Source organism: Pedobacter yulinensis (genome assembly GCF_003029735.1).
Lineage (GTDB): Bacteria > Bacteroidota > Bacteroidia > Sphingobacteriales > Sphingobacteriaceae > Pedobacter > Pedobacter yulinensis.
Window position 1 is genome coordinate 1 of record NZ_KZ686271.1, and the last position, 115,343, is coordinate 115,343.

Here is a 115,343-nt window from a genome sequence, read left to right on the forward strand (position 1 = left end):
GTATGATGATCAGGGGAACCTGACGCATGTATATGACCGGGCGGGCAAGAGCATCCGTTTTGGTTATGACGAACAGAACCGGGTAACCGGGCGTCGCAACCGCAACGGGATGCAGTACAGCTGGCGTTACGACAAACAGGGCCGGGTCACGCATACAGAAGGAGAAGGCGGTTACATGCGGGGGGAGATCAGGTATCACCCGGATGAGGGTTACAACGAGGTGATCTACCACAAAGACAAGATCGAGCAGTACTGGTATGATCAAGACCAGCTGGTGTACAAAAAAGTGGATGCGCTGGGCGGAGAAACCTGGTATGAATACAACCGCTATAACGAGCAGACCATGATGTCGAGCCCAGAGGGACGGGTAGCCGGCCAGGAATATGATGCGATGGGCAATGTAATTACCTGGTATCTGCCCGATGGCGGCCAGGAACATGCGAGCTATGACGAGGAGGGCCGGATGCTCAGCTTTACCGACGCTGCCGGTAACAAAGAAAGCTGGTTGTACGACAAGTTGGGCAGGCTGGAAAGCTACCTGCAGAAAGACGGACAGATGGTCAGATATACGTATGAAGGCAACAGAAAAAAACCGGCAACAGCAACAGACGGCCGCGGTACAGAACTGCGCTGGCAATACAATGCGCTGCAGCAGGTGGTGCTGTCAGAAAGTACAGAGGGTCTGCGCAAGCGATGGGATTATGACGTTTACGGACGGTTGAAAGTTTACCAACCCGACGGCGGCAGTGAAACCCGGTGGATCCGTGACGACCTGGGTCGGGTTAGCAAAATAGCGGTCAGGGGATTACAGGATCTCGAGCTGCGTTATGATGCGTACGATCTGCCGGTATTTGCCTCAGACGGCAGGGAAGAGTGGCAACTGAGTTATACGCCGATGGGCAAAGTGAAAACGCAGGTTCGGAAAGCTAAAGATGAGGGGAATACACAAACCCTGAAGTTTGCATACGATCCCTGGGATAACCTGTCGGCAGTGATCAATGAAAAAAGTGAGGAATACAGGTTTCATCTTGACGCGTGTGACCGGGTGATCAAAGAAATTCATTTTGACGGGCAGGAGGAAAACTTCCGGCTCAATGCCGATGGGCAGGTGGTTCAGAAAACCTTTGCCGATGGTAGGGTGAGCTACCATTCTTACGATCAGGGGGGCAGGCTGGTGTACACCCGTTTTGACGATGGCACGTACCAGGCCTTCCAGTATGATAAAAACGGGCTGCTCGTGCTGGCAGAAAACGAAAACTCGACGGTTGCAATCAGGCGGGATGCGCTTGGGCGGGTGACCGAAGAAGACCAGGATGGCCACAAAGTGCAATACCAATATGATGCGGCCGGAAATCTGCAAACATTGAGCAGCTCGCTGGGTGCCTCCGTACAATATGCGTATGACCCGCTGGGTTTCCTGAAAGAAATGACTGGCAGTCTGCCTGGCATGGACAATTGGCAGGCCGTGATCAGCAGGGACCCGTACGGACGGGAAACCATCCGGCATTCAGGAAACCTCAGACAGTTTAATGCATATGATCAGGTAGGCAGGCCATCTATGCAGCGCGTAGAGGCGGGTGGTATGCAGCAAAGCTACCGGCAATACAACTGGGGCCACAACGATAATCTGTTATCCTTATTGAATAATGTAACCGGCAACCGTACCGATTTCCGGTACGATACGTTCGGAAGTTTGTTCGCCGCCAGTTACAGTGACGATTCTGTGGTTCAGTACAAGGCACCTGATGAAGCCGGTAACCTGTACCGGCGGGCAGACCGCACCGACCGGCGATATGACCGGGGCGGAAAACTGCTCAAAGACGACCAATGGTACTACCGTTACGATGCCTGCGGTAACCTGCTTCAAAAAAGTAAAAGGAATATAAATGGGCTTGAAGCCGCACGAAGCCCGGAGCCTGCAAAGGAAGCTTCAGCAGGGCTGTTCGGTGGTACGGTTAGCTGGAAGACGGTATTGCCGGGTACGGCGACCGATCAGCAGGTTGGCGGCCTGGCTGATGCCGAACCGGATACACCTGAATGGCAGCCCGGCGACTGGGCTTACAGCTGGAAAGACAATGGCATGCTGCAGGCCGTCAGGAACCCGGAAGGTGAGGCAATCCGTTTTGAATACGACGCCCTTGGCCGGCGGACGGCTAAAATTAGCGGAGGCCGGATCAGGCGTTTTGTATGGCAAGGGAACGTGTTGCTGCATGAATGGGAATACGCGCTGGCAGATCGGCCGCAGGCCGGTGTCTCGGTCTCGGGCAAATTAGCGGCCGGGCCAGAACCGGTGAAAAATCTCATCACCTGGCTGTATGACCAAAGCAATTATACACCTGTAGCAAGGTTGCAAGACGATCGGCGCTACACCATTGTGAGCGATTACCTCGGCACGCCCACAGAAGCCTATGATGAGCGCGGGTACAAAGTGTGGAGTTGTGAGCTGGATATTTATGGCAAAGTACGTAAATTGACCGGCGACCGCAGTTTTGTCCCTTTCCGGTACCAGGGGCAATACGAGGACGCGGAAACCGGCCTGTATTATAACCGTTTCAGGTACTATGACCCGGAGAGCGGGTTGTATATCAGTAAAGACCCGATCGGCCTGGAAGGAGGAACAAGAGTTTATGGTTATACTAAAAATGTTAATTCAGAGATAGACCCACTGGGGTTAAATTCAATTGCAAACAAATTTCCTGATGATCCGATTCCACCGAATGCCAAGGTGATTAGCCACCAGATTATAGATGGCAATATAAAAGTGCCGAACGGACTGAAGGAGGTTGATTATGTTGTAACATTAGATGGTGAGTTAAGAGTTGGCAACAAGCATCAACTGCTAGGCGACAATAAAAATGTTCAGGCGGCTGGTCAGCTCAAATTGAATGGAAGGGGACAGATCAGGCGCCTTGACAACAGATCAGGGCACTACAGACCAACTATCGAGGAGTCGATGAGATTCCCGGATATCATCAGAAGTACAGGTGTTTCTTTATCCGGGGCAACATTCGAAGTCTCTGAATTTAAATTTGATGCCGATGGCTTCATTATAAGCGATAAAGTTGTCTATAGAGAAATATGCAAATGACGAAAAAGGATTTTAGAGATAACCTCTTAAAGGCGGTAGCGGAGATCGACCCCGGTATTGCTGAATACAGTTTTATGATTACACCCGTGCCGGAACAGCATGTTAAGTACAATTCGACAGATGATCGCATCCGGCTGTGGATGATGACGGAGAAGAATACGAAGAACCGTCAGTTCACGCTCGACGGAGCCGTCGATTTCCTGGTCCAACCGAACGATCGATATCCGCTATGGGTTAGGTTAAATCTGGTCGAGTCTGACGGCCGGAAAGCTTTGATTGAATTAAAGACGAGCATGCGGTTCCGAACACCCTCGCAGTTAAAGGACAATGGGAAGGGTTATCCGCCGTTTGCAGTTGGAGAGGGCGCATAGCACTTTTTGCGTGGCTTAAATAAATAGACCACCTTTCTCACGGGGTTGTTTGCGACGAGGAATTTTTTAATTGGATTCAAACAGAAAGCCTACGTATAATGGTAAGATGGTGATGGAGCTCAAACGGATATTAAATACAGCCCGGGCAAAATCGTTTTCGATGACCTAATGATCAAACATGCGGCTAATTCCCTAGACTGTCGAATTTTCATAGGGGGCACGAATCTGATCATATCGAGCTACGAGCGAAGACTTGCAGCAAAAACGGGGCTGCCGGAACCGACCGCTCCAGCTTTTAATTTGCCAATAGCAGAATAATGTTTCCGCTGCGGCGCAAATCGTAGCCCGGCACACAGATAAAAGCCATAAATTAGCGGCATAAAAAATGACCATGAATCTTCGCCCCTGGGCTGTACTCCTTATTGCGGTTGCTTCCTGGCTGCCTGCGGCTGCGCAATTTGACAACACCGCATTTTATAACCGGATCACAACCGACAGCACAGAAACCGGGTCGCTTAGTCTCGACTTCTATAATTTCAATTACGTTCGCAATTACGAGTTTTTCGGCCCATTTCAGGATGGCTATACGCTGTATGGCACGCAACTGCAGCCCAGGCTGGTCTACCAGGTGCATCCAAACCTGGTCATCTCGGCGGGCGCCTGGCTGCGAAAAGATTTTGGTGCCAACGGAATTACGGATGCCAAACCGTTGTTCCAGCTGAAATACCAGAAAGCGTCAACTTCGCTGATCTTTGGAAGTTTGGAGGGCGGGCTACACCACCGGTATATTGAACCGCTCTATGATTTTGAAAGACAACTGACCAACCCGGTCGAATATGGCACGCAATTCATTATTGACAAGGAAAAATTCTTTCTCGATGCCTGGATTGCCTGGCAGAAAATGATTTATAAACCATCGCCGGTTAAAGAGGAAATCCTGGCTGGCCTGTCTGTTGAAAAAGCTGCGGTGAAAAATGAATCCTTGCAGCTGAGCTTTCCGGCGCAGCTCATGGTATACCACCAGGGCGGACAAATCGATACGCTCAAATCGGTTCCTTTGTCGACCGTTTTTAATGGATCGGCAGGTTTCAAGTTGCATAAAACCTCTGCCGGCTTTCTTGCCGAAGTATTTACAGACAACTATGTCGTGGCCTACAAAGATTTCTCGCCGGAAAAGAGACGGGCGTATGACGCTGGCTTCGGTCTTTGGCTGAATGCCGGTCTGCGCACACAGAAATTCGGTACCCTGATCACCTCGTTCTGGCATGGCAATAACTTTATCTCGATTAAGGGGATGCCACTTTTTCAAAGTGTCTCGCAAAATATGGGGCTCGAGGGCTACACAGAACAGAAAAGAGACATTCTTATGTTCCGGTACGCTTACCAAAAGGAACTTTTGCCCAAACTGTTTCTCGATATCCGCCTCGAACCGCACCTGGATCTCAGCAGTCCGAAGGTCTCACAGCTGGAGTTTTCAAATTCCTTTTTTCTCACCTACCGCGAGGACTTTCGCCTTTTTAAAAGAAAATAATTTTTTTTTGCAACCCTTGCAACCAATCCTTTTTATCGGTCATCTTCTCTATACAAACACACAATGAAATTGACGCGAAGATATACGATAGATGATTTACTTGAAGGCTGTAAAGCCGGCGATCGCAAAATGCAGGAGCAGCTTTACCGTCTGACCGCTCCGAAGATGCTCGCTGTATGTCTGCGTTATGCGAAAGACCAGATGGAGGCAGAAGATGTGTTGCAAATGGGTTACGTAAAGGTGTTCAAAAAAATCAACGACTTCAGAGGCGAGGGCTCATTTGAAGGCTGGATCAGAAGAGTGATGGTGCATACAGCCATTGAAAGCTTTCGCAGAAACCAGCGTGCCCTGCAACTGGTCGACATTGATGAAGCGCATGAACAACCGTCGACCGGGTTCGATTTTAGCCGCCTCGGTATGCAGGACCTGATGAGAGCGATTCAAAAGCTGGCAGATGGTTACCGGATGGTTTTTAACATGTATGTCATAGAAGGGTATTCACACAAAGAAATAGGAGAAGCGCTGGGCATCTCAGAGGGAGCGAGTAAATCGCAGCTTTCAAGAGCAAGGGCCATCTTAAAAGATGAAATTATTAGAATGGAAGGATTTGGTTATGCAAACTATGCAGGATAAAGATTTTGATAACTTGTTCAAAGACCGCTTTGAGCATGCAACGGTCGAGCCGTCGGGGGATCTGTGGGCAAACATCAGCCAGGATCTGGAGCCGAAAAAGCGAAGGTTCAGCCTGGTGTACTGGAGTGCAGCGGCAGTGCTGCTGCTGGGTGTAGGTATCGCCTTCCTCTACCAGCCGGAAGAAAACAAGCGGCTTACCGCTGCCCGTACGCCCGATACCGGTAACAAGACGGTGCAGCAGGTGGCAGAGCCAAAAACAGCTGAGCCGGTTCCGGCACGGCCACAAACTGAAACAAATGTTCCGGCACTCGCTGTGGTACAGCCACCGGCTGAAACCGGCAAGAGAAAGCGGGTTAGCCCGGCACAACCTGAAAGAGAACCGGCGAAGGAACAGGTGGTGCGGCATGTAAAGCCGGAAACCATGATCGCCACTGCAGACAAACCCAGGGAAACAGCTACGCAAACAGACCTGCCGCAGCAAACCGAAATTGCAATTGCCAGTGCCGAACCTAAGCCAGTCAAAAATGACGGTTTTCGCACCCAGGCGGCTTTTCCGCAGGCAGGTCAGGAAGATTCTACGGAGGATGAGCCCAGGGAACGTTCAGGCCGCCGCGAAAGAGGGATCCTTGCTTTTGTAGGAAAAGTGAAAGACAAATTCGACAAGACAACAAAAAATATCATTACTGAAAAAAACGGAACCATGAGCATTGACCTTGGCTTCGTCAGAATCGATAAGGAAATCAACTAATACGCACACTCAACACACAAAAAACATGAAAAGGATAGTTCTCGCTGTATTGTTAACGGGATTTTCAATCAGCAGCTTTGCACAGACAGATTCGGTAAAAACAGATACCACCGTACGTAAAACTAAAACCATAAAAATTGGCGAGGTAGGGGTAAAATCAAAAAGTGACCGCGCTTATTTCGGGATCGGCATCGGCTTCGACTTCGGCTGGAACCGGTTCATTGACCAGGGCATCGCGGCAAACCCGCAACAGGTAAAGGACCTTTCCCTGGAACGCGGACCTAACTTTACGCTCAACTTGCTCATGGCTCGTGTTGATCTGGCAAAAAACCATTCCGTGCGTATCAAAACAGCGCTCGGCCTTGACTACAACACGTATCATTTCCGCAAAGCCATTACGCTGCAGCCTGATCAGGATGTACTGACCTATACGATCGATGAAAACAGAAATTTTGACAAAAACCTGCTTCGTTCAACTTATCTGCGGATCCCTTTGTTACTCGCCGTTCGCCCGGTTAAAGACTCCAGTTTCGAGCTGGCAGGCGGTGGCGAAGTTGGTGTCCTGATTTGGGGTAAGACAAAACAGATCAGCGATGAAGCCGGCAAAGTCAAGATCAAGGATACCTATAACCTCGAGCCTTTCCGCTACGGTTTAACTTTCAGGGTTGGTTACAGCGGTTTCAACCTGTATGGTAAATACTATTTGAACGACGTATTTGCGAAGAACCAGGGTCCTGCCGGCCTAAGCAACGTAGCCTTCGGTATTTCTTTCGGCGGCATTTAAAAATACACACACACAAATAAAACCGGTCCTGTTCCTGCAAAGGAGCAGGACTTTTTTATGGCCGGATCAGCTGGGGCAGCGACAACCGGGCCTTTCAGACCTTCGGCCGTATTTTTCGTTATCTTTACCCCGTGAGTAATTCGATCATCCGGGTTAAAAACCTGAGTAAACAATATCTGGAAGGACAGGCATCAGGTATTTCAACTGTTTCGTTTGAGCTTGCCGCCGGAGAAATCCTGGCCATTATCGGCGAAAGCGGCAGCGGCAAATCAACGCTGCTCAAATGCATTTATGGCTTGCTGAAACCAGACAGTGGCGAAATAGTATTCGACAACATGCGGGTTAAAGGCCCGGATGAACAGCTCGTGCCGGGCCACCCGCAGATGAAGATGGTTACGCAAGACTTTTCGCTGAACATTTACGCAAAAGTATACGACAACATTGCCTCCCAGCTTTCAAACACCAACGTCAAACTGAAGGAAAGCAAGACACTGGCCATGATGGATCAGCTTCGCATTGGCCATTTAAGAAACAAAAGAATTGTGGAACTGAGCGGCGGCGAACAACAGCGCGTAGCCATTGCACGAGCCCTGGTCAGCGACACCCGCGTGCTGCTGCTGGACGAACCGTTTAGCCAGGTCGACGCCCTGCTGAAAAACCAGCTCCGGACCGATATCAGAAAGCTCGTTGCAGAAACAGGCCTAACGGTCGTGCTTGTTTCACATGACCCGTCTGACGGGCTTTTCCTTGCGGATCAATTGCTGATCTTAAAATCTGGCCTCATGCAGCAAACGGGCCCTCCAAAGGCGGTGTACATGCGGCCGGATACGGTTTATACCGCACGTTTGCTGGGCAATGCCGTTGTGCTGAGCCGGAATGAGGCAGAAAGAATCGGCCTGAAGCCGCAGCAGGAGCAGGTTGCCTTCTATCCGGAATGGGTGACGACAGGCGATAGCCCGGGCAGCATACCCTTCACGGTAAAAGACAGGTATTTCAAGGGGTTTTACGAAGAGCTGGTTCTGGAAAGAAACGGGGTGCAGATCCGTGCCTTGCAGCTGCAGAACGGCAAACAGCGGGATACAGATCTCATCGGGGTACATATCCCTCGGTTTCTTGAATTTTAGATCAGACGAAGGGGTTAAAAAAAGTATTTAAAGCATGTCTGACGCTCGCTCAAAACAAAACAGGCAGGTTATGATCATAACCTGCCTGTTTTGTTTAACTTGTGTTTGTTACTCAGCAGAAGCCACCAGGACTACCCTTGTGGTAATTTCACCGCTTGGCCGCGCAGGCAGCACATTCTGGTCATAGTGGTTTTGCAGGTAGATACGAACACGACCCGGATAAGAGGTGTAGCTGTAGCGTACCCCACCGAATGTGAACGGAAGTGCATCGTACCCGTCGTCGTTGAAGCGTGCCATGGACACGATAACGCCGTCTACTTCGTACCGCTCAATTTCCGGGTTGTTGATGTCTGCGTAGTAATACCTGCCTTCAGAATCGTTGGCAACCTGCCATTGCCCGGGCTGAATGCTTGCAAAAATGGTATAGTTCTGGGTTTCTGGTGCGATCACTTCTTTTTTGCATGACACGAATCCCAGAGAGGTAATGCAAAGGAGTAAAAATGCTAGTCTTTTCATGGTTATAGTTATTTGTGTGTTTTTTCACAGAACGCAACTATGCTGCCAAGATTGTGTGCCGCCATGTAACAACTCAGATATGCGTTAAGGTGCTGAAATACAGGCTGTGATTTGCCTGATGATTCCTGCTGCTGTCCATTAAATATTACAGCCGCGAACCAGCACTGTCTGCAGCCTATTTCAGGAAATCTTCACGCATCGGATTAAAGACATCGATAAGCATTCCGGCTTCCAGGCAGGTTACGCCATGCAGCCGGCCAGAGGGGGCAAAAAAAACGTCGCCGGTTTTGAGTACCCGCTTTGCATCACCGATCTGCACTTCAAAAATTCCCTCCGCAACATAACTCATTTGCAGATGAGGGTGCTGGTGCAGATAACCAACCGCCCCCTGTTCAAACTGCACCTTGACGAGCATCAGTTCGGGTGTATGGTGCATGATCTTCCGCCTGACACCCGGATCGGTCGGCTGCCAGGGTTTCGAATCGTCTTCAATAAAAATGAGTTCCTGCAGGGTCATACAAGGTACTCAAAAAGGGTTTGATCCTGGTTGAGTTCGATGACCTCGAATTTGAAGTCTTTCATGCGCTGAAGCAGACCTGCATAATCCTGAGGGTCTTTCAACTCGATCCCCACCAGGGCGGGGCCATTTTCCCGCTCTGTCTTTTTGATAAATTCGAAACGTGTGATGTCGTCGTGGGGTCCGAGCACGTTTGATACAAAGAGTTTGAGCGCGCCCGGGCGCTGCGGGAAACGAACGATAAAGTAATGTTTCAGCCCTTCGAAAAGCAGGGATTTTTCCTTAATCTCCTGCATGCGCTCAATGTCATTGTTGCCGCCGCTAACAACACAGACGACGGTTTTGCCTTTAATCTGTTCGCGCAGCTGGTCTAAAGCGGCAATGGAAAGTGCGCCTGCAGGTTCTGCTACGATGGCGTCCTCGTTGTAGAGTTTCAAAATAGAGGTGCAGATCTTACCTTCGGGCACAAGCAGCATCTCGTTAAGCAGCGAGCGGCAATATGTGTAAGTAAGTTCGCCTACGCGTTTCACGGCGGCCCCGTCTACGAACCGGTCTATGTGATCGAGAGTGAGTGGTCCTTCGTGGCTGAAGGCATGTTTCATAGAAGGCGCGCCAAGGGGTTCGGTTCCGATGAGAATCACATCTGGTTTAACCGAACGCAGGTAATTGGATACACCTGCAGCAAGTCCGCCACCCCCTACGGGCATAATTACGATGTCCAGGTCGGGAAGGTCCTCGTAAATTTCTACGCCCACGGTACCCTGGCCTTCAATGATCTTGTGGTGATCAAACGGCGGAATAAACTTCATGCCGTGCTGGCTGGTGTACTGCAACGCTTCACGCAGGCAGTCATCAAAGGTATCGCCGACCAGGACGACCTCGATGTTGTCGCCGCCGAACATTTTCGTCTGTTTAACCTTTTGCTTGGGGGTTATTTCGGGCATAAAGATCACGCCCTTTATGTTCAGCTTTTTACAGGAATGCGCCACGCCCTGTGCATGGTTACCTGCGCTGGCGCAAACCACGCCATTTGCAGCCTCGGTCGCACTCAGGGAACTGATCATGTTGTACGCCCCGCGGAGCTTGTATGAACGTACCACCTGCATGTCTTCGCGCTTCAGGTAAATATTGGCATTGTACTGAGCAGATAAACCGGGATTAAATTCCAGCGGTGTACGTTTTACGATGCCTTTAAGCCGCTCGGCGGCGGCTGTAAAATCGAGGGAAACGGTAGATTCTGTGGTCTTCATTTTCTTTTAGCCTAGCCTTGTGAGGAAGTCATGCGGCTGCATACCGTCATGACTTCAAAATATAAATTAAGCGCCTGCTTTTGCCAGGTTATTCACGATCAACTGGTTCAGATCATCGTCGTTGATGTCTTTCTTAGCATCAGCGAGATCGAGAAACGCCGTGTAAATTGTAGCCAGCTGTTCTTTGTCTACCTGGTGGCCAAGGCGTTCAAGGTGGTGTTTGAGCGCGTGCCTTCCGCTGCGGGCGGTAAGAACGATCGCCGCAGAGGGAAAACCTACATCTTCAGGCCTGATGATTTCATAGTTTTCACGGTTTTTTAAAAAACCGTCCTGGTGAATACCTGAACTGTGCGAAAATGCGTTTGCACCTACAATTGCTTTGTTTGGCTGAACCGGCATATTCATTTGTGAGCGCACGGTATGGCTGATTTCAAAAAAGCGGGTGGCGTCGATGCCGGTATGCAGGCCCAGCGTTTTGTGGGTTTGCAGGATCATGACCACCTCTTCCATTGAGGTGTTACCAGCACGCTCGCCAATGCCGTTAATGGTACATTCTACCTGGCGGGCGCCATTCTGCAAACCGGCAATGCTGTTGGCCGTAGCCAGGCCAAGGTCATTGTGGCAGTGCACAGAGATAATGGCCTGGTCTATGTTTTTAACGTTTTCCCGGAGGAAACGGATTTTCGAGCCATATTGGTCAGGCAGACAGTAACCGTTCGTGTCAGGGATGTTGACAACGGTTGCGCCTGCCGCGATCACCGCCTCGACCATGCGCGCCAGGAACTCGATATCAGCGCGACCGGCGTCTTCAGCATAAAATTCAACATCTTCCACATATTTTTTTGCGTATTTCACCGCTTCCACACCGCGCGCCAGGATTTCCTCCCGGGTGCTGTTGAACTTGTGTTTGATGTGGAAATCGGAAGAGCCGATCCCTGTATGAATGCGTGGTCTTTTGGCATATTTAAGAGCCTGAGCGGCAACATCAATGTCATTCTTATTGGCACGTGTAAGCGCACAAATGATCGGATCATTTACCGCTTTGGAAAGCTCAATAACGCTGTTGAAGTCGCCCGGACTCGAAACCGGGAAGCCGGCTTCAATCACGTCAACACCCAGTAACTCAAGTGCCTTTGCGATTTCAATTTTTTCATGGGTGGCCAGTTGGCATCCCGGTACCTGCTCACCATCACGAAGGGTGGTGTCAAATACATAGACTTTGTTTGGGTCGTGAAGCATGGTTATTGATGTTTAATGGTTAAGATTGTTTGCTTTCCAGGTAGCCGAGCACGAGTTTGCCCATTTCGGCTGTACCGAGGATCTTGTTTTTATCGGAGTTGCTGTCGGCAATATCGCCGGTGCGGTAACCTTCTTTGAGTGCGCGGTCAACAAGTGCGACCACGGCTTTCGATTCTTCGATCAGGCCGAAACCGATTTCCAGGATCAGTGCCACCGAAAGGATTGAAGCCAGCGGATTGGCTTTATTCTGGCCGGCAATATCGTGCGCAGAACCGTGGATCGGCTCATAAAATCCTGTACTTTCACCTACAGAGGCCGAAGCGAGCATGCCCATGGAACCGGCGATCTGCGAAGCCTCATCGGTCAGGATGTCCCCGAACAGGTTCGCTGTCAGGACAACGTCGAACTGCTTCGGATTTTTAATCAGCTGCATGGCCGCATTATCGATAAACATGTGTTCGGTCTGAACATCGGGATATTGCTTCGCAATTTCCTGCACGGTTTCGCGCCAGAGCCTCGAGCTTTCCAGTACATTGGCTTTATCTACCGAGCAAAGTCTTTTGCTGCGCTGCTGGGCAGCCTGGTAAGCTTTGTGTGCAATGCGCTCCACCTCATACCGGTGGTAGATCATGAGGTCAGAAGCTGTTTGCCGGTCTTCTGATCGTGTTTTTTCACCGAAATAAACGTCGCCGGTCAGTTCACGGAAGAACAGGATGTCTGTACCCTGCAGAATTTCCGGTTTAATGCTCGAGGCTTGCAGCAGCTCGTCGAATAACATAATGGGGCGCAGGTTCGCATAGAGGCCCAATTCTTTGCGTATTTTAAGTAATCCCTGCTCAGGACGTACCTTGGCCGAGGGGTCATTGTCGTATTTGGCATGGCCAACGGCACCGAACAGGATTGCGTCGGATTTTCTTGCCTTTTCAAGCGTTTCATCAGGAAGCGGATCGCCCGTAGCTTCTATGGCCACATGCCCCATCAATGCTTCATCGAATGTAAACTCATGCCCAAAGGTCTTGCCGACTTGTTCGAGGACGGCTTTTCCCCATGCGGTCACTTCAGGACCGATCCCGTCGCCGGGTATTACTAAAATGTGTTTCTTCATTTAAATGCGTTCAAATAAATCTTCGGCGAGTTTGACTTCGCCTTGTTCAAGTACTATTTTTTTTTCAATACAGGCCGGAAGCGCTGCGTCAAAATGTCCCACGTAAATCAACGTCATGCCGTTGACAGACAGAGCATCTACCAGCCTGTTGAAATGTTGTGTCTGCCGGTCGTCCAGGCCCTGGCAAGGCTCATCCAGAACGAGGAGTTCGGGGTTTTTTATGATCGTTCTGCCAAGCAAGGCAAGGCGCTGTTTTCCCAGGGGAAGGGTGCTGAGCAACTCGTTCCTGTGTTCAGACAAACCCAGGAACGAGATGAGCTCGTCCACCTGGCGGCTCTGCCGGTATCCCGGCTGCCTGTACAGGCCGATGCTGTCGAAAAACCCTGATGCAATGCTTTGAAAAACCGTTGCGCCGGCATCGAAATACCAGTGCAGTTCGGGTGAGATCAGACCAATGTGCTGCTTGATGTCCCAGATGCTTTCGCCGCTGCCACGCCTGCGGCCGAAAAGGTAAATGGTGTTGGCGTACGCTTGCGGGTGGTCGCCATTGATCAGGCTGAGCAGCGTTGATTTGCCTGATCCGTTATGACCCTGCAGCAGCCATTTTTCGCCGGCACGAATCTCCCAGGTAATGTTTTTGAGCACCTGCTTGTTCCCATAACTGATGTTGACGTTTTCCATCCGCACCACCTCGTCTGTAGCGTAAGCCGGCCGGGTCCGTAAAAATTCAGGCAAGGCCGCCAGCGGCGTTTCGGCAGCCTCTTCCCGCTGCGGTGACGAATTATGCTGCAGCAGCATTCCATCCACAAGTTCCGCAAACCGGTTTATACAGGCCGGCAGCTCAGTTCCGTTACTGATCAGGATAAGCTGTACTCCTGACGCCGCTGCCTGGTCGAGCAGGGTGTTTAGCACCGTCCTTGACCTGCTGTCGAGGCCGGTATAGGGCTGATCAATGATTAGGAACTGCGGTTTAAGCCATAAGGCTTTCAAAAGCTGAAGCTTTTTGTGTTCCCCGCTTGACAGTTCCAACAGGGTTGATCCCATCAGGTTCGAAAAGCCAAAACCGGAAGCCAGTTGCTGCAGCCCGCCAGGCTGCAGCCCGTTTTCTGCACCAAAAGCTTCGAGCTCGGCACCAACAGTGATTACGTCCTTGGTTTGCAGGCTGGTGTAGCGCTGCTGGTAATAAAAATTAGCTACCCCTTCAAGGTTCTTAAACTGGTACCAGCTTTCCACGTACATCACACAGGCGGGCAGGGGACTGGCCGCGTCAAAGCAGACTTCCATACGCCCATGGCTGCTGGTCAGGCCGGCAAGTACCTTCGCAAGCGAAGTTTTTCCGCTGCCGCTGGCACCTGAGAGCAGCCAGTTCTCGCCGCTGCCAATGGCCCAGTCCAGGCCATCAAATACAACCTGTTGGGCGTAGTTGAGCTTCAGCTGATGTATGCGAATTGATCTGGCCATGTCTTATCTGCTGCGGTTAGCCAAAGCTGACGCGCTCCTGTTCAAATTTTGTAATCTCTTCTTTCTGGTTCAGGATGAAGTCGATGTCGTCATAACCATTGATCAGGCAGGCTTTTTTGTAGGGGTTGATCTCAAAACTCTCGCTGATACCGGTGGCAGGCAAGCTGATGGTCTGGTTCTCCAGGTCGATCACAAGCTGGGTAGCCGGGTCTTTCGAAACCGCTTCAAAGATGGCATGCAGGAATGCATCGGAGACCTGTACGGGGAGCAAGCCGTTATTCAGTGCATTGCCCTTAAAAATATCGGCAAAAAAGCTGCTGACAACCGCGTCGAAACCATAGTCCTGAATGGCCCAGGCGGCATGCTCCCGGCTGCTTCCGCAACCAAAATTTTTGCCCGCAACCAGCACCTTACCGCTGTAAACCGGACTGTTAAGTACAAAATCTGGCTTGGGCTCATTTTGCCCGTCATAGCGCCAGTCGCGAAACAGGTTGTTCCCGAAACCCTCGCGGGTCGTTGCCTTCAGGAACCTGGCGGGAATGATCTGATCGGTATCAATATTTTCTATCGGCAGGGGAACGACTGTCGACGTAAGTCTTTCAAATTTTTTCATTTCTCAATTTTGTTGGCCTAACGTTTATAGGCTTTGATTCTTAACCTTTTGTAATCAGCGATCCAATGACCCTGGACGAAATGGCTTTCCCTGAGCAGGCTGACTGTCTGCTGTTGTACGTCCCGTTTTTCGCGGGCGGTCATCCTGGCAAATGCCTGCGTGGGGAATTGCTCAAGCCAGGCCAGCAAGCCATCGTCACCGCTCAACCTGGTAGGCCGGTCAAAAAGCCAGGCCTGTTCAACTGTGAATCCGTGTTTTTCAAGCAAGCTTGTGTACTCCCCGATTGTTGGAAAGAACCAGAAGTCACGGACCAGTTTCCTGCCCAGGCCGAGCAGATCGGCGGCCTGTGCAATGGCGTCTGTAAAGCTTTGCACATTTCCTTTACCGCCAAGTTCTGCCACCAGACGGCCGCCGCGTTTCAGTGCGCCGAACATACTTTCTGTAACCTCGTCCTGATCTTTGATCCAGTGCAGGGTTGCATTCGAAAATATGGCATCGAACTGCGCAAAGTAAGAAAGGCGGGCGGCATCTGCCTGCTTAAAAACCAGGTCCGGATAGTTTGCAGTGGCCACCGTGATCATTTCCTGTGAGGCATCCAGACCCGTAACCCGGGCACCGGTCTGGGCAATCTTAGATGTGAGCTGTCCTGTTCCGCAGCCGAGGTCGAGTACCTGTTCGCCCGGCACCGGCTGCAGCCATTGCAGGAGGTCGGCGCCATAGTCGGTTACAAAATGGTGGCGTGAATCATATAAATTGCTATCCCAGATCATTTAGGCCAGTTCGGGGTGGTTTAATAAGGTTCGTACGTCTGTGATCTGCCCGGTAACGGCTGCAGCTGCTGCAGTAAGCGGACTGACAAGGAGCGTGCGGGCGTTTGGTCCCTGTCTGCCCTCGAAATTCCGGTTGGATGTAGAGATGCAATATTTGCCGGCAGGAATCTTGTCTTCGTTCATGCCCAGGCAGGCGCTGCAGCCAGGTTCACGCAGGCCGAAGCCTGCTGCTTCAAATACTTTGTCAAGCCCTTCTTCGATGGCCTGTTTTTCGACCTGCTTGGAGCCGGGAACGATCCAGACTTCTACGTTCGGTGCTTTTTGCCTTCCATAGACAAATTCGGCTACTTCGCGCAGGTCTTCGATGCGGGAATTGGTACAGCTGCCTATAAATACATAGTCTACCTGCTTGCCGAGTAGGGGCTCGTCGTCTTTAAAGCCCATATAGTCAAGCGCCTTCTGGTAGGAAAACTGTTCGGAATCAGGCTGGGCAGCCGTAGCCGGAATGTGCTGGGTTATGCCCATGCCCATGCCGGGATTGGTGCCGTACGTAATCATCGGTTCAATGTCTGCTGCATCGAAAGACAGCACGCTGTCAAATTGTGCATCTGCATCGCTGTAGAGCGTTTTCCAGTAGGCCAGGGCTTTATCCCACGCTTCGCCCTGGGGCGCGAACCGCCGGCCTTTAACGTATTCGAACGTGATTTCGTCGGGTGCAATGAGGCCACCGCGGGCTCCCATTTCGATGCTCATGTTGCAGATCGTCATGCGGGCTTCCATGCTCAGGCTTTGGATGGCCGTTCCTGCATATTCGATAAAGTAACCGGTTCCGCCGGCTGCCGAAATTTTGGAAATGATATATAAGATGATGTCTTTGGCCCGAACGCCCGCGTTCAGCGTTCCGTTCACCTCAATCTTCATCGTTTTCGGTTTTTGCTGCAACAGGCACTGCGTGGCAAGTACCTGTTCAACCTGCGAGGTACCTATACCAAAGGCAATGGCGCCGAAAGCACCATGGGTCGAGGTGTGGCTGTCGCCGCAGACCATGGTTTTGCCCGGAAGCGTGATGCCCAGTTCGGGACCGATCACATGCACGATGCCCTGAAAGGGATGGCCAAGGCCATAAAGCTCCACCCCGAATTCAGCGCAGTTTTTCGTCAGCATGTCGACCTGGTACCTGGACAGTTCTTCCTTGATGGGCAGATGCTGGTCAATGGTCGGTACGTTGTGGTCGGCGGTGGCCACAGTTTGCTTGGGCCTCAAGACAGGAAGCCCGCGTTTGCGCAGGCCGTCAAATGCCTGAGGGCTGGTTACTTCATGGATTAAGTGTGTGTCAATATACAGGATGTCAGGAAAGCCTTCCTCACTCTTCACCACGTGAGCGTCCCATATCTTTTCTACCAGTGTTTTTGACATTCTTTTATGTTTTGTTAGTTAGTAAAAAACCTCCCGGCGCTCGCGCCGGGAGGTGTATACGTATCAGGCTGTTTTGATGGCCTTCATCGCAGTCATGGCTTTGCGCAATTCTGCGCCCACCTGTTCCACCTGGTGGTTGCGGATTACTTCGTTCACGCTGATCAGCGCACGGTTATCTACCGCGCCATCTTTTCCTTCATTGAAATTCCGGCCGATCACATCGGTATCGATCCGGGCCATAAAGTCAGCCAATAAAGGTTTGCAGGCATGGTCAAAAAGATAACAGCCGTATTCAGCCGTGTCAGAAATGACCCGGTTCATTTCAAACAGTTTCTTGCGGGCAATCGTGTTGGCAATTAAAGGGGTCTCATGCAGAGACTCGTAATAAGCTGATTCTGGTTTGATGCCTGCTTCTACCATGGTCTCGAAGGCCAGCTCAACACCAGCGCGGATAAACGCAACCATAAGCAGCGCATTGTCGAAATACTCCTGCTCACCGATTTTTACATCGCCCGCAGGGGTTTTTTCAAAAGCGGTTTCGCCGGTAGCGGCGCGCCAGGTCAGTAATTTTTCATCACCATTAGCCCAGTCTTCCATCATGGTCCGGCTAAATTCGCCGCTCATGATGTCATCCTGGTGTTTCTGGAACAGTGGGCGCATAATCGTTTTCAGTTCTTCAGACAACTCAAAAGCCTTGATCTTGGCTACGTTGCTCAAACGATCCATCATGGCGGTAATGCCGCCCTGTTTCAGCGCTTCGGTAATGACTTCGACACCGTATTGTACCAGTTTAGATGCATATCCGGGCTCAATGCCTTTCTCGATCATCTTGTCAAACGAAAGAATGGATCCGGTTTGCAGGAGGCCGCAGAGAATGGTCTGCTCGCCCATCAAATCTGATTTTACTTCGGCTACAAAAGAAGACCGCAGTACGCCGGCGCGGTGACCGCCTGTACCTACACAATACGCTTTTGCCTGTTCGAGACCTTTTCCTTCCGGATCGTTTTCAGGGTGAACAGCGATCAGCGTAGGTACGCCGAAGCCACGGGCATATTCTGCACGTACTTCACTACCCGGGCATTTGGGTGCAACCATGATCACGGTAATGTCTTTGCGCACCTGCATGCCTTCTTCAACGATGTTAAAACCGTGCGAGTAAAGCAGCGTAGCGCCTTGTTTCATTAATGGCATCACAGCATTGACTACACTAGTGTGCTGTTTATCGGGTGTCAGGTTCACCACCAGGTCGGCTGAAGGAATAAGCTCTTCGTAGGTGCCTACGCGGAAGTTGTTTTCGGTAGCATTTTTCCAGGAATCCCGTTTGCTTTCAATCGCTTCTTTGCGCAGCGCATAGGAAATGTCCAGTCCACTGTCTCTCAGGTTGAGACCCTGGTTGAGGCCTTGTGCGCCACAGCCAACGATCACCAGTTTCTTGCCTTTCAGCGCTTCCACGCCGTCAGAGAATTCGGCGCTGTCCATGAATTCACAAACGCCTAACTGATTTAATTTCTCTCTGAGAGGAAGTGTGTTAAAATAATTTGCCATTTTTTTATTGGTTGATTTTTTGGTTTTTAGTTTTAATGATTGGTAATGACTTGTTTAACGTACAATTTTGCGCTGCGCCATGGCATAACCCAGGTGCAGGTGGTCATGCGATATTGAATAGGCCGCTGCCTCAGCCGCATTCCGAACCTGCATACCAAAAAGTGTAACAAAAGGCTGGAATCCCTGAAAGTAGCCGTTTTCAAGATCTGTGGCCAGGCGATCGGTCAGACTGAAGGCCAGTTGTTTCAGCTCGCCAATTTCGACTGCGCTGATGAAGCCTTCAGGCTTGCTTCCGCGGGCATATTTCGGGATAAATGCCGGATCTATTACACCTTTAAACCCGCCCCGGTCATAACACAGGGTTTGCTGACTGATCACAATGTGACCAAAGTTCCACGCAATGTTGTTTGCAAAACCAGCCGGAATCCTGTTCAGCTGCTCGATGGTTAATCCGTCGACCAGCTCTACGAAACGCTCGCGGATAATCCGGGTGTCTTCTATAATTTTATCGGTGGCCTGGTTGTTCATTACGTAATGTATGTTTTCAATCTTAAATGTAGCGCAGGTGTTGTTTGGTGTTCAAGCGGTGCGGCCGGTTTACATGGTGAAAATTTTGTCTCCTTTGTCCAGGAACTCATTTTCAACAACTTCTTCTCCGGGCTCGAGTGCCTCGAACTCTTTTAGTTTTTCGTGGAATCCGGCACTGTCTTTTATGATGGCCACACGGGCGCTGCGCACAAATTCGATCAGTTCATAAGGCTCGAGTGCTTTCACCAGCGCATCGGTCTCTTCCTTGTGTCCGGTCACGGCAAAAACGGTATAGTCTTTCCTGATCACAACGGCGCTCGCACCATACTGGCGCAGCAGCCGTTCTACAGTCACTTTCTCTGTGATTTCATCGGTCGATACTTTGTAAAGCGCCAGCTCCTGCCAAATGATCTCCTCATTGGTGTTGTAATAGACTTTCAGCACCTCGACCTGTTTTTCGATCTGCCGGGCCAGTTTTCGCACCACCTCGGCCGATTCATGGATCACGATGTTGAACCGGTGAATGCCTTCAATTTCTGAGGGTGAGGTATTCAAGCTCTCTATGTTGATCTTCCTTTTCGAAAAGATAATGGCAATGCGGTTCAGCAGGCCGATGCGGTTTTCTGCGTACACCGTGATGGTATATTCCTGTTTTCCGTTTTCGTTCTCGGCCGTGCCTGATGTAGTTTGCATACTCATGAATTTTTGCTGTGATTTATTTTAACCGGATCTCGCTTACACTGCAACCCTGCGGTACCATAGGGAAAACGTTATTTTCCTTGCCCACCATGACTTCCAACAGGTATGAACCTTCATGGTTGATCATGGTTTCGAGTGCTGACCGCAGTGATGCGCGCTCATCTACCCGGCTTGCCTCAATATAATAGGACTTGGCCAAGGCCACAAAATCGGGGCTGGTGATGTTCACGAAAGAGTACCGTTTGTCGTGGAAAAGCTGCTGCCACTGGCGCACCATGCCCAGAAACCTGTTGTTCAGGATCAGGATCTTAACCGCTGCGCCGAACTGCATGATGGTGCCCAGTTCCTGTGGCGTCATCTGGAAGCCGCCATCGCCGATAATGGCTATAACGGTACGTTCGGGAGCCCCGTATTTTGCGCCGATGGCGGCGGGAAGGCCGAAACCCATGGTGCCAAGACCACCCGATGTTACGTTCGACCTAGTTTTATTAAATTTTGCATACCGGCAGGCAACCATCTGGTGCTGCCCTACATCGGTTACAATAACGGCATCGCCGCCGGTGATTTCATTGATGTTCCGCAAAACCTCGCCCATGGTCATTTCCTCGCCGGCAGGGTAGAGCTCTGGTGTAATGACCTGGTCCTGTTCTTCCTGGTTGTAAGCTTTGAAGCGGTCAAGCCAGGCCTGATGATTGCGTTTTTCGACGAGTGCCGTCAGCAGCGGAAGCGTGGCTTTACAATCACCCCAAACGCCAACATCTGCTTTTACATTTTTATCAATCTCTGCGGGATCAATATCGAGATGAACAATCTTGGCCTGTTTTGCGTATTTATCAAGCCTGCCGGTTACCCGGTCGTCGAAACGCATGCCAACTGCGATCAGTACGTCGCACTCATTGGTCAGTACATTGGGACCATAATTTCCGTGCATACCCAGCATGCCCACATTGAGCGGGTGGTCTGTCGGGATAGCACTTTCGCCCATAATGGTCCAGGCCGCAGGGATGCCGCTTTTTTCAATAAACTCCGTAAATTCCTTTTCTGCCTTACCGAGAATTACACCCTGTCCGAAAAGTACGAAGGGCCTTTCTGCCTTGTTGATGAGGGCTGCCGCTTCGGCAATGAACTCTTGCCGAATCTGTGGTGCCGGCCGGTAGCTGCGAATGTGGTTGCACTTTTTATAGGGCGCGAATGTTTCGATCTGGAGCTGCGCATTTTTTGTGATGTCGATCAGCACAGGTCCCGGCCTACCGCTCTTGGCTACGTAGAAGGCCTTGGCCAATACTTCGGGAATTTCCTTGGCGTCTGTGACCTGGTAATTCCATTTGGTCACCGGCGTCGTGATGTTAATGACGTCAGTTTCCTGGAAAGCATCTGTACCCAGCAGGTGGGCAAAGACCTGGCCGGTAATGCAAACCAGCGGCGTACTATCAATCTGGGCATCAGCGAGGCCTGTTACCAGGTTGGTTGCCCCAGGGCCGCTTGTCGCAAAGACGACACCGACCTTACCCGAGGTGCGGGCATAACCCTGGGCGGCGTGGATGCCTCCTTGCTCATGCCGTACCAGAATGTGTTCAAGCCGTTCGTTGTAATCGTAAAGTGCGTCATAAATAGGCATGATCGCCCCTCCGGGGTAGCCGAAGATGGTGCTTACCCCCTCGGCAATTAGTCCGTTGAGCAGGGCTTGCGAGCCTGATCCCTTGAATGTCCCGGCTGGTTCCTGCCTGGTTTCGGTACCGGTAGCGGTAAGATCTTGTGCGGTTTCCATTGTCATGTTGTTTAAGCTTCGTCAGTTACACAGCCTTCGGCTGCGTTTTTTACGCTTTTGGCGTACTTGTATAAGATTCCTTTTTTTACTTTCAGTTCAGGTTGTTTCCAGGCAGCCCGGCGCTGGCTGATCTCGTCTTCAGAGACCTTCAGCACAATGCTGTTGGTCGTGGCGTCGATCTCGATCCGGTCTTCATCCTGAACAAGTCCGATCAGGCCGCCTTCAAAAGCTTCGGGTGTGATGTGGCCCACGACAAAACCATGTGTGCCACCGCTGAAGCGGCCGTCTGTAATCAATGCCACGCTTGAACCCAGGCCTGCACCAAAGATAGCAGAAGTGGGTTTCAGCATTTCGGGCATGCCAGGCGCCCCTTTTGGTCCAACATTACGGATCACCACTACGTCGCCAGCTTTGACACGGCCGCTCGTGATGCCATGAATCAGTTCGAACTCTCCGTCGAATACCCTTGCCGGACCTTCAAAACTGATTCCTTCCTTGCCGGAGATCTTGGCTACGCTGCCGCCTTCAGCCAGGTTGCCGTACAGGATCTGCAGGTGACCTGTGGCTTTGATCGGTGTTTCAGCGGGAAGGATGATCTTTTGGCTTTCAAAATCGAGCGCAGGCACCTGTTCCAGGTTTTCGGCAAGCGTTCTGCCGGTAACGGTAAGACAATCGCCGTGCAACCAGCCTTTGCTAAGCAGGTACTTCATGACTGCGGGCACACCGCCAACTTTATGCAGGTCTTCCATCATGTACCTGCCGCTTGGTTTCATATCGGCCAGTACAGGAATGCGGTCGCTGATGGTCTGGAAGTCGTCCTGTGTAAGGGGCACGTCTACACTTTTCGCCATGGCAATGAGGTGCAGAACCGCGTTTGTCGAACCGCCAAGCACCATGATGGTAACAATGGCATTTTCGAAAGCCTTGCGGGTCATGATGTCGCTTGGTTTAATGTCTTTCTCCAGCAGGAGGAGGATGGCTTTCCCCGCATCGAGGCATTCCTGTTTTTTCTCGTCGCTTAGGGCAGGGTTGGAAGACGAATAAGGCAGGCTCATGCCCAGGGCCTCGATCGCTGCCGCCATGGTGTTGGCTGTATAGATACCACCGCAGGCGCCTGCACTCGGGCAGGAATTGCGTACCACTTCCTTAAAGTCTATGTCGTCAATCTGGCCCGCAATGCGTTTGCCCAGCGCTTCGAATGCGGAAACAATATTGAGGTCTTCACCTTTGTAATGGCCCGGTTTGATGGTTCCGCCATATACCATGATAGAAGGCCGGTTCAGGCGGCCCATGGCGATGAGTGAACCGGGCATGTTCTTGTCGCAACCAGGCAGTGTGATCAGTGCATCGTAGTATTGTGCGCCGCACACGGTTTCTATTGAATCGGCAATGACGTCGCGGCTTACAAGCGAATAACGCATGCCCTCGGTTCCATTGCTCATACCGTCGCTCACACCGATGGTGTTAAAGATCAAACCGACCATGTCGTTGTCCCAAATACCTTGTTTTACAATCTTCGCCAGGTCGTTCAAGTGCATGTTGCAGGTGTTTCCGTCATAGCCCATGCTGGCTATGCCTACCTGCGCTTTTGCCATATCTGCTTCGGTAAGACCGATGCCGTACAGCATGGCCTGTGCGGCCGGTTGTGTCGGGTCCTGGGTTAGTGTTTTACTGTATTTGTTCAATTCCATTGTTTTTCAATCTATATTTTGTTTAGTTTTCGGTTTACGCGTCAGTGTTCCCGGGGCAAAAAAAAACCGCCCCTGAAGTGGAGGCGGTTTGTTATGGTGTATGGAAACATCACATGCAAACAGCTCCAGTTCCGCTCTGGGAAATGACATTAATGAGCTTGCTAATGGTGTTTGTTCTTTTATACATGGTGCTGAACAAACATAGCAAAAAAATAAAGAACGTTTTCCCGCAGCGGGATATCAGATGATTACCTCGTAATTCACCTTTTCAAGTACGACATTTTTGTAGGCACGCTGAATCACCGATCCGATCGATTCATTCCAGCTTTGCGGGAAAATGATGCTGTCTACCGACTGAATGCCGACAATTTCAGCGGCGGTTCCGCAGAGAAAGGCACTGTCTGCATTTTTAAGCTCGATCGCGGTAAGTTCTTTTTCGATCACTTCGATATCGAGCACCCGGCAGAGTTCCATTACAGTGCGTCTGGTAATGCCGGGAAGGATGTTGCCGGTTTTCGGCGTGTACAACCTGCCATCGCGTTCAATAAAAATGTTGGCGTTGGGTGCGGCGGCGACTTTGTCCTGGTGATCGAGCATCAGCGCATCGTCAAATCCTTTTGATTTCGCCTCTGTCGATGCAAGTATGGCGTTCATAAAATGTCCGCTCAGTTTCGCTTCGACCGGTGTCGAGCGCGGATTGGGGCGCTGGTAAGAGGAGATCATTAGCCGTAAAAGTTTGTCGCCGAAATATGCAGCCCATTCCCAGGCGCAGATGACCACAGATACGCCGGCCGGCGCTGTCAGTGACATGTTCGGATCACAAATAACCAGGGGTCTGATGTAGGCATCTTTCAACTGGTTTAGTTCCAGAAGTTTATATGTGTCGCGCATCAGCTGCTCTGTATCCCAGTTAAAAGGAATGCCAGCCAGCGCACAGGACCGTTTCAATCGGGCAAAATGCTCACGGGCTTTGAATATCCGGGTGCCATTGTGTGTTTTATAGGCCCTGATGCCTTCAAAAGCCGCGAAGCCGTAATGAAGCGACTGACTGTACATGTCGGCTTTGGCTTCGGTCGCTTTGATAAAGTCGCCGTTAATGTATACCAGTGTTTTGTTGTTGTAATACTGCATCGTATTGACATTAAAAAAGCGCCTTTTTTTGGAAGGCGCTCGGGTGTGTTGTCTGTGTATCTATACCGTTTGCGCCTGCGTCTTGCCATTCAGCAGAATGACAGCCCAAACCAGTAGCAGCACACGGTTAAGTGCAGTGCGGGTGTTCTGGAAAGGACGAAGGCTGGTCGCAGTCATTTTGCTCGTTTTAGATTATACCAATTTAGTTTTTGGTCTATTTATTAGCAAACAAAAGTTTAAAAAAAATATTTTAGAATATAATTTTGCAACCATCGCGAAATTCCAAAGAAAAAATGGTAGAAACCTCTTTTTTCCAGTGTTTACCGGGTACATCGCAGACTAAAGTTAAAAACGGTATTCGGTATGAATATTATGCTAGCAGTATATTTAATGTAAAATTCTTCCTGAACAGGCCTGCCCGGCTAAAAAAGATGTCGGGAAATGGCCGGGCAGAAAACAAAAAAAGCCCCGCAGTGGCGGAGCTTTTCAGCATAGATTTTAAGTGGTGTTAGGCTGTGCCTTCGGCCAGTACAACAATTTTATTGTGGATGGCTTCTACCACACCTCCCTTGATAAAAAAAGTACTTTCTTCTTTTCCTGAGCGAATGATCACATTCCCGTCTTCCAGGGTGGAAATAATGGGAGCATGGTCTTTCAGGATCTGGAACGAGCCGAGTGTTCCCGGTACGGTAACCGAGCTCACTTCGCCTTCGAAGATCTTTTTATCGGGGGTTAATATTTCTAAGTTCATTTCTGTCTGTTATTTAATCCTGCAATGCCGGGGTAACGGGTAAAAGTCTGCGCCTGTCAACGACGGGGCGCCGCCTGTATTAGTCGTTTGCTTCAGCAAGCAGTTTTTTGCCTTTTTCGATCGCTTCCTCGATGCTGCCTACCAGGTTGAAGGCTGCTTCAGGGTATTCATCTACCTCACCGTCAATGATCATGTTGAATCCTTTGATGGTGTCTTTGATGTCTACCAGTACGCCTTTTAGGCCGGTAAATTGTTCGGCAACGTGGAAAGGCTGCGAAAGGAAACGTTGAACGCGGCGGGCACGCTGAACTGTCAGTTTATCCTCTTCAGAAAGTTCATCCATACCAAGAATGGCAATGATGTCCTGAAGCTCTTTGTAGCGCTGAAGTATTTCTTTTACGCGTTGAGCGGTGTTGTAGTGCTCGTCGCCAAGAACGGCAGGAGAGAGAATACGCGATGTAGAGTCAAGCGGATCGACGGCAGGGTAGATTCCGAGCTCGGCAATTTTACGTGAAAGTACGGTTGTCGCATCAAGGTGCGCAAAGGTCGTAGCCGGCGCAGGGTCGGTCAAGTCATCTGCAGGAACATATACTGCCTGTACAGAGGTGATCGAGCCGCGTTTGGTTGATGTAATGCGCTCCTGCATCAGACCCATTTCTGTTGCCAGTGTAGGCTGGTAACCAACCGCAGAAGGCATACGGCCAAGAAGTGCAGATACTTCAGAACCGGCCTGCGTAAAGCGGAAAATGTTGTCTACGAAGAAAAGGATGTCTTTTCCTGCACCTTCACCTTCGCCATCGCGGAAATATTCTGCAACGGTCAGACCAGAAAGGGCCACCCGTGCACGTGCACCCGGAGGTTCGTTCATCTGTCCGAACACCAGGGTTGCTTTTGATTCTTTTAATTTCTCAACATCCACCTTTGCCAGGTCCCAGCCGCCTTGCTCCATCGAGTGAAGGAACTCATCGCCATAGTTAATTACGCCCGATTCGATGAACTCACGCAGCAGGTCATTTCCTTCGCGGGTACGCTCACCTACACCAGCAAATACAGAAAGACCTGAATATGCTTTTGCAACATTGTTGATCAGTTCCTGGATCAATACGGTTTTACCAACACCGGCTCCGCCGAACAGACCGATCTTTCCGCCCTTTGCATACGGCTCAAGCAAGTCGATTACTTTGATACCTGTAAAGAGTACCTCGGTTTCAGTAGACAACTCATCAAACTTAGGAGGTGCGCTGTGGATGGGTTTTCCATCTGTATTATCGATCGTATTAATGCCATCGAGTGCCTCGCCAACGACGTTGAACAGGCGTCCTTTGATCTGATCGCCAATCGGCATTTTGATCGCAGAACCGGTATCGACAACTTCCATACCGCGAACCAAACCATCGGTCGAGTCCATGGCAATGGCGCGCACGCGGTCTTCACCCAGGTGACGCTGAACTTCCAATACGATTTTTTGGCCGTTTGCTTTTCTGATCTCGAGTGCATCAAAAATTTTAGGCAGGTGTGCCTCTTCTGCGAAGCTCACGTCCACCACCGGTCCGATAATTTGCGCTATTTTTCCTAAGTTAGGCATATAGTGATATGGATAAAATTATAAAAATCAATTTGTTAAAGCCGATCTGGAGGCTCTCGAATTTGGATGGCAAAGTTAAGAGTTATTAGCGAAATTCTAATGGATTTGCCAAAAGTTTTTCAAGAGATTTTTTTGAACTAATTTTAGCCTCATGAAAACGATTCTCGTTACCGGAAGCAATGGCTTGCTTGGGCAAAAGATCAGTGCGGTTCATGCTTTGAAACCGAAGTCCAGGCTCGTAGCCACATCAAGAGGTCCTGACCGGTTCAAGGCAGGCAATACCTATATATATGAAGAACTGGATCTTCTTGACCCTCAGCGCGTCGAAACGGTGCTCGGCCTGTACCGGCCTGATGTGGTGATCCATACGGCAGCTGTGACGAATGCAGATACCTGCGCCGAGCAACCGGAGTTATGCGACCGCATGAATATAGAAGCGGTGGCACAGCTGGTTCAATTGTGCGCCCGCAAGGGCATTCACCTGGTTTATCTGAGTACCGATTTCGTCTTTGATGGCCAGAGTGGTCCATACCGGGAATCTGACCAGCCCAACCCGCTGAGCCATTACGGTGGCTCTAAACTGGCTGCAGAAAAATTGGTATCTGCCATGCAAGGTCCCTGGACCGTGGTGCGGACTGTACTGGTATACGGGGTTCTTCGCGACATGAGCCGGAGCAACCTGGTGCTTTGGGCAAAAGAATCGCTGGAGGCAGGCAGGAACATTCGTGTGGTGAATGATCAATGGCGCACACCGACACTTGCCGAAGATCTGGCTGCCGCCTGCCTGGAGATTGCTGAACGGGGCCTCCAGGGAATATACCACATTAGCGGTGAGGAATTTATCAGCATCGCGCAAATGGTACGGCGTGTGGCACAGTTCTGGTCGCTCGATGAGGGGCTTATTACGGAAGTCCCCTCGTCGGTATTCGTGCAGCCGGCGAAACGGCCAATGCGAACCGGTTTTATTGTGGATAAGGCTGCGGCCGATTTTGGTTACCGGCCCCATCGTCTAGAAGAAGGACTTGCCGTTGTGGCCAGACAGTTGTCAGAAATGGGTATACCGAACCTATCTGCCTGAAAAAGCGCAGCTTGTAAAAAAGTTTAAAATTTCCTTTGCAAAAAGAATTGCAAGCATTACTTTTGCAGTCCGTTAGGAAACGGAAACGGACTTGTAGCTCAATTGGATAGAGCATCTGACTACGGATCAGAAGGTTAGGGGTTCGACTCCCTTCAAGTTCACCAACAGAGTACAAAGCCTTGCTGCCAAACGCAGGAAGGCTTTTAACATTTAAAGACAACCTTGATGCTTAACTTAGTTCTCTTTGGGCCTCCGGGTGCAGGCAAAGGCACCCAATCTCAAAAACTGATCGATAAATATCAATTGATCCACATTTCAACCGGCGATCTTTTCCGCGCTCATATCACCAACCAAACCGATCTTGGCAAAAAAGTCAGCGAACTGATTGCAAATGGCGAGCTGGTGCCAGACGAGATCACTATTGCAATGCTTGAAGAAGAGGCAGACAGGAACAAAGATGCGAAAGGCTTTATTTTTGACGGATTTCCGCGTACTGTTGCCCAGGCGCAGGCACTTGACCTGTTTCTGATTAGCAAAGAAACCAAAATTACAGGCGTCATTGCGCTCGATGTTGATCAGGATGAATTGTCCAGGCGCATTGCTGAGCGCAAAAAGATCAGCAACCGGGCCGATGACGATGCTGAAAAGCTCAAAAGACGCATCGACGAATATTTTTCAAAAACCGTACAGGTTCTTCCCTATTATGAAGAGCAGGGTAAACTGACCAAAGTGAACGGAATAGGCGAAATTGACGCTATTTTCGCGTCGCTTTGTGCTGTTATTGACAGTTACCAAATCAATCCATAGTTCGGTTCGCCGTTCTTAAAGCCAGTATTGCATGTCCCAGGGTTCAAACTTTGTAGATTACGTAAAGATTTGCTGCCGGTCGGGCAAGGGCGGTGCCGGCTCTGCACACCTGCACCGGGACAAACATACATCGATGGGTGGCCCTGATGGGGGCGATGGCGGTCGCGGGGGGCATATTATTTTGCGCGGCAATGCACAGTTCTGGACGCTACTCCACTTAAAATATCGTAAACATATTATTGCCGAAGACGGGCAACCGGGCGGCAGCGGTCACAAGTTCGGAAAGCAAGGCAAGGATGAAATCCTGGATGTTCCGCTCGGAACAATCGCTAAGAACGCTGAAACCGGAGAGGTGCTGTTCGAGATTACCGAAGACGGTGAAACGCGGGTGCTGACCGCAGGCGGACGAGGCGGCCTGGGTAATGCCCATTTCAAAACGGCTACTTTACAGACGCCGCGTTTCTCACAACCCGGCGAGCCCGGACTTGAAGAATGGATGATCCTTGAACTGAAGGTCCTTGCAGATGTTGGCCTGGTTGGATTTCCCAACGCCGGCAAGTCTACTTTGCTGTCTGTGGTTTCTGCAGCCAAACCTGAAATAGCAGATTACCCCTTTACAACGCTTGTTCCAAACCTGGGTATCGTTTCTTACCGTAACCACAAGTCATTTGTCATGGCCGATATTCCCGGCATCATTGAAGGCGCATCAAAAGGCAAAGGTCTGGGTTACCGTTTTCTCCGGCATATTGAACGGAACGCGGTGCTGCTGTTTATGGTTCCTGCAGATACACACCGTACCATTGCAGAAGAATACGAGATCTTAAAGTCTGAACTTCGGGATTATAATCCTGAACTGATGCAGAAACCCCACTTGCTGGCCGTTACGAAATCAGATATGCTTGATGAAGAGCTGCGCGAGGAAATGAAGGCGCAGCTCCCGCCCATGCCTGTAATTTTTATCTCATCTGTTACCCAGAAAGGCATTCCGGAGCTCAAAGATATGCTTTGGCAGGCCATCAATACCCCGGCTGCGACCAATTAAATCAGGTTTCGTGTAATTTTCCCTTTTATAATATACAGGGCAGCAATGCTGTCCCGGTCTATCGTCACGTCCTGCCCGTGCGCTGCGTTGCATGAACGTAGAATGACTTTGGCCGGATCAGGATGTTCCTGCAGAAACCGGATACACCGCAGGTCGTTTGCTTTCTTATTTGTAATAATTAGGTAAGCTTCTCCCCATACCAGTACATCGCGGTTCCATATCTCCTTTACAGCAATGATATCGCCGGCTGAATAAGCCGGGTGCATGCTGTTGCCAAAAACCGGCAGGTAGGCTGAACAATCGTTAAAAGGTTTGTAGTTCACATAATATATGGGCTCGCGCTCCATCATTTGCAGGTTTTCTGAAGCCAATTCTTCAATGTCTATGTCGTAATAAGGAATGCCTTCCTTTTCGGTTACCGGCCGTGTGGGCTGTTCATTGAAGACCGGCCCTTCACCGGTTTCAAGCCAGAGTTTACTGACGTGGTGTATCAATGCGAGCCTGTCTTTGATGGCGCTTGAAACGCCTACGCGCTTGCGAAGGATATCTGACAACGAACCAGATTTGATGTTGATCGAATCAGCGAAATCTTTTTGTGTATTGAAGCCGAGTTTGCCAAGCAGGAACTTTACACGTTCATTTGGAGTCATAGGGATATGTTTATAAGTTTTAAGAAAAAAATTTTTTGATTTAAGTATTTCGAATAACTTTGTGTTTAAAGGCAAGTATATGAAATGAAAAGTAAATTTTAAAATTCTACACTTATTATTTAACTGTTAATTTATGAAAACAAAAAGTATGCAGCAAGAAATGTATAGTCATGAGCTGCGCGAGGCAGCCGACTTGTTTTTTGAAGGGTCAGCGCTGAGGGTGTCAAAGCGCCTGTTGCAAACGCTGGTCCTCGCCGGCAGGCCAGGGGAAGAAGCGCATACAGGTCAACTTCCACTGTTTTTTCTACGGCTCAGGCACCTGCTTGAACGGCTTCCGGTGTTGCTCCGGTCGGGCGTACGTCCGGGTCAGGTTTCCGGGCGCTTCAACAAGGCGTTCATGGACGGCTACCCTGGTGTGTTGCCGCCGGCGGCACAGTCTGCACCTGGCAGCTGGTTACGAAGTTTTCTCACATCGCGCCGAGTCAGGCAGCTTCATCGTGGCCTATCTGCGGGCATGTCAGCCCAGGCTGGTACCGTACGGCCGGCGTCAGGATTTAAAGTTTACAGGCAATTTGAACAATTGCTGGAGGCCTGCTGGCTGATCTGCCATCCCTACAAGCCTTACGCAAGCCGGGAAAGCTGTGTTCGCCTCTTCCAGTCAACCAGCCCGCTTGCCCTGACACCGAATGAGCAATCAAAGCCAGTGGCTGTCATCACGGCGTTCTTTTCCGGCTGGACGATCTTATCGGCGCAACGCGTTTTAAAACAGTGGTTTAAAGCGGCGCTGGCTCCCGGCTTTTGTGCCGATGAACGCCTGGCATCAGAGCTCCTTTTCTTCAGCAATGAACTAACCCGGGTATTCGAGGCCGGTTACCTGGCTTTTCACGAGGAGGGGAAAAATTTTGTATCTGAATCAGATGCCCGGCTGATCACCGCGTTTCTGGATGGCGAGGCGCCCGAAGAGGCCGTCTGTATGATTCGCTTCAACGATCTGAACAGCCAGGAGCGCAGGAAGCTGCGGTCGCTGCTTTCTCTTACACGCATCCGGCAACTGCGTGCAGGTATGAACCACTGGCTTCAGGCTGCATTCAGCCGGTCTACATCGATCATTGAGCTTGACGAAGTATATATGTACCCGCAATTCGAAGCCATAGAGGCCATACTGTTTGGTCTTTACCGGCTGGTTACCAGGGGGCAGGGGTGTGAAACGGTAAAAGCATAAGCGTCATGTCCGGCCACGAAGTGATTTGTATTGAGGCCCCAGTACCCTTGACTGAGTCGCTGCTCGCCGATGCGCCGGTACTGTCCCTTTGTCCTCCTGCGCTCCGCCCAGCCCTCAGGTTTATTGTGAGTCACCTGCCGGTGGGCTACATCTTCCTGGCCTGCACGCAGTCGGCGGCACCTCATTTGCTGGTTGTGTGCAACCCGCAATGCGAACATAAACTAACTGAACTAGAGCCTTTGGTCGAGCTGGCGCTCGTGTCCTGTCCGGTTTCTTTCACGCTGCACAGTTATTCGACCATCACAAACATGCTTGCGCAGGGTCATGTCTATTATTCGGGTTGTTGCCGGGTCAATAACCTGCTGTATATGAAAGCTGGCCTGGCGTTTCCCGCGCTATCGAACGGTCGTTATCAACAGGTGCTGCTGGCAGCAGGCCGCTTTGAGCAGGGAATCGGAAAGGCCTTGTCTTTCTATGAGCACGCAGCCTCGCAGTTGGAGTTGCCGCAACGCGGGCTTGCCGCCTTTTGCCTTCACCAGGCCTGCGAACAGAGCTTCCGGATCCTGTTTTTAAGTCTTCGGGGCCGAGAGCTGCGCAGCCATTCGCCGCGGGTGTTGTATCGGCACGCGCAAACGTTCGCCGCTTTCAGGGGTATATTCGGCAATGCGCCGGCCGAAGAACAACGCCTGCTTTCGCTGCTCGAAGAAGCCTATTCGGGTTCAAGATATGATGAAAGCTACCGCATCGGTCATACCGACCTGCTGAAACTCTTCGACGTGGTGGGCTTGGTCATTGGCCGTTGCTGCGACACTTTTTCAGGGTTCATTGACAATGCACTGGCAGGCATGCGCTTTGAATCCTAAAAAAAGGCACAGACTGCCCAAAAACACAATTATCGCAGCCGGAAACGCTTTTTTACATAATACAGCCGAGGGTTTTTCGGGTGATGTGTGTAGATCTGCTAACTTTGCGTCATTAACGGCAAATGAGAATAGCAATCAATGGCTTCGGCCGCATCGGACGGGTTTTTCTTCGTCTGGCCATCGAGCAAGGTCTCGAGGTAGTGGCAATCAATGATCTGGGCTCTCCCGAATCTTTGGTTCATCTTTTTAAATATGACTCTGTTCATGGCGGTTTCAAAGGAACCCTGAGCTTTCGTGATGGAGCACTGCATGTTTCCGGCCGTGCCATACGCATTTTTTCTGAAGCGGAACCCGGGCGTTTGCCATGGGCAGCGTTGCAGGTCGACGTAGTTGTCGAGGCGACCGGGCGAAACCTGACGCGCGCCAAAGCCACCGCGCACCTGGATGCCGGTGCACGGAAGGTGCTCATTTCTGCGCCTGCTGCAGACCGCGATATTCCGATGGTTGTACTGGGTGTCAATGACAGCACAGCAGACCTGGACGCACCGGTGTTGTCGAATGCATCATGCACCACCAATAATGTGGCTGCTATGATCAAAATCCTGGACGATACCTGGGGAATTACCGAAGGCTATATTACCACTGTGCATTCCATGACCGGCGATCAGAACCTGCACGATGCACACCACAAAGACCTGCGCCGTGCAAGGGCGGCTTCGGCCTCGATCATTCCAACCACGACCGGGGCGGCAAAGGCAATTACCCAGGTTTTTCCGCATCTCGACGGACGCCTGGGCGGAGCTGGCATTCGGGTGCCCGTGCTCAATGGATCCCTGACCGATTTTACCTGTATCCTGGTAAAACCGGCAACTGTAGTAGAAATCAATGAAGCATTTCGCGCCGCCGCCGCCGGCCCGCTTAAAGGCATTCTTGAATACACTGAAGACCCGATCGTCTCAGTCGACATCCTCGATAACCCACATTCTTGTATATTTGACGCACAGCTCACCTCGGTGGTCGGCGACCTGGTTAAGGTTGTAGGTTGGTACGATAACGAGTATGGCTATTCAAGCCGTTTGGTCGATGTGTTGAAAAAGATACAGGACCGCGAAGCGTTTGGAACAAGGATTACAGATACATGGTAAAATTTATCCCTGCTGAAGATACACTGCCCTTGCGCAGCCTGGTTTTAAGAAACGGTAAACCGCGGGAGCTATGCGTGTTTCCTGCAGATGAGGCTCCGGGGTCTTTTCATCTCGGCTGTCTGAAAGAGGGGCACATCGTATCGGTCGCGTCATTCTTCCCTGCGCAGCTGCATGCTTTCGAAGGCATGGGATACCAGTTGAGAGGCATGGCAACCCACCCCCAGCAAAGCGGCCGGGGATATGGTGCGGCGCTGCTGGATTTTGCCGCCAGCCACCTGGCCGCACTCGGCATTGATTATCTTTGGTGCAATGCCCGGGCAGCAGCGGTGGGTTTTTATACAAAAACGGGCTTTGAAGTGGTGTCGGCAGTGTTCGATGTTCCTCAGATCGGTCCGCATTACGAAATGAAGTTAAACCTAAAATAAATACAATGAATACGATTGATCAGTTTGATTTTAAGGATAAGAAGGCGCTGGTTCGGGTGGATTTTAACGTTCCCCTGGATGCCGATTTTAAGATCACAGACGATAAACGGATGACGGCTGCGCTGCCTACCATTCAAAAGATACTGAAAGACGGCGGTTCCGTGATCCTGATGTCGCACCTCGGCAGACCCAAAGAAGGGCCCGCAGATAAATATTCCCTGAAACACATTCTGGGCGACCTTTCCCGGATGCTTGACCTTGAGGTGAAATTTGCCGCTGACTGTATAGGCGAGGAGGCTGCCAAACTCGCAGCAAACCTCTACCCCGGACAAGTGCTGCTGCTTGAAAACCTGCGTTTTTATAAAGAAGAAGAAAAAGGCGACGCTGCGTTTGCGGAAAAATTGTCGAAACTCGGCGACGTTTATGTGAACGATGCCTTCGGAACAGCTCACCGTGCACATGCATCAACAGCGGTAATTGCGCAGTTTTTCCAGGGTGCCAGATACTTCGGATATTTGATGGCTGAGGAGTTGAAGAATGCAGAAAAGATATTAAACAACCCCGATCGTCCGTTTACCGCAATTATGGGCGGCGCTAAAGTGTCAGATAAAATTCTGCTGATCGAAAAATTACTTGAGAAAGTAGATAACCTGATCATTGGCGGGGGCATGGCTTATACGTTTGCAAAGGCGCAGGGCGGTACTATTGGTACTTCGCTGCTCGAGGCAGATAAACAGGAATTGTCGCTGGAGCTGCTGAAAAAAGCGGAAGCGCGCGGCGTTAAGATCTTCCTTCCCATTGACACAGTTGTTGCAGATAAGTTTGACAACGATGCCAGCCAGAAAGTGGCGCCTACCAAGGCGATCCCTGATGAATGGATGGGGCTTGATATCGGGCCGGAAACGCGTGCCTTATTCGCAGATGTGATCAGCAAGTCAAAAACCGTACTCTGGAACGGGCCAATGGGCGTATTCGAAATGGCTAATTTTGAGCACGGTACGCGCGCCATTGCAGATGCGGTCGTAGGAGCTACCAACAACGGATCATTTACCATGATTGGCGGCGGCGACTCTGCAGCGGCTATTGCTAAATTTGGTCTCGAAGACCAGGTAAGTTTTGTCTCTACTGGCGGGGGCGCTTTACTTGAATACATGGAGGGTAAAGAATTGCCTGGCGTTAAAGCAATCAACGAAAAATAGCGCACCAGCATGGTGTTCTGTCAGGGTTTGCATCCTGACTCGTGAGGGCCGGCTAAAGCAAATGCTTTAGCCGGCCTTTTTTTGGGACAAACTCCCACCTCGCCCCACCGTGTCTAAAGCGATTTTCAGGCGTTTCAGGGCCCGGTTCTCTGGCTTGAAAATTGTTAATAACTTTTTTGTGGTAAAAAGTGGTGTAAAGTGGGAGAAGTGATTTACTTTTACACTAGATAAAAACTGCATAGACCGTAATGATTCAACTCCTCGGGGAATTCGATTGTAAACTGGATGCGAAAGGCCGCCTAAGTGTGCCTTCTTCGCTGAAGAAGCAATTGCCCGATGTGGAGCGCGACGGACTGGTAATTAACCGGGGTTTTGAAAAACACCTGGTTATTTATCCGAAGCGGGTTTGGGAGCAGATTGTTGCAGATTTATCTTCGCTGAACCCTTATGAAAAGAAGAACCGGGATTTCATCCGTTTCTTTACAAGGGGTGCTACCGATCTGTCCCTGGATGCGGCCGGAAGAATTCTGCTGCCAAGGGCGCTGACTGACTTTGCCGGTATCGGGAATGAGGTGGTGCTTGCTTGTCAGCTGGATAAGATCGAGGTGTGGGATAAGCAGGCGTATGATGGTTTGTTCGATGATGAGCCTGAGAATTTTGCTAATCTGGCCGAAGAGGTTATGGGCAACAAAGCAAGGGGGGCGCATGGAGCATAATTACCACGTGCCTGTTTTGCTTGCTGAGTCTGTCGACGGGCTGAACATTCGTCCGGACGGCATTTATGTAGATGTGACATTCGGTGGCGGCGGTCACTCGCGCGAAATCTTGAAACGACTCGGGCCAGCGGGAAAACTCGTGGCATTTGATCAGGACCCTGACGCGCAGCGAAACCGTCCTGACGATCCGCGATTTATTTTTGTTGACCAAAACTTCGGCTTTCTAAAAAATAGCCTTCGGCTTAAAGGCTTTAAGCAGGTAGACGGCATCCTGGCAGACCTGGGCGTTTCGTCGCACCAGTTCGACGAGGCGGAAAGGGGTTTCTCCATTCGTGCCAATGCGGCGCTCGACATGCGAATGGATCAGCAGCGCGATCTGACGGCTGCTCATGTCTTGAATACTTACAGCGAAGAATCGCTGCATAAAATATTCGGCATTTATGGCGAAGTGAAAAATGCCCGCACGCTTGCACGCACGGTGGTTACGTGCCGCTTAACTGCACCGTTTACCGATATAGACGGTTTCAAATCGGCTATCGCTGCCTGCATCCCGAAAGGAAAAGCACATAAATACCTGGCGCAGGTTTTCCAGGCGCTGCGTATTGAAGTGAATGCTGAAATGCAGATGCTCGAACAATTCCTGGAGCAGGCTGCAGAGGTTCTGCGTCCGGGCGGGCGCCTTGTGGTCATTTCTTACCACTCGCTCGAAGACCGGCCGGTAAAGAATTTTATGGCCCGGGGCAAAATCAGGGGAGAGGTGGAAAAGGATTTTTTTGGCAACCAGCAAAAGCCTTTTAAAGTGATTACCCGCAACCCCGTAGAAGCAGCCGAAGCAGAAGTAACTGTAAACAATCGTGCACGCAGTGCCAAATTGAGAATAGCGGAAAAGATATGAACAAGTTCAGAGAACATATCGATGTTGCACCTGAAGAAGAGGAAGATCTTGGCATCAAGATCAAACAGGCGCCTGCGCCGGCCCAGGCCGAAGAACGGAACCTGCTTGCCACTTTTTTCCGGGAAGGTGTGGTTTCAAAAGAAACCGCGACTGAGATGTTGCCTTTCCTGATCTTCCTGGCTTTTATCGGTATGATTTATATCGCCAACAGTCATTTCGCGGTTCGTAATATCCGAAACATAGACAAACTGGGGAAGGAAGTGAAAGAACTGAGCTGGGAATATAAATCGCTCAAAGCTGACCTCATGTTTAAGAGTAAGCTGACAGAGGTTGCAAAAACGGTCGATACCCTGGGTATCAAAGAACTGGTCGAACCACCAAAAAAAATAGTGATCAACGAAAATGAACATTAGAACCAATATTCTTCTTCGTGTATACCTGGCTTTCGGGTTGATTGTGCTGTTAGCCGTGGCGGTATTGGTACGGCTGTGTCAGGTTCAGTACATTCAAGGCAGCAAATGGCGCGCCATGGCCGATAGTCTTTCTACCCGGTATATGAACGTCGAGGCTGTAAGGGGCAACATCTACTCGGTCGACGGAAGCCTCCTGGCAACCTCGGTGCCTGAGTATGAGCTCCGTGTGGACCTGTATGCCGGCGGCATACAGGATGACCGGTTGTTCAATAGTAAGGTTGATTCGCTGGCCATGAAGCTGGCTTCCTTTTTTAAAGACCGGTCGGCCAAAGAGTATTCAAGATACCTTCGTCATGCCCGTCAGGACAGCGTACGTTACCTGCTGCTCAAGCGCCGGGTTTCTTACCAGGACCTGAAAGAGGTGCGCAGTTTTCCTTTGTTCAACGTAGGCAAGTACAGTGGCGGCCTGATCGCGGTACAGCAGAACAAGCGGGTGCTGCCGTTCCGTGCGCTGGCGGCTAGAACGATCGGTTACAAAAACGACAACGTATCCAACCCGGTAGGGCTTGAAGGCGCGTATGGTGATTATATTAACGGCGAAACCGGCAAACGGCTGATGCAGCGCATTGCCGGCGGTGTCTGGATGCCCGTTAACGACGAAGCGGAGGTTTCACCGAAAGATGGTGCCGACATCATTTCGACTATTGATATCAATATGCAGGACCTTGCCCAAAGTGCACTTGAAAAGCAGCTGATCAAGGCAGATGCAGACCATGGAACTGTGATTTTGATGGAGGTCAATACCGGCGAAGTCCGGGCAGTAGCGAATTATACGCGGGAAAGCGAAGGCGTGTACAAAGAAAAATTCAACTATGCCATCGCTGCAAGTCAGGACCCGGGTTCTACCTTTAAACTGGCCTCATATATGGCCTTACTGGAAGATGGGAAAATCGACACGAATGATTATGTGGAAACCGGCAACTATAGAATACCAGGGCACACAATCAAAGATTCGCATGGCAGTATCGGCACAGTAACCGTAAAAAAAGCATTTGAAGAATCTTCAAACGCTGCCATTGCCAAGCTGGTCAACACGCATTACAAGGATAACCCCAAGCAGTTTACAGATCATTTGTACGACATTCATATGAATGAAAAGCTGCAGCTGCAGATCCCGGGCGAGGCACGCCCTGTCATTAAAAACCCCTCTAACAAGAGCTGGAATAAAAATATGACGCTGCCGCAAATGGCCTATGGCTATGAAATGCAGATCACGCCGCTTCAAATGCTGGCTTTCTACAACGCGGTAGCCAATAACGGTCGGTATATCGCACCTATTTTTGTGCGGGAAATCAGACGCCTTGGCAACCCGATCGAGCAGTTTCAGGCGCGCGTGATCAAAGAGCAGATCTGTTCTGAAAAGACGGTGAAGACGCTGCAGGAAATGCTCGAAGGTGTTATCTCTGAAGGTACGGGCAAACAGATTATTTATAACCCTTTGTATAAAGTTGCGGGCAAAACAGGAACAGCACAGGTTGCTGATGACAACCGGGGCTACAAAGGCAAACGCTCGTACCAGGCCTCCTTCTGCGGATATTTCCCGGCAGATAAACCAAAGTATTCGATGATCGTGGTGATCAATAACCCAAAAAAGATCAGTTATTACGGCTCGTTTGCAGCCGGACCGGTATTCAGGGAGATTGCCGACCGCATTTACGCCAGTGACATGCGAATGTATAACCCGGTTTCTGAGGTCATTGCCGGAACAGTCAATATGCCACGCGCCAAGTCAGGCCAGATCAAGGCAACGAAGAAAGTTTACCGGGCGCTTGGCCTTAAACCGCTTTTCGCCTCAAACTCTGAATATTTCAACGCGGTCGATGAAAGTGGCGGACTGGTATTTGAAGAAAGCAATACGCCGAAAGGCAGCATGCCGAACGTAAAGGGTATGGGTCTTAAAGATGCCCTGTATCTGCTTGGCAATGTCGGCCTTAAAGCCAAGATCAAAGGAAGCGGCAAGGTCATTGCCCAGTCGATCGCGCCCGGGAGCCGGATCGGTAAAGGTTTGTCTGTATTTATTGAATTGGAATAGTGCATATGCAGTTGAAAGAGATATTATATGGTGTTCAGCTTCTTGAGGTGAGCGGAAGTACAGAGAAAGAGATCCATTCCCTGTGTTCTGACTCGCGTAAGGCTGCGCCCGGTGGTATCTTTATTGCCATAAAAGGTACGCTTAGTGACGGGCATGCGTTTATTTCCCAGACAATTGCGGCGGGCATTACCGCTGTGGTCTGCGCGCAATTTCCTGCCAGCCTGCAGGCTGAGGTAACTTACATCAGGGTGCCGGAACCGGCTGCTGCCCTGGGAATCATGGCTTCGAACTTTTACGGCCAGCCCTCTTCGGCACTCAAGCTGGTCGGCGTTACGGGCACAAATGGGAAAACAACCATTGCAACCTTACTTTTCAGGTTGTTTCGGGATATGGGCTATAAGGCAGGACTGCTTTCGACGGTAGAAAACTATGTAAATGACCGGGTCGTTCCGGCTACACATACCACACCGGATCCGCTGGCGCTTAACCTGCTGCTGCGCGAAATGGTCGACGCCGGCTGCGATTATTGTTTTATGGAAGTCAGTTCGCATGCGGTAGCCCAGCACCGCATCAGTGGCTTGTCTTTTTCCGGCGGCGTTTTCTCAAACCTCACGCACGACCATCTGGATTTCCACAAGACATTTGACCAATACCTAGGCGCGAAAAAGGCATTCTTCGATGCGCTGCCTAAGTCGGCTTTCGCCCTGACCAACCTCGACGACAGAAACGGCGTGGTCATGCTGCAGAATACCCGTGCACACAAAAAAACCTATGCGCTGAAACAGCTGGCAGATTTTAAAGGCAAGATTCTCGATAACCAGTTCACAGGCCTGCACATGGAGGTAGACCAGGAAGACGTGTATTTCAGGCTTGTCGGCTCATTCAACGCGTACAACATTATGGCCGTTTACGGTACTGCCATTCTTCTGGAGCAGGACAAGTTGGGCGTGCTGACGGCCCTGAGCCGTTTACAGGGTGCAGAAGGGCGCTTTGACTATACCGTATCTGCCGCAGGCGTAATCGGCATCGTTGACTATGCACATACACCAGATGCGGTTCAGAACGTGCTCAGCACCATACAGAACATCCGCAAAGGGACCGAACAGGTCATTACGGTTATCGGTTGCGGCGGTGACCGTGACAAGACCAAGCGGCCGGTCATGGCACAGGTTGCCTGCGACTGGAGCGATAAAGTGATTCTTACTTCAGATAATCCGCGCAGCGAAGACCCGCAGGCTATTCTTGACGATATGCAGACAGGCGTAACCCCCAGCAACAGCAGGAAAGTGCTTGTGATCAGCGATCGCAAGGAGGCCATCAAAACGGCGTTTCACCTGGCCGGTAAAGGCGATATTATCCTCGTTGCCGGTAAGGGACATGAAAAATACCAGGAAATAAACGGGGTGCGCAAGCATTTTGACGATAAGGAAATACTGACTGAACTATTTAACCAGGCAAGCTAATGTTGTATCATCTGTTCGAATATCTGCGTGAGCACTACAACTTTCCCGGGGGAAGGCTTTTTCAGTACATTACATTCCGTACCTCACTTGCCATTATCCTGTCGCTGGTCATTACAACGGTGTTTGGCCGGCGTATCATCGACTTTCTGCATTCGAAGCAGGTAGGCGAAACGGTAAGAAACCTGGGGCTGGAAGGGCAGATGCAGAAACAGGGAACACCGACCATGGGTGGAATCATGATCCTGCTGGGTATCCTGGTGCCAACCATCCTGCTCGGCAACCTCACCAATGTTTATGTGGTGCTTATGATCATCACCACGGTATGGATGGGGGCGATCGGTTTTCTCGATGACTACATCAAGGTATTCCGTAAAAACAAAGAAGGGCTGGCCGGCCGCTTTAAAATCGTAGGTCAGGTCGGACTTGCCCTGATCATTGGCTGGACCATGTATTTTCATCCGGGCATCGTTGTCAGACAGACGGTTGGCGACACCACGCCCGAGTCTGAAGTGCCGATCGTATTGCGCAAAAAAGGTGAGAATTTTTATTACACGCAGGATGTTAAATCGACCAAGACCAATGTGCCTTTTTATAAGAACAATGAATTCGATTATGCCAAGGTGCTGAAATTTTTAGGTCCAGGCTATGAAAAATACGCGGTCTTTACGTTTATTCTGCTGGTCGTGATCATCATCACAGCTGTATCGAATGGGGCGAACATCACAGATGGCATCGACGGACTTGCTACAGGCACGTCGGCAGTAATCGGAATTACACTGGGTATTCTGGCTTATGTTTCGGGTAATACGGTTATCGCGGAATACCTGAACATCATGTACATTCCGAATTCGGGCGAACTGATGATCTTTGCTGGCGCATTCGTCGGCGCATGCGTTGGTTTTCTGTGGTACAACTCTTACCCGGCGCAAGTCTTTATGGGTGATACGGGAAGCCTGGCAATTGGGGGCATCATTGCTGCGTTCGCGATCATGATCCGTAAGGAATTGCTGATCCCGATCCTGTGCGGCGTATTCCTGATCGAAAATTTATCGGTCATTATCCAGGTGTCCTATTTCAAGTACACGAAAAAACGGTTCGGCGAAGGCCGGCGTGTTTTTCTGATGTCGCCGCTGCACCATCACTACCAGAAAAAAGGATACCATGAAGCCAAGATCGTTACGCGGTTCTGGATTATTGGGATCATGCTGGCCATCATTACCATTGTCACATTAAAAGTCAGGTAAAATGGAGCAGAAGCGGATCGTCATATTGGGTGCAGGAGAAAGCGGGGTTGGCGCGGCCATGCTTGCGAAAAAGCAGGGCTTTGAGGTTTTCGTGTCAGACATGGCTGAAATTGCAGAGAACTATAAGTCTCAGCTGCAGTCCATGCAGGTAGCGTTCGAGGAAGGGCGTCACAGTGAAGCAGACATCCTGAATGCCGACGAGGTGATCAAGAGCCCTGGAATTCCGCCAACGGCGCCGCTGATTCAGGCTTTAAAGACCAGGGGTATACCGGTTATTTCTGAGATTGAGTTTGCAAAGCGTTACACGAAGGCGCGCACGGTGTGCATAACCGGGTCAAATGGCAAGTCGACTACCACCATGCTCACGTATCATATTCTGAAAAACGGCGGACTGCATGTCGGCCTGGCCGGCAATATCGGGAAGAGTTTTGCAGCACAGGTGGCTACTGCTGATTTTGATTGGTATGTGCTGGAGATCAGCAGTTTCATGCTTGATGATATGTACCAGTTCAGGGCAGATATTTCCCTACTGCTGAACATTACACCCGACCACCTGGACCGCTATGATTACAAGATGGAGAATTACGTGCGCTCAAAAATGAGGATTCTTCAAAACCAGACCGAAGACGACGTCTTCATTTATTGTGCTGATGATGAGGAAATAACCAGGGCGCTGGCGGGTATGACCATCAGACCAAAAACGTATGCTTTCAGCATCAGACACCAGGTGCCGCAGGGCGCTTACTTAGAGAACAACGAGCTATTTATCAACATAAACCAACAAGAACCATTCACCATGTCTATTTCAGAACTCGCATTGCAGGGCAAGCACAACATCCACAACTCAATGGCTTCAGGCATTGTTGCAAAAGTCATTGAGCTGCGCAATGAATCCATCCGCGAAAGCATGGGGAACTTTAAAAATATTCCGCACCGGCTCGAGCATGTTGCGCGCATTTCAGGAATCGATTTCGTGAATGACAGTAAGGCAACCAATGTCAACTCAACCTGGTATGCCCTGGAAAGCATGAACAGTGACGTGGTGCTGATCATGGGTGGCGTTGACAAAGGAAATGATTACCAGATGCTGAAAGACCTTGTCCAGTCTAAGGTGAAGGCCATCGTTTGCCTTGGAAAAGATAACAAACGCATTCATGAGGCCTTCGAAGATGATGTGGAGGTTATTGTGAATACGTTCTCTGCCTTCGAGGCCGTTCAGATCGCTTATCACCTGGCAAAAAAAGGCGACACCGTCCTGCTTTCGCCGGCCTGTGCAAGTTTTGATCTTTTTAAAAATTATGAAGACCGTGGTAACCAGTTCAAACTGGCCGTAAAAGAATTGTAATTATGTTTTCAGTTCAGGCATTACTCAGTAAAACAAAAGGCGACCGGTGGATCTGGCTGATCATCGTGCTGCTTTCGCTTATCTCGATCCTTACCGTCTACAGTGCTACAGGTACCCTGGCGTACAAACAGGGCAAAACGGTCGAGAAACTGCTGCTGACCAAGCATCTTATTTTTGTGCTGATGGGCATTGCTATGATCTATTTTTCTCATTTGCTCGATTACCGGTATTATGCCGGCATTTCGAAGATCCTGATGATCATTACGATTCCGCTGCTGTTTTATACGGCGGTTTTTGGCGAAAATATTAATGAGGCTTCGCGTTGGGTTAAAATTCCAATCATTGGACTGACCTTTCAGACATCCGATCTGGCCAAGGTGGCACTGATTACTTTCCTGGCGCGAATGCTGACCAAAAAACAGGAGCAGATCAAGAACCTGCGGGAGTCTTTTTTGCCCATTATGGGCTCTGTTTGCGTTGTTTTTGGGCTGATTGCCTGGGCAAACATGTCTACTGCGATCATGTTATTCGGTGTAAGCATCCTGCTGCTGATCATGGGGCGCATCAGCATCAAACAGATTGCTGCGGTCTGCGTAGGCGGTGCCGTATTGCTTACATTCATCGTGTTTCTTGGTCCAAGGGCGGGTACCTATAAGTCGCGGATCAACTCATTTCTTCATCCGGAACTTCAGCATTCTGACAAAACCTTCCAGGCAGATCAAAGTAAAATTGCGCTGGCCACCGGCGGATTTTTTGGCAAGGGGCCTGGCAACAGTACGCAGCGCAACTTTCTGCCACACCCCTATTCTGATTTTATTTTCGCCATCATCGTCGAAGAATACGGACTTTTTGGGGCGCTGATCATGATCACCCTGTACTTGGTCCTGCTTTACCGCTGTATAAAGATTGTGACCAAGGCCCCGAAAGCATTCGGGGCGCTGCTTGCGGCGGGCCTTAGTTTTAGCCTGACCATCCAGGCCTTCGCCAACATGGCCGTAGCCGTAGGGCTGGGACCGGTAACCGGCGTACCGCTTCCCCTTGTTAGCATGGGTGGAACATCGATCATATTTACCAGTGTCGCTTTTGGTATTATACTGAGCGTAAGCCGCGATGTTGAAGAAGGCAGCAGCAAAAAAGTGGTGATTGGCGAAATCCCGTCAATGGGTTAAAGAGCAAGATTTACAGTGAAAGTTTAAATTGATAAAAACCAATAGAAAATAGAAGCAGTGTTCAACACCAGATAGCTGTGAAAAATTAAACGATGAATAATTCCCCAAAAATTATCATATCAGGCGGAGGCACCGGCGGGCATATATTTCCCGCCGTGGCCATAGCCAACGCGCTGCGCCGGCTCAGGCCCGGCTGCGAGATACTTTTTGTGGGTGCAAATGGTCGTATGGAAATGGAAAAGGTGCCGGCTGCGGGTTACCAGATTCGCGGATTAAACATCAGCGGAATTCAGCGCGGATCGATTCTCAAAAACCTTGGCCTGCCGTTTAAAATTATAAAAAGTCTGTTCGACGCCCTGCAGATTATTCGTGAGTTCAGACCGGATGTGGCAGTGGGTGTTGGCGGCTACGCCTCCGGACCGCTGCTGTACGCTGCTTCACTGCGAAAGATACCATACCTGATCCAGGAGCAGAATTCATATGCCGGCGTAACCAACAAGTGGCTTAGCAGGAAAGCGAGGAAAATTTGTGTGGCCTTTGACGGGATGGAGCAATTCTTCCCTGCTGATGTGATTTTGAAAACCGGGAACCCCGTCAGAAAAGATGTGGTCGAGATTACGGGCAAACGCCTGCAAGCTGCGGCGGCTTTCGGGATTCAGGCCCACAAGAAAACAATTTTAGTTACGGGTGGAAGTCTGGGTGCGGGAACGTTGAACCGCAGCGTCGAGAAACACCTCGACGAGCTTATTGCCGCCGATGTACAGGTGATCTGGCAGACGGGTAGGTTTTATTATAAAGGGATCACCGAGCGGCTGGGCACCAGCCTGCACGGCAATATCCGCGTCCTGGAATTTCTTAACCACATGGACCTGGCCTACGCAGCAGCAGACCTGATCATTTCACGGGCCGGCGCAGGCACCATTGCTGAACTTTGTCTTATTGAAAAGCCGGTCATTCTGGTGCCTTCACCGAATGTGGCCGAAGACCACCAGACCAAGAATGCCATGGCGCTCGTAAAAAACAGAGCGGCGGTGCTGATCAATGACCGGTCGGCAGAAGATACCCTGGTTAAAGAAGCGCTGAGGCTCCTGGAGAACGCGGAGCTGGTCAGAGAGCTGTCTCAGAATATTGGAAAAATGGCATTACACAATGCCGATACAGTTATTGCAACCGAAGTGTTAAAACTTGCAGACCTGAAGAATTAAGATGGAACTGGAAAAAATCAAAAGAGCGTATTTCGTAGGTATCGGGGGCATCGGTATGAGTGCCCTTGCACGCTATTTTTCCAAACGCGGCGTTAGGGTTTGCGGTTATGATAAAACCCGCACGCGGCTTACCGAAACGCTAGCAGAAGAAGGCATTGCGATCACCTACCAGGATCTGGAAACGGAAATTCCTGCAGATTTCCACAGGGCCGGACCGGAAGTGCTGGTCGTTTACACACCAGCCATCCCGAAAGATGCTGCCATTCTGAATTTCTTTTTGCAGGGCGGTTTCGCGCTGAACAAACGGTCGCAGGTATTGGGTATCATTAGCCTGGGCATGACGTGTATCGCTGTGGCCGGCACACACGGAAAAACCACGACCTCTTCGGTCATTGCTCATATTTTACAGGATAGTCTTTATGGCTGTACCGCTTTCCTGGGAGGAATTGCCGCCAATTACAACAGCAATGTGCTCTACGGAAATAACAATGTGGTTGTGGTTGAAGCTGATGAATACGACAGGTCTTTTCTTACGCTGCATCCCGACCTGGCCGTCATCACTTCAATGGATGCCGACCATCTGGATATTTATGGCGATGCCGGCAGCCTGGAAGAGTCGTTCAGGCTTTTCGCAGGCCAGGTGAAAACCGGCGGACGGCTTTTTGTGCGGGCGGGACTGCCTGTTCAGGGCAATACCTATGCCGTTGAACAACCCGCCGATGTGCAGGCCACGAACATCAGGGTGGAAGATGGTACCTTTGTGTTTGACTACCGCGATAACCAGGGAACGATTGAAGGAGTTGCCAGCAGGCTTCCTGGCCGGCACAATATTGAAAACGCCACAGCGGCTATTGCCGTGGCGAGGCAGCTTGGTATCAGTGCTGAAAAGATCAGGACTGCCCTGGGCAATTTCAAAGGAGTCAGAAGGCGTTTCGAATACCAGGTGGTTAGGCCGGATTGTGTGTATGTAGATGATTATGCACATCATCCAGAAGAACTGCGAGCCTGTTTTTCAGCGCTGCGTGAATTGTATCCTGACCGCAAACTTACGGTCGTATTCCAGCCGCACCTCTTTACACGCACGCGAGACTTTGCTGCCGGTTTTGCTCAGGTGCTTTCTACAGTAGATGACCTATTGCTGCTTGATGTTTACCCGGCCAGAGAGCTGCCTATTGCAGGGGTAACTTCTGCTATGCTGCTTGACCTGGTCAGCGGACCAGAAAAGGCGCTGGTGGCCAAAGAAGCTGTAACGACAGTGATCGGACAAAAAAAACCCGCCTTATTGGTTACGGTAGGCGCTGGCGATATTGATACCTTGGTTGAACCGCTGAAAAAATTGCTTGATCATGCTTAAACGGGTAAACTGGAAACTAATCGGATGGACCCTGCTTTGGGTGGTCTGCATCGGCGGGACGGTTACGCTGATGAGTTTTATTGGTGTAAAAAAGAGGGAGCTGAAGTGCACCAGTGTTGATATCCTGATTCCCGGCGCCGATAATTTTATCGAGCGCGAGGAAATAGACCAGATCATCCGCGAAGGAAATGGTGTGCTCGTGGGGCGCCTTCTGCAAGACATTAACCTGAACCAGATTGAAAAAAATATCCAGGCAAACCCATATATCGCTTTTGCCAAGGTGTATGCTGACATGGATGGGGTTGTCCACATTGAAATTAACCAGCGGCAACCGGTTCTTCGCATTATCAACGCGGGAGGCCAGGACTATTATGTGGATCAGGATGGACTGAAAATGCCAGTTTCTGCCAATTTTACGGCGCACGTGGTTGTGGCAACGGGAAATATTCGTGAGCACTTTGCCGGCAGGCCGGATACCCTGCGTACCAAACTGGCCAGGGACCTTTACCAAACTGCACTTTATCTGAAGAAGGATACGCTTTGGGATGCCCAGATTGAACAGCTTGTAGTCGATGAACGGAATGACATTACCATGATCCCGCGTGTGGGCAACCAGCGGATCATTCTGGGTGACGCCGATTCGCTGGAGGTGAAGATGGAGAACCTGTTAATTTTTTATAAAAATGCAATGCCCAAGGTCGGCTGGGATACTTACAAGAGCATCAATATCAAATATACAAACCAGATTGTCTGCGAGAAAAACAAAGGGGATTCTGGTATTGTTAAGCCGGTGCGTTCGCTGACACCGGCAGATAGTGTGCGGGTAAGCCGGCAGGTCATTGACCAGCTGGTCGAAAAGACGATTCTCGATGAGGTAGCGAAAGACACGGAGAAAAAACCGGCGCAGCCCGTCATCGCCAATGCAGCGCCGCGTGAGCGCGGGGCAGGGCAAACTGGCGCTGCAACGCGAAACCAGCAGGAAAAGCCGGCTGAGCGGAAAACGCCGTCAAAACAGGAAGTGCCTGCAAACAAGCCTGCACAAGCCGGCAACAAACCAAACAACAAACAAAGAAAGATTTAACTCAACAACTGATCACATATATGGAAAAGGCAAAGTCTAACCAACAATCTCCCATCGTAGTCGGACTCGATATCGGTACTACGAAAATTTGCGTCATCGTAGGCCGGAGAACGCAGCACGGAAAAATCGAGGTGCTCGGCATAGGGAAAGCGGAATCGGCTGGTGTAACGAGGGGTGTGGTATCAAATATCCAGAAAACTGTTCAGGGGATAGCGGCTGCGGTAGAACTGGCAAGCGCACAATCGAATGTGGAAATTCGGGTTGTGAATGTCGGCATCGCCGGGCAGCACATTAAAAGTTTGCAGCACCGCGGCATCTTAACCCGCCGCGAGCTGAACAATGAGATCAGCAGGAAAGACCTCGACAAACTGATTGATGACATGTTCAAACTGGTCATGCCTCCCGGCGAGGAAATTATCCATGTATTGCCGCAGGAATTTACTATTGACAACGAGCCCGGGATTAAAGATCCGATCGGGATGGCGGGCGTGCGCCTCGAGGCCAATTTCCACATTATCTCCGGGCAGGTCACGGCAATCAAAAACATCATGAAGTGTGTAAGCAACGCAGCCTTACAGACCCAGGAACTGATCCTTGAACCACTTGCCTCCTCAGAATCGGTGTTGAGCGAAGAAGAGAAAGAAGCAGGTGTAGCCTTGGTTGATATTGGCGGCGGCACCACTGACATTGCCATCTTCCACGAGGGAATCATCCGCCATACGGCCGTTATTCCGTTCGGCGGCAATAGTGTAACCGAAGACATCAGGGAAGGCTGCTCGGTTATGCGTAACCAGGCTGAACTGTTGAAAACGCGTTTCGGTTCTGCCCTGGCAGAAGAAAACAAGGAGAACGAGATCATTTGTGTACCAGGATTGCGGGGCCGGGAGCCCAAAGAAATTTCGGTTAAAAACCTGGCTTATGTGATTCAGGCACGGATGGAGGAGATCATTGAGCACGTGTATTATGAAATTAAGTCTTCGGGTTACGAGAAAAAACTGATTGGCGGCGTTGTGATTACCGGTGGCGGCGCCCTGCTCAAACACCTTTCGCAGCTGGTCGAATATGTAACGGGACTGGACTGCCGGGTGGGTTATCCGAACGAGCACCTTTCCAAGTATGAAGAAATGAGCAAGGCGGTGTACGACGACCTGAAGAGTCCGATGTATGCAACAAGTGTGGGTCTGCTGATCAAAGGCATCCAAAAAGCTGAAGACCTGCTGGAAGAAATGAAGCAGCCGGGTGTGTATGTGCAAAAACCGGTGGCCGAAAAAGAGAAAACAAAACGAAATGGCTTGTTCGATAAACTATTGGCTAAAACGACCCGTTTTATACAAGATGACATGGATGTAAGCGACTCGGATTATATCCGGCCTTAGGGCAATTTTCCACAATTTGCGTTTTTTCCACATTGTTAACACTTGTGGAAAAGGCCTGTGAAAAAAATGTTAATATTACGTCTGAGAATAGACAGCGAAAACACAAAATTAAACAACTGATACCTAATATTATGCAGTTTGAAATGTTAAAAGATAAGTCGTCCATCATCAAAGTTATTGGTGTTGGGGGCGGTGGCGGAAATGCAGTAAACCACATGTACCGTTCAGGTATTAACGGGGTAGATTTCATTATATGTAACACCGACGCCCAGGCTTTAGAGTTGAGCCCGATCCCAAACAAAGTGCAGTTAGGTGCCAGTTTGACCGAGGGGATGGGAGCAGGCTCAATGCCCGAAGTAGGAAAAAACTCTGCAATAGAAAACATAGACGACATCAAGGCGATGCTTGGCAATACGACCAAGATGTTGTTCATTACCGCGGGTATGGGTGGTGGAACAGGTACCGGTGCCAGCCCGATCATCGCGAAAGCGGCTAAAGAACTTGACATTCTTACGGTGGCCATTGTAACCACACCTTTTTCCTTTGAAGGCAAGCGCCGCCGGATGCAGGCCGAAGAAGGTCTTGATGAATTAAAAAAGTACGTTGATTCTTACCTGGTCATTTCAAACGACCGGCTGCGTGAAATTTTTGGCAACCTGACCCTGGGTTCAGCATTCGGGCAGGCAGATGACATCCTGACCACAGCCGCAAAAGGCATTGCTGAGATCATTACCGTACCTGGTTACATCAATGTTGACTTTAAAGATGTGCGCACCGTTATGAAAGAAAGCGGTGTTGCCATCATGGGTAGTTTTGCCGCCGAGGGCGAAGACCGCGCGCTGCGTGCGGTTGAGGGTGCGCTGGCATCGCCGCTGCTCAAAGACAGTGAAATAGAGGGTGCACGTTACATCTTGCTGAATATCAGCTCCGGCAGTAAAGAAGTGACCATGGATGAAGTCTCCATCATTACAGATTATATCCAGGAAAAAGCCGGTTTATCTGCAGACCTGATCTGGGGCAATTGCCAGGATGAGCTGTTGGAAGAGAAGCTATCGGTAACGATCATTGCCACAGGTTTCCAAACCCAGGAAGAGCGGGCATCTGAAGAGCGCAATAAAAAGAAAATCTCTTTGCTTACGCCTGAAGAGGCGCCGCTGGTGCGCCCGGTAGAACCGGTTAACTCATTCATCCAGCCAAGGCAGGAGGAGCCGGAGCAACAGGAAGAGCTGCAAATGAAACTGAAAGAGGAAACCAAACAGGCAGACCTTTTCGGCGGCATGTTCAGCAAGCGCCCTGAAGTACAGCCGCCTGCACAGGAGAGCAATCCGCAGGTCATCAGGCACAGTCTGGTCGAAGAAGAACCGGCCGAAGAAGAACGCGGCGAGCCTGCATTTGACTTTGAATTGAGAACGGCCGAAACCGAGTTCGTTTTTGAGAAACCGATTGCAACGCTTGATGATGAGCCTGAAGTACCGAGTGCGCCGCAGACCGTTGTGGGCCTTGACGATGATAAAAACGACGACTCGATCGAAGAGCAGCTCCGTAAGTCTAAAGAGCGCATTCTGCGCCTGAAAGACCTGAGCATGAAACTTCGCACGAGCAACGGCCTGCAGGAACTTGAGAATGAACCTGCCTACAAACGTAAACAAATGCAGTTGCAGCAGGTGCAGCACTCATCTGAATCGCAGGTTTCACGCTTTACGCTGAGCAATGATGCAGATGGTTCAACCGAGATCCGGCCAAACAATTCGTTCCTGCACGACAACGTAGATTAAGCCAAATGTCATAACCTATAAAAGCCCCGAAAGACCTGTTCTGTTGGGGCTTTTTTGGCATAATAGTGGCTAATTACGTCAACAGTTGATATTAAAGGCAATTAGCCTTAACTTTACAGCAAAAAATACTAAAATACAATACATTGGATATATTCGATAAAATCGCAAAACACATGGGCCCGATCGGTCAACACCAGAAGTGGTCTCATGGGTATTTTTCGTTTCCTAAACTGGAGGGAGAGATTGCCCCGCACATGACTTTTCGCGGGAAGGAACATCTTGTATGGAGTTTAAATAATTACCTGGGTCTGGCCAATCATCCTGAGGTTCGCAAAGCCGACGAAGAGGCTGCTGCGCAATTTGGAATGGCTTATCCAATGGGTGCCCGCATGATGTCGGGGAACTCCAAATACCACGAACAGCTGGAGCAGGAGCTCGCGGCTTTTGTAGGTAAACCTGATGCATTTCTGCTCAATTACGGTTATCAGGGAATGGTTTCGATTATCGATACGCTTGTAGACAGAAATGATGTGGTGGTATACGATGGCGAATCGCATGCCTGCATCATCGACGGACTTCGCCTGCACATGGGCAAACGTTTCGTTTATAAACACAACGACATTGAAAGTGCGCGCAAACAGCTGGAGCGCGCCGCTAAGCTGGTAGAAACGACCGGCGGTGGGATCCTGGTCATCACCGAAGGTGTGTTCGGCATGTCAGGTGCCCAGGGTAAGCTAAAAGAGCTGGTTGCCCTGAAATCTGAGTTTAATTTCCGCTTGCTGATTGATGATGCGCATGGCTTCGGTACCATGGGTAAAACCGGCGCGGGTACACATGAGGCGCAGGACTGCATAGATGGGGTAGATGTATACTTTGGTACCTTTGCCAAGTCTATGGCTGGTATTGGTGCTTTTGTGGCCTCGAGCGAGGAGGTGACAAACTTCCTCCGTTACAACATGCGTTCACAAACCTTTGCCAAGGCACTTCCTATGCCGATGGTGATTGGCCTGATCAAGCGGCTCGAATTGCTGAAGAGCAAACCGGAGCTTCGTGAAAAGTTGTGGGAAATTGCGACCAGCCTGCAGCAGGGCCTGAGAGAACGTGGTTTTGATCTGGGCGTAACGAATACGATGGTTACACCCGTATTTCTGAAAGGTGAGTTGCTTGAAGCTACGGCATTAACGATGGACCTTCGTGAAAATTATGGCATATTCTGTTCCATTGTGGTCTACCCGGTCATTCCCAAAGGGATGATCGAACTGCGCCTGATCCCGACTGCGGTGCATACAAAAGAAGACGTTCAGCGGACGCTCGATGCTTTCAGTGAAGTGTCTGAAAAGCTGCAAAACGGTTATTACAAAGAGAACAAGTTCGCTGTTGCATAGTCGAAGTTGAACCTGATATAAAAAGGCCCTTCAGATGATCTGGAGGGCTTTTTTTATAGCTATCTTATGATAATTCGTTGATAATCAGCTTGTTGGGATTTTAGACTGATCTTCAGGTGTTTATAAACCTCCAGAATGTGGAAAAAAACACTCTGGAGGCCCTTTTTTTATTTTTCCAAAAATTTTTTTATTTGGTGAAAGATCATACATTAGTATAAGCGTATTAATCAAAACCTTAAATAAAAAACTAAAAAGGAGTATTTAACGATGAAAAAATTTGAAGAAGTTAAAAATTTGGTAGCATCACTTGAAGCAGATGCAGACAAGTTCTACAACAAAGCGAACAGTGCAGCCGGTACACGTGTACGCAAAGGTATGCAGGACCTGAAAAACCTGGCTCAGGCCATCCGTCTGGAGGTTCAGGAAACCAAAAACAAAGCGACGAAGTAGTTTCTTACTCAAGCAATAACAGCAAGGCCCGGCAATTTGCCGGGCCTTGCTGTTATAAATCCCTTTTGGCGGGAATATTATCCGAGATCGTTCAGGGCCGAATCAATGGCAGCGGCCAGGCCGGCTGAAGCGCTGAGCAGCGGCAAGCGAACGGTATCTGAACAAATGCCGATTCTTTGAAGCGCTGATTTCACACCTGCCGGATTTCCTTCGGCAAAACACAGGCGTGTAAATTCAATCTGGCTAAGGTGTGCGGGCTGCGCCGATTTGAAATCGCCGGCGAGGCAGGCACGTACCATGTCTGAAAACTGTCTAGGAACGGCGTTCGCAATTACCGAAATGACACCTGCAGCGCCCAGGGCAATCATTGGCAAGGTAACAGGATCATCACCCGAAATTAACAGGAAATCTGCAGGTTTATCGCGCATAATCTGGTTAAACTGGTCAAAGCTGCCTGAAGCGTCTTTAATGCCGATAATGTTCTTAAAATCATGAGCCAGCCTGCAGGTGGTCTCGGCACTCATGTTGCTCGAGGTGCGGCCGGGAACGTTGTAAAGAAAAAGATCAAGCGGTGTATGCTCGCTCAGGTGTTGGTAGTGCCTGTAAATTCCCTCTTGTGTAGGCTTGCTGTAATAGGGGCTTACACTCAAAATGGCACTGTATCCTGAAGATTCAAATTCGCGGATCTCATTGGCTATGGCATGTGTATCGTTCCCGCCAATGCCAGCCACCAGGGGTACGCGGTTATTGTTGACTTCTGCAGTAAACGACCAGATCTTCTTCTTCTCATCCTTCTTCAATGTAGCGGCTTCGCCTGTGGTTCCCAAAGAGACGAGGTACTCTACACCTCCGTCTACTACATGGTCGATCAGGTTTCTCAAACCCGGATAATCGACCGATCCATCTGCATTGAAGGGCGTAACCAATGCCACACCCGTACCATGAAATCTGTTCATTTTACTGATTTTCTGAATTGGAGCTTTATGCTCCGGCTTTATGTTGTAATTATTATTTGCCAAGCATATCCATCAGCTCGGTTTCTGAGATGATCGGGATTTTCAGCTTCTTTGCTTTTTCCAGTTTTGAAGGGCCCATGTTATCGCCGGCCACAAGGTAATCGAGTTTGCCAGAAATGCCGCTTAACATCTTCCCACCGTTGGCTTCGATCATCGTTTTCAGCTCCTCACGGTCAAAATTTTCAAAAACGCCCGAAATTACAAATGTTTTTCCGCTTAATTGCTCGCTTTGCAGAACAATTGTGCGTTCTTCGACCTCAAACTGCAATCCGGCAGCTTTCAGCAGGGCAATTTGCCGGATGTGCTCGGGTTTTGAAAAGTATTCGACAATACTTTCCGCAATTCGGGTTCCGATTTCATCGATGGCGATCAGCTCCGGCACTGTTGCTGCTGCAAGCGTTTCGATATTTTTGACGCCCGCGGCCAGTTTGCGTGCCACCGTTTCACCAACATACCGGATACCCAGGCCGAACAATACCTTCTCAAAAGGCATCTTTTTCGATTCTTCAATACCCTTGAGCATATTCTGGATCGACTTCTCGCCAAAACGCTCGATCTGGCTCAGCTCGGTCGCTTTTTCGTGAAGCGTATACAGGTCGCTGATGTGTCTGACCAGGCCGCGGCGGTAAAAGGTCTCGATCGTTTCATCGCCCAGGCCATCAATATTCATGGCTTTCCGGCCAATGAAATGCTGGATCTTTCCAACGATCTGGGGAGGGCAGGCTTCATCATTCGGGCAGTAATGCACGGCTTCGCCTTCTTTCCTGACCAGCTCGCTGCCGCACTCGGGGCAGTTGTGCAGGTAAACAATCTTCTTTGCATCGGGCCGGCGCTTTTCAGGATTAACCTTAATTACCTTCGGGATGATCTCGCCGCCCTTTTCCACGAACACGGTATCATGCTCATGCAGATCCAGCCGTTCGATTTCGTTCGCATTGTGCAAGCTGGCTCGCTTTACCGTTGTGCCTGCAAGCAAAACCGGTTTCAGGTTTGCAACAGGGGTCACAGCGCCTGTACGGCCAACCTGATAACTTACCTGCAAAAGTTCGGTTTGTACCTCGTCTGCTTTGTATTTGTAAGAGATGGCCCACCTGGGCGATTTTGCTGTAAAGCCCAGTTCCTGCTGCTGGGCGTAGCTGTTTACCTTGATCACGATCCCGTCAATTTCATAGCTCAGGTTGTGCCGTTCTTTTTCCCACTTGTGCACAAAGTCGAGTACCTCGTCTATGTTGCTGACCAGGCGGTTGTGTTCGCAAACATGGAAGCCCCAGTTATCTACTGCCTGCAGACTGTCCCAATGTGTTTTGAACTCGCTTTTATCGGTATAGAGAAAATAGAGAAAACAGTCTAAAGGGCGTTTCGCTACTTCTGCTGAGTCCTGCATCTTGACGGTGCCGGAGGCGAAGTTGCGCGGATTGGCATAAGGAACCTCTCCAAGTTCTTCGCGCTCGCGGTTCAGGCGGTCGAAAGCTGCCCTGTGCATAAAAATCTCGCCGCGGATCTCGAACTGCGCAGGCACCTTGTCGCCTTTAACATGGTGAGGTACGCGGCGTATGGTTTTTACATTGGTCGTCACGTCATCGCCCTGTGTGCCGTCGCCCCGGGTCACTGCACGCAGCAAGCGGCCGTTTTCATAGGTTAGGCTGATGGAGAGCCCGTCAAATTTCAGCTCGCAAACATACTGGAAGTCGCTGCCGATCGCCTTACGCACGCGTTCGTCAAAATCACGCAGGTCCTGCTCATTGTAGGTGTTTCCAAGCGAAAGCATCGGATACCGGTGTTTGACAGTCTCAAAGTTTTTGGTAATGTCGCCGCCTACCCGCTGAGTAGGCGAATTGGGATCTGCGAGCGCAGGGTATTCTTTCTCAAGCAAGGCAAGTTCTTCGAGTTTTTTATCAAACTCGTAGTCGCCAATGGTGGGCATGGCCAGAACGTAATAATTGTAGTTGTGCTGGTTCAGCTCTTTGACGAGCGCGTCCATTTGTTCTTTTATGGCTATGTTTGACATGGGGCAAAGATATTAAGTTTGGCAAAGGGATCAACTTTTCTCAGGCAGTACCAGGGCCAGGTGTGCGGCTGTTTGTTCGAAAATATCACGAAAATCGGTCTTTAAAACGGCGGCATAGCGGTCAAGCTGCTCATCAAGAAGTGCAAGCCTGGCATCGGTAAAGGGCTGGATCCAGAGCCGCATACAGATCCGGTTCAATGCGTAGGTGATGTTTTCGATCTTCTGGTAGCTAAGCAGGTACCGGCTGGAAAGGAAATTGCGCATAAAGCTGCTGAATACTTCAGGTTCTTTGAATCCGCTTTTCTCGAGAAAGACGTAAAGCGGATCTGCAACCGAACGTTCCAGCTGCGTGTAGAACTGCTGTACATTGATCATCCCCTCGGTAATCAGGAGGTGATCGAGCAGGAGTTCGAGCGCGATATGGGCCAGGAATGAGGGTCTGACAGGGCCATCTTCGGTAGCTGGCATAAGCACCAGCTTGAGTTCTGCGGTCTTTTGCACGAAAAACGATGAGGCATGGAAATACCGGTCTACCGCGAGGTGCCTCAGCCAACCTGTTAGCAGGGCGGCTTCCTCGTTGGCAACGAAAAATTCCGGTATCTTTTCCGGATGCAAATTTGCGCTCTTGCTGGCATTCTTTAGCAGGTCAGGCAGTACCGTTCCCATCGCCCGGTAGGGCTCATCAAAAGTGCGGTCAAAGAAAAAATGCGACAGGAAATTCATGTTACAAAATAACAAATATAAATGGCAACAGGCGTTCATCATGCCATTGACTGTAAGAGAGGCAATTTTCATGGTGCCGCCCTGCGGATATCTGCTAAAACCCTATCTTTGCACCAAAAATTACTACAATGACCGATTTTGTTGAAGAATTGCGCTGGCGCGGCATGCTGCACGACATTATGCCCAATACCCAGGAAAAACTGAACGAAGGAATGACAGCCGGCTATATCGGTTTTGATCCGACGGCAGATTCGCTTCATGTTGGTCACCTGATGCAGATTATGACACTGATCCACTTCCAGTCGGCCGGGCACAAGCCTTATGCCTTGGTGGGGGGAGCCACCGGCATGGTGGGTGATCCTTCGGGAAAGTCAGATGAGCGCAATCTTCTCGACGAGGCGGCGGTTCAGCGTAACCTGGCAGGTATAAAAAAGCAACTTTCAAAGTTCCTCAGATTTGAAGAGGGCGGTAACGGTGCTGTGATGGTCAACAATGGGGATTGGTTCAGGGGCTTCGGGTTTCTCGATTTTATCCGAGAAGTGGGCAAGCACATTACCGTCAATTACATGATGGCAAAAGACAGTGTCAGGAAACGCCTGGAAGGCGATACAGGCATGTCGTTCACAGAATTCAGCTACCAGTTGGTGCAGGGATACGACTTCTATTACCTGTGGAAGCACCACAAATGCATTGTTCAGATGGGCGGGTCTGACCAGTGGGGAAATATTGTTACCGGTACCGAACTGATCAGGCGAAAAGACCAGGGTACTGCGTTTGCGCTGACTACCAAACTGATCAAAAAGTCTGACGGCACCAAGTTTGGCAAAACCGAAGGAGGGGCGGTCTGGCTGGATCCGGAAAAAACATCGCCCTATAAATTTTACCAGTTCTGGCTGAATGCGTCAGATGATGACGTAAAAAGCTGGATCAGGATTTTCACGCTGAAGTCTAAAGAGGAAATCGAGGCGCTTGAGGCAGAACATGATACGGCGCCGCATCTGCGCATCCTGCAGAAGGCGCTTGCGGCGGACATCACCACCCGTACTCATGGTGAAGAGGCGCTTGAAACTGCGTTGAAAACCTCCGATTTTCTGTTCGGTAATGGATCGACCGATTTTCTTAACGGCCTGAAGCGTGAGCAGGTGCTCGAGATTTTCGAAGGCGTTCCGCAATTCGCACTGCAAAGAACTGCGCTCGGAGGCGGTTTGGACGTACTCAGCCTGTTGGCTGAACAGACCAACGTTTTCCCCTCGAAAGGGGAAACCAAAAAGCTGATCCAGGGTGGCGGCGTATCAATAAACCGGCAAAAGGTTCAGGATATTGCTGCGGTATACGGAAGCCCCGACCTCATTAACGGGGAGTTTCTGCTGGTGCAGAAGGGGAAGAAAAATTATTATCTGATTGTTGCGGGGTAATTAAACCTTCGAGGTTTTCGAAAACCTCGAAGGTTTAAAACGGATTATTGCACCAACAAGTTACACCCCCTGATGTCGGAGTGGTCGAAACGACCCAGTACTTCAAACGAGCCGTCTGCATGCAGGCGGCCGAGGTCTTGTGTGGAAATGAAACTGCAGGAGTTGTAATTGGCCAGGTCAATCACGTTGATCCCACCGGTTGTACCGGGGCTAACCGGCGAAAGGGGGTCGTTGGTGTCGCGCAGACATACCTGCATCCATGGCGGACAAACGAAACGTCCTTCGCCGGATGAGTAGGCCTGTGAAAGAAGTTCTGTCATTCCATACTCGCTGTGAATGTGGTGTACGCCAAAGCCGGCGCAGAGTATGTCATGCAGTTCTTCTCTGACCATTTCTTTGCGGCGGCCTTTCATACCGCCGGTTTCCATAACAATCAGTTCAGGAAAATTCATGGAGTGCGCCTCGATAAAATCGAGCAGCGCGTAGGTAACACCAAGCAAAATGGTCTTCTGGCCGCCCTGCTGCAAAACCTCCAGCACTGCGGCGAGTTCGGTATGGTTGTGCAGGAAATAGCCGCTGCGCGGGTCGGTACTTTTGCTCAGCAAGTCATCTGCCATATAGATGAGCGAAGAGCCTTCGCGTTCCAGGTAAGCCGGTAAAAGGGCCAGGATACAATAATCTGCAGGGTTACCGTAGAAACGCCCGAACGCAGACAGGTAACTTTGTTCATACCAAGTCAGGTCAGTCACCAAATGGCGGCTTTGCACCATGCCGGTAGTACCTGAGCTGCTGAAGACAATGGCCGCAGGTGCTTCGCTGCTTGTTACCGCATGCGTTTTAAAGAAACTGATGGGTAAGAACGGAATGTCTTTGCTGCATTCAATCGTTTGCGGGTCAATGCCAAGGCAGCTGATGTAATCGCGGTACACACTGCATGCAGCGGCCTGCCGCCTGAAAATGGTCAGGCACAACGTTTCAAACGCCGCTGCACTCAAATCGGTGAGAATCTGTTCCGGGGAAATATTCACGCCGCGAAAATACGAAATCCGATCTTCTTCATGCGAATTGACGTGAAACTCAGGCTGCGCCCGCCTTCAGGTTTAACATGGCCTTTCTGAAGTGATGGCCACAGAAGCCACTTACACCAGCTACAAAGCCGCCAAGAAAACCGGTTAACAGGACCAGCGCCCACCATACTTTCAGGCCGAACATCTCGGCGACACGGTTGGCAAGAAGGTGCTGATTGGGCAGGCTTTCAAAAACAGCGTAACCAGACCAAAGGCAAAAAATCGCGAAGAACGATCCCCAAAGCGACACTTTTGCCGTTTTGCCGATCAAACCGCAGGTAACAAAACTTACTACAATGATGATCCACCAGGGGAGGGCCAGCTGAAGCAGATAGGCGGCCACAATAACAACAAGAAAAATGATCATGTTTAGCGCGTAATTTTTAAATGTTTGATGATGTGACTTTTTCCCTCTGCGGGCGAGTGTAAAAACAGCAACTCGTCCAGCTTGCCTGCAGCCCAGGTTCCAATCATGTTATCATAGAATTTACTGCCCGGGTTTCCTGACTGGCCGCCGGGAAAAATGCCGTAACCCCTGGGGTTTTTACCCAGCGCAACAACCATGCGCCAGGATGGACCGTTCGTTTCTCCAAGTGCATTGATGGTGCTTTTCGAACCCCCTGTAAACAATATTTTTGAGCCCATGCCCGGTATTTTTGCCAGATGCGGCACATGACTGTTCTTAACGTAACCCCACTGCCACGCGCGGCCAATAGCACCATGCGCTTTTTCGAGGCTGTCTACTGTTTCCCTGAAGGTCTGGTTGCACAGAAAATTTAAGGTCTCCGTTTTTGGCGTTCGGGTATCGTCAAACCAGCGGGCATCGGGTTCGTTCAGGATCATCTCTACAGTGCGGTCGCGGGACGGATAACGCATTGGCATGGCGTCGACCTTAAAATCGTCTTCCCAGATCGCATCATTCAGTTTCTTCATCCAAAGCTCGAAAATACTTGCGGCTACCGCCCGCGAAGCATAGGTTTTGTTCCACCGGCCAACAAGCGCGTATGCTTCTTTTTGCGTGGCATTTAATCCAAGGATGTCGATCATCGGCATCAGAGCTGGCAGTACACTTTCTGCCAGCATGCTGTAGTTGTCTGTCTGCATGCGGATCACACTATCGGCGGTAGCCTGACTCATCGCTGTTAGCCTGTTATTGATGCGGCGGCCCCGTTCTGTTGCTGAAAACTCCCAGTTCAGGTAATAGGGATATGTCTTATCGGTAGAAGACTGATTTGCTGAACTGACAAAACCGCGGGGCGGATTTTTTACGGTAGGATTTTGTGCTGCCGGGATCCAGCCCTGCCAATCGTGGCGTTTGTCGGTGCCATCGAGAATAAATTTGCCCTGGTTCTTCCATTTAAGCGGGAATTTACCGTTTGGGGTAATGGCAATGTCGTTGTCCTTGCTGGCAAAAGCGAAATTCTGTGCCGGCGCGGTGTAATAAGTGAGTGCCTGCCGGTAATCGGCATAATTTTTTCCGCGGTTCAGTTTATAGAATGTCATCAGTTCGTTCGAGCGGTCATGTGCAATCCAGCGCAATGCGGCACCCTCCGGTACGCTTGCCGCTTTTGAATAGCCGGTTTTTTTAAAATAAACCACAGGTCCGTGGTGGGTATAGGTCACTGTATCATTCTCCGAATCACCGCCCCGCATCACGATCTTTTCGATGCGCCGGCTTGTTTTCTTCCATTTTCCATCGTACAGGTATTCCCGGTGTGTGCTGTCTTTAAACCTGACCTGGTAAAAGTCAAGCACATCGGCCGCAACGTTCGTAACCCCCCAGGCTATGTTCTGGTTGTAGCCAATTACGATTCCCGGAGCACCTGGAAGCGAAACACCGTAAGCATTGATGCCTGGCGCATGCAATTGGATCTGGTACCAGATGGAAGGCAGTGTCAGGTCCAGGTGCGGGTCATTTGCCAGGATCGGGTAGCCCGACTTCGTTTTGCTGCCTGATATGGCCCAGTTGTTTGACCCGATTCCGTCTTCTTTCTGGCGGGTACTGATGTTTGCCGCCAGTGGGTTCATGGCGTTTTCCGGTACAGCTGGTATTTTCAGCGGATCGAAATTCCACCTGGTGCCTTCGGGTATGATGGGACTTTCCCGGAAAGGGTAGTCAGGGAAAAGATTGGCAGTGACTTCAGGACCGTATTTTTTGAGAATATTGGTCATGTAGAACTCGTCAGAGCCCATGGCCAGAACCGCCGACATCTGTTTCAGCAGCAGGGCGCACTTAAGCGGCGTCCACAACTCAGGTTTAAAGTCAAGTAATTTATATTCAAGCGGGTACCGCGAACGATGCAGCGACTTGATATATGCATTGATGCCTTCGGTGTAAGCCAGGATCATTTCACGGCTTTTCGGGTCTGCCATCATGCCTTTCAAACTGTTTTCAGCACCGAAGAGCATACCCATGCGACGCTGATAGCGATCAACCTCGATGGCTTTCGGTCCAACCACTTCAGAAATGCGCCCGGCGGCAAACCGGGTTTGAAAGTCCATCTGCCAAAGGCGGTGCATGGCGGTTACGTAACCTTGCGCCAGGTAAAGATCATGGTCGTTCTGCGCAAAAACATGCGGTATCATCTTTTCATCGAAAAGAATTTCTATCGGCGCCCGTGCCCCCGGAATGCGTACGCGCTTCTGCTTTTTAACGAAGGTGTTCTCTGCATTCTGCCAGAAACCAGAAAAAGGATTAAGAAACTTGAGTACCGGCGGCAAATCGCCAATTTTGATATGAAATAAGAGGCCCAGAAGTACCGGAGCGACAATACACAATACAGCCTTTAACTTGTTCATAAAAATGGGTTGAAGGTTAAACTTCGAAAAAAAACTTTCGATTATCAAATTTAGCCGGCGCGATGTGAAGATATGACTTTAAAAGGGGACTTAACCCAGGCAGATACACTGAATAAGATGAATGCGAACATAATTTGTTTCTTTTGAAAATTCCCTTAAGTTTATAGAAGAATCAACCAAATATTCAATAAAATCTAAATTATGAGCAGAATCTTTACACGACTGGCCATGGTCCTGCTGGCCCTGTGCACAGGCTTTTTTCAGCTTAGCGCCCAAACGGTTAACATTAGCGGTGCGGTAACAGACAAGGCCACGGGCGAGGCACTACCCGGGGTTAGCGTCACGGTGAGAGGCACAACAAGTGGTACCTCGACCGACAGCAACGGTAAATTCGCCTTCAGTACGACCGGCAAGGGTCCGTTTACGTTGGTGGTATCCTACCTCGGCTATGCAACACAGCTGCGCGAGGTATCCGCAAGCAGCACAGGGCTGTCCTTCCAGCTTGAGACAACTGCCAACACGCTTGGGCAGGATGTCGTTATTTCGGCTTCAAGAACACCCGAACGGATTCTTGAGTCGCCCGTCAGCATAGAGCGCATCGGCGTGGCTGCCATTCGCGACATACCGGCGCCTTCATTTTATGATGCGCTGAACAATATAAAAGGTGTAGAGATGAGTGCCCAGAGCCTGACCTTCAAGTCTGTTAATACCCGGGGTTTTAATTCGAATGGGAACACCCGTTTTAACCAGTTTGTAGACGGCATGGATAACCAGGCACCCGGCCTTAACTTCTCGGTCGGCAACATCGTTGGCATGACCGAGCTGGACGTAGAGAATGTTGAATTGCTTCCCGGCGCGTCGTCGGCACTGTATGGGGCGGGTGGCATTAACGGTACCCTGCTCATGACTTCGAAAAATCCCTTTGACTATCAGGGTGCAAGTTTCCAGTTCAAAACCGGCATTAACCATGTGAACGACGGAAACGTCAGTGCTCAGCCCTTCAATCAGCTCGACGTGCGCCTGGCCAAAGCATGGAACAACAAATTCGGCATCAAGACAGCGTTCTCATTTCTGCAGGCGCGAGACTGGTATGGAACGGACGGCCGGAACTTTGACCGCACCGGCAGGCAGCTTAAAGCCGGCGATCGGGCTTCAGATCCCAATTACGATGGTGTGAACGTATATGGCGATGAGATTAACGCCAACCTTCAGGGTGTAAGCCGGCAGCTTGTAGCAGGCTTTGCCGCGCAGCAACCTGCCGCCTATGGCGCATTCAACAGTTTGCTTGCTGTTCCGGGACTAAATTACAGCGGCATCATCAATGCCATCAACACAAATCCACAGTTTGCCGCCCTTCGGCCGGCGCTGCCACAACTGGCACCGGTTCTGGGCGTCATGTACAGCCTGAACCGCGGTACAACGCCCAGCCAGGCCATATCGCGTACCGGTTACAATGAAGCGGACCTGGTTGATTACAACACATCTTCGTTAAAAACTTCCACCGCCCTCCATTATAAATTTACCAATACGATCCAGGCGATCGCACAGGCGAACTGGGGCACGGGAACGTCGGTTTATACCGGTACAGACCGGTATTCGCTGCGTAATTTTAGCATCGGGCAGTACAAACTCGAGCTGCGCGGGGAAGACTTTTACCTGAAGGGCTACACCACCCAGGAGCGTTCTGGCGATGCGTATAACGCAACACTGCTCGGAACCTTTATCAATGAAGCCTGGAAACCAAGCAGCAACCCGACAAACCCTACTGCGGGCTGGTTTGCCCAATATACGCTGGCTTATTCCGGCGCGCGAGCCCAGGGGCTTAGTGAAGAGGCTTCTCATGCCGCCGCCAGGGGTGTTGCCGACCAGGGCAGGCTCGTGCCGGGTTCCCCGGCATTTAACCTGGCCAAAGAAGCCATTACAAAACGCACCATTGGTCCGGCCAACGGGGCGCGGTTCAATGATAAGACAAATCTTTACCACTATGAAGGCATGTACAACTTTACAAATGCATTCAACAAAGCGGTCGAGTTCCAGGTCGGCGCTTCTTACCGATTGTACGACCTCAGATCTGACGGAACAATATTCGATGACCTGAACCGCAAACTGACCATTAAAGAATACGGGGCTTTCGGGCAGCTGGGTAAGAAATTTTTCGAAGACAAACTGAAGCTCACCGTAGCCGGTCGGTTTGACAAAAGCCAGAATTTTGAAGGCCGTTTTACCCCGCGCATTACCGGCGTGTATACCGTGGCACCGAACAACAACATCCGCGCGTCTTATCAGACCGGTTTCAGGAATCCAACCACGCAGGACCAATACATTGACCTTGCCGTTGCCGGCGGGTCGACCCGCCTTATCGGCGGCCTTCCTGAGTTTATTGAAAAATATAAACTTAACACCAACAGGGGCTACCTTGCAGACGATTACCGGGCCTATGCAGCGACAGCTGCAACTTCTCCGACCGGGGTGGGCGACCTGAGCAAATTAAACGGAAAGGAGTTTACCTTTGATTCTGAAGGCCTGCGGCCGGAACGCGTGGCATCTTTCGAACTGGGTTACAAAGGACTCCTGGACAAAAGCCTGCTGATTGATCTTTATGGCTACTACAATACCTACCAGGACTTTATCGGCGCTGTCGAACTGTTTCAGAAAAACGTTACCGCAGCCGATCCGACCGGGCTGCAGTCGCCGATCAAGTACAATGTGCCTGTAAACATTGGCGGTGATGTAAACACGTATGGCGGCGCCCTTGGGCTGGATTACCTTGTCGGCAAATTCAGTTTCAACGGCAACACATCATACAACAAGATCGGGGATCTGCCGGCAGGGCTGCTGAATACATTCAATACGCCTGAATGGCGATTTAATGCCGGCATTGGCGCAAAGGAAATTGTTAAACACGTTGGTTTCAACGTTCAATACCGCTGGCAGGACGAGTTTTACTGGAACTCGACATTTGGCAGCGGTATGGTGCCTGCTTTCTCTACTGTTGATGCGCAAATCAATTACCGAATTCCATCGGTCAATTCGGTACTGAAACTGGGCGGTTCAAACATTGCAAATAAATACTACACCACTTCGTTCGGGAATCCGGCCGTAGGTGCGATTTATTACCTGGCGCTAACTTTTAATCCGTAAAAACATAGCCCACGGCGAGGCCCCGAATGGGGCCTTTTTTGTTTAACGAATGTTGTAAACAACCGGACAAAAGAATTATAAACCGGCATAAAACCTGCTTACATTGGAGTTGAGTAGCAGATTATCTATATTCGGTGCGGGAGAAGGACTGTCCATTTTCCGCTATGTGTTATTTTTACACGAAGTACAGTTTTTTAAGAATGAATAATATGGAAGAGCAGACCGGGAATGACCGCGAAATGAGCAGCGAAGCAACGCAGGAAAATTTAGCAGAAGAGATAGTTCAGCACCTGAATAACCCGGTAACAGATATTAAACCGATCGAGAAACAATACCTCGGTAACATCCGGTCGGTAAGGAAAGAGGGCAATCGTTTTTATTTTTCAGACGGTGATGCCAAAGTGGAGGTTCGTATAGTGAGCGATGAGATTATCCGTGTGCGCCTTGCGCCTCACGGTGTTTTTCTTGATGATTTCTCTTATGCCGTGCCTGAAGTTGACCAAAAGGTAACGGTTTTCAGGATGTCAGAAGACCGGGAGCGTTACGCCATTGCCACCAATACCGTTACCTGTTTTGTAAGCAAAGAAAACTTTCATATTTCGTTTGCGGATAATGTAACCAGCCAGGTAATGAGCGAAGATGCTTCGCCGATGCACTGGGAAGAGAATGCCGAATTTGGGGGCTATTATGTCTTCGCAACGAAAAAATGCAATGCTGAAGAAAATTTCTTCGGACTGGGTGATAAGTCTGGTAATTTTAACCTGCGTGGACGCCGTTTCCAGAACTGGAATACCGACGCATATTCTTACGGCTGGGATCGCGACCCACTGTACCGCACCGTTCCGTTTTATATAGGCATTCATGGTGCTGCAGCCTACGGCATCTTTTTCGACAATACCTTCCGCTCCTATTTTGACTTTGGGAAGGAAGACGAGAGCAAGACCAGCTTCTGGGCTGACGGCGGTGAGCTGCAATACTATTATATACACGGCCCGCACATGATGGATGTGGTTAAGCGCTACCATAGCCTGACTGGTACGCACCAGCTGCCGCCCCGCTGGGCGCTCGGTTACCACCAGTGCCGGTGGAGCTATTACCCGGAAACCAAAGTGCGAGACATTGCACGCAACTTTCGCGAACGCCGCATTCCATGCGATGCGATTTACCTCGACATCGACTACATGGATGGCTACCGCTGTTTCACCTGGAACAAAAAGTATTTTCCTGATCCCAAAAAGATGATTAAGGAACTGAGCGACCAGGGATTTAAAACTGTTGTCATGATCGATCCGGGCATTAAAGTAGACGACAATTACTGGGTCTTTAAGGAGGGCAAGGAAAAACGCTACTTTTGCCGCCGCAGCGACGATTATTACATGGAAGGGCATGTTTGGCCGGGTCGCTGCCAGTTCCCTGATTTTACGAATCCAAAAGTGCGCACCTGGTTCGGCGGCCTGTACAAGGAGCTTGTTGAAATGGGCGTAGCCGGCTTCTGGAACGACATGAATGAACCCGCAGTTTTCGGTTCAGGGACTTTCCCGAATGATGTGAGGCATAATTACGAAGGATACCGTGGCTCGCACCGCAAGGCGCATAACGTTTACGGCATGCAGATGGTACGCTCAACTTACGATGGCCTGCGCAAACTGCAACGCAACAAAAGGCCGTTTACCATTACTCGGGCCGGTTATTCTGGTGTACAGCGTTACGCCTGTGTATGGACCGGCGACAACGTGGCCAGCTGGGAGCACCTGAAAATCGGCAACATTCAGTGCCAGCGGCTTTCAGTATCGGGTATTCCGTTCGCAGGTACCGACATTGGCGGTTTCAGCGGGGAGCCAGATGGCGAACTGTTTACCCGGTGGATCCAGATGGGGGTATTCTCTCCTTTCATGCGTGCACACTCGGCTGGTGATACCCGCGAGCGGGAGCCCTGGAGTTTCGGCGAGCCCTTCGAATCAATTAACCGCAAGTTCATTGAGCTGCGGTACCGCCTCATGCCATACCTGTATTCAGTGTTCTGGGAGCACCACCGTTATGGCTTCCCGATTTTGCGGCCGCTGGTCATGCTCGAGCAGGAAAACATCAGTAACCACTACAGGCAGGATGAGTTTACCTTCGGGGACAAGATACTGGTCTGTCCGGTACTGGAACAAGGTGCCACCGCACGGCAGGTTTACCTGCCGAAAGGGCAGTGGTACAACTTCTGGACAAACGAACTGTTGCAGGGCGGCGCCGAATACAACATCGAGGCCAGGCTAGAAGATATGCCGCTGTTTGCCCGTGCCGGCTCGGTCATTCCGGAATATCCGGTTATGCAGTATGTGGGCGAGAAAAATGTCGATGAGCTGTTGCTGAACGTTTATTATGCAGATTATGAGGTAAATTCCTTCCTGTACGAGGACCATGGCGATACCTTTGCCTTCGAGCAGGATATTTACCTGGAAAAAAAATACAATGTACGGGGCGACGACCGCAACCTGTATATTGAACAGGCGGTAGAAGGTCTGTATACATCCATGTACGAACTTTACGACCTGAGGGTCATCGGCCTTCCGTTTACCATTGGGAAAATACTGGTCGATGACCGTGAAGTACCGGAATTCAGCATGGACGAAAAGAACTGCCTGCGTTTTAAAACAAACCGGAACTTTTCACGGTTACAGATCATTGCCTCCTAAACTGAATACTTAAGAAAACAGCATGCCTGCAAAAAAAGCAATCCCGGCTAAGGCCGGTCCTGACGAACAAACCGGTCCGGTTTGGGCACACAGCCTTTTGACCGATTATGACATCTTTTTGTTCGTAGGCGGGCAGCATTTCAGGATGTATGAGAAAATGGGTTCGCACCCGCTGGTACTGAATGGTGTAAGCGGTACTCATTTTGCCGTTTGGGCCCCCAATGCCCGCGAAGTGCATGTTATGGGCGATTTTAATGCATGGAGCCGTTCCGGGCATCCGCTCAGCAGGCGGGCAGACACCTCAGGAATCTGGGAGGGGTTTATTCCCGGCGCCGGCAAAGGCGACCTGTATAAATACTTTATACTCGGGTACCATGGTCAGGAGATCGAGAAAGGGGATCCTTATGCCCGCCGATGGGAAACGCCGCCTCGCACAGCCTCGATGATTTGGGATACGGCATATGCCTGGAGCGACAAGAAATGGATCAGCAAACGGGCCAAAACCAGCCTGCTGCATGACCCCATGTCAGTTTACGAAGTGCACCTGGGTTCATGGCGGCGCGACCCTGCCGAGCCAAAGCGTATTCTGACCTGCCGTGAAACGGCAGCCGCGCTGATTCCTTACCTGCTTGAAATGAATTTTACGCATGTCGAACTGATGCCGGTCATGGAGTTTCCCTATATCCCTTCATGGGGTTACCAGATTACAGGGTATTTTGGCGCCAGTTCCCGTTACGGCACACCGCAAGATCTTATGTACCTGATCGACGAGCTGCACAAGAACAACATTGGTGTAATTCTGGACTGGGTGCCATCGCACTTTCCGGGCGATGCCCATGGCTTGTACGAGTTTGACGGGACGCATTTGTACGAGCATGCAGATATGCGCAAGGGCTTTCACCCCGACTGGAAAAGCTATATTTTCAATTATGATAAAAACGAGGTCCGCTCGTTCCTGATCAGCAATGCCCTGTTCTGGCTGGAACAATACCATGCCGACGGCCTGCGCGTAGATGCCGTTGCATCCATGCTTTACTACGACTTTTCAAGAACGGCCGATGAAGCCGCCTTTAATGATCATGGTGGCCGCGAAAACCTTGGTGCCATCCAGTTCCTGAAAGACCTGAACATCGCGGTATACGGAAACTTTAAAGGCGTGCATACCATTGCTGAAGAAAGCAGTACTTACCCGGGTGTAACCCACCCGGTGCACAGCGGCGGTCTCGGTTTTGGTATGAAATGGATGATGGGCTGGATGAACGATACGCTTGCGTATTTCAAGCTCGACCCGTTGGCCCGGAAACACCACCACCATAAACTGACCTTTAGCATTACCTACGCTTTTACAGAAAATTTCATGCTGCCGTTTTCGCACGATGAGGTGGTGCACGGCAAGTCGCCTATGGTGTATAAAATGCCGGGTGATGAGTGGCAGAAATTTGCCAATCTACGTACCCTTTACGGATACTTGTTCACCCATCCGGGAACAAAACTGTTATTTATGGGTGATGAGTTTGGTCAAACAAAGGAATGGCGATTTCGTGAATCTCTTGACTGGCACCTGCTCGAGTTTCCTGCGCACAGGGGGATGCAGGAGACGGTCAGAAAGCTCAACGAGCTGTACCGAAAGGAGTCTGCGCTGCACCACTTCAACTTTAGTTACGAAGGCTTCGAGTGGATCGATGCCGACAATGCCAATGAGTCGGTTTACGTGTACAAACGCAAGGGCAAGAAAGAATCAGATACCCTTGTTATAGCGCTGAACCTTACGCCTGTGGTCAGGCAAGGCTACAGGATACCGGTACATGCGGGCGGCAGGTGGGCCGAACTGTTCAACTCTGACGACACGATATATTATGGCAGCGGTTACGTCAATCCGCAGGGTGTCGTGGCCGCCGGTACTGCCGAGACAGGCTTTTCCATTCAAACGGATCTTCCGGCCCTGAGTGTGGTCATTTTCAAACGCAGAGCACGGTGATCTGCTGAACCGCGACTGCCGGTTAGCGGGAAACGAGCCGCAAGTTTTGCGGGCACAGCGCGACCAGAACCGATCTGGCGCGGCGACGAGTGGCCCGCGCCTGCACGACCGTTAAAACAATCAACTCACCGGCCTGTTGTTCATGTAAACGGCAGAACTATGAGATCGATCTGGAAAGGGGCTATCGGCTTCGGCCTTGTTAACATTCCCATTAAATTATACTCAGGCGTGCAGAACAGCAACCTGGATCTGACCATGCTGGATGAAAAAGATCACGAGAAGATCAGGTACCAGCGGGTCAACGAGAAAAGCCATAAAGAGGTTGGGTACGATCAGATTGTGCGCGGCTATAAGCTTAACGACAAGTGGGTCGTTCTGGACGAACATGACTTTGAAGAGGCGGCACCTGAAAAGACCCGCGTTATCGAACTGGAAAATTTTGTAGAGCTCTCGGCCATCAATCCCATTTTTTACGAAACCAGTTATTATGCCGAGCCCGAGGCCCAGGGAAAAAAGGCCTACGCCCTGCTTCTGCAATCGCTTGTCAAATCAAAAAAGGCGGGAGTTGCGCGTTTCGTTTTCCGTAAAACTGAGAACCTTTGCGTCATTCACCCGCTTGATGGGGTAATCGTCATCACTAAAATCCGTTTCCAGGAAGAAGTGCGTGATACCGCTGAAGTGAAGGTCCCAGAGGTTAAGATCAGCAAAAAGGAACTGGACATGGGTATGGCGCTGATCAAACAGTATACCGATAAGTTTGATATCTCCGAATTCAAGGATGAATACAGCCGTGAGCTGATGAAAATTATTCGTGCAAAAGCCAAAGGCAAACGTGCCACCGTTAAAAAGATGAAACCGAAAAAAGAGGTGAGCGACGATCTTTACGATCAACTCATGCAGAGCCTGGGTTCGAAAAAACAGGCTTAATATAATCGTAATATGGCCCTGAAAGAATATCATAAAAAGCGGGATTTTACCAAGACCGCCGAACCCAAAGCAGGTAAGTCAGACAACAAGACCCTGCGTTTCGTTATTCAACGCCACCATGCCAGCCGGCTTCATTATGATTTCAGGCTGGAGCTGGATGGCGTACTGAAAAGCTGGGCGGTACCGAAAGGCCCTTCGCTCAATCCGAAAGACAAACGGCTGGCCATGATGGTTGAGGACCATCCTTATGATTACCGCACCTTTGAAGGCACCATTCCCATGGGGCATTATGGTGGCGGGACGGTTAGCATTTTTGATAGCGGGACTTATAAGGCACTCGATTCAGACATCAAAAGCCTCAGAAAAGGACTAAAGGAAGGCAACCTGAAATTCAGCCTCAGCGGCAAGAAGATGAAAGGTGAGTTTGCCCTCGTGAAGATCCATGCGCGTGAAGGCGAACAGGACAATGCCTGGCTGCTCATTAAACACCGGGACAAGTTTGCCACCGATGCCGAATATGATGCAGAAGACCATGTACGTGCAGCGGTTAAAAAAGCAGGCATTGCATTCAAAGAGAAGGCTGGTAAAGCTGAAAAAGAAACCAGGAAACGGCCGTCGAAACCTGCACCCGCCTCCACGCAGCCCGATTCAGAGGAGTTCCCGGCATATAAACCCATGCTTGCTACATTGATTGACGGTTTGCCTGATGAGACCGGTCTTGTTTTTGAAAAAAAATATGATGGCTATCGCATTGGCGCTGCGGTTCGCCAAGGCAATGTTCAACTGATATCGCGAAAAGGGCAGGATTATACGGGCATGTACGAGGCTGTTGCCAAATCCCTGCGCAAGCTGGATGCCGAAGCGCTGATAGACGGCGAGATCGTGGCAGAAGATACCAGCGGTGTGAGCCGCTTCCAGGCCCTGCAGAATTATAATGCCGCAGAAAGTAAGACCACTCTCTGTTATTATGCCTTTGACCTGCTTTACCTGAACGGTCATGACCTGACCGGGCTTCCGTTGTTGAAAAGAAAGCAATTACTGAAAGCCCTGCTCGGCAAAGTCAAAGCGAAAAATGTGCAGTTCAGCGGGCATTCGGAAAACGGAAGCCAACTTTTTGAACAGGCCGCAAAAGAAAACTGGGAAGGAATCATGGCCAAGCGCGACGAACCTTACCGTTTGGGCAGACGCAGTGAAAGCTGGATGAAGGTCAAGTTAAGCCAGGCCCAGGAAGCTGTCATTATCGGCTATACCCAGCCGGATGGGGGCAGAAAATTTTTCAGGTCGCTGGTTTTAGGAATGCACAAAGATGGAAAACTTGTATATATCGGTAATTGCGGCAGCGGTTTCAGCGACAAGCTGCTCAAGGAACTGTATGAACAAATGCAGGAGATCGAGCAAAAGACCAAGCCTTTGCGTGAAAAGGTACCCATGGAACGTAAAATAACCTGGCTTAAGCCCAAGCTTGTGTGTGAGGTGACCTTTAGCGAGTGGACCGAAGACGCCCACCTGCGGCATCCTGTATTCAAGGGATTGCGCGCCGACAAACACCCCGAAGAAGTGAAACCTGAGTATGCATCTGATCAGGATAAACCAAATGAGAAAATGGCAAAGAAAGAACCGACACAGGAAGAGAGCCTGAAATTTGGCGCGAAAACCGTCAAACTCACCAATCTCCAGAAAATATACTGGCCAAAGGAAAAGATCACAAAGGGAGAGCTACTTAATTACTATCGCTCAGTTGCCGGCCAGATACTTCCGTATCTGAAAGACAAACCCTTGTCGCTCAACCGGCACCCGAACGGCATTGCCGCACCGGGTTTTTTTCAAAAAGACCTGGATACAGAAACGATACCGAAATGGATCAAGTATGCCCCGATGTTTTCAGAGAGTACCGGCAAAGATGTTGATTACCTGATCTGCAATGATGAGGTCACACTGCTCTGGATGGTCAACCTCGGCTGTATCGAGATCAACCCCTGGTTAAGCACACATAAAAAACCGGAAGAGCCGCTGTTTGCCGTGTTTGACATCGATCCGCACGACATTGAATTTATAGAGGCGGTGCGGGTAGCCCAGACGGCCCACCGCATTCTGCAGCAAATGGGCATCACTGCTTTTATCAAGACCTCCGGCTCCAAGGGCCTGCACATTTTTATTCCGCTTAAGGCCGGCTATACCTATGACCACAGTAAAGACTTTGTCCATTACCTGGCTACGCAGGTACTGGAAGCGCATCCAGACACGACCAGCCTGGAGAGAAGTCCGTCGAAGCGCAAAAACAAGATTTACCTCGACTACCTGCAAAACAGGCGGGGACAAACCATTGCGGCGCCCTATTCGGCCCGACCGAAACCCAACGCTACCGTTTCTGCGCCGCTTGAATGGGATGAAGTAAACGATGAGCTTGACCTTCGTTCTTATACCATTCACAACATGGCCGGGCGGCTGGAAAAGAAAGGTGACCTTTGGAAAGATATACTCAAGACAAAAAATAACCTGCAAAAGGCGTTGAAAACATTCAAATCAAATAAAGATTCCTAAAACCCCAGCGGGTGCCGTCTGTTTGATTACATATAACATTGATCAGCTATGGCAAAAAACGCAAATACGACACCCAAGGAGCAGGAGAAAGCTCATGATGATACGGGCGGCAAAGCCCGTGGTGCAAAAACGGAAAAAGATGCCAAGACGGCAAAAAGCGCAAAAGAGGTAAAGGTAACCAAGAAAAAGTAGGGCCTTGAACGAGCAGACCGAGCTCCCTTTGAACGGTAGTGAAAAAGGCGCCCGAAGGCTATGGCTTTTTGGGCGCCTTTTTAATGGGATCTACCGGCTGTTCGCCACGTTCGTGCGATTTTGCTGAGCTGTCGAACTTCGGTTCCTTGCCATCATAATCCTTGTCTTCGGGTTTTTTGACGACTTTGTCTCCCTTGTCTACTTTGCCTTCGGGAACGATCTCCTCGAAGTTACTGCCCGGTTTATCAGTAGTTTTTTTTGCTTCTTTATTCATATAAACTGATTGTTTAAGCCCATGAACAGGACCTATCTGATAACATACCAGGCTTGGGAATGTTTGCTGCCGCACAGCAGCGGTTACAGGATTTGGAACTAAAATTGCCCGGATATCGAATCAATTAAGCATTTTTGCCACCACCATATACAACCTTATTTTGAACTTCGCATATTTTATTGCCAGGCGGATGGCCGTCAAATCGCAGCGCACCTTTTCCAAACTGATCGTGCGTATTGCCATTGCCGGCGTGATGCTGAGTCTTGCGGTAATGATCCTGTCTGTTTCAGTCATTAAGGGATTTAAAACCGAGATCCGCGAAAAGGTGCGGGGATACATCGGCGATATACAGATCTTTAAGTATGACATGAACGGATCTTACGAAAACTCGCCGTTCCTGCCCGACGATTCGACGCTGCAGTACCTGCGCAGCAACAACCGGATCGATTATTTCCAATACTTTGCTACAAAACCCGCCATCATTTCTGCCAATAACGAAATAGAAGGCATCAATTTTAAAGGTGTCGGTAAAGATTACCGGTTCGATTTTATAAAGAAACACCTGGTTTCAGGACGCTGCATCGATTTCAGGGATAGTATAAAGGCCAACCGTGAAATTATGATCTCCAGTTTCACGGCAAACCGATTAAAACTTAAGGCCGGCGATGAATTCATTATTTACTTCGTGCAAGACCCACCGAGGCGGCGTAAGTTCGAAATCGTAGGCATCTATAATGTTGGTATTGAAAATATCGATAAGGGTTTTGTGCTGGGCAGCATCAGCCTGGTACAGCGGCTCAACAACTGGTTGCCGGGGCAGGTGGGAGGGATAGAGATTCGTCTTAAAGATTTTGCGCAGCTGGCACCGGTTTCAGACCGAGTATATGAACGTATTGACAAGAACCTGCGGTCTTACCCGCTCAGCAGGGTTTACCCGGGCATTTTCAATTGGCTGGACCTGCTCGATGTAAACACAAAGGTGCTGCTCGTGCTGATGATGATCGTGGGCGTAATTAATATGATCACCGCACTGCTGATCATGATTCTGGAGCGTGCCAATATGATCGGCCTGCTAAAATCGATGGGTGCAACAGATTATACGATCATGAAGATCTTTTTGTACAACGCTGCATACCTGGTGCTTATCGGGCTTGTGCTCGGGAACATCCTCGGTCTCGGCCTGGCTTTTATTCAACTTCAGACACAGTTTTTTCAGTTGAACCAGACCTCTTATTTTCTCAACTATGTCCCCGTCGAGGTGCATTTTACAGATGTACTGCTGCTTAATCTGGCAACGGTTGTGATCAGTCTGATCGTGCTGATCGTTCCCGCCATGTATGTGAGCCGTGTTTCACCGCTGAAGGCCATCAGGTTCAAGTAAGCAAGCGATTCATGTTGCAGCATAAGACTTAGCCCTTGGCCTCGTTCCAGTAAACATCCATCTCTGCCAGGGTCATTTCGCTAAGGCTTTTGCCTTTTTCTGCGGCCCGCTGCTCGAGATGCTGAAAACGTTTAATAAACTTTTTATTGGTCTTTTCCAGTGCGTTTTCGGGATTGATGTTGACGAACCGCGCGTAGTTGATCAGCGAGAAGAGCAAGTCGCCAAACTCTGATTCTGCCCGGTCCTGGTCAGGAATACCACCATCCGTATTAAATTCGTTTTTGAATTCCTGCAGTTCTTCCTCCACTTTTTCCCAAACCTGCTGCCTGTTGTCCCAGTCAAAACCTACACCGCGGGCTTTTTCCTGGATCCGGCTGGCCTTGACCAGCGCCGGCAGGGACGCCGGAACACCGCCCAGCACCGATGTATTACCTTCGCGGAGCTTGATCTGCTCCCAGTTTCGTTTTACATCTTCCTCGGTCTGCACTTCGGTGTCGCCGTAGATGTGCGGATGCCGGTTCACGAGTTTCTCGCACACACCGTTCAGCACCTGCGTAATGTCAAACTGCTGCTGCTCTTCGGCGATCCGGGCATAAAAAACCAGGTGCATCATCAGGTCGCCGAGTTCTTTTTTTACTTCATCGGTGTCCTGTTCAAGAATGGCGTCAGAAAGCTCATAGGTCTCCTCAATTGTCAGGTGTCTGAGGCTTTCCATAGTTTGTTTCTTGTCCCAGGGGCACTCTGCGCGCAGCGTATTGAGTACTTCAAGTAACCGCAGGAATGCGGCTGATGGATCGGCTCCCGGAGCGGGTATCGGGTTGTTGGGCATGTTTTATCTGCTGGCAGCGGCCAGGACGGGTTTATAGTGTAGAATAAGAGTGGATGCTAAAATACCAAACCCAGGCGATCAAAAAAAACTGAAAAGGGAGCCTGAACCATAAATAATTCGGGCCCGGCCCGCTGTTATCGCCTTTTTCGTAATTGATGCGGCGCCTTGAGGTGTATACGTTGGCTGGCAGTACTGCCAGGAAAAAGAAGATGAGCAGCAACGCAGTTGCAAAGCGCGTTTGCTCGAAGCTCAGACCAATTGCAGCCAGGATTTCGAATACGCCGGTAAGCGATACCAGTTGTCTTTTGAACGGGATACGTGGCGGGATCATGAGCTCCATTCCTTTTTTGAATTTAAAGTGCCCCATTGCGGTAAAAAGCAGCATGATCGACATGGATGCATTGCCGGCAAAAATCTGGTGCTGTTCAATGTCAGCGTATTTCGAGATCAGCACGATGACAACAAAAGAGCCGATCAATACATAAAATGGTTTCATAAAACGGTTTGGCTAATAACGCTATTCACGCTCTTCGAGTTTTATCTTTTTTGTGATGCGGTAGGTCTTTCGTTTGCGGCCGGGCTTTTCTTCTTCGCCAAGCAACCGGCCCCAGGGCTGTAGCGGCTCCACATGATCAAAGATGATCTTAAGTACAGCCAGGAAAGGGATGCAGAGAAACATACCTGAAATGCCCCAGGCCATCTCGCCCAGTATGATCCCGATAAAAGCAAAAAGCGCATTGATCTTGACTTTCGAACCTACCACCAGGGGCATGAGCACATTTCCGTCTACGGCATGAACGGCCACAAATGCAATGACGACGAGCAGCACTTTCGCCGCTCCGGCAGTGGCAAAGGTAATCAGCACGCTGATGAGCAGGGCGAACAGGATGCCCAGGTAAGGAATCACGTTAAAGATCCCTGAAACCAGCCCCAGCAGTACCGCATACTTAACACCGAGCAGAGACAAAACGGCCACCATTAAAACAGTAACAATCAGCATTTGCAGAAATAGCCCGATAATGTATTTTTTGATAATCAGCTGGATCTGCGAAACAATGGTCGTCACGGTGCCGGTATGCTCTTTTTTAAAAACGGCAGTCAGGAAATTATAGAGGATACGGCGGTAATTCAGGATAAAAAAAGTAAAGAGCAGAGTAAAACCCAGAAACAGGAAAGTGGAAGAGAGCGTAAGCAGGGTGGTCCCTACCACCGCGGCACTCGTTGCCAGTGCTTTTTCTGCACTGTCATTGATGTATGCAAGCTGTTTTTTGGTATCGACATTAAACGTATTCGATATCCATTGCTGCAGTTCATGGAAAGAATGGGTAACCTGTCCCTTCAGCAGTGGCCAGTCCTGCCAGAGCTGGGCGAGCTGGGTGGCGAAAAAATACAGAATGCCCGAGATGGCGCAGATCATCAGGATGACCGATACGATCGAGGCCAGGCTGCGCTTGAATTTCCATTTCTGCTCCAGAAAGCCGGCCATGGGCAGCAGGATGAGCGAAAGCAATATTGAAAAAAACAGCGGTGCCAGGATGGTCTGGCCCAGAATAGCCAGGTAACCGAGGGTAAGAATTGAAAAAAGGGCAAGCGCCAATTTGGCCAGGAAGGGCAGCGCCAGGGTTTTTTGTATCATGGTTTACGAGGTTCAATGTACAGACAAAAGCCCTGCCACGATAACCGGCAAGGCTTTGCGGTACTTTAACGCTAATAAAGGCTTGCTTTATTGAGCCTGTCCAATTCAGCCGCACTGAGCCGGATGCTAACAGCATCAGTAAAGGACCGCAGTTGCTCAAGGCTGGTCACGCTGGCGATCGGGGCCGTGACAGAGGGGCGCATGATGAGCCAGGCAAGCGCTACACTGGCCTGCGATACGCCGTGGCTGGCTGCCACTTCATCAAGTGCCTCTAAAATTTCCATGCCACGGTGGTTCAGGTATTTTTTAATGCCACCGCCCCGAAGGCTTTGCGACAGATCGGTCTCACTGCGGTATTTGCCGGTCAGGAAACCGCTGGCTAACGCATAATAATTGATCACGCCAAGTTCCTCTTCCAGACAGACTTTTTCCTGTTCAGCTTCATAACCTTCGCGCGAGAACAAGTTGTACTCGGGCTGAAAAGTCTGGTATTTGGCCAGGTGGTTTTCTTTGCTGAAGGTAATGGCCGCTTTCAGGCGCTCGGCCGAATGGTTTGAAGCGCCGATCCAGCGTACTTTTCCCTGTCTGACCAATTCATCAAATGCGGTGATCGTTTCCGACAAAGGAGTTTCGGGATCATCGTAATGGCTTTGGTACAGGTCGATGTAGTCTGTCTGCAACCGCTGCAACGATGCTTCGACTGCAGAAATAATGTGGCCGCGCGACAGGTCTTTTTGACCCTGTCCCATGTCGCCGCCAACTTTTGTGGCAAGGATCACCTTGTGGCGGTTGCCCCGGCTTTTCATCCAGTTGCCGATAATTGTTTCAGACTCGCCACCCTGGTTGCCTTCGGCCCAGCGGGAATAGACATCTGCCGTGTCAATAAAGTTAAAACCGGCATCAAAAAAGCCGTCAAGTATTTCAAATGATGTTTTTTCATCGATGCTCCAGCCGAATACGTTGCCACCGAAAGTAATCGGGGCGACATACAGGTCAGAGCCGCCAAGTTGTCGTTTTTCCATTGCGTAGTAATTTATTAGAAAACAAGCGCGCCGCAGATCAGTTTCTTTTCAGCACGTAAAGTTTCGGTTAGCCGGCTACCGGCTGTCGCGTGGCGCGCAGCATTTCCCGTTTCCCCGGTGCGCCGGGTAGTTTTTCGATGGTACAGCCACAGGCTTTCAGGGCGCGTTTAAGCTTGCCGGTTATCGCATACGTTACAAAGAGTCCACCGGGTTTCAATAGCGCAGCCGCACGGGTTATCAATTCGTCTGTCCACATCTCCGGCTGGTGTCTGACCGAAAAAGCGTCGTAATACAATACGTCGAAACGCCCGCCCGATCCATAAGTCTGAAACGTGCCGGTCGCGATCTCCAGCTTTCCATGCAGCGGCAGTTCGTGCGCAGCCTGCAGCGCAGGGCCATAGCTTTGTTCAAAGGCTTGCCAGGCTGCGGGCATAACAAATTGCCGGTATCCGATGTCTGCGATGGTTTCGAATGACAGCGGAAAAGCTTCGACAGCGGTATAATGCAGGCTAACGCCGGCGCGAAGGCAGGTGTCCAGGCTGAGCAAGAAATTAAGACCGGTACCAAAACCCACTTCAAACACAGCAAGCTGATGTTTGCCAGGCATGGCAGCTTCCAGCCCTGCGCGTATAAACACATGGCGACTTTCCTGAACGGCGCCATGCTTGCTATGGTAGTGCTCGCCTACCTGTTCATTGAACAGGGTGTTCGAACCGTCGGCGGTGGGAGTCAGGATATTCATCGAAGCAAACTTACACCAAAATTTTGAAGCGGTACGGCCAGGTCATGTTGCAAAGGCAGAAATGCCTATCTTAGGCTGTAAATTTTTTAAATGGACATCGAATCCTTCCGCGACTTTTGCCTCAGCTTGCCTGGTACGACCGAAGATGTAAAATGGGGCGATCATTTGTGTTTTCTGGTAGAAAACAAGATTTTTTTAATGTGTTCCCTGCAGGCGCCGCATTCCTTCAGTTTCAAGATCGAACCGGAAGCTTTTGATATCCTGGTTCAGCGCGCCGGCGTTTCTCAGGCCCCTTATTCGGCAAAACGCCAATGGGCCCTTGCACACAGCCTGGAGGTTTTTAACGAGGCAGAATTGAAGGCACACGTTGCAAACAGCCGAAGCCTTGTCATTTCAAAACTAACAAAAAAGCTACAGGCAAAATACCTATAGCTTTTACACGCTGGGTAGCGAGGATCGCTGTTACCACATGCGGATGCGGTCTTCGGGTTTTTTATAGAGTTTCTGCCCGGGTTTTACATCAAATGCTTCGTACCAGGCATCCATGTTAACAGGTGCACCAATGGTGCGGTATTCGCCTGGCGAGTGCGGATCGGTTTTGATCTGCTGTGCGGCGCTTTCGGGCAGGATGTTGCCCCGCCAAACCTGTGCCCACGACAGGAAAAAACGCTGATCGGGTGTAAAGCCATCAATTTTTTCGTTTGACTGGCCCTGTTTGGTCATTTTGAAGGCAGTATATGCTGCATTCAGGCCGCCCAGGTCACCAATGTTTTCGCCCATGGTCAGTTTTCCGTTTACGTGAATCGTATCCAGCACGGTATAACTGTCAAACTGCTTGCCGAGTGCGGCTGCTTTTTCATCAAATTTCTTGCGGTCTTCGGCTGTCCACCAGTTTTTCAGGTTTCCGTCCTTATCATACTGGCTTCCGCTGTCATCAAAACCGTGCGACATTTCATGGCCGATAACGGCGCCGATGCCACCGTAGTTGATGGCATCGTCTGCCTTCGGATCAAAAAACGGAAACTGCAGAATACCCGCAGGAAATACAATCTCGTTCATGGTTGCACTGTAGTAGGCGTTTACCGTAGGAGGCGTCATGCCGAACCGGCTGCGGTCTACCGGTTTGCCCAGCTGCGCCACAGATTCTTTATAAGACCAGGCACCTACGTTGCGTAAATTCTGGAAATACGTGGCCCGGTTGATCACCAGTCCCTCGTAGTTTTTCCACTTTTCAGGATAACCAACCTTAGGCCGGAAGGCATGAAGTTTTGCCAGCGCCTTTTCTTTGGTTTCAGGACTCATCCAGTCCAGGCCCTTGATCCTGATCTCAAAAGCTTTGCGCAGGTTGGCGATCAGTTCGTCCATGCGGGCCTTGGCCTCCGGCTTGAAATATTTCGCCACGTACAGTTGGCCAAGCAGTTCACCGATGGCGCCATCGGTAAGTTGAGACATGCGCTGCCAGCGCGGTGTCTGAACACGCTGGCCCGTCTGCGCGCGGGTATATTCAAATGAGGCCTTCACGAACGGGGAACTCAGATTGGAAGCCGATCCTTTGAGGATGTTCCATTCCAGGTAGGTCTTCCAGTCTGCAACCGGTACAGATTTCAGCATGGCATTGACCGTGCTGAAAAACGCTGGCGAGGACACCAGGATACTGTCTTGCGCAGGCACCTTGAATTGCAGCAGGTATTTGCTCCAATCCATGTTCGGCGTGGTCTTGCTGAACGCGGCCACCGTAAATTTGTTATACGTCTTGTATGGATCGCGCATTTCCACCCGGCTCATTTGTGCTTCAGCAAGTTGTTTTTCAATGCTGAATACGGTCGCCGCTTTTTTTGCAGCCGCCTCTGGCGAGCTGCCGGTCAGCGTGAACAGCGCAACCATGTATTTGTCGTAAGCCTCGCGGATGGCCTTTGAACGCGCATCGTCTTTCAGGTAATAATCGCGGTCGGCAAGTGTGGTGCCGCCCTGGCCCAGGTTGATCATGTATTTGTTCACATTCTTGCGGTCCTGCCCAACGCCGAAACCAAATAATGGCGCCCCGATGCCAGAAGTGCGCATGAATGCGATCTCATTGAGCACCCCCTGAATGTCTTTGATCTGTGCTACCCGAGCCAGGTCGGGTTTGATGGGTGTATAACCCAGTTTTTCAATGGTGAGGCTGTCCATCGCAGCGGCGTAAAAATCGCCGACCCGTCTTTTGACCGATCCTGCCAGTGCTTTTTTGTCGGCCGCAGCGTCTTCAACAAGGCCACGAACCGCGTTAATGTTGAAATCGCGAAGTTCATTGAAGCTTCCCCAGCGGGTTTCTTTTGCGGGAACAGGATTGTTTTTAACCCAGGTGCCGCTTGCATACCGGTAAAAATCGTCGCCCGGTTTCACAGAAAGATCCATGTTGGCCGGGTCAATAAACTTGCGTTCCTGTGCCGATACCTTTGCACCGCCCGCCAGGATCCCCACAGCAAAGGCCAGACAGGTTAATTTTTTATAGTTCATAAAATTCAGCTAAATAAAAGGCTGAATTTATGAATTTGGCAATAGAAAATCCGGATGATAATATAAATATTACCTGTTGAACCAATAGTACAGCCTGTCTACCCCCAACCGCCTCCATAGCTCACCGGAAAACAAGAAATGCTTTAAAGTTTTCATCCTTAATAAGTTATTATCTATTTAACACTTTTTAACATCTTTTATTGTGCGCGCTGAAAAAAAATACCCGCTCAGTGTGCAGATGGGGGGCAAACCGCGCAACTGCCGACTTTAGCCTTTCAGCTTAAATCTGTATTTTTACCGCCCAAAATCTTATCAAAACGAATGAGCATTTCCACGAAATACGATCCGCAGTCAACAGAAGATAAATGGTACAGCTACTGGCTGGCAAAAAAATTCTTTCATTCTGAGCCCGATTCGCGCGAGCCATACACCATTGTGATTCCGCCCCCGAATGTAACCGGCGTATTGCACATGGGACATATGCTCAACAATACCATACAGGATGTACTTATCAGGAAGGCGCGTATGGAAGGCAAAAATGCCTGCTGGGTGCCCGGAACCGATCATGCATCGATTGCTACCGAGGCAAAGGTTGTTGCCATGCTAAAAGAACAGGGAATTGATAAAAAAGACCTGTCGCGGGAGGACTTTCTTAAACACGCCTGGGAATGGAAGGAAAAGTATGGGGGCATTATCCTGGAGCAGCTGAAAAAGCTTGGAGCGAGCTGCGACTGGGACCGCACCCGTTTTACCATGGAAGAAGATCTTTCTGGAGCGGTAATCGATTCATTTATACACCTGTATAGAAAAGGCTGGATCTACAGGGGCGTGAGGATGATCAACTGGGACCCGCAGGGTAAAACAGCAGTTTCTGATGAAGAGGTGATCCGCAAAGAGGTGAGCCAGAAGCTGTATTACATCCGCTATGAAGTCAGGAGTGAGGGTATGGAGTCTGCTTTACTCACCGTAGCCACGACGCGGCCAGAAACGATCATGGCCGATGCGGCGATCTGTATCAACCCCAATGATCCCCGATACGCACAGCTGCGCGGTAAGAAAGCACATATTCCGCTCATTAATCGTGAAATTCCGATCATAGAAGACGAATACGTGGACATGGAGTTTGGTACCGGCTGCCTGAAAGTTACGCCCGCCCACGATTTGAACGATTATGAACTTGGCATTAAACACAAGCTGCCAGTTATCGACATTCTGAATGATAACGGTACACTCAATGAACTTGCCGTTATCCTTGTTGGCGAAGACCGGTTCGCAGCCCGGAAAAAGATCGCTGCCATGCTTGAAGAGGCCGGTCACCTGGAGAAAGTAGAAGAGTATAAATCGCAGGTTGGTTTTTCTGAGCGGACCGATGCGGTCATTGAACCGCGGCTCAGCCTTCAGTGGTTCTGTAAAATGTCAGAACTGGTCAAACCTGCATTAGATGATGTGCTGAACGGGGAAATCAAACTCATTCCCGAAAAGTTTATTAATACCTACCGCCACTGGATGGAGAATGTGCGCGACTGGAACATTAGCCGGCAGCTCTGGTGGGGTCAGCGTATCCCAGCCTGGTATGATGACCAGGGCAACTGGGTCGTAGCCAGGACCAAAGAAGAAGCGCTTGAAGCCTTCTGGAACCAGAAACAGCTTGATAAAGCAACCGAGGCCGATAAAGAAGGGTTCAAACAGCAATTGTCCGCCTTTGTGCGGCAGGATGACGACGTATTAGACACCTGGTTCTCTTCCTGGTTGTGGCCGATCTCTGTTTTTGACGGTTTCAAGAACCCGGATAATCCTGACATTAATTATTATTATCCGACAAACGACCTGATTACTGCTCCCGAGATCTTGTTTTTCTGGGTCGCGCGCATGATTATGGCCGGACATGAGTTCAGGGGGCAAAAGCCTTTTACAAACGTTTACCTAACAGGAATTGTACGGGATAAGATCGGGCGCAAGATGTCCAAATCGCTAGGCAATTCGCCTGATCCCATTGGCCTGATCGAAAAGTATGGAGCAGACGGCGTCCGGGTGGGCATGCTCCTGTGCTCGCCGGCCGGAAACGACCTCATGTTTGACGAAAGTTACTGCGAACAGGGCCGGAATTTTGCCAACAAGATCTGGAATGCTTTCAGGCTGGTTAAAGGCTGGGAAGTGAATGATGAGCTTGAAAATCCAAACACGCAGGCGATATTGTGGTTTGAAAACCGTTTTAACCAGGCACTTGCCTCTATTGAAGATGATTTCAGGCAATACCGACTCTCTGAGGCGCTCATGGCTACCTATAAACTCGTGTGGGACGACTTTTGCGCCTGGTACCTGGAAATGGTAAAACCCGCCTATCAGCAGCCGATAGACCGGCAAAGCTACATTGCGACAGTTGGGTTTTTTGAGAAGCTGCTTTGCCTGCTGCATCCCTTTATGCCTTTCCTGACCGAAGAGCTGTATCACGACGAGGTTTTCGGTCAGCGCGAAGAAATGGAGTGTTGTATCGTGGCCAGTTATCCGAAATCAGCGCCGGCAGACGCAGCCTTGCTTAAAGAGGCCGAAACTGTAAAGAGCCTTGTTGCCGAGATCCGCAATGTGCGCAACCAGAAACAGCTTTCGCCAAAAGAGGCACTCCAGCTGCTCATTAAGGTAAATTCAGGCCTGGACTATGAGAAATGGCTGAATATCGTGTTCAAACTGGCCAACATTGCCCAGGTTGAATTTGTAAACGATAAAATACCGGGTGCGCTGAACTTCAGGGCCGGAACCGACGAGTTTTTCATACCCATGGAAGAAAACATCGATTCAGAGGCAGAACGTGAGCGACTGAACGCCGAACTTATTTACCTGCAGGGCTTTCTGAAGTCAGTAGAAGCAAAACTCGGCAATGAACGGTTTGTGCAAAATGCCAAACCGGAGGTTGTTCAAAATGAACGCAATAAACAGGCCGATGCCCTTGCTAAGATCAGGATCATAGAAGAAAACCTGGCGCTGCTCTAGCGTCAGGCCCTGTTTTTTATACGCCGGGTGTACATCCTGATCTTTCTCAGGGTGCGCGTAAATTTCTTGCTGGTCGGATAACTCCGGTGCCTGGTCAGGTTGTTGAACACGAGCGCGAAGAGCAACAGGATCATGGCGCCTGAAAATACAGGGGTTAAGACGTACAGGTAACCAAGCGCTTTGACCTGCGCTGAACCTGCTACTGCAATGAGCGCCGTAGCGCCACCCGGGGGATGCATGGTGCGTGTCATTTGCATGCCCACGATGGACAAGGAAACGGCCAGGGGCGCAGCCAGCCAGGTCAGGTCAGGAAAAAGTTTATAAACCGTTACGCCGATCAGTGCTGAAAGCACGTGCCCGCCAACAAGGTTTCGCGGCTGGGCAAGCGGGCTTTGAATGGCTCCGTAAACCAGTACACTCGAAGCGCCGAACGAGCCGATCAGGAACACATAATCGTGTAAATTTACGCTCAATTTGTTCAGAAGCCCAATACAGCCGATCGCGGCAAATGACCCAGCAAAGGACCAGGTATGTTCCCTGAAATCGATCAACGTTTCCTTGTAGAGGACAAAACGCGAAATCCTGATACCCCTTTTTATTCTTTCTTTCATCTATAAGTCTAAATAGTCGGGTAACTCTTCAACGAACTGAAAAAGACCGGCAGCATGGTCAATACGTGCATAGTAATGCTTCAGGCCATTGGTGACCACCAGCCACCGCGCCTTATGAATCAGGTTATAGCGGGCCGCCTGGTCAAAAACCTTCTGATCAATTTTAACAGCCGGCGCTTTACACTCGACCAGTACGGCTTTGTTTCCCTCCCTGTCATAAATCAATAGGTCGCTGCGTTTCTGCATCTGGTGCAGCTGCAGGCCACCTTCAATGCGTATTAATGATTTGGGAAAGGCATGCCCCTGCACCAGGTAGTGTATAAAATGCTGCCTGACCCATTCTTCGGGTGTCAGAAAAAGATGTTTTTTCCGGATTTCGTCAAATATATACGTGCCGCCCTCCTTTTCTGTGATCCGGAAAGGGTAGGGGGGCAGGTTTAAAGGAATCGGTTCAAATGCCATGCGGGTGGGGTTGCTTTTCCATCAACCTTTCATGTTGGTAATTTTGCTGTAAATGGTGCCGCAATATCGTAATTTTGCGGTCAATGACGGCTGCCGAAATTATCAAAGAACTCAAAGCGCGGAAATTCCGGCCGGTTTACCTGTTGCATGGCGAAGAGCCGTATTATATAGATGAACTGACGACCTATATCGAACAGCAGGTGCTGAGCGATGCTGAAAAGGGATTTAATCAGACCGTACTGTACGGGAAAGATACCGACATGGCTACTGTGCTGAACGCAGCCAAGAGGTATCCTATGATGTCTGATTATCAGGTGGTCATTGTAAAAGAAGCCCAGGAGCTGAAATGGTCTGACAGCAAGGCCGAGGAATTTGTGCTGGCGTATTTCGAGAAGCCCCTGGCCAGCACCATCCTGGTCCTGGCTTATAAATATGCCAATTTCGACAAACGCAAAAAGATCTACAAAGCGATCGATAAAAACGGACTGATTTTCCAGTCAGACCCGGTGCGCGACTATAAACTGGTGCCCTGGATCGAAGGGCTGATCGCTTCTAAAGGCTGTAAGATCGAACCGCAGGCTTCCGCGCTCATGGCCGAATACCTGGGCACCGATCTGAGCAAGATATCAAATGAGGTCGATAAGCTGCTCCTGAACCTTGGGAAAGGCGTAACAATCACCTCCGATCACATTCAGCGCAACATCGGGATCAGTAAAGAGTACAACGTTTTCGAACTGCAAAAAGCACTTGCCGTACGCGATGTCGTCAAATGCAACCAGATTATCGGTTATTTTGCTGCCAATCCCAAGGCGAACCCGATGGTCATGGTGCTTGCTAATCTGAACAGCTATTTTACAAAAATCCTCAAATATCACTACCTGCTCAATAAAGCAGATGCGCCCAAGGAGCTTGGTGTTAGCCCGTATTTTATAAAAGACTATGAGCTGGCCGCACGCAGTTATCCCGGCGGCAAGGTTTTCCAGGTCATTTCGCTGCTTCGGGAGTATGATCTGAAGAGCAAGGGTGTAGACAGTACCGGCAATACCGGCGACGGCGATTTGCTCAAAGAACTACTCTTTAAGATTATACACTGAGCAGGCCCCTAGCAAAAATTGTTGCCTGTAACGGTAACGTTATACCATTTAGGAAGCTGATAACTGCCTTTCCATTATTTTAGCTCTCCAAATTAACTTATTCGCATGAAGAAAAATTTACTAACCCTGGCGGTGCTGGTTGCCGCTACAAGTTGGGCAGCGCATGCCCAGACCCGGCCAACAGGCGGCACTGACAGCGTTCGCCGTTCGCCCGGTACCACCTTCGGGATGCCCGGCGCTACGCAGCGTGCGCAGCCCAAACCTTACGAGTCTGTCATTACGAATAAAGCGCTGACGCGCAAAGGCATGATTACCTCGCATAAGGTAGAAGACAAATTTTATTTCGAGATACCAGATTCCATTTTAAACCGGGACATCCTGGTTGTTAGCCGGATCTCAAAAGCCGGTGCAGAAGTTCGCGCTGCCTCCGGATATGCCGGTGATGATATCGGAAGCCGGGTAATCAGGTTTGAGAAGGCACCGAACAACCGCGTCTTTATGCGTAAAATGTCATTCCGTACCTACAGTGCAGACAGTACTGCCGATATGTACCAGAGCCTGCAGCGGTCAAACGTGCAAGCCATTGCGGCCGCTTTCAACGTTGCGGCTTATACGCCTTCGAAAAATGGAAGCGTCATTGATATGACTGATTACCTGAACCAGGACAACGATATTTTCTTTTTTGCATCGCCAATGTACAAGACCAGGTTCAGACTAGGGGCGCAGCAATCAGATCGAAGTTATATCCAGAACGTCAGAAGTTTCCCGATGAATGTGGAGATCAGCACAGTAAAGACCTATGCGCTGACTGCTCCAAGCGCAAGTCCGTTTGGCGGCGGCGGCGCCTCGCCAATGGCTTCCATGGTATCTGGCTCCAACACAGTCGAGCTGAACAGCTCGATGGTTTTGCTTCCTAAGGTACCGATGAAACCGCGTTATTTTGATCCGCGGGTGGGTTACTTTACGGTGGGCTACACAGATTTCGACCAGAATCCGCAGGGCGTTAAAGAAGTTGAACTGGTAAAACGCTGGCGGCTTGAGCCAAAGGCGGCAGACCTGGCACGCTACAAACGTGGCGAACTGGTTGAGCCGGTCAAACCAATCGTGTTTTATATCGACCCGGCTACACCAAAAAAATGGGTTCCTTATCTTATTGCCGGGGTAAACGACTGGCAAAAGGCCTTTGAAAAAGCGGGCTTCAAGAATGCCATCATCGGAAAAATGGCGCCTACCGCCAAAGAAGACTCGACCTGGAGCCTGGACGATGCACGCCACTCGGCTATCGTCTACAAACCTTCTGAAATTCCGAACGCCAGTGGTCCGAGTATAGCTGACCCCCGCAGCGGCGAAATTATGGAGAGCCACATTAACTGGTACCACAATGTTATGAAACTTGTGCACGACTGGTACATGATCCAAACTGCGGCTGTAGACCCAAGGGCCAGAAAAATGACGTTCAGCGATGAGCTGATGGGCGATTTGATTCGTTTCGTGTCTTCGCACGAGGTGGGTCACACCCTGGGCCTTCGTCACAATTACGGATCGAGCTCGACCGTTGATGTTGAGAAACTGCGCGACAAGGCATGGGTTGAAGCAAACGGTCACACTCCCTCAATCATGGACTATGCGCGTTTCAACTATGTAGCCCAGCCAGAAGACAAGATCTCGAAAAAGGGCCTTTATCCGCGTATTGGCGATTATGACCTTTGGGCCATTGAGTGGGGTTACAAACTGCTGCCCGGCAAAGGCGGTGCGGCAGAGATTGCCGAATTGAATAAGATGACGCTGACAGCGGCACAGAACCCGCGTTTGTGGTTCGGAACCGAGACCAATCCCGACGATCCGCGGTCACAGAACGAAGACCTGAGCGGCAACGCTATGAAAGCCAGTACATATGGCATCAAAAACCTGAAGGTCATTCTGAAAGGCTTGCCGGAGTGGACGCGCGAATCAAACGAAGGGTATGAAAACCTGTCGAACATGTATGGCCAGCTGACCACACAATTTGGCCGATATATGGGGCATGTTTCCAAAAACATTGGCGGTATCATGGAAACGCCAAAAACCGTTGAGCAAAGTGGTGCTGTTTATGTACGCACCCCGGCAGCCAGCCAGCGCGAAGCCATGGCCTTCCTGAACGAGAACCTCTTCAGGACCCCAACCTGGATGCTGGATCAGGCCGTTCTGGACCAGATCGACGAGAACCCGCTTGAAGTAGTGGGCAAACTGCAAAATGCTACGCTGAACCGTTTGGTAAGCAGCTATACAATCCTAAAGCTTGTATCGGCAGAAGCAGCCGACGGCGGCAAGGCTTACAAAGCAACAGACATGCTGGGCGATTTAAATAACTACATCTTCACTGAACTGAATTCAAACCAGGACATTGATGTTTACCGCCGCAACCTGCAGAAAATGTATGTTGACAAGCTGATCAGCATCGTGAAACCTGCGCCGGCGCTTCAGGCATCGGCAGTGTCTATGGGCAGAGGCTCCAGCGCAGCTCCGAGGGCAATTACTGCCAGCAGCAGCGATGTGATTTCGGTCGTGAAAGGACAGCTGCGCGAGCTGCAGACCAAGCTGAAAAATGGCTCAGCTGCAGCCAGCGGAATGGCAAAATACCATTTGGAAGATTTGTCTGATCGCATTGAGTCGGCACTTGATACAAAAGGCTAGACAAAAGAATAGGAAAGGACCCCGTACCGGAAGGTGCGGGGTTTTTTGTTGCGTGCATTATGCTAAGGGGCATGGCCGCACCTGACTGCAGAAATCGCGTTGTTTTTAGTCGGGGGCTCAAAAAAAACGCGGTGATTTCTTAATTTTGGCATTTAAAACAAACGATATGAACTACTGGCTGGTCAAATCAGAACCACATAAATATTCCTGGGAAAAGTTCAATGAAGACAAGCGCACTTTCTGGGACGGTGTACGCAATTACCAGGCGCGGAACAACCTTCGCGACATGCGCGAAGGCGACCTGGTCCTGTTTTACCACAGTAACGAGGGAAAATGTGTGGTTGGTGTGGCCAAGGTGGTCCGGGAATCCTACCAGGATCCGACTACACCCGATCCCAACTGGGTCGTGGTCGACCTGTCGCCGGTTGAAACACTGAAAAAGCCGGTTACGCTTGAGCAGATAAAAAATGAGTCCTCACTGAAAGATATATCCCTGATCCGGCAGGGCAGATTGTCTGTTATGCCGCTCAAGGCGGCAGAGTTCGATAAAATCCTGGAAATGGGCAGTTAGGCGGTTCTTTGGCACTGGCTTCCGGTGCTAAACCCGATTGGCGCGGAAAGCCCGGAGCGAGGAACGAGCGAGGACTTGCAGCAGAAAGCGGGACTATCTGCCGCCATCCCCCTCAGGCGCTGTTTTACTGATCAGCGCCGTTGTCAGGTTGTTCCGGCTGCCAGTTGTTTTTTCGCTGCCAGCAAGCCTATGCTCATGACCAGGCTTGATCCCAGCACCACAACAAACAGGAAGGGTGTCCCGATCTCTTTGATTTTGATGGTTTCAGGCAGGTTGTAATACAATAAAATGCTGATCAGACCCCGGGGAGCAATGAATACCTCCGGGCTTACGCCCCGGCGCCGCACAAACCGGAGGTACAGGTAACGGATCGCGTAGATCGATGCCAGGATAAACGCGCCATTGATCAGCACAACCTGATCGTTCAGCGCGTACACGTTCATCGTGAAACCGAAGATCACAAAGAAAAACGTACGGATGATAAAAGCGGTTTCTGCCGATAACTGGTAGAGCTGTGCCAGGTCAGCCTGAAGGTTTTTGTAAATGAATACACTCCTGAAATACGCATGGCTGATGGTGTCGGCATTGTTGAGAAACAGTCCGAACGAGAGAATCAGGATAAGCGCCGACAGGTGGTACGACTGCCCCACAGCATAAACGAGGATCAGGATGCTGATGATGAGAAAAAATTTGATGTGGTGAGAAATCCGGCCCATGATGTAAAGCAGCAGGATGCAGGAGACCGCCGATACAAGCACGATCAACACTGTACTCATGGCCAGACCGGTAAACGAGCTCACTGAAATGTGCTGGTTGGAAACGGCGAAATTGAACAGGATCACGCCGAGAATGTCTGAGAACGACGACTCATAAATGATGTATTCTTTCCCGCTTTTGTTCAGCGCCGCAGCAGAAGGGATAGCAATAGCCGAACTGATCACACTAAATGGAATGGCATTCGTAAAACAGGTGTAAATCGGTTGACCGGTAATCTGGAGAATGATGAAAGTAATGACAGAAACCGTTGCCAGCAGGATAAACAGAGCCGAAAAAAAAGCCCCCTTGATCAATTTGTTTTTCTCGCTGTCGTATTTCAGCTCAAGCGAACCTTCAAACACGATCAGGATGAGACCTACTGTGCCAAGTGTGGGCAGAACGCTCAGAAAATCAAAGGTTTTTATACCAAGGCGGTCTACAAGCAGGCGCAGACCAATGCCCAGCAAGAGCAGCAACAGAACCGATGGCAGTTTCGTTTTGCTGGCTACCAGGTCAAACAGGTAGGAGAAGATAACCAGTCCGCTCAGGATGATCAGTATGGTGTACGTGGTCATAATTTCGGGCTAAGTTCATTTATCGGGCAGCAGCTCCCGCTCTGTTTTTATCCGGCCGTAAAAATGGCCCTGAGTTCCTTTGCGTCTTCGGCTTTCATTTTTCCGGCAAGTACAAGCCGGAGCTGCCGTCTTCTCAATGCACCGTCAAAAAGTTCAATTTCTTCTGGTGTTTCGGGTCTGAGTTCAGGCACGGCGATGGTGCGGTCTTGCGGGTCGAGTGCAACAAATGTATAATAAGCTTCGTTCGACTTGATGCGGTGACCGGAAGGGATATTTTCGGCCCACACATCGAGCCGCACCTCGACAGACGTGTTGAACGCCCGCGTTACCTTGGCCTCGATCGTGATCACATCGCCCAGTTTGATGGGCTGCTTGAACGAAACATTGTCTACAGATGCCGTTACGACGATCCGGTTGCAGTGTTTCTGGGCGGAGATTGCAGCTGCAATGTCCATCCAGTGCAGCAGCCGGCCGCCCATCAGGTTGTTGAGTGTGTTTGTATCATTGGGTAAAACCAGTTCGTTCATCACGACAAATGACTCTTTTGCGGCCTTTGCTTTTAAACTCATATGAGCAAAAGTAGAAAAATTGACCGGCTTTGAGCGGGTGCGGGTAAAATCAGGCGCATGCAGAAACAATAAGTAGCGAAGGATGTTATATCTCCGCATTGCCCGGGCAAAGCCGGAAGCCGGCCAAAACCGGGTGGTGCCACCATCTATGACAAATCAATTGCTTATTCAATATTTTCATTGGTATTACAATGAAGAACAGCTGCTTTGGGAAAAAGTGAAGAACGATGCCGGCTGGCTGGCCAGCCTGGGGGTTACGCAGGTGTGGTTGCCGCCTACATACAAAGGCCGAGAAGGTGCAAACTGCATTGGCTATGAGCCCTATGACCTTTTTGATGTCGGTGAATTTGACCAGAAGGGAAGCGTGGCAACCCGGTACGGCGTGCGTGAACAGTATGAGGCGGCCGTAGCCGAACTGCGATCTAACGGCATTGGCGCCGTGGCCGACGTCGTATTTAATCATAAGGCAGGGGGCGACGAGTTGGAACGGGTTACCGTAAAGCGGGTTGATCCGGGAAACCGGGAGGCCTTTACTTCTGATGCGTTCGAAATAGATGCCTGGACCAGGTTTACCTTCCCGGGGCGAAAAGGAAAACACTCTGAATTTATCTGGGATTTTCATTGCTTCAGCGGTGTAGACTGGGCAGAAGACCTGCAGGAAAGCGCCATTTTTTCGATCCAGAACCAATACGGCGAAGGCTGGGAGCCGGTTCCAAGTACGGAAAATGGAAACTACGATTTCCTGATGTTTAATGATATTGATTTTAGGAATACGAGCGTTCGCGAAGAACTGAAATACTGGGGCAAGTGGTACCTGGAGAGCTTTCAGCCTACGGGTTTCCGTTTAGACGCTGTTAAACACATCAACATTGACTTTGTAAACGACTGGGTCGACCACATGAATGCGGTCAGCGAAAAGCCCCTGTTTTTCGTTGCCGAGAACTGGAGTGTAGAGAGTTTACAGGCACTTGAAGATTACCTGGATGCGACCGGTTCACGCGTGCAGCTTTTTGATTCCATGCTGCACCACAACCTGTACCAGGCTTCTGTGCAGGGAGAGGCTTACGACCTGAGCCGTATTCTCGACAACACACTCGTGTCCAGCCGCCCCGAGCGCGCGGTAACCTTCGTGGACAACCATGACACACAACCACTTCAATCGCTGGAATCGTATGTTGATTTCTGGTTCCGGCCGCTTGCCTATGCGCTCATCCTGCTGCGTGAGCAGGGCATTCCATGCCTGTTTTTCCCGGATCTGTATGGTGCCATCTACCACGATGCCGGTGCCGAAGGGGAGGAGCATGAAATTATCCTGGCAAAAGTAGAGGAGCTGCCGGTGCTTGCAAGGCTGCGCAAAGAGCTGGGACACGGACTTCAGCGCGACTATTTTGATTTTCCAAGCTGCATTGGCTGGACGCGGGAGGGCAGTGCCGAATATCCCAACTCAGGTTTTGCGGTGGTCATGAGCAACGGAACCGAAGGGTTCAAGGATATGGAAATGGGACCTGGTTTAGCCGGAAAAGTCATGGTCGACGCGCTGGGCAAACGGGAAGGCGAGGTAGTCATCAATGAAACGGGCTGGGGTAACTTTCACTGCGCGGCAGGAAGCGTTTCTGTCTGGATCCTGAAAGACGCGGCAATGGCGCTGCAGCTTGAATAGAGCCGGCAGCCCCGCAGGCAGTTACAGGTCTTTTCCCTTAAGCAGGGCTTTGCAGATTCGTTTGATCAGTCCCGGACCCTCATAAATGAAGCCGGTATAAAGCTGCACCAGTGAAGCGCCGGCATTCATCTTTTCTATTGCATCTTCAGCCGAGTGAATGCCGCCCACGCCGATAATCGGGAAAGCGCCCCCCGACCTGCTGTGCAGGTATCTGATCACTTCTGTTGAACGTTTGCGAACCGGTTTTCCGCTCAGTCCGCCGGCTTCTGCCGCCACGGTCTGGTCTGAAACCAGGTTGTGGCGCTCAATGGTCGTATTAGTGGCAATGATCCCGGCAATACCAGTTTCCTTCACAATATCAATGATGTCGTCAAGCTGTTCGTCGCTCAGATCAGGCGCAATTTTCAGCAGGATCGGACGGGAAATTTCGTTCTTCCGGTTTCGTCCCTGCAGGGTGTTCAGAATGTGCATGAGCGGTTCTTTTTCCTGCAGGGCACGCAAGCCCGGCGTATTGGGCGAACTGACGTTCACAACGAAATAATCGACCACATCGAACAAACGATCGAAACATTTGATGTAATCACTTACGGCTTCCTCATTTGGTGTATTCTTGTTCTTACCAATGTTTCCACCAACCACAATGCCGGGTTCTTTTTGTTTAAGCAGGCGAAGGCGCTCGGCCATGGTGTCTACACCTTTGTTATTGAAGCCCATGCGGTTAATAATGGCTTCATCTTCGCGAAGGCGAAACATGCGCGGTTTGTCATTGCCCGGCTGCGGGAGCGGGGTCACCGTTCCCACCTCTATAAAGCCGAAACCCAGACTGCTGAGCGCCTCGACGTATTCACCGTTCTTGTCAAACCCGGCGGCCAGCCCGACAGGATTTTTAAAACGGATGCCAAAAACTTCCCGTTCCAGGCCATGGACGTTTACATCAAAGCTGCTGCGGATGATCGTTTTCCCAAGCGGAAGGCTGTCATGCGCCCACTTGAGCCGTTTGACCACGAAATGGTGAATCTTTTCAGGATCAAACTTGAAAAAGATCGGTTTTATGATCCGGTACATAAATGCGAAGATACAACCATTTTCAATATGCCGCTGCCCGGCCCCGCATCGAAATGAAAAATCGGTACAGCAGTACCGGGCCGGGCCTGAGCCTGAAGGGCTTGCAAAATGGATCCGATGTAGATGGTACGCCGCACTGCTATTCGGAACGGGCTGTGTACGGGTCAAAAAAAATGCGTAATTTTGCATCCTCCATGATTTCCATTAATAATTTAACATTTAACATCGGCGCCAGGGCGCTGTATGACGAAGCGAACTGGCACATCAAACCAGGTGAGAAGATAGGCCTGATCGGCGCAAACGGAACGGGTAAAACCACCCTGCTGCGGCTCATTGTAGGCGATTACACCCCTTCTTCGGGATCTATTTCAAAAGCCAAAGACCTGAAAATCGGGTACCTGAACCAGGACCTTTTGTCTTACCAGAGCGATAAAAGCATTGTGCGTGTGGCAATGGAAGCGTTTGCGCGCCAGAACCAGCTGCATACCGAAATCGAGGAAATACTGGAAAAACTGGAAACAGAATACAGTGACGAACTGATTACACGCCTTACTGATCGCCAGCAGGAGTTCGAACAGCTTGATGGCTACAACATTGAATACCGGGCGCATGAGATCCTCGCCGGTCTGGGCTTCAGCGAAGAAGATCAGAAACGCCAGCTGAACACTTTTTCAGGAGGCTGGAGAATGCGGGTCATGCTGGCAAAAATCCTGCTTCAGCAGCCAGACATCCTGCTGCTCGATGAGCCTACCAACCACCTCGACCTTCCCTCTATCAAATGGCTGGAAACGTATCTTGGCAACTTTGAGGGAGCAGTTGTCATCGTTTCTCACGACCGCTGGTTCCTGGACCGGGTCATTAAAAAGACTGTAGAATCGCGCAAAGGTAAACTCACGCCTTATGCCGGCAATTATACTTTTTACCTGGAAGAGAAAGGCATTCGCGAAACCATTCAGCGCGGAGAATTTAAGAACCAGCAGGCAAAAATTAAACAGGAGGAGCGGCTGATCGAGCGCTTCCGGGCCAAAGCATCGAAAGCAAAGATGGCCCAGTCGCGCATCAAGATGCTCGAAAAGATGGATCGTGTGGATGATGTCGATGATGACAACCCTGAAGTTAACTTCAGCTTCCGTTTTACCAAGCAGTCAGGCCGGCACGTCGTAAACATCGAACACCTCAATAAGAGTTATCCCGGTGTGCCAATCCTGCACCAGGCCGATGGCATTATTGAGAAAGGCGACAAAATTGCGCTGATCGGGGCAAACGGGCGCGGCAAGTCGACCCTGCTGAAAATCATTGCTGGTACCGAGACCTTTGATGGCAAGGTAGAGGCGGGGCATAATGTGACCATGACGTTCTTCTCACAGCACCAGCTCGAAGCACTCACGCTTGAGAATACGATTCTGGAAGAACTGCAGTCGTTCGCACCCACGTACAGTGAAACGAACCTGCGCTCCCTGTTAGGCTCCTTTCTCTTTACCGGCGATGACGTGTTCAAGAAAATTAAAGTCTTGTCGGGTGGTGAAAAATCGCGTGTGGCGCTGGCCAAGGCGCTCACCGCAGATGCGAACTTCCTGATCCTCGATGAGCCGACAAACCACCTTGACATTCAGTCTGTAAATATCCTGATCCAGGCCTTGCAACAGTATGAAGGTACATTTATCATCGTTTCTCACGACCGGTATTTCCTTGACAACATTGCCAACAGGATCTGGTTTATCGAGGAGCAAAAAATCAAAGACTACCCGGGTACTTACCAGGAATATGAAGTATGGAACAGTAAGCGGGTCATTCCCAAGCCGGCACCCATACCGGTAAAACAGGAAGAGAAGGCCAAAAAAGAGGAGCCAAGACCCGTGATGCAAAACGCCGCACAGCAACTAAAAAAACTGAACGACGAACTTTCACGTACCGAGCGCGAGGTCGAGACCCTTGAAAAACAGGTAAAGGAAATCGAAACTGAACTTGCAGACGAGCAGGTTTACAGTGAGCCGGCACGGCTTACAGCGGCGAACAAACGTTACCAGGAAGCCAAAGCCGCACTTGATCTGGCACAGCAGCGCTGGGAGGAACTGGCAGCGGGCATCATGGAGATTGAAGAAAAATAACATGAAAGGGCAGCAAGAGGGGTCTGTAGTCAACGTAGGTTACCTGCTTGCGGTACTTTTGCTCTTGTTGCCCTGTTTCTTAAAGGCCCAGACCGGCGCTTTTGTATACGAAAGCCGAACGTACCGATTCGGGATCCGGACGGTGAAGTGTATGCCCGAGGGCCAGGAAGCCGCGTTACCGCTCATTCCATTAGCCGGGCCTGGGCGGTTGTCGATAACCTTCGACGACCTTGACGGGGGAGTGAAAAACTATTGGTATACTGTAGAACACTGTACCTGGGAATGGAAACCCTCAGGTCTTTCGGCAATTGACTACCTGGAAGGTCTTTCAGAAGATCGGGTCACGGATTACCGGTATGCTTCGGGTACGCTTCAGAAATATACGCATTACAAACTGACCCTGCCCAACAGCCAGCTGCGGTTTCGCATTGGCGGGAACTACCTGTTGAAAGTGTACGAAGACGGAGACAGGAACAAACCGGTGCTCTCGCATCGTTTTTACGTAGTTAACCAGCAAATTGGTATTTCGATGCAGGTTATGGCCTCCCCGCAGGTGGCCTACCGGGACCAGAAGCAAAAGATCGATTTCAGTTTGTCGCCCGGCATGGCCATACAGAACCCCTCGACAGATATCAAGGTCGTACTGACTCAGAATAACAATCCGTTTACGGCAATTAGTAACAGAAAGCCCTTTTTTATCAAACCCGGGCAGCTGTTATATACCGATCCGGCGGCGAATGACTTCTGGGCCGGCAATGAATTCAGGAAATTTGATATCCGCAATATCCGGGCACCGCTGTCGGGCGTGAAACAGATTGACAATGGTACCCCGTTCCGGGCGGTACTCTTTACCGATCAGCCCAGGGACCGGCAGGAATACAGCAACCAGGCCGACGAGGACGGCAGATTCTTCATCCAACACGCAGATGGCCGGGATCCGCAAACCGAAAACGATTACACACAGGTGCAATTCAGCCTGCAGACACCTTTGAAAGCCAGTCAGGATCTGTATGTGGTAGGCCTGTTCAGCAACTACAGCAGTCAGGCGGCTTATCGCATGACCTACGTGCCAGAACGTGGTGTTTACACGCTCGATCTCTTGCTGAAGCAGGGACTGTACAATTACAAGTACCTGGCAATTGACCGGCAAACAGGTAAGCCAGACCCGCTCTTTCCTGAGGGTTCCTTTTTTCAAACGGGCAATACATACCAGGGATTTGTGTATTACCGCCGGCCAGGCGGCCGATGGGATGAGCTGGTCGGCTTTGCGGAGGTCCGTTCCGGTAGATAGCAGCCTGTCTGTGCCGCTGTACATGCAATGTTGACCCGCCGTCGTTTGTAACAAAATTGTTCACTTTGGCTTGGGCGTTTAAGCCGGCCTTTTCCTATTTTAGAAGCGTTTTCACGTTCTTGCCGAAAAGTTGATACGTTTTTACCCGCACAAATGAAATTTTATAAATTTATTGTTCTGAGCTGTCTTGCCGGCAGCCTGCCTGCTTATGCGCAAAAGGCATATACCCAAAAGATCAATGGCACCAGGTTACAGTTTGACATGCAGGCCATCCCTGCAGGGAGCTTTCAGATGGGTAGTAAAGCCGGAAAAGCGGATGAGCAGCCGGTGCATGAGGTAAAGCTTGATGCCTTCTGGATGAGCCGGTTCGAGGTAACCTGGGACATCTTCGAGCCATTTCTTTATAAAGATTATGAAGTGCGGCAGAGTGAAGGGCCTGTCCCGGCAGCTGTAGATGCAGTGGCCAGACCTACAAAACCGTACCTTGATATGACTTTTGGTATGGGCAAGCTGGGACAGCCGGCCCTTGCCATGACGCAATACAATGCAATTCAGTTTTGCAAGTGGCTTTACACCCGGACGGGCGTATTTTACCGGTTGCCGACAGAGGCCGAATGGGAGTACGCATGCCGGGCAGGCAGCAAGGGTGTCTATAGTTTCGGCGACGATGCTGCCAGACTGGGCGAGTATGCCTGGTACAAAGACAACAGTGAGAACAAGACGCACCCCGTAGGAAAAAAGAAACCGAACGCCTGGGGCCTGTACGATATGCATGGCAACGTAGCCGAATGGACATTTGATCAGTATGTAGAAGATTTTTACGCCTCGGCAGCAGCGAAAAAACCAAATCCTGTTGCCGTGCCTGATAAACTTTACCCCAATGCGGTGCGGGGCGGCTCGTATGATGAAAGCGCTGAGAACCTGCGCTCGGCAGCCAGACTGGCTTCAGATCCGGCCTGGAAGCAGCTCGATCCGCAGATACCGAAAAGCAACTGGTGGTTTCCTGAAGCGCCTTTCGTGGGTATCCGCCTGGTAAGGCCGGCCAAAGCGCCTTCGAAGGCTGAAATTGATGCATATTACAATAAACCACCTATAAAAGACTATTAGTATTTACCAAATTAAAACTGAACCACATATGAGCGAAAGAAGAGATTTTTTAAAGCATTCAGCGCTGCTCGCAGGTGCTACTGTGCTGAGCAATGTGCCGCTGGCCGGCGCTTTTGCCGCAGGTAGCGATACCATTAAGATTGCGCTGATTGGTTGCGGTGACCGCGGCACGGGTGCTGCATTCCAGGCTTTGCAAACCAAATACAACCTGAAGCTGGTGGCTATGGCCGATGCTTTCCAGGACCGGCTGGACAACAGCTACAAAGCCCTCTCAGAGCGTTTCAAGGACAAGGTCGACGTGCCTGCAGACCGCCGGTTTGTAGGTTTCGACGCCTATCAGAAAGCCATTCCGCTGGCAGATGTCGTGTTGCTGGCCACGCCTCCGGGTTTCAGGCCGATCCACTTCGAAGAGGCTGTAAAACAAAATAAACAGATCTTTATGGAGAAGCCCGTTGCTGTTGACGCACCGGGTATCAGAAGGGTATTGGCAGCAGCCGAAGAAGCAAAGAAAAAAAAGCTGAACGTCGTGGTAGGGCTTCAGCGTCGTTATCAAACCAATTACCGTGAAGCCCTGAAACGCATCGAAGACGGTGCGCTGGGTAACATCGTTTCGGGACAGGTTTACTGGAACAGCGGTGGTGTCTGGGTCAGGCCGCGCAAAGCCGGTCAAACCGAGATGGAATACCAGATGCGCAACTGGTACTATTTCAACTGGCTGTGCGGCGACCACATCGTTGAGCAGCATGTTCACAATATCGACATTGCCAACTGGGTAAAAAATGCCTACCCGGTCAGTATACAGGGAACGGGCAGCCGTGCCTGGAGAACAGGGAAAGATTATGGCGAGATCTATGACAACCACGCCGTCGAACTCACCTATGCAGATGGGGCGGTGATCTATTCGCAGTGCCGGCACTTTGAAGGCATTTCGAACCGGGTCGACGAGACTTTCCAGGGCACCAAAGGCCGTGTATACCTGAGCGCAGGCAACAAATCTGTTTTATGGGATAACAACGGCAAGGAAATTTATAACCACCCGGGAAAAGGTAACCCGAACCCGTACCAGACCGAACATGACGAGCTGTTCGCGGCCATAAGCAGCGGTGAATACAAATTCAACGATGCAGAACGGGCGGCGAAAAGTACGCTGACGGCCATTATTGGCCGGTATGCAACTTATTCCGGCAAGGTAATTACCTGGGATGAGGCCCTGAACTCAAACCAGGTGCTTGCACCAGACAAGTTTACCTGGGATGCGCAGCCAAAAGTATTACCTGATGCAGATGGCCTTTACCCGTATGCACAGCCAGGAAAAACCATGGTCATATAAGCAATGAACAGAGCAGAATTTCTCAAGGCCGGTGCGCTCACTGCGGGCCTCGCCTCGACAGGCACACTTTTGAGCGAGGTCCAGGCAGCGCATAACGACCTGGCCGCGGCAAAAACCTTTAACCTGAACTACGGACCTCACGAAGGCCAGTTCGAAAACCACGCCGGTAAAAGTTTTACCGACCAGATTCAGTACATGTATGACCAGGGTTTTCGATCGATCGAAGACAACGGCTTCCTTGGCAGGTCGGTTGATCAGCAAAAGAAAATCGGCGATTTGCTGGCAAAACTCGGCATGACGATGGGTGTTTTCGTGGTAGACGGTGGCGACAACTGGAAGACCTCACTTACGACCGGTAAAAAGGAGTTTGTAGATAAGTTTGTTGATACCTGTAAACGGTCGGTCGAGGCGGCTAAACGCTGCAACGCGAAATGGCTTACGGTTGTTCCCGGCTTTTACGAACGTAAATTGCCCTACGGTAACCAGTTTGCCAATGTGGTTGAAGCCATGCGGCGCGGTGCCGAGATTTTTGAGCCGCACGGCCTGGTCATGGTACTGGAAACGCTCAGCGATACGCCCGAGCTGTTCTTGCAGCAAACGCATGAGACGTACGCTGTATGCAAGGCTGTTCAAAGCCCGTCGTGTAAGATCCTGTATGACATTTACCACATGCAGCGCACCGAAGGGGACCTGATCAAAACCATTGAGCGCTGCTGGGATGAGATCGCGTATTTTCAGGTTGGTGACAATCCCGGGCGCAAGGAACCGGGAACCGGTGAGATCAATTATAAAAATGTCTTCAAGTACATTCACGGCCGCGGTTACCGGGGCGTTATGGGAATGGAGCACGGCAAATCTGTCGGCGGCAAGGAAGGCGAGCTGAAATTGATTCAATCTTACCGCGAGGCCGACCAATTTCTAAAGGCATAGGCCATCTGAGCGGCAAGGTCGCAGACTGAACGATAAGCAAGCCCGGCCGCCAGCCGGGCTTTTTACATGTCCGCTTTTTTTATAAAATAGGTTTGTCCGATACCGATCGTTGTTGAGTTTTCTTCGCGGGCATCACTGCCCCTTCGGGCAGGCATAAAATAAAAAGAAAAGGTCTCGGTCTGGTTATTTGTGAGCCTGAAGGTGATGCTGTAGCCATCAATGGTGTAGCGGCCTGCAAACGTCTGAATTTTACCTTTCGAAGCGCCGATCCCTCCAGCTTCAGCTAAAAGTGAGCCGTTTGCATTAAATTCCAGTAGGTGCACTGATTGCCATATGGAGTGTCGTTTAGACAACTGACCTGTAAGCAAGACGTATTTACCGGTCAGCCTGTCGTTCCGACTTCCGGGCAGTACCTTATAGTATTTTCCACGCTTCCAGGTTTCGGTCTTATACGTGGCCTCCGGCCAATTGATGAGCATACCGTTTTCCTGTTCGTCCCAAGACCCCCAGTTGCCCGGCTCGGCACGTTTTGAGGCCGCCGGTACCAGTCCGGCGGGAGAGCGGCCTGTCAGGTACGATTTATAGATGCTTCCGTCCTGGTAAAGGGTATAGTGGTTCATGGTCATGAAGGTTTGGCCATCCGGCCTGTATCCTGGACTTTCGTACACCATCATGCGGTAAGCGGGTCTGTGCTGCGCAGAAGCCACCGCAAATAAAAGGAGGGAAGACAGCGTAAGCAAGAAGGTTTTCATGCGCTTTCTTTAACAGGGAACGTAAAACGGGAACACAACCGAATTTCGTAAATTATCTGAAAGGCACAAAAAAAAACACCCTGTGATCAGCAGGGTGTTTAATATTTCGAAGAACGGTCTCTGCCTACTTTGAAAGCGCGGCAAGAACAGCGTTGTTTTTAGCCAGCTGGTCTTTTTCAGACTGTTGTGAACGGCTTCCTTTTTCAATGTTGGTAGCCAATTTCAAAAACTTAACTTCTAAACGTGAGACAGTTTTGTTTCTTCTGTCTTTTCTCTTTAATCTGGTAACTGCCATGGTGCAACCTTTTAATTTTTTATTTGTACAAATTGGAGGTCGAGAGCGGATTCGAACCGCTGTACAAGGTTTTGCAGACCTCTGCCTAGCCACTCGGCCACTCGACCATGAAATTCAAGGCTGCAAAAATAGCAATTTACCTTTAAGAAACAAACATATTTGGTTTTATTTAAAAACGATGCTCCTGCCTTCGCGGTGGTGCACGCGGGCTCGACTACCAGGGCACACTTCAGGACCGGCACAATTCAGAACAGAAAATGGCCGCGCTGATGGCCACATTTAACGATTCTGCGCCACCCCTGCGTGGAATGGTAACCGGGGTGGTTATATGTGCCTGTACCGCGGGCGATATGCCCTGTCCTTCATTTCCCAGAACGACCAGGCCTTCGTTTCCCCATTTGGTCCGGTAAATGTCCTCGCCATTAAGCAAGGCACCAAACACAGGAACACCGGCAGCGGCGATCAATTCAGGTAGATCTGCGTAGTGGATTCTCACCCTGGCCAGCGAGCCCATAGTGGCCTGGACAGTTTTCGGATTAAACGCCTCGACGGTGTTTGGCGAGCATATGAGCGTGCTGAAACCAAACCAGTCGGCCGTGCGGATAATTGTACCAAGGTTACCCGGATCCTGAACTCCATCGAGCGCCAGCGTAAAGCGTTGTCTGAGCGAGCCGGGATCGAAAGCCTGCTCTTCGGGTATGTGCACCAAAGCCAGTATACCCTGAGGTGTCTGAAGTGTACTGATGCGCTGCAGGTCAGTTTGCTTTACCTCAAATAACTTTATATTTGTGTCGGTGCCTTTTAATTCCGCAGGCAGGTTTCCGGTATGATAAATGCTGTGAAGGCGATAAGCTGAGCCCAAAAATTCTGTGGTCGCTTTTATACCTTCTATGATAAACAAACCGTTTTCTTTACGGAACTTTTTTTGGTGCAGGGATTTTATAAAACTTATTTGAGACTTTGAAAGCATACAGGCTGATCTTCAGGGAATATTCAATCACTGCAATATTACCACTATTTATTGTTTTAATTGCCGGCTGTTCTTCTACAAAATACATTGAAGATTACCAGTCTATCGTAAAGAAGGTTACAATAGACAGCGTTGACAAACCTTTCGAGGAAGAAGCCTACAACTATGTTCAGAAAGATATCCGGCCAAATTCGAAATTTGGCATCAACATCTTTTTCTATAATCTTTTCAATACCAAAGACGGCAAGTACAAAACGACCAATATTAAGCCCATCGGCAGCCCGCCGCCCATACTGGACAGTGCCCTTGTAGAGATTTCGCGCAGCCAGATCGAGAAATTTCTAAAAAGCAAAGGTTATTTTGATGCCCGTGTCGGTTCAAATATTGAGGTTGAAGAACAGCGCGCCTCGATCCTGTTCAAGGCAACACCGGGCGCTCTGTACCATGTTGACAAGCTTTCGCTTCAAATACCTGACAAGGCGCTTCAGGACATTTACAACACTTTTAAAAAGGGTGATACCAGGCTGCGCGACGGCATGCGTTACGATGAAGATTCGCTTGTTTACGAAAGGGAGCGCATTTACCAGATTGCAAAGGAACATGGCTATTATGACTTTCTGAGGCCTTACATTCGTTACGACGTGATCGATACTGCACACCACACCCGGAAGGTGGGACTGCGTTTGTACGTAGACAATCCGCAGGGCAAAACGGCGCATAAGCAATACCGCATCGGGGAAACGAATATCCTGATCGCACCCAATCCTGACGGTTTTCCGGACTCGGTACGTTTCAAGTTAAATCCCCAGAAGGAAAACAGCATCCGGTATACAGATTTCTCGAAACGCTTTCGCCGCAACCCGATTGTCAGGTATGATTTCCTGAAAAAGGGCGATGTGTATGACATCCGCAATGAAAACCTGACCTACGACAGGATGTATGAGCTCAACGTTTTCAAGAACGTTAAGATCGATTTTTATAAAGATTCCGCTTCGCGTGATACAGGACGGCTCATCCACCCGGTTATCCAGCTCATTCCGCAGAAACGCATGAGCAACCGGATAGAAGGGGAAATCCCTTTCAACGCCGGGACAGTTGGCTTTACGCTGAGCAATACCTATACGAACAATAACTTGTTCCGCGGGGCCGAACGTTTTGAATTTCAGGTTAAGGGCGGGCTGCAATCGCGGATTGGGCAGGAAAGCCGGCTTTTTCGCGACATTTACCAGCGGGACCTTTCGGTGAGCGCCAACCTGACGGTGCCCCGGCTCATTATTCCTTTCTATGATCCGCCGCTGGGTGGCAACGGCATGCCCCATACCACCTTTTCTTCCAGTTTTGTCTATGCCCTGCAAAAAGACGTGGCCACCAGGCGCATTTACATCAATTCCATTACTTACGACTGGGTAGAAACCAAATCAAAACTGCACTCTTTTACGCCCCTAAATTTTGAATACCGTTTCGGCGACCTGTTGCTTACCGTAGAGGAAATTGCAAACATTCTCGGGAACCTGGCCTCATTGCCGCTGCTCGAAAGAAGTGACCTGACACTGGGTATGAAATACACCTATTCGTTGAACGGGGACAAACTGAACCAAAAACGGGACTTTATCTATTTCAGGGGCAATATAGATATTGCCGGAAACCTGCTTTACGGGCTTTCGCGGCTGGGCGGTGTTCACCCAAACCCCAATGCCCGTTTTTACGGAACCATCCTTGGCCTGCCTTACAACCAGTATGTGCGGCCTGAGGTCGATGTACGCTGGTACAAAAGTCTTGGCGGAAACAGGCAGTTCGTAGCACGCCTGAATGCAGGTATCGGTTATGGTTACGGCAATTCGAATATTGTGCCGTTCGAAAAAATGTTTTTTGCAGGGGGGTCAAACGGGATACGTGCCTGGCAGGCCAGAACGGTTGGCCCGGGAAACTACAATCGTGAAGTGGTTCAGGACGCCAAACAAAGACAGCTGCTTTTTGGAATCGACCAGATCGGCGAGATGCGTGCCGAAGCAAATTTTGAATACCGGTTCAGGTTACTTGATAAGTTTATCGGTGCCAAACTGAACGGTGCAGTTTTCGTCGATGCCGGTAACGTCTGGAACGTAAGACAGGGACCCGGAAAGTCGGCCCCGACATTTTTTAAGCTCGACAAACTGGCACAACAACTGGCCGTTGGTACCGGCGTTGGTTTCAGGTACGACGTGGAGTATTTTGTGTTCAGGTTCGACATCGGCCTGAAATTGAAAGATCCGCAGTTTGCCGGTTCAGATCAGTGGGTCATTGCGAAATACTTTGGAGACACCCGCGCATTCAAAGATGATTATTATGCCAGGCATGAACCCGACCGGTACCGTTTCTTTCAGTACAACTTTGGCATCGGCATGCCATTTTAACGCCGGCCTGCTTACGCTGTTTCACGAGCTTCCTGCCCGGGCCTAAAAAAGGTTTTTCAGGCTGTCAAAAATTGTCTCGAAAAATGTGCTGATATTCAGTCCATTGCTGTGGCTGAAATAAAAGAAGACCAGCATGACAATGATGGCCACGATAATCAGCCGCTTGAAGGCAAAGGCCAGGAAAACCAGGATCAAGGGGATCAATACGAGCCACAGGATACTGATGGTAAAAGGATTGAGGTTGTTGTCTTTTTTGTAGACGTACACCAGTTTGCTGTGGGTGCCCGTTTCATTCTGGTGTTTGATATACACAAAGGTAGAGCGTTCAATGGGCAAAGGAAGCAGCGCCACACCGTCCTGAAAGCGCAGCACCTGCGTAAAACCGCTCACACTAAAAGTATAGGCGCCGTTTATCTTTTCAAGCGGATTGCCAGCCGTATCAGCGGCGATGACCGCCAGTTTTGAGTTTTTGAGAAGGCTTTCCTTGATCAGGAAATTATTAATGGAAACGCCCTGAGCAAAGCCGCCAAGGCAGCACAGGCAAATAACAACCAATAAAAATGACTTCTTCATTCAATAGACCGTTTGTTATAGATTAGAAAGCCTAAATGTAGCAAAACTCCATTTCTTTTTATGGCTTCGTTGTACTTATTGTAACTAAGGCTAACCGGCCCCAGCGGGGTATGGTAAACCAGTCCGGCGGTTGCAGCATAATTAAGTTTGCTCAGTGTCTGTGCATATTGCACCCCCTGCTGGCCTACCCGTTCAAATTCGCGGAAAGGCAGGAACAAACTACCCTCAATGCGTACATCCAGGTTTCGGCGCAGGTTATAGACGTTTTTTAATCCGCCGGCAACGTAATTGTAGGCGCGCAGTTTTTCCACAAACAGCGACCTGGTGTCCTGCAACGGGTAAAATGCAGGGGCATTGAGCAGTGTGCTGTAATAGGTGTGAAAGAGCGGTTGGTTAGAAATGACACCTTCAACCTGGTAACCGAGGGTGTATTTTCCGCTGGTAAAAACGTAATGTTCATCGCTCAGTTTGGCCGATCCCCACTGCCGGTCTTCATGGTGCACAAGGTTTGCCCGGTAACCCGCATCTGACCTGAAAATGTTTCCCTGGCTGTAGTATTCGCGGCCCGAGTAAAAGTTCAGGTGCAGCTGCAGGTTGCGGCCGCGGCTTGCATACTGTTTGCGGTTCAGGCTGTTCTTTTCAAACGACAGGGTGCCGCGGAAACCATTAAACTGGCTTTGATCAAGGATGTCGCCTACAACGAAACTGTTGTTTGGGCTGTACCTGTCGGTATTGTTGATGAATGCGGTGTGCAGAACCACCCGGGCATTGTTGTTCAGCGGAAAGCCCAGTTTAAGGCCGATCTTGCGGTCATATTGCTCAATATAGATGGGGCGAGGGTTTTCTATAAAGATCTGGCTGGTGTTGTAAAAGTTCCAGTGGTTGTATGTCAGGTCGGCGCCGATAAAAAGCGGCAGGCGGGTAGGATAGTCAATGCGGCCCGATGCCTGAACCGATTCGTAAAACCGCCCGGAGTAAAAACTAGTTCCGAAGGTGTAGGCTTTGCGGTTCAGGTAATTGTACTGAAGCCCCAGAAAAACGTTGCTGATCGGGCGTGTAGAAATGTTTCCCCCCAGATCTACTTTAAAACTTTTCTGCGGTTGTGCTACAATCTCAAAGACATAACTGTCGGTTTCCGGCTTGTACAGAATACGGGGATAGATTGTTTCGAATACCTCGTCTGCCACCAGTTTATAATAGCCCCTGCGTATGTCGGCCAGGTTAAAGGTAGGCCGGTCGCTTTTAAAAAGCCGCTCTATATATTTTCGCTGCCGCAGCGTAACACCTTTTACCGAGATCTCGCTGAAAACAAGGTCGGGCTTACGGTTATTGAATGCGTTGCGCCGCCTGCTTAATGCTGTCTGATCCTCGCGACGGGCTACCGCCGCCCTGATCTTATCCATTTCTGCCATGGTAGCTTCGTAGCCTTTCTGGATCAGCTCAGCAACGGGGGCAAAGTTACTGACGCTAAAGTCTGAAAGCTCCGGCTGAATGTAGGTGCCGTTTTTGCCAACCAGGGTGGAGTCTGATTTAGAAAGGAACATGAACACGAAGAAACGGTTCATCAACCGCTCATCTGAAGAAGAAGGGTACTCGTTGTATACTTTGGCCGATACGTTCGCGCCGATAATGTAGTCTGGATTAAACTCCTTTTTCAGTACATCTGCAGGAAAATTGTTGTACAGGCCGCCATCGAAAACATATTTGCCATCCAGTTTAATGGGGCGGTAAATAACGGGTACGGTCATCGTAGCGCGTACGGCTTCGGCCAGACTCCCTTTACTTACCGCAATGCTGTTTTGCGAAAGCACATCAGACACCATGCAGCGATAAGGCACAAACAGGTTGTTGAAGTTGTCTTTTGATATGGCAGAGGCCTGCGAGAAAAGTTCGAGCAGGGCAAAGTTGAGTGGAATATCGTTGATGAGGTTAGACCTGAAGCTAAAATGAAAACCGGTGTCAAGACTTACCTTGGCCGTAAGCAGCGAGGCAGATGGATCGTTCTTGCTGAAAAAAAAGCTGTAGTCGCTGCTGTACCGGCCGCTTACCCAGTCCTGAAAGTCAGTGCTGAGGGCAATTTTTTCGATCTGTGCGGGCGAGTAGCCAGCAGCATACATGGCCCCCACAATGCCGCCCATCGATGTACCGGTAATGTAATCGATCGGTATACCGTTCTCTTCAAGCGCCTTGAGTGTGCCGATATGGGCCAGGCCTTTCGCTCCGCCGCCACTTAATACCAGACCCACTTTCTGCGCCAGCAGAACCTGGCCATGCAGCAGCAAAAGAATAAGGGGTAGCAGCGCTTTCACAGCCTAAAAATAACCCTTTTTATTTTAATTAATTTAAAATGTAGATCTGCCAGTTCAACACTGCGGCAAACGAAACCCATAAGAAATAAGGGATGAACAAAAACCCGGCTCGGCGGTCTACCCGGTAAAAAACCAGCCCGTTCATGGCAATAACAACCAGGAAGACCAGGACCTCTGCCAGCGCAAGCGCCACATCGCGAAGGTAGAAGAAGAGGAATGACCACATCAGGTTTAAAATCAGTTGGATGGCATAGACGGCCACAATTCTTGGCCAGTGCAACACTTCGTGGCGTTTTCGCCAGACCAGGTAGGCAGCTGTACCGATCAGGATGAACAGGGCCGTCCAGACCGGGCCAAAGACTTCGGCCGGCGGGTTGAATGACGGTTTAGCCAGTGTTTTATACCAGCCGTTTACCGAGCGTGCTGTAAGCAGGCCACCCAGTGCACCAACTGCCAGGGTGATCGCCAGGCTGATGGCAAGTGCGCCGAAATTAATTCCTTTTGCAGAACCGGAAGGACGCGGGCTTTTCGATGGATGTTGCATGGGTGTTTATTTGCTCAAACAGTGTTCTTGAAATCGTGTTTGCGCAAAATAGGTTTATATGGCCGATTTTTTGCCCCGGCTTAACAATTTGCTAAATTTGATTGCCGGCCGCCGGCGCACACAAACGAAAGACGATGACGAAATACTTGTACCTGACCCTGCTCAGCCTGTTTTGCGCTGGTTTTTCTGTTGCACAGGAAAAAAAGCCAGCTGATTATGTAAACACCTTGCAGGGCACGGACTCTGAGCCGGCCTTGTCGTACGGCAATACCTACCCAACAGTAGGGTTGCCGTTTGGCATACATTTTTTCTCGCCCCAGACAGGCAAAAACGGCGATGGCTGGAAATACCAGTACAAGGCCACAACGATTCGCGGCTTCCAGCAAACACACCAGTGCAGCCCCTGGATGAACGATTACGCAGTCTTTTCCCTGATGCCGGTTGCCGGTAAGCTGGTGGTAGACGAAGACGACCGGGCATTGGCTTTTAAGCACACCAATGAAGTGGCCAAACCCCATTATTACAAAGTGGATTTTGACAATGGCATCAGGGCCGAGTTGTCGCCTGCAGAACGGGGTGCGCACATGAAGTTTACATTTCCTGCCGACCAGGATGCCCAGGTGGTGTTGGATGGCTTTTTGAAAAACTGTGACATCACCATCCTGCCCACTGCTAAAAAAATCGTCGGCTGGGTAGACAATGGCCGGTTCGTGCCTAAGAATTTCAGGAACTACTTTGTCATCTCATTTGATCAGGCTTTTACTGGTTATGGTACATGGGAAAACCGAAAGAATACCATTGTGCCAGCCAGGTCATTCGCCATGGGACCCGGGGCCGGAGCCTTTGTCAGGTTTAGAAAGGGTGCGGTGGTCCAGGTAAAGGTTTCTTCGTCATACATTAGCCTGGAACAGGCCCAGCTTAACCTGGAACGCGAATTGGGAAAGGCCGCAAAATTTGAGGATACCCGCGACTCTGCCGAAACTGTCTGGAATAACCTGCTGGGCAGGATCGAGGTGCAGGGCGGTTCAGAGCAGGAAAAGGCCACTTTTTATTCCTGCTTGTTCAGGGCTAACCTCTACTCAAGAAAATTCTATGACCTGGATAAGAACAGCAAACCGGTGTATTACAGTCCGTACGACGGAAAGGTGCACCAGGGCTATATGTATACTGACAACGGGTTCTGGGATACTTTCCGGGCGCAGTTTCCCCTGAGTAATCTGCTGCATCCGCAGATGCAGGGCCGGCACATGAAAGCACTCCTGGCTGCCCAGGAAGAATCGGGATGGATGCCTACCTGGTCCAATCCGGGAATGTCTGGCGTTATGCTGGGTAACCATGCCATTTCTCTGCTGGCCGATGCCTGGGCAAAAGGCATCCGGGACTTCGATGCCGGCAAGGCGCTTGCCGCTTACTACCATGAAGCAACCAACAAAGGTCCGCTTGGCGGCTCGAACGGACGGGAAGGGTGGAAGGAATACTTTACCCTGGGTTACATCGCGCACCCTGAAGTGCCCGAGGCTACCGCCAAAACACTTGAATACGCTTATGATGATTTTTGTGCATGGAACCTGGCCAGAATGTCGGGCAATAAATTTTATGAATCTGTTTTTGCCCGGCAGATGTACAACTACCGCCAGGTCTTCGACACGGAGACCGGCTTTGTTCGCGGCAGGAAAATGAATGGTGAATGGCAGGAAAATTTTGATCCGGTTGAGTGGGGTGGCCCCTTTGCCGAGGGAAATGCCTGGCAATATACCTGGTCGGTTTTCCATGATATCCAGGGGCTAAAAGAGCTGATGGGCGGAAATGAGAAATTCCTGGCCCGGCTCGACAGCTTTTTTACGCGGGCCTCAGACTTTAAAGTGGGCACTTACGGGAAAGAAATTCATGAAATGAAAGAGATGGTGCTTGCCGGTATGGGACAATATGCCCATGGTAACCAACCGGTGCAGCACGTGGCTTACCTGTACAACTATGCGGGACAGCCCTGGAAAACGCAGGAACGTGTTCGCAAGATCATGGATCAACTTTATAACGCCACCGAGAAAGGTTTTCCCGGCGATGAAGACCAGGGCCAGATGTCTTCCTGGTACGTGCTGAGTGCGCTTGGCCTTTACAGTGTGAGCCCCGGTACGGACCAGTATGTGATCGGAAGCCCCGTCTTTCAGAAAGCGAGCATCAGACTTGAAAATGGTAAAACCTTTACAGTCGACGCACAGAACAACAGCAAAGAAAATGTGTATATCGAATCGGCCGTGCTGAACGGAAAAGAACATACCCGTAACTGGCTCAGCTACGAAGAGATTATGAATGGCGGTACCCTCGAATTAAAAATGAGCGCAAGTCCAAATACTACGCGTGGCACGGCTCCTGCAGATCAACCGTTTTCATTAACTTTAGCCAGATAACCTGACATCTTATGCGCTTAATTTCCAGAATTTTCCTGCTTTTAGCATGCTGTGCCGGTCTGACAGCCCGGGCAGCCAAAGTTGATACCGTAACAACCCCCAGTGCGGCCATGAACAAAGACATCAGGGCGGTTGTCATTTTGCCAGATACATACGATGGGCAGAAGCAGTTTCCTGTGGTTTACCTGTTGCATGGATATGGCGACCGTTACAATGGCTGGGTTAACAAAGTTCCTGCCATCAAAGACGAAGCTGACAGGAACAACCTCATCATAGTTTGTCCAGACGGCAATATTAGTAGCTGGTATTTTGACAGCCCGGTCGATAAAAAATGGCGGTATGAAACCTATGTTTCAGGCGAACTGGTTAAATGGATTGATAAAAATTATAAAACCCTCGCTGACCGGAAGGCGCGGGCAATTACCGGCCTCAGTATGGGCGGGCATGGCGCGCTTTACCTTGCGTTCAGGCACCAGGACATTTTCGGCGCTGCCGGAAGCATGAGCGGCGGGGTAGATATCAGGCCTTTTCCAAACAACTGGGAACTGGCCAAACGCCTTGGTCCGAAATCAGCGTTTCCCGGCCGCTGGTCTGAAAACTCGGTTACCGAGATGCTTCACCTCTTAAGCCCGGGGAAACTTGCGCTGATCATTGATTGCGGCAAAAGTGATTTTTTCTACGAGGTCAATCTTGCCCTGCACCAGAAAATGGATTACCTGAACATCGAGCACGATTTTATTGTCAGGCCGGGTGTTCACAACTGGGAATACTGGAGCAATGCGGTCAGCTACCAACTGCTGTTTTTTAAACGATTTTTTGTAAGAAAATAGGCCCGGGAACAGCGAACTTTTACCTGACTGCTAGCTGAAACGGGATGGCCGGAAACAAAAAAACCTCTGCCGAAGCAGAGGTTTTTTGATCAATTAAATATCAATTAAAAAGAAAAATCATCTTCTACCGGTCTTGGTACCGCGTGTTCTGCATGCTCTGAAAATTCATACCGTTTTTCGACCACTTCCTGGTTTGATTTGATGTAGTCAACCGTATCATTCAGCCCTTCTGCAAATTTTTCAAAATCTTCTTTGTACAGGAAGATTTTGTGCTTGACAAACACACCATCTTCAGGTCTTTTCTTGCTTTCAGTAATGGTCAGGTAATAATCGCCAGCGCGGGTCGCCTTTACGTCGAAGAAATAAGTCCGTTTACCCGCTCTTACTTTTTTAGAAAAAACCTCTTCTCGCTCTTTGTTGTCGTATTCTCCCATGGTTGGTAATGTTCTTGGTTTTTGGTTGCGGTAAATATAAAGCAATTTCTGAAACTTCAAAATAGAAATTTACTTGATTTTACTTTCCTCTTCTTCAAGCAACTGGCTCGTGTACATCTCTGCATAACTGCCGTTCAAACCGAGCAATTCGGCATGTGTACCCTGCTCTTTTATCTGCCCGTTTTCGAGCACCAGGATCAGGTCGGCATTCTTGATGGTCGATATCCGGTGGGCGATCAGCAGAGTGGTTTTACCCTTCATCACGTGGCCCAGATTGCCCAGTATTTCTTCTTCCGTCTTGGTATCTACGGCCGAAAGGCAATCATCGAACACGAGGATGCGGGGTTCCTTGATCAGCGCGCGGGCAATAGATACCCGTTGTTTCTGTCCGCCAGAAAGGGTAATGCCGCGTTCGCCGAGCATGGTCTCAAATCCATGCTCAAAAGCAACAATGTTCTGGTACACCGCAGCATTTTTTGCAGCGTTGCGTACAGCCTCCTGGTCGGGCTGATCGAGGCCAAAAGCAATGTTGTTGGTAATGGTATCTGAAAAAAGGAAAACCTCCTGCGGCACAAAACCCACCTGGCTGCGGTAGTGCTGCAGGTCGCGTTCACGAATGTCGGTACCGTCTATGCATACCATGCCCTGATCGGTATCGTACATGCGCATGAGCAGGTTGGCAAGTGTCGACTTGCCAGAACCCGTACGGCCAATAATGGCTACGAATTGCCCGGGCCTGATTTTCAGGTTTATGTCCCTGATGGCCTGGATGCCGGTATCAGGATAGGTGAAACTCACGTTTTTAAACTCGATCCCGCCCTCTAGCGTACCTGAGGCAATGGTCCCGCCCGTAATATCGGGCCGGAGCTGTAAAAATTCGTTGATCCGTTTCTGGGAGGCGGCGGCCCGCTGAATAAGGGTGGTTACCCAGCCCAGCATGGTTACCGGGAAGGTGAGCTGGTTTACATAAACGATAAACTCGGCAATGTTGCCGGCGCTGATGGAGCCGTTAATGACCTGCCGGCCGCCAATGTACACCGTCAGGATGGTGCTCAGGCCAACGAGGAGCAGCATGGCGGGATAAAAGAGTGCCTGCAGCCTGACAAGCTTCATGGATTCGCCCTTGTAATGCTCGCTCTGCAGGGCAAATGCTTCGCGGGTCTGCGCTTCGCGCACATATGATTTAATTACCCGGATGCCCGAGAGGCGCTCCTGTACAAAGGCAGACAGGGAAGAAAGCCGCTGCTGGATCTTCTCGCTTTTGTCATGAATACCGGTGTTTACGTAATAGATGGTCAGGACGAGCACAGGCAGGGGGGCCAGGCTGTATAGGGCAAGCGTTCCGTTCACGTTAAACATGAAATAGACAATCAGCACAACCTGGACGGCGGTGTTAAGGGCATACATGATAGCCGGACCCACGTACATACGCACCCGGTTTACATCTTCGGTTGCCCGGTTCATCAGGTCTCCGGTATTGTTACGCCTGTAAAAGCCCAGGCTAAGCTCCTGGTAGTGCGCATAAATCTCGTTTTTCATGTCGAACTCGATGTGCCGCGACATCAGGATCAGGGTTTGCCGCATGAAGAACATAAACAGGCCGCGCAAGAGGTACAGCACCAGAACGACCGTTCCGAAATACAGCAAACCCGCGCTGAAGATGTCGTATACGATCTCCTGGCGATCAAAACCCGCAAAGAGTTTGTAAATAGACAGGTTTTCTGTGATCAGGTTAAAAGCAAAGCCGATTACCTGCGCAGGTACGACGCCGAAGATGTTAGAGATGATGACGAAGAAAACGCCGGGTACGATCCACCACTTGTATTTGTAAAAATATTTGTTGAGATAACGGAGGTGTTTCATGCCATGCAAATCTACCCAAAATAGTCTTCAATTTTTTAGCCGATTTAGTTAGCGGC

General features: G+C 50.2%; 96 protein-coding genes and 2 tRNA genes. 53 read left to right on the forward strand and 45 right to left on the reverse strand.

The features are described 5' to 3' along the window. From C7T94_RS16795 to C7T94_RS16825, 7 genes are all read left to right on the forward strand, one after another. The coding region (locus tag C7T94_RS16795; protein ID WP_162618746.1) for an RHS repeat domain-containing protein at nt 1-3,088 on the forward strand (3,088 nt) is incomplete at its 5' end. After that, nucleotides 3,085-3,459, forward strand: a complete 375-nt coding sequence (locus C7T94_RS16800) for a hypothetical protein (RefSeq protein ID WP_162618747.1) — start codon at nt 3,085-3,087, stop codon at nt 3,457-3,459. The genes C7T94_RS16795 and C7T94_RS16800, both read left to right, overlap by 4 nt. Nucleotides 3,460-3,844: 385 nt before the next feature. Next, complete coding sequence (locus C7T94_RS16805) at nt 3,845-4,990, forward strand: hypothetical protein (protein ID WP_107216830.1); 1,146 nt, start codon at nt 3,845-3,847, stop codon at nt 4,988-4,990. 63 nt (nt 4,991-5,053) lie between these two features. Further along, complete coding sequence (locus tag C7T94_RS16810) at nt 5,054-5,623, forward strand: RNA polymerase sigma factor (protein WP_107216832.1); 570 nt, start codon at nt 5,054-5,056, stop codon at nt 5,621-5,623. Further along, nucleotides 5,613-6,371, forward strand: a complete 759-nt coding sequence (locus C7T94_RS16815) for a hypothetical protein (RefSeq protein WP_107216834.1) — start codon at nt 5,613-5,615, stop codon at nt 6,369-6,371. Before C7T94_RS16810 ends, C7T94_RS16815 begins: the two co-directional genes overlap by 11 nt. 25 nt (nt 6,372-6,396) lie before the next feature. Next, the gene (locus C7T94_RS16820; protein ID WP_107216836.1) at nt 6,397-7,155 is read left to right on the forward strand and encodes an outer membrane beta-barrel protein; all 759 of its coding nucleotides are present in this window, start codon (nt 6,397-6,399) and stop codon (nt 7,153-7,155) included. 131 nt (nt 7,156-7,286) lie between these two features. After that, on the forward strand, nt 7,287-8,279 hold the full coding sequence (locus tag C7T94_RS16825) for an ABC transporter ATP-binding protein (protein WP_107216838.1): 993 nt from the start codon (nt 7,287-7,289) through the stop codon (nt 8,277-8,279). 108 nt (nt 8,280-8,387) lie between these two features. Here the strand turns inward: C7T94_RS16825 and C7T94_RS16830 are convergent, their stop codons facing one another. The 17 genes from C7T94_RS16830 to atpD all read right to left on the reverse strand — a co-directional run bounded on the left by C7T94_RS16830 (nt 8,388) and on the right by atpD (nt 26,864). Continuing rightward, nucleotides 8,388-8,795: a hypothetical protein gene (locus tag C7T94_RS16830; RefSeq protein ID WP_162618748.1), complete on the reverse strand. Its 408-nt coding sequence runs from the start codon at nt 8,793-8,795 to the stop codon at nt 8,388-8,390. A gap of 175 nt (nt 8,796-8,970) precedes the next feature. After that, the gene (locus C7T94_RS16835; RefSeq protein WP_107216842.1) at nt 8,971-9,312 is read right to left on the reverse strand and encodes a cupin domain-containing protein; all 342 of its coding nucleotides are present in this window, start codon (nt 9,310-9,312) and stop codon (nt 8,971-8,973) included. Further along, a complete protein-coding gene (gene ilvA, locus C7T94_RS16840; RefSeq protein WP_107216844.1) occupies nt 9,309-10,562 on the reverse strand; it encodes a threonine ammonia-lyase IlvA in 1,254 nt (417 codons plus the stop codon). The genes C7T94_RS16835 and ilvA overlap by 4 nt, the downstream gene beginning before the upstream one ends. A gap of 66 nt (nt 10,563-10,628) precedes the next feature. Beyond that, nucleotides 10,629-11,801, reverse strand: a complete 1,173-nt coding sequence (locus tag C7T94_RS16845) for a 2-isopropylmalate synthase (RefSeq protein ID WP_107216846.1) — start codon at nt 11,799-11,801, stop codon at nt 10,629-10,631. A 19-nt stretch (nt 11,802-11,820) separates the two neighbouring features. Next, entirely contained in the window at nt 11,821-12,906 is a 1,086-nt protein-coding gene (leuB, locus tag C7T94_RS16850) for a 3-isopropylmalate dehydrogenase (RefSeq protein ID WP_107216848.1), read from the reverse strand. After that, the gene (locus tag C7T94_RS16855) at nt 12,907-14,367 is read right to left on the reverse strand and encodes an ATP-binding cassette domain-containing protein (RefSeq protein WP_107216850.1); all 1,461 of its coding nucleotides are present in this window, start codon (nt 14,365-14,367) and stop codon (nt 12,907-12,909) included. A gap of 16 nt (nt 14,368-14,383) precedes the next feature. Beyond that, complete coding sequence (gene leuD / locus C7T94_RS16860; RefSeq protein ID WP_107216852.1) at nt 14,384-14,980, reverse strand: 3-isopropylmalate dehydratase small subunit; 597 nt, start codon at nt 14,978-14,980, stop codon at nt 14,384-14,386. Between the two features lie 17 nt (nt 14,981-14,997). After that, entirely contained in the window at nt 14,998-15,750 is a 753-nt protein-coding gene (locus C7T94_RS16865; RefSeq protein ID WP_107216854.1) for a class I SAM-dependent methyltransferase, read from the reverse strand. Then, nucleotides 15,751-17,166: a 3-isopropylmalate dehydratase large subunit gene (leuC, locus tag C7T94_RS16870; protein ID WP_107216856.1), complete on the reverse strand. Its 1,416-nt coding sequence runs from the start codon at nt 17,164-17,166 to the stop codon at nt 15,751-15,753. A gap of 63 nt (nt 17,167-17,229) precedes the next feature. Further along, entirely contained in the window at nt 17,230-18,711 is a 1,482-nt protein-coding gene (gene ilvC, locus C7T94_RS16875) for a ketol-acid reductoisomerase (RefSeq protein ID WP_107216858.1), read from the reverse strand. A 54-nt stretch (nt 18,712-18,765) separates the two neighbouring features. After that, nucleotides 18,766-19,239, reverse strand: a complete 474-nt coding sequence (locus tag C7T94_RS16880; RefSeq protein WP_107216860.1) for a DinB family protein — start codon at nt 19,237-19,239, stop codon at nt 18,766-18,768. 69 nt (nt 19,240-19,308) lie between these two features. Further along, nucleotides 19,309-19,932 carry an acetolactate synthase small subunit gene (ilvN, locus tag C7T94_RS16885; RefSeq protein ID WP_107216862.1) on the reverse strand — a complete coding sequence of 208 codons (624 nt, stop codon included), beginning with the start codon at nt 19,930-19,932 and terminating at the stop codon, nt 19,309-19,311. 22 nt (nt 19,933-19,954) lie between these two features. Next, on the reverse strand, nt 19,955-21,706 hold the full coding sequence (gene ilvB / locus C7T94_RS16890; protein WP_107216864.1) for a biosynthetic-type acetolactate synthase large subunit: 1,752 nt from the start codon (nt 21,704-21,706) through the stop codon (nt 19,955-19,957). A gap of 11 nt (nt 21,707-21,717) precedes the next feature. Continuing rightward, entirely contained in the window at nt 21,718-23,397 is a 1,680-nt protein-coding gene (gene ilvD / locus C7T94_RS16895; protein WP_107216866.1) for a dihydroxy-acid dehydratase, read from the reverse strand. 240 nt (nt 23,398-23,637) lie between these two features. After that, nucleotides 23,638-24,528: an aminotransferase class IV gene (locus C7T94_RS16900; RefSeq protein WP_107216868.1), complete on the reverse strand. Its 891-nt coding sequence runs from the start codon at nt 24,526-24,528 to the stop codon at nt 23,638-23,640. Between the two features lie 508 nt (nt 24,529-25,036). Beyond that, nucleotides 25,037-25,279, reverse strand: a complete 243-nt coding sequence (gene atpC, locus C7T94_RS16910) for an ATP synthase F1 subunit epsilon (RefSeq protein ID WP_107216872.1) — start codon at nt 25,277-25,279, stop codon at nt 25,037-25,039. A 79-nt stretch (nt 25,280-25,358) separates the two neighbouring features. Beyond that, the gene (gene atpD, locus C7T94_RS16915) at nt 25,359-26,864 is read right to left on the reverse strand and encodes a F0F1 ATP synthase subunit beta (RefSeq protein WP_107216874.1); all 1,506 of its coding nucleotides are present in this window, start codon (nt 26,862-26,864) and stop codon (nt 25,359-25,361) included. A gap of 151 nt (nt 26,865-27,015) precedes the next feature. On the opposite strand from atpD, the gene C7T94_RS16920 reads away from it, so the two are divergent. The 4 genes from C7T94_RS16920 to obgE all read left to right on the forward strand — a co-directional run bounded on the left by C7T94_RS16920 (nt 27,016) and on the right by obgE (nt 29,791). Beyond that, nucleotides 27,016-27,942, forward strand: a complete 927-nt coding sequence (locus C7T94_RS16920; RefSeq protein WP_107216875.1) for an SDR family oxidoreductase — start codon at nt 27,016-27,018, stop codon at nt 27,940-27,942. A gap of 87 nt (nt 27,943-28,029) precedes the next feature. Beyond that, nucleotides 28,030-28,106: transfer RNA gene (locus C7T94_RS16925), tRNA-Arg, on the forward strand. Between the two features lie 61 nt (nt 28,107-28,167). Further along, nucleotides 28,168-28,749 (forward strand): adenylate kinase, encoded by a 582-nt coding sequence (locus C7T94_RS16930; RefSeq protein WP_107216877.1) that lies wholly within the window; start codon nt 28,168-28,170, stop codon nt 28,747-28,749. Between the two features lie 31 nt (nt 28,750-28,780). Beyond that, the gene (gene obgE, locus C7T94_RS16935) at nt 28,781-29,791 is read left to right on the forward strand and encodes a GTPase ObgE (protein ID WP_107216879.1); all 1,011 of its coding nucleotides are present in this window, start codon (nt 28,781-28,783) and stop codon (nt 29,789-29,791) included. On the opposite strand, the gene C7T94_RS16940 is transcribed toward obgE, so the two are convergent. Further along, on the reverse strand, nt 29,788-30,441 hold the full coding sequence (locus tag C7T94_RS16940; protein ID WP_107216881.1) for a LexA family transcriptional regulator: 654 nt from the start codon (nt 30,439-30,441) through the stop codon (nt 29,788-29,790). The two genes, obgE and C7T94_RS16940, sit on opposite strands and share 4 nt — an antisense overlap. Nucleotides 30,442-30,574: 133 nt before the next feature. Here C7T94_RS16940 and C7T94_RS16945 point away from each other — a divergent pair, with 133 nt between their 5' ends. The 20 genes from C7T94_RS16945 to C7T94_RS17040 all read left to right on the forward strand — a co-directional run bounded on the left by C7T94_RS16945 (nt 30,575) and on the right by C7T94_RS17040 (nt 53,258). Next, a complete protein-coding gene (locus tag C7T94_RS16945; protein WP_107216883.1) occupies nt 30,575-31,663 on the forward strand; it encodes a hypothetical protein in 1,089 nt (362 codons plus the stop codon). A gap of 5 nt (nt 31,664-31,668) precedes the next feature. Further along, on the forward strand, nt 31,669-32,526 hold the full coding sequence (locus C7T94_RS16950) for a HEPN domain-containing protein (protein WP_107216885.1): 858 nt from the start codon (nt 31,669-31,671) through the stop codon (nt 32,524-32,526). Between the two features lie 122 nt (nt 32,527-32,648). Then, a complete protein-coding gene (gap, locus tag C7T94_RS16955; protein ID WP_107216887.1) occupies nt 32,649-33,671 on the forward strand; it encodes a type I glyceraldehyde-3-phosphate dehydrogenase in 1,023 nt (340 codons plus the stop codon). Next, nucleotides 33,665-34,096, forward strand: coding sequence for a GNAT family N-acetyltransferase (locus C7T94_RS16960; RefSeq protein WP_107216889.1), 432 nt, complete (start codon nt 33,665-33,667; stop codon nt 34,094-34,096). Before gap ends, C7T94_RS16960 begins: the two co-directional genes overlap by 7 nt. A 5-nt stretch (nt 34,097-34,101) precedes the next feature. Beyond that, entirely contained in the window at nt 34,102-35,295 is a 1,194-nt protein-coding gene (locus C7T94_RS16965) for a phosphoglycerate kinase (protein ID WP_107216891.1), read from the forward strand. Nucleotides 35,296-35,543: 248 nt separating this feature from the next. Beyond that, on the forward strand, nt 35,544-36,011 hold the full coding sequence (gene mraZ / locus C7T94_RS16970; protein WP_107216893.1) for a division/cell wall cluster transcriptional repressor MraZ: 468 nt from the start codon (nt 35,544-35,546) through the stop codon (nt 36,009-36,011). After that, a complete protein-coding gene (gene rsmH / locus C7T94_RS16975) occupies nt 36,001-36,906 on the forward strand; it encodes a 16S rRNA (cytosine(1402)-N(4))-methyltransferase RsmH (protein WP_107216895.1) in 906 nt (301 codons plus the stop codon). Before mraZ ends, rsmH begins: the two co-directional genes overlap by 11 nt. Next, nucleotides 36,903-37,319 (forward strand): FtsL-like putative cell division protein, encoded by a 417-nt coding sequence (locus C7T94_RS16980; RefSeq protein ID WP_107216897.1) that lies wholly within the window; start codon nt 36,903-36,905, stop codon nt 37,317-37,319. The genes rsmH and C7T94_RS16980 overlap by 4 nt, the downstream gene beginning before the upstream one ends. Continuing rightward, nucleotides 37,309-39,411, forward strand: coding sequence for a penicillin-binding protein (locus C7T94_RS16985; RefSeq protein WP_107216898.1), 2,103 nt, complete (start codon nt 37,309-37,311; stop codon nt 39,409-39,411). The genes C7T94_RS16980 and C7T94_RS16985 overlap by 11 nt, the downstream gene beginning before the upstream one ends. 5 nt (nt 39,412-39,416) lie before the next feature. Beyond that, nucleotides 39,417-40,874, forward strand: a complete 1,458-nt coding sequence (locus C7T94_RS16990) for a UDP-N-acetylmuramoyl-L-alanyl-D-glutamate--2,6-diaminopimelate ligase (protein WP_107216900.1) — start codon at nt 39,417-39,419, stop codon at nt 40,872-40,874. After that, nucleotides 40,874-42,118 carry a phospho-N-acetylmuramoyl-pentapeptide-transferase gene (mraY, locus tag C7T94_RS16995; RefSeq protein ID WP_107216902.1) on the forward strand — a complete coding sequence of 415 codons (1,245 nt, stop codon included), beginning with the start codon at nt 40,874-40,876 and terminating at the stop codon, nt 42,116-42,118. The genes C7T94_RS16990 and mraY overlap by 1 nt, the downstream gene beginning before the upstream one ends. A gap of 1 nt (nt 42,119) precedes the next feature. After that, entirely contained in the window at nt 42,120-43,463 is a 1,344-nt protein-coding gene (gene murD, locus C7T94_RS17000) for a UDP-N-acetylmuramoyl-L-alanine--D-glutamate ligase (protein WP_107216904.1), read from the forward strand. A gap of 2 nt (nt 43,464-43,465) precedes the next feature. After that, on the forward strand, nt 43,466-44,632 hold the full coding sequence (locus C7T94_RS17005; RefSeq protein ID WP_107216906.1) for an FtsW/RodA/SpoVE family cell cycle protein: 1,167 nt from the start codon (nt 43,466-43,468) through the stop codon (nt 44,630-44,632). 92 nt (nt 44,633-44,724) lie between these two features. Beyond that, the gene (murG, locus tag C7T94_RS17010; protein ID WP_107216908.1) at nt 44,725-45,837 is read left to right on the forward strand and encodes an undecaprenyldiphospho-muramoylpentapeptide beta-N-acetylglucosaminyltransferase; all 1,113 of its coding nucleotides are present in this window, start codon (nt 44,725-44,727) and stop codon (nt 45,835-45,837) included. 1 nt (nt 45,838) lies between these two features. Next, entirely contained in the window at nt 45,839-47,191 is a 1,353-nt protein-coding gene (murC, locus tag C7T94_RS17015) for a UDP-N-acetylmuramate--L-alanine ligase (protein ID WP_107216910.1), read from the forward strand. Then, on the forward strand, nt 47,184-48,272 hold the full coding sequence (locus tag C7T94_RS17020; RefSeq protein ID WP_204353318.1) for a cell division protein FtsQ/DivIB: 1,089 nt from the start codon (nt 47,184-47,186) through the stop codon (nt 48,270-48,272). The genes murC and C7T94_RS17020 overlap by 8 nt, the downstream gene beginning before the upstream one ends. 20 nt (nt 48,273-48,292) lie before the next feature. After that, a complete protein-coding gene (gene ftsA, locus C7T94_RS17025) occupies nt 48,293-49,648 on the forward strand; it encodes a cell division protein FtsA (RefSeq protein WP_107216912.1) in 1,356 nt (451 codons plus the stop codon). Between the two features lie 131 nt (nt 49,649-49,779). Continuing rightward, the gene (gene ftsZ / locus C7T94_RS17030) at nt 49,780-51,423 is read left to right on the forward strand and encodes a cell division protein FtsZ (RefSeq protein WP_107217132.1); all 1,644 of its coding nucleotides are present in this window, start codon (nt 49,780-49,782) and stop codon (nt 51,421-51,423) included. Nucleotides 51,424-51,566: 143 nt separating this feature from the next. After that, nucleotides 51,567-52,808, forward strand: coding sequence for an aminotransferase class I/II-fold pyridoxal phosphate-dependent enzyme (locus C7T94_RS17035; RefSeq protein ID WP_107216914.1), 1,242 nt, complete (start codon nt 51,567-51,569; stop codon nt 52,806-52,808). A gap of 267 nt (nt 52,809-53,075) precedes the next feature. Next, nucleotides 53,076-53,258 (forward strand): histone H1, encoded by a 183-nt coding sequence (locus tag C7T94_RS17040; protein ID WP_107216916.1) that lies wholly within the window; start codon nt 53,076-53,078, stop codon nt 53,256-53,258. A gap of 77 nt (nt 53,259-53,335) precedes the next feature. Here the strand turns inward: C7T94_RS17040 and dapA are convergent, their stop codons facing one another. The 3 genes from dapA to C7T94_RS17055 are packed head-to-tail and all read right to left on the reverse strand — an operon-like array spanning nt 53,336 to nt 57,005. Beyond that, on the reverse strand, nt 53,336-54,214 hold the full coding sequence (gene dapA, locus C7T94_RS17045; protein ID WP_107217134.1) for a 4-hydroxy-tetrahydrodipicolinate synthase: 879 nt from the start codon (nt 54,212-54,214) through the stop codon (nt 53,336-53,338). 52 nt (nt 54,215-54,266) lie between these two features. Beyond that, on the reverse strand, nt 54,267-56,282 hold the full coding sequence (ligA, locus tag C7T94_RS17050) for an NAD-dependent DNA ligase LigA (protein ID WP_107216917.1): 2,016 nt from the start codon (nt 56,280-56,282) through the stop codon (nt 54,267-54,269). Between the two features lie 30 nt (nt 56,283-56,312). Then, a complete protein-coding gene (locus tag C7T94_RS17055) occupies nt 56,313-57,005 on the reverse strand; it encodes an ACP phosphodiesterase (RefSeq protein WP_107216920.1) in 693 nt (230 codons plus the stop codon). Between the two features lie 128 nt (nt 57,006-57,133). On the opposite strand from C7T94_RS17055, the gene tyrS reads away from it, so the two are divergent. Next, nucleotides 57,134-58,420: a tyrosine--tRNA ligase gene (gene tyrS / locus C7T94_RS17060; RefSeq protein WP_107216921.1), complete on the forward strand. Its 1,287-nt coding sequence runs from the start codon at nt 57,134-57,136 to the stop codon at nt 58,418-58,420. Nucleotides 58,421-58,464: 44 nt separating this feature from the next. Here tyrS and C7T94_RS17065 read toward each other — a convergent pair whose 3' ends face one another. The 3 genes from C7T94_RS17065 to C7T94_RS17075 are packed head-to-tail and all read right to left on the reverse strand — an operon-like array spanning nt 58,465 to nt 62,286. Next, nucleotides 58,465-59,448 carry a LuxE/PaaK family acyltransferase gene (locus C7T94_RS17065; protein WP_394341007.1) on the reverse strand — a complete coding sequence of 328 codons (984 nt, stop codon included), beginning with the start codon at nt 59,446-59,448 and terminating at the stop codon, nt 58,465-58,467. A gap of 49 nt (nt 59,449-59,497) precedes the next feature. Then, complete coding sequence (locus C7T94_RS17070; RefSeq protein WP_239495056.1) at nt 59,498-59,854, reverse strand: hypothetical protein; 357 nt, start codon at nt 59,852-59,854, stop codon at nt 59,498-59,500. Nucleotides 59,855-59,856: 2 nt separating this feature from the next. Continuing rightward, on the reverse strand, nt 59,857-62,286 hold the full coding sequence (locus C7T94_RS17075) for a penicillin acylase family protein (RefSeq protein ID WP_107217140.1): 2,430 nt from the start codon (nt 62,284-62,286) through the stop codon (nt 59,857-59,859). Nucleotides 62,287-62,487: 201 nt separating this feature from the next. On the opposite strand from C7T94_RS17075, the gene C7T94_RS17080 reads away from it, so the two are divergent. The 6 genes from C7T94_RS17080 (at nt 62,488) to C7T94_RS19440 (ending at nt 73,746) form a co-directional block, all read left to right on the forward strand. Next, nucleotides 62,488-65,427, forward strand: coding sequence for a TonB-dependent receptor (locus C7T94_RS17080; RefSeq protein WP_107216923.1), 2,940 nt, complete (start codon nt 62,488-62,490; stop codon nt 65,425-65,427). Between the two features lie 209 nt (nt 65,428-65,636). Next, nucleotides 65,637-68,108, forward strand: a complete 2,472-nt coding sequence (locus C7T94_RS17085) for a glycoside hydrolase family 31 protein (RefSeq protein WP_107216925.1) — start codon at nt 65,637-65,639, stop codon at nt 68,106-68,108. Between the two features lie 22 nt (nt 68,109-68,130). Beyond that, nucleotides 68,131-70,086 (forward strand): 1,4-alpha-glucan branching protein GlgB, encoded by a 1,956-nt coding sequence (gene glgB, locus C7T94_RS17090; protein ID WP_107216927.1) that lies wholly within the window; start codon nt 68,131-68,133, stop codon nt 70,084-70,086. A 159-nt stretch (nt 70,087-70,245) separates the two neighbouring features. Next, a complete protein-coding gene (ku, locus tag C7T94_RS17095; RefSeq protein ID WP_107216929.1) occupies nt 70,246-71,013 on the forward strand; it encodes a non-homologous end joining protein Ku in 768 nt (255 codons plus the stop codon). Between the two features lie 12 nt (nt 71,014-71,025). After that, a complete protein-coding gene (ligD, locus tag C7T94_RS17100; protein WP_107216931.1) occupies nt 71,026-73,554 on the forward strand; it encodes a DNA ligase D in 2,529 nt (842 codons plus the stop codon). 48 nt (nt 73,555-73,602) lie between these two features. Then, nucleotides 73,603-73,746, forward strand: a complete 144-nt coding sequence (locus C7T94_RS19440; RefSeq protein WP_162618749.1) for a hypothetical protein — start codon at nt 73,603-73,605, stop codon at nt 73,744-73,746. 58 nt (nt 73,747-73,804) lie between these two features. On the opposite strand, the gene C7T94_RS17105 is transcribed toward C7T94_RS19440, so the two are convergent. Next, the gene (locus C7T94_RS17105; RefSeq protein WP_107216933.1) at nt 73,805-74,020 is read right to left on the reverse strand and encodes a hypothetical protein; all 216 of its coding nucleotides are present in this window, start codon (nt 74,018-74,020) and stop codon (nt 73,805-73,807) included. Between the two features lie 160 nt (nt 74,021-74,180). Between C7T94_RS17105 and C7T94_RS17110 the strand changes: the two genes are divergently transcribed. Continuing rightward, complete coding sequence (locus C7T94_RS17110) at nt 74,181-75,401, forward strand: ABC transporter permease (protein ID WP_107216935.1); 1,221 nt, start codon at nt 74,181-74,183, stop codon at nt 75,399-75,401. A 28-nt stretch (nt 75,402-75,429) separates the two neighbouring features. On the opposite strand, the gene mazG is transcribed toward C7T94_RS17110, so the two are convergent. From mazG to mnmD, 5 genes are all read right to left on the reverse strand, one after another. Further along, nucleotides 75,430-76,230, reverse strand: coding sequence for a nucleoside triphosphate pyrophosphohydrolase (gene mazG, locus C7T94_RS17115; RefSeq protein WP_107216937.1), 801 nt, complete (start codon nt 76,228-76,230; stop codon nt 75,430-75,432). A gap of 31 nt (nt 76,231-76,261) precedes the next feature. Further along, nucleotides 76,262-76,726 carry a DoxX family protein gene (locus C7T94_RS17120; RefSeq protein WP_107216939.1) on the reverse strand — a complete coding sequence of 155 codons (465 nt, stop codon included), beginning with the start codon at nt 76,724-76,726 and terminating at the stop codon, nt 76,262-76,264. Between the two features lie 21 nt (nt 76,727-76,747). Further along, on the reverse strand, nt 76,748-77,866 hold the full coding sequence (locus C7T94_RS17125) for an AI-2E family transporter (RefSeq protein ID WP_107216941.1): 1,119 nt from the start codon (nt 77,864-77,866) through the stop codon (nt 76,748-76,750). A 71-nt stretch (nt 77,867-77,937) separates the two neighbouring features. Further along, nucleotides 77,938-78,888 (reverse strand): aldo/keto reductase, encoded by a 951-nt coding sequence (locus tag C7T94_RS17130; protein ID WP_107216943.1) that lies wholly within the window; start codon nt 78,886-78,888, stop codon nt 77,938-77,940. 67 nt (nt 78,889-78,955) lie between these two features. Beyond that, the gene (gene mnmD / locus C7T94_RS17135) at nt 78,956-79,630 is read right to left on the reverse strand and encodes a tRNA (5-methylaminomethyl-2-thiouridine)(34)-methyltransferase MnmC2 (protein WP_107216945.1); all 675 of its coding nucleotides are present in this window, start codon (nt 79,628-79,630) and stop codon (nt 78,956-78,958) included. A gap of 90 nt (nt 79,631-79,720) precedes the next feature. On the opposite strand from mnmD, the gene C7T94_RS17140 reads away from it, so the two are divergent. After that, nucleotides 79,721-80,062 carry an MmcQ/YjbR family DNA-binding protein gene (locus C7T94_RS17140; RefSeq protein WP_107216947.1) on the forward strand — a complete coding sequence of 114 codons (342 nt, stop codon included), beginning with the start codon at nt 79,721-79,723 and terminating at the stop codon, nt 80,060-80,062. 30 nt (nt 80,063-80,092) lie between these two features. Here the strand turns inward: C7T94_RS17140 and C7T94_RS17145 are convergent, their stop codons facing one another. After that, nucleotides 80,093-82,126 (reverse strand): M13 family metallopeptidase, encoded by a 2,034-nt coding sequence (locus C7T94_RS17145; protein WP_107216950.1) that lies wholly within the window; start codon nt 82,124-82,126, stop codon nt 80,093-80,095. Between the two features lie 321 nt (nt 82,127-82,447). Between C7T94_RS17145 and C7T94_RS17150 the strand changes: the two genes are divergently transcribed. Beyond that, entirely contained in the window at nt 82,448-85,114 is a 2,667-nt protein-coding gene (locus tag C7T94_RS17150; protein WP_107216952.1) for a valine--tRNA ligase, read from the forward strand. A gap of 2 nt (nt 85,115-85,116) precedes the next feature. Here the strand turns inward: C7T94_RS17150 and C7T94_RS17155 are convergent, their stop codons facing one another. Further along, the gene (locus C7T94_RS17155) at nt 85,117-85,725 is read right to left on the reverse strand and encodes an HPP family protein (protein WP_107216954.1); all 609 of its coding nucleotides are present in this window, start codon (nt 85,723-85,725) and stop codon (nt 85,117-85,119) included. Beyond that, nucleotides 85,726-86,187 (reverse strand): type I restriction enzyme HsdR N-terminal domain-containing protein, encoded by a 462-nt coding sequence (locus C7T94_RS17160; RefSeq protein WP_107216956.1) that lies wholly within the window; start codon nt 86,185-86,187, stop codon nt 85,726-85,728. It abuts the gene before it with no gap. A gap of 83 nt (nt 86,188-86,270) precedes the next feature. On the opposite strand from C7T94_RS17160, the gene holA reads away from it, so the two are divergent. The 3 genes from holA to C7T94_RS17175 all read left to right on the forward strand — a co-directional run bounded on the left by holA (nt 86,271) and on the right by C7T94_RS17175 (nt 90,525). Then, nucleotides 86,271-87,281, forward strand: coding sequence for a DNA polymerase III subunit delta (gene holA / locus C7T94_RS17165; RefSeq protein ID WP_107216958.1), 1,011 nt, complete (start codon nt 86,271-86,273; stop codon nt 87,279-87,281). Between the two features lie 105 nt (nt 87,282-87,386). After that, on the forward strand, nt 87,387-89,954 hold the full coding sequence (locus tag C7T94_RS17170) for a zinc-dependent metalloprotease (RefSeq protein WP_107216959.1): 2,568 nt from the start codon (nt 87,387-87,389) through the stop codon (nt 89,952-89,954). Between the two features lie 166 nt (nt 89,955-90,120). Continuing rightward, nucleotides 90,121-90,525, forward strand: a complete 405-nt coding sequence (locus C7T94_RS17175; protein WP_107217142.1) for an EVE domain-containing protein — start codon at nt 90,121-90,123, stop codon at nt 90,523-90,525. A gap of 143 nt (nt 90,526-90,668) precedes the next feature. On the opposite strand, the gene C7T94_RS17180 is transcribed toward C7T94_RS17175, so the two are convergent. Together C7T94_RS17180 and C7T94_RS17185 are read right to left on the reverse strand one after the other, a co-directional pair. Next, a complete protein-coding gene (locus C7T94_RS17180) occupies nt 90,669-91,856 on the reverse strand; it encodes a cation:proton antiporter (protein WP_107216961.1) in 1,188 nt (395 codons plus the stop codon). Nucleotides 91,857-91,903: 47 nt separating this feature from the next. Continuing rightward, nucleotides 91,904-92,425: an acyl-CoA thioesterase gene (locus C7T94_RS17185; protein WP_107216963.1), complete on the reverse strand. Its 522-nt coding sequence runs from the start codon at nt 92,423-92,425 to the stop codon at nt 91,904-91,906. 148 nt (nt 92,426-92,573) lie between these two features. Here C7T94_RS17185 and amyA point away from each other — a divergent pair, with 148 nt between their 5' ends. Then, nucleotides 92,574-94,085, forward strand: coding sequence for an alpha-amylase (gene amyA, locus C7T94_RS17190; protein WP_107217143.1), 1,512 nt, complete (start codon nt 92,574-92,576; stop codon nt 94,083-94,085). Between the two features lie 21 nt (nt 94,086-94,106). Here the strand turns inward: amyA and C7T94_RS17195 are convergent, their stop codons facing one another. Next, nucleotides 94,107-95,150 carry a quinone-dependent dihydroorotate dehydrogenase gene (locus tag C7T94_RS17195; RefSeq protein WP_107216965.1) on the reverse strand — a complete coding sequence of 348 codons (1,044 nt, stop codon included), beginning with the start codon at nt 95,148-95,150 and terminating at the stop codon, nt 94,107-94,109. Nucleotides 95,151-95,344: 194 nt separating this feature from the next. Between C7T94_RS17195 and C7T94_RS17200 the strand changes: the two genes are divergently transcribed. The 5 genes from C7T94_RS17200 (at nt 95,345) to C7T94_RS17220 (ending at nt 101,916) form a co-directional block, all read left to right on the forward strand. Further along, nucleotides 95,345-97,258: an ABC-F family ATP-binding cassette domain-containing protein gene (locus C7T94_RS17200; protein ID WP_107217145.1), complete on the forward strand. Its 1,914-nt coding sequence runs from the start codon at nt 95,345-95,347 to the stop codon at nt 97,256-97,258. A 1-nt stretch (nt 97,259) separates the two neighbouring features. Beyond that, entirely contained in the window at nt 97,260-98,549 is a 1,290-nt protein-coding gene (locus C7T94_RS17205) for a type IX secretion system plug protein (RefSeq protein WP_107216967.1), read from the forward strand. 153 nt (nt 98,550-98,702) lie between these two features. Next, nucleotides 98,703-99,656: a formylglycine-generating enzyme family protein gene (locus C7T94_RS17210; protein ID WP_107216968.1), complete on the forward strand. Its 954-nt coding sequence runs from the start codon at nt 98,703-98,705 to the stop codon at nt 99,654-99,656. Between the two features lie 28 nt (nt 99,657-99,684). Next, on the forward strand, nt 99,685-100,986 hold the full coding sequence (locus tag C7T94_RS17215) for a Gfo/Idh/MocA family protein (RefSeq protein WP_107216970.1): 1,302 nt from the start codon (nt 99,685-99,687) through the stop codon (nt 100,984-100,986). A gap of 3 nt (nt 100,987-100,989) precedes the next feature. Beyond that, nucleotides 100,990-101,916, forward strand: a complete 927-nt coding sequence (locus C7T94_RS17220; RefSeq protein WP_107216972.1) for a hydroxypyruvate isomerase family protein — start codon at nt 100,990-100,992, stop codon at nt 101,914-101,916. 62 nt (nt 101,917-101,978) lie between these two features. Here C7T94_RS17220 and C7T94_RS17225 read toward each other — a convergent pair whose 3' ends face one another. From C7T94_RS17225 to C7T94_RS17240, 4 genes are all read right to left on the reverse strand, one after another. Beyond that, on the reverse strand, nt 101,979-102,668 hold the full coding sequence (locus tag C7T94_RS17225; RefSeq protein ID WP_107216974.1) for a hypothetical protein: 690 nt from the start codon (nt 102,666-102,668) through the stop codon (nt 101,979-101,981). Nucleotides 102,669-102,792: 124 nt separating this feature from the next. After that, entirely contained in the window at nt 102,793-102,963 is a 171-nt protein-coding gene (locus tag C7T94_RS17230) for a spore protein (RefSeq protein WP_107216975.1), read from the reverse strand. A 33-nt stretch (nt 102,964-102,996) separates the two neighbouring features. Then, a tRNA-Cys gene (locus C7T94_RS17235) sits at nt 102,997-103,070 on the reverse strand. Nucleotides 103,071-103,192: 122 nt separating this feature from the next. Further along, entirely contained in the window at nt 103,193-103,933 is a 741-nt protein-coding gene (locus C7T94_RS17240; protein WP_107216977.1) for a TrmH family RNA methyltransferase, read from the reverse strand. Between C7T94_RS17240 and tamL the strand changes: the two genes are divergently transcribed. Next, nucleotides 103,924-106,326: a translocation and assembly module lipoprotein TamL gene (gene tamL, locus C7T94_RS17245; RefSeq protein ID WP_107216979.1), complete on the forward strand. Its 2,403-nt coding sequence runs from the start codon at nt 103,924-103,926 to the stop codon at nt 106,324-106,326. The genes C7T94_RS17240 and tamL overlap by 10 nt on opposite strands. A gap of 42 nt (nt 106,327-106,368) precedes the next feature. Here tamL and C7T94_RS17250 read toward each other — a convergent pair whose 3' ends face one another. From C7T94_RS17250 to C7T94_RS17260, 3 genes are read right to left on the reverse strand one after another with little or no spacing between them, the layout of a single operon-like run. Then, a complete protein-coding gene (locus tag C7T94_RS17250) occupies nt 106,369-106,899 on the reverse strand; it encodes a hypothetical protein (protein ID WP_107216981.1) in 531 nt (176 codons plus the stop codon). Beyond that, nucleotides 106,896-109,208, reverse strand: coding sequence for a patatin-like phospholipase family protein (locus tag C7T94_RS17255; protein WP_239495057.1), 2,313 nt, complete (start codon nt 109,206-109,208; stop codon nt 106,896-106,898). The genes C7T94_RS17250 and C7T94_RS17255 overlap by 4 nt, the downstream gene beginning before the upstream one ends. Before the next feature lie 28 nt (nt 109,209-109,236). Continuing rightward, nucleotides 109,237-109,752 (reverse strand): TspO/MBR family protein, encoded by a 516-nt coding sequence (locus C7T94_RS17260; protein WP_107216983.1) that lies wholly within the window; start codon nt 109,750-109,752, stop codon nt 109,237-109,239. A gap of 134 nt (nt 109,753-109,886) precedes the next feature. Between C7T94_RS17260 and C7T94_RS17265 the strand changes: the two genes are divergently transcribed. Continuing rightward, nucleotides 109,887-112,160: a GH92 family glycosyl hydrolase gene (locus C7T94_RS17265; protein ID WP_107217148.1), complete on the forward strand. Its 2,274-nt coding sequence runs from the start codon at nt 109,887-109,889 to the stop codon at nt 112,158-112,160. 110 nt (nt 112,161-112,270) lie between these two features. Further along, nucleotides 112,271-112,990: an alpha/beta hydrolase gene (locus tag C7T94_RS17270; RefSeq protein ID WP_239495058.1), complete on the forward strand. Its 720-nt coding sequence runs from the start codon at nt 112,271-112,273 to the stop codon at nt 112,988-112,990. Nucleotides 112,991-113,094: 104 nt separating this feature from the next. Here C7T94_RS17270 and C7T94_RS17275 read toward each other — a convergent pair whose 3' ends face one another. Beyond that, nucleotides 113,095-113,424: a DUF3276 family protein gene (locus tag C7T94_RS17275; RefSeq protein WP_107217150.1), complete on the reverse strand. Its 330-nt coding sequence runs from the start codon at nt 113,422-113,424 to the stop codon at nt 113,095-113,097. 69 nt (nt 113,425-113,493) lie between these two features. After that, a complete protein-coding gene (locus C7T94_RS17280) occupies nt 113,494-115,287 on the reverse strand; it encodes an ABC transporter ATP-binding protein (RefSeq protein WP_107216987.1) in 1,794 nt (597 codons plus the stop codon). Between the last annotated feature and the right edge of the window lie 56 nt (nt 115,288-115,343).

Coding starts and splice junctions, on each gene's coding strand:
- C7T94_RS16800 (WP_162618747.1), top strand. CDS start 3,085: ATGACGAAAAAGGATTTTAGAGATAACCTCTTAAAGGCGGTAGCGGAG.
- C7T94_RS16805 (WP_107216830.1), top strand. CDS start 3,845: ATGACCATGAATCTTCGCCCCTGGGCTGTACTCCTTATTGCGGTTGCT.
- C7T94_RS16810 (WP_107216832.1), top strand. CDS start 5,054: ATGAAATTGACGCGAAGATATACGATAGATGATTTACTTGAAGGCTGT.
- C7T94_RS16815 (WP_107216834.1), top strand. CDS start 5,613: ATGCAGGATAAAGATTTTGATAACTTGTTCAAAGACCGCTTTGAGCAT.
- C7T94_RS16820 (WP_107216836.1), top strand. CDS start 6,397: ATGAAAAGGATAGTTCTCGCTGTATTGTTAACGGGATTTTCAATCAGC.
- C7T94_RS16830 (WP_162618748.1), bottom strand. CDS start 8,795: ATGAAAAGACTAGCATTTTTACTCCTTTGCATTACCTCTCTGGGATTC.
- C7T94_RS16835 (WP_107216842.1), bottom strand. CDS start 9,312: ATGACCCTGCAGGAACTCATTTTTATTGAAGACGATTCGAAACCCTGG.
- ilvA (WP_107216844.1), bottom strand. CDS start 10,562: ATGAAGACCACAGAATCTACCGTTTCCCTCGATTTTACAGCCGCCGCC.
- C7T94_RS16845 (WP_107216846.1), bottom strand. CDS start 11,801: ATGCTTCACGACCCAAACAAAGTCTATGTATTTGACACCACCCTTCGT.
- leuB (WP_107216848.1), bottom strand. CDS start 12,906: ATGAAGAAACACATTTTAGTAATACCCGGCGACGGGATCGGTCCTGAA.
- C7T94_RS16855 (WP_107216850.1), bottom strand. CDS start 14,367: ATGGCCAGATCAATTCGCATACATCAGCTGAAGCTCAACTACGCCCAA.
- leuD (WP_107216852.1), bottom strand. CDS start 14,980: ATGAAAAAATTTGAAAGACTTACGTCGACAGTCGTTCCCCTGCCGATA.
- C7T94_RS16865 (WP_107216854.1), bottom strand. CDS start 15,750: ATGATCTGGGATAGCAATTTATATGATTCACGCCACCATTTTGTAACC.
- leuC (WP_107216856.1), bottom strand. CDS start 17,166: ATGTCAAAAACACTGGTAGAAAAGATATGGGACGCTCACGTGGTGAAG.
- ilvC (WP_107216858.1), bottom strand. CDS start 18,711: ATGGCAAATTATTTTAACACACTTCCTCTCAGAGAGAAATTAAATCAG.
- C7T94_RS16880 (WP_107216860.1), bottom strand. CDS start 19,239: ATGAACAACCAGGCCACCGATAAAATTATAGAAGACACCCGGATTATC.
- ilvN (WP_107216862.1), bottom strand. CDS start 19,932: ATGCAAACTACATCAGGCACGGCCGAGAACGAAAACGGAAAACAGGAA.
- ilvB (WP_107216864.1), bottom strand. CDS start 21,706: ATGGAAACCGCACAAGATCTTACCGCTACCGGTACCGAAACCAGGCAG.
- ilvD (WP_107216866.1), bottom strand. CDS start 23,397: ATGGAATTGAACAAATACAGTAAAACACTAACCCAGGACCCGACACAA.
- C7T94_RS16900 (WP_107216868.1), bottom strand. CDS start 24,528: ATGCAGTATTACAACAACAAAACACTGGTATACATTAACGGCGACTTT.
- atpC (WP_107216872.1), bottom strand. CDS start 25,279: ATGAACTTAGAAATATTAACCCCCGATAAAAAGATCTTCGAAGGCGAA.
- atpD (WP_107216874.1), bottom strand. CDS start 26,864: ATGCCTAACTTAGGAAAAATAGCGCAAATTATCGGACCGGTGGTGGAC.
- C7T94_RS16920 (WP_107216875.1), top strand. CDS start 27,016: ATGAAAACGATTCTCGTTACCGGAAGCAATGGCTTGCTTGGGCAAAAG.
- C7T94_RS16930 (WP_107216877.1), top strand. CDS start 28,168: ATGCTTAACTTAGTTCTCTTTGGGCCTCCGGGTGCAGGCAAAGGCACC.
- obgE (WP_107216879.1), top strand. CDS start 28,781: ATGTCCCAGGGTTCAAACTTTGTAGATTACGTAAAGATTTGCTGCCGG.
- C7T94_RS16940 (WP_107216881.1), bottom strand. CDS start 30,441: ATGACTCCAAATGAACGTGTAAAGTTCCTGCTTGGCAAACTCGGCTTC.
- C7T94_RS16945 (WP_107216883.1), top strand. CDS start 30,575: ATGAAAACAAAAAGTATGCAGCAAGAAATGTATAGTCATGAGCTGCGC.
- C7T94_RS16950 (WP_107216885.1), top strand. CDS start 31,669: ATGTCCGGCCACGAAGTGATTTGTATTGAGGCCCCAGTACCCTTGACT.
- gap (WP_107216887.1), top strand. CDS start 32,649: ATGAGAATAGCAATCAATGGCTTCGGCCGCATCGGACGGGTTTTTCTT.
- C7T94_RS16960 (WP_107216889.1), top strand. CDS start 33,665: ATGGTAAAATTTATCCCTGCTGAAGATACACTGCCCTTGCGCAGCCTG.
- C7T94_RS16965 (WP_107216891.1), top strand. CDS start 34,102: ATGAATACGATTGATCAGTTTGATTTTAAGGATAAGAAGGCGCTGGTT.
- mraZ (WP_107216893.1), top strand. CDS start 35,544: ATGATTCAACTCCTCGGGGAATTCGATTGTAAACTGGATGCGAAAGGC.
- rsmH (WP_107216895.1), top strand. CDS start 36,001: ATGGAGCATAATTACCACGTGCCTGTTTTGCTTGCTGAGTCTGTCGAC.
- C7T94_RS16980 (WP_107216897.1), top strand. CDS start 36,903: ATGAACAAGTTCAGAGAACATATCGATGTTGCACCTGAAGAAGAGGAA.
- C7T94_RS16985 (WP_107216898.1), top strand. CDS start 37,309: ATGAACATTAGAACCAATATTCTTCTTCGTGTATACCTGGCTTTCGGG.
- C7T94_RS16990 (WP_107216900.1), top strand. CDS start 39,417: ATGCAGTTGAAAGAGATATTATATGGTGTTCAGCTTCTTGAGGTGAGC.
- mraY (WP_107216902.1), top strand. CDS start 40,874: ATGTTGTATCATCTGTTCGAATATCTGCGTGAGCACTACAACTTTCCC.
- murD (WP_107216904.1), top strand. CDS start 42,120: ATGGAGCAGAAGCGGATCGTCATATTGGGTGCAGGAGAAAGCGGGGTT.
- C7T94_RS17005 (WP_107216906.1), top strand. CDS start 43,466: ATGTTTTCAGTTCAGGCATTACTCAGTAAAACAAAAGGCGACCGGTGG.
- murG (WP_107216908.1), top strand. CDS start 44,725: ATGAATAATTCCCCAAAAATTATCATATCAGGCGGAGGCACCGGCGGG.
- murC (WP_107216910.1), top strand. CDS start 45,839: ATGGAACTGGAAAAAATCAAAAGAGCGTATTTCGTAGGTATCGGGGGC.
- C7T94_RS17020 (WP_204353318.1), top strand. CDS start 47,184: ATGCTTAAACGGGTAAACTGGAAACTAATCGGATGGACCCTGCTTTGG.
- ftsA (WP_107216912.1), top strand. CDS start 48,293: ATGGAAAAGGCAAAGTCTAACCAACAATCTCCCATCGTAGTCGGACTC.
- ftsZ (WP_107217132.1), top strand. CDS start 49,780: ATGCAGTTTGAAATGTTAAAAGATAAGTCGTCCATCATCAAAGTTATT.
- C7T94_RS17040 (WP_107216916.1), top strand. CDS start 53,076: ATGAAAAAATTTGAAGAAGTTAAAAATTTGGTAGCATCACTTGAAGCA.
- dapA (WP_107217134.1), bottom strand. CDS start 54,214: ATGAACAGATTTCATGGTACGGGTGTGGCATTGGTTACGCCCTTCAAT.
- ligA (WP_107216917.1), bottom strand. CDS start 56,282: ATGTCAAACATAGCCATAAAAGAACAAATGGACGCGCTCGTCAAAGAG.
- C7T94_RS17055 (WP_107216920.1), bottom strand. CDS start 57,005: ATGAATTTCCTGTCGCATTTTTTCTTTGACCGCACTTTTGATGAGCCC.
- tyrS (WP_107216921.1), top strand. CDS start 57,134: ATGACCGATTTTGTTGAAGAATTGCGCTGGCGCGGCATGCTGCACGAC.
- C7T94_RS17070 (WP_239495056.1), bottom strand. CDS start 59,854: ATGATCATTTTTCTTGTTGTTATTGTGGCCGCCTATCTGCTTCAGCTG.
- C7T94_RS17075 (WP_107217140.1), bottom strand. CDS start 62,286: ATGAACAAGTTAAAGGCTGTATTGTGTATTGTCGCTCCGGTACTTCTG.
- C7T94_RS17080 (WP_107216923.1), top strand. CDS start 62,488: ATGAGCAGAATCTTTACACGACTGGCCATGGTCCTGCTGGCCCTGTGC.
- C7T94_RS17085 (WP_107216925.1), top strand. CDS start 65,637: ATGGAAGAGCAGACCGGGAATGACCGCGAAATGAGCAGCGAAGCAACG.
- glgB (WP_107216927.1), top strand. CDS start 68,131: ATGCCTGCAAAAAAAGCAATCCCGGCTAAGGCCGGTCCTGACGAACAA.
- ku (WP_107216929.1), top strand. CDS start 70,246: ATGAGATCGATCTGGAAAGGGGCTATCGGCTTCGGCCTTGTTAACATT.
- ligD (WP_107216931.1), top strand. CDS start 71,026: ATGGCCCTGAAAGAATATCATAAAAAGCGGGATTTTACCAAGACCGCC.
- C7T94_RS19440 (WP_162618749.1), top strand. CDS start 73,603: ATGGCAAAAAACGCAAATACGACACCCAAGGAGCAGGAGAAAGCTCAT.
- C7T94_RS17105 (WP_107216933.1), bottom strand. CDS start 74,020: ATGAATAAAGAAGCAAAAAAAACTACTGATAAACCGGGCAGTAACTTC.
- mazG (WP_107216937.1), bottom strand. CDS start 76,230: ATGCCCAACAACCCGATACCCGCTCCGGGAGCCGATCCATCAGCCGCA.
- C7T94_RS17120 (WP_107216939.1), bottom strand. CDS start 76,726: ATGAAACCATTTTATGTATTGATCGGCTCTTTTGTTGTCATCGTGCTG.
- C7T94_RS17125 (WP_107216941.1), bottom strand. CDS start 77,866: ATGATACAAAAAACCCTGGCGCTGCCCTTCCTGGCCAAATTGGCGCTT.
- C7T94_RS17130 (WP_107216943.1), bottom strand. CDS start 78,888: ATGGAAAAACGACAACTTGGCGGCTCTGACCTGTATGTCGCCCCGATT.
- mnmD (WP_107216945.1), bottom strand. CDS start 79,630: ATGAATATCCTGACTCCCACCGCCGACGGTTCGAACACCCTGTTCAAT.
- C7T94_RS17140 (WP_107216947.1), top strand. CDS start 79,721: ATGGACATCGAATCCTTCCGCGACTTTTGCCTCAGCTTGCCTGGTACG.
- C7T94_RS17145 (WP_107216950.1), bottom strand. CDS start 82,126: ATGAACTATAAAAAATTAACCTGTCTGGCCTTTGCTGTGGGGATCCTG.
- C7T94_RS17150 (WP_107216952.1), top strand. CDS start 82,448: ATGAGCATTTCCACGAAATACGATCCGCAGTCAACAGAAGATAAATGG.
- C7T94_RS17155 (WP_107216954.1), bottom strand. CDS start 85,725: ATGAAAGAAAGAATAAAAAGGGGTATCAGGATTTCGCGTTTTGTCCTC.
- C7T94_RS17160 (WP_107216956.1), bottom strand. CDS start 86,187: ATGGCATTTGAACCGATTCCTTTAAACCTGCCCCCCTACCCTTTCCGG.
- holA (WP_107216958.1), top strand. CDS start 86,271: ATGACGGCTGCCGAAATTATCAAAGAACTCAAAGCGCGGAAATTCCGG.
- C7T94_RS17170 (WP_107216959.1), top strand. CDS start 87,387: ATGAAGAAAAATTTACTAACCCTGGCGGTGCTGGTTGCCGCTACAAGT.
- C7T94_RS17175 (WP_107217142.1), top strand. CDS start 90,121: ATGAACTACTGGCTGGTCAAATCAGAACCACATAAATATTCCTGGGAA.
- C7T94_RS17180 (WP_107216961.1), bottom strand. CDS start 91,856: ATGACCACGTACACCATACTGATCATCCTGAGCGGACTGGTTATCTTC.
- C7T94_RS17185 (WP_107216963.1), bottom strand. CDS start 92,425: ATGAGTTTAAAAGCAAAGGCCGCAAAAGAGTCATTTGTCGTGATGAAC.
- amyA (WP_107217143.1), top strand. CDS start 92,574: ATGACAAATCAATTGCTTATTCAATATTTTCATTGGTATTACAATGAA.
- C7T94_RS17195 (WP_107216965.1), bottom strand. CDS start 95,150: ATGTACCGGATCATAAAACCGATCTTTTTCAAGTTTGATCCTGAAAAG.
- C7T94_RS17200 (WP_107217145.1), top strand. CDS start 95,345: ATGATTTCCATTAATAATTTAACATTTAACATCGGCGCCAGGGCGCTG.
- C7T94_RS17205 (WP_107216967.1), top strand. CDS start 97,260: ATGAAAGGGCAGCAAGAGGGGTCTGTAGTCAACGTAGGTTACCTGCTT.
- C7T94_RS17210 (WP_107216968.1), top strand. CDS start 98,703: ATGAAATTTTATAAATTTATTGTTCTGAGCTGTCTTGCCGGCAGCCTG.
- C7T94_RS17215 (WP_107216970.1), top strand. CDS start 99,685: ATGAGCGAAAGAAGAGATTTTTTAAAGCATTCAGCGCTGCTCGCAGGT.
- C7T94_RS17220 (WP_107216972.1), top strand. CDS start 100,990: ATGAACAGAGCAGAATTTCTCAAGGCCGGTGCGCTCACTGCGGGCCTC.
- C7T94_RS17225 (WP_107216974.1), bottom strand. CDS start 102,668: ATGAAAACCTTCTTGCTTACGCTGTCTTCCCTCCTTTTATTTGCGGTG.
- C7T94_RS17230 (WP_107216975.1), bottom strand. CDS start 102,963: ATGGCAGTTACCAGATTAAAGAGAAAAGACAGAAGAAACAAAACTGTC.
- C7T94_RS17240 (WP_107216977.1), bottom strand. CDS start 103,933: ATGCTTTCAAAGTCTCAAATAAGTTTTATAAAATCCCTGCACCAAAAA.
- C7T94_RS17250 (WP_107216981.1), bottom strand. CDS start 106,899: ATGAAGAAGTCATTTTTATTGGTTGTTATTTGCCTGTGCTGCCTTGGC.
- C7T94_RS17260 (WP_107216983.1), bottom strand. CDS start 109,752: ATGCAACATCCATCGAAAAGCCCGCGTCCTTCCGGTTCTGCAAAAGGA.
- C7T94_RS17265 (WP_107217148.1), top strand. CDS start 109,887: ATGACGAAATACTTGTACCTGACCCTGCTCAGCCTGTTTTGCGCTGGT.
- C7T94_RS17270 (WP_239495058.1), top strand. CDS start 112,271: ATGAACAAAGACATCAGGGCGGTTGTCATTTTGCCAGATACATACGAT.
- C7T94_RS17275 (WP_107217150.1), bottom strand. CDS start 113,424: ATGGGAGAATACGACAACAAAGAGCGAGAAGAGGTTTTTTCTAAAAAA.
- C7T94_RS17280 (WP_107216987.1), bottom strand. CDS start 115,287: ATGAAACACCTCCGTTATCTCAACAAATATTTTTACAAATACAAGTGG.